This is a genomic window from Paraburkholderia sp. UCT70, from assembly GCF_050434085.1.
Classification (GTDB): domain Bacteria; phylum Pseudomonadota; class Gammaproteobacteria; order Burkholderiales; family Burkholderiaceae; genus Paraburkholderia; species Paraburkholderia tuberum.
This window is the reverse complement of sequence record NZ_JBNPVZ010000004.1, coordinates 229,206-344,548: the sequence shown is the minus strand read 5'-3', so window position 1 is coordinate 344,548 and position 115,343 is coordinate 229,206. Positions and strand designations below refer to the sequence as shown.

General features: G+C 61.7%; 95 protein-coding genes, 1 tRNA gene, 19 pseudogenes and 2 other annotated features (2 of these 117 cut by a window edge). Of the genes and pseudogenes, 58 read left to right on the top strand and 57 right to left on the bottom strand.

Annotated features, from left to right (window positions below; all coding sequences use genetic code 11):
• Nucleotides 1–632, bottom strand: the 5' portion of a protein-coding gene (locus OKW41_RS27240) for a LysR family transcriptional regulator (protein WP_429574545.1). 259 nt of this gene lie to the left of the window's left edge; the window shows 632 of its 891 coding nt (coding positions 1–632); its start codon is at nt 630–632; its stop codon lies beyond the left edge, outside the window.
• 117 nt (nt 633–749) lie between these two features.
• On the opposite strand from OKW41_RS27240, the gene OKW41_RS27235 reads away from it, so the two are divergent.
• Complete coding sequence (locus OKW41_RS27235; RefSeq protein WP_429574544.1) at nt 750–1,493, top strand: SDR family oxidoreductase; 744 nt, start codon at nt 750–752, stop codon at nt 1,491–1,493.
• Nucleotides 1,494–1,577: 84 nt separating this feature from the next.
• Here OKW41_RS27235 and OKW41_RS27230 read toward each other — a convergent pair whose 3' ends face one another.
• The 3 genes from OKW41_RS27230 to OKW41_RS27220 all read right to left on the bottom strand — a co-directional run bounded on the left by OKW41_RS27230 (nt 1,578) and on the right by OKW41_RS27220 (nt 5,097).
• The gene (locus OKW41_RS27230) at nt 1,578–2,603 is read right to left on the bottom strand and encodes an aldo/keto reductase (RefSeq protein WP_429574543.1); all 1,026 of its coding nucleotides are present in this window, start codon (nt 2,601–2,603) and stop codon (nt 1,578–1,580) included.
• Between the two features lie 68 nt (nt 2,604–2,671).
• The gene (locus OKW41_RS27225) at nt 2,672–4,411 is read right to left on the bottom strand and encodes a tetratricopeptide repeat protein (RefSeq protein ID WP_429574542.1); all 1,740 of its coding nucleotides are present in this window, start codon (nt 4,409–4,411) and stop codon (nt 2,672–2,674) included.
• Between the two features lie 110 nt (nt 4,412–4,521).
• The gene (locus OKW41_RS27220; protein WP_187619728.1) at nt 4,522–5,097 is read right to left on the bottom strand and encodes a DUF4142 domain-containing protein; all 576 of its coding nucleotides are present in this window, start codon (nt 5,095–5,097) and stop codon (nt 4,522–4,524) included.
• 346 nt (nt 5,098–5,443) lie between these two features.
• On the opposite strand from OKW41_RS27220, the gene OKW41_RS27215 reads away from it, so the two are divergent.
• Complete coding sequence (locus OKW41_RS27215) at nt 5,444–6,436, top strand: chemotaxis protein (RefSeq protein ID WP_429574541.1); 993 nt, start codon at nt 5,444–5,446, stop codon at nt 6,434–6,436.
• A 37-nt stretch (nt 6,437–6,473) separates the two neighbouring features.
• On the opposite strand, the gene OKW41_RS27210 is transcribed toward OKW41_RS27215, so the two are convergent.
• The 4 genes from OKW41_RS27210 to OKW41_RS27195 all read right to left on the bottom strand — a co-directional run bounded on the left by OKW41_RS27210 (nt 6,474) and on the right by OKW41_RS27195 (nt 11,325).
• Complete coding sequence (locus OKW41_RS27210; protein WP_429574540.1) at nt 6,474–7,559, bottom strand: asparaginase; 1,086 nt, start codon at nt 7,557–7,559, stop codon at nt 6,474–6,476.
• 56 nt (nt 7,560–7,615) lie between these two features.
• A complete protein-coding gene (locus tag OKW41_RS27205; protein WP_429574539.1) occupies nt 7,616–8,878 on the bottom strand; it encodes an MFS transporter in 1,263 nt (420 codons plus the stop codon).
• 276 nt (nt 8,879–9,154) lie between these two features.
• Nucleotides 9,155–10,351, bottom strand: a complete 1,197-nt coding sequence (locus tag OKW41_RS27200; protein ID WP_429574538.1) for a phytanoyl-CoA dioxygenase family protein — start codon at nt 10,349–10,351, stop codon at nt 9,155–9,157.
• Nucleotides 10,352–10,422: 71 nt separating this feature from the next.
• Entirely contained in the window at nt 10,423–11,325 is a 903-nt protein-coding gene (locus tag OKW41_RS27195) for a class I SAM-dependent methyltransferase (protein ID WP_429574537.1), read from the bottom strand.
• Nucleotides 11,326–11,620: 295 nt separating this feature from the next.
• Here OKW41_RS27195 and OKW41_RS27190 point away from each other — a divergent pair, with 295 nt between their 5' ends.
• From OKW41_RS27190 to OKW41_RS27165, 6 genes are read left to right on the top strand one after another with little or no spacing between them, the layout of a single operon-like run.
• Nucleotides 11,621–14,422: a monovalent cation/H+ antiporter subunit A gene (locus OKW41_RS27190; protein WP_429574536.1), complete on the top strand. Its 2,802-nt coding sequence runs from the start codon at nt 11,621–11,623 to the stop codon at nt 14,420–14,422.
• Nucleotides 14,422–14,754 carry a Na+/H+ antiporter subunit C gene (locus OKW41_RS27185; RefSeq protein ID WP_429574535.1) on the top strand — a complete coding sequence of 111 codons (333 nt, stop codon included), beginning with the start codon at nt 14,422–14,424 and terminating at the stop codon, nt 14,752–14,754. Before OKW41_RS27190 ends, OKW41_RS27185 begins: the two co-directional genes overlap by 1 nt.
• Complete coding sequence (locus OKW41_RS27180) at nt 14,751–16,532, top strand: monovalent cation/H+ antiporter subunit D (RefSeq protein WP_429574534.1); 1,782 nt, start codon at nt 14,751–14,753, stop codon at nt 16,530–16,532. The genes OKW41_RS27185 and OKW41_RS27180 overlap by 4 nt, the downstream gene beginning before the upstream one ends.
• A gap of 2 nt (nt 16,533–16,534) precedes the next feature.
• Nucleotides 16,535–17,029: a Na+/H+ antiporter subunit E gene (locus OKW41_RS27175; protein WP_429574533.1), complete on the top strand. Its 495-nt coding sequence runs from the start codon at nt 16,535–16,537 to the stop codon at nt 17,027–17,029.
• Nucleotides 17,023–17,298, top strand: a complete 276-nt coding sequence (locus tag OKW41_RS27170; protein ID WP_018418609.1) for a K+/H+ antiporter subunit F — start codon at nt 17,023–17,025, stop codon at nt 17,296–17,298. Before OKW41_RS27175 ends, OKW41_RS27170 begins: the two co-directional genes overlap by 7 nt.
• A gap of 14 nt (nt 17,299–17,312) precedes the next feature.
• On the top strand, nt 17,313–17,699 hold the full coding sequence (locus OKW41_RS27165) for a Na+/H+ antiporter subunit G (protein ID WP_429574532.1): 387 nt from the start codon (nt 17,313–17,315) through the stop codon (nt 17,697–17,699).
• A gap of 385 nt (nt 17,700–18,084) precedes the next feature.
• Here OKW41_RS27165 and OKW41_RS27160 read toward each other — a convergent pair whose 3' ends face one another.
• From OKW41_RS27160 to OKW41_RS27145, 4 genes and pseudogenes are all read right to left on the bottom strand, one after another.
• Nucleotides 18,085–19,164, bottom strand: a complete 1,080-nt coding sequence (locus OKW41_RS27160) for a phytanoyl-CoA dioxygenase family protein (RefSeq protein ID WP_429574531.1) — start codon at nt 19,162–19,164, stop codon at nt 18,085–18,087.
• Nucleotides 19,165–19,338: 174 nt separating this feature from the next.
• Nucleotides 19,339–20,003: pseudogene (locus OKW41_RS27155) on the bottom strand (flavin reductase family protein); the annotation flags it as partial.
• 185 nt (nt 20,004–20,188) lie between these two features.
• Nucleotides 20,189–20,656, bottom strand: a complete 468-nt coding sequence (locus tag OKW41_RS27150; protein WP_429448890.1) for a hypothetical protein — start codon at nt 20,654–20,656, stop codon at nt 20,189–20,191.
• A gap of 1,584 nt (nt 20,657–22,240) precedes the next feature.
• A pseudogene (locus tag OKW41_RS27145) lies at nt 22,241–23,379 on the bottom strand (IS3 family transposase); the annotation flags it as partial.
• Between the two features lie 146 nt (nt 23,380–23,525).
• Between OKW41_RS27145 and OKW41_RS27140 the strand changes: the two are divergent.
• Nucleotides 23,526–25,595, top strand: coding sequence for a recombinase family protein (locus OKW41_RS27140; RefSeq protein ID WP_429572119.1), 2,070 nt, complete (start codon nt 23,526–23,528; stop codon nt 25,593–25,595).
• 27 nt (nt 25,596–25,622) lie between these two features.
• Here OKW41_RS27140 and OKW41_RS27135 read toward each other — a convergent pair.
• The 9 genes and pseudogenes from OKW41_RS27135 to OKW41_RS27095 all read right to left on the bottom strand — a co-directional run.
• Nucleotides 25,623–26,668: pseudogene (locus OKW41_RS27135) on the bottom strand (IS3 family transposase); the annotation flags it as partial.
• Between the two features lie 1,037 nt (nt 26,669–27,705).
• Nucleotides 27,706–28,554 carry an IS3 family transposase gene (locus OKW41_RS27130; protein WP_429574530.1) on the bottom strand — a complete coding sequence of 283 codons (849 nt, stop codon included), beginning with the start codon at nt 28,552–28,554 and terminating at the stop codon, nt 27,706–27,708.
• A complete protein-coding gene (locus tag OKW41_RS27125; RefSeq protein ID WP_429574529.1) occupies nt 28,551–28,889 on the bottom strand; it encodes a transposase in 339 nt (112 codons plus the stop codon). The genes OKW41_RS27130 and OKW41_RS27125 overlap by 4 nt, the downstream gene beginning before the upstream one ends.
• 254 nt (nt 28,890–29,143) lie before the next feature.
• Nucleotides 29,144–29,293: a hypothetical protein gene (locus tag OKW41_RS27120; RefSeq protein ID WP_429448884.1), complete on the bottom strand. Its 150-nt coding sequence runs from the start codon at nt 29,291–29,293 to the stop codon at nt 29,144–29,146.
• Nucleotides 29,294–29,394: 101 nt separating this feature from the next.
• On the bottom strand, nt 29,395–29,679 hold the full coding sequence (locus tag OKW41_RS27115) for a hypothetical protein (protein WP_429448883.1): 285 nt from the start codon (nt 29,677–29,679) through the stop codon (nt 29,395–29,397).
• Nucleotides 29,680–29,681: 2 nt separating this feature from the next.
• Entirely contained in the window at nt 29,682–29,888 is a 207-nt protein-coding gene (locus tag OKW41_RS27110) for a hypothetical protein (RefSeq protein WP_429574528.1), read from the bottom strand.
• A 1-nt stretch (nt 29,889) separates the two neighbouring features.
• Nucleotides 29,890–30,834 carry a hypothetical protein gene (locus OKW41_RS27105; RefSeq protein ID WP_429448879.1) on the bottom strand — a complete coding sequence of 315 codons (945 nt, stop codon included), beginning with the start codon at nt 30,832–30,834 and terminating at the stop codon, nt 29,890–29,892.
• 20 nt (nt 30,835–30,854) lie between these two features.
• Nucleotides 30,855–31,442, bottom strand: a complete 588-nt coding sequence (locus OKW41_RS27100; RefSeq protein WP_429574527.1) for a hypothetical protein — start codon at nt 31,440–31,442, stop codon at nt 30,855–30,857.
• Nucleotides 31,439–31,579, bottom strand: coding sequence for a hypothetical protein (locus tag OKW41_RS27095; RefSeq protein ID WP_429448875.1), 141 nt, complete (start codon nt 31,577–31,579; stop codon nt 31,439–31,441). The genes OKW41_RS27100 and OKW41_RS27095 overlap by 4 nt, the downstream gene beginning before the upstream one ends.
• A gap of 922 nt (nt 31,580–32,501) precedes the next feature.
• On the opposite strand from OKW41_RS27095, the gene OKW41_RS27090 reads away from it, so the two are divergent.
• Nucleotides 32,502–33,202 (top strand): IS6 family transposase gene (locus tag OKW41_RS27090; protein ID WP_429448873.1). Its coding sequence is split into 2 segments (ribosomal slippage): nt 32,502–32,526 and nt 32,526–33,202, totalling 702 coding nucleotides; the frame shifts between segments, so codons are not numbered across the junction.
• Nucleotides 33,203–33,334: 132 nt separating this feature from the next.
• Here OKW41_RS27090 and OKW41_RS27085 read toward each other — a convergent pair.
• From OKW41_RS27085 to OKW41_RS27075, 3 genes and pseudogenes are all read right to left on the bottom strand, one after another.
• Nucleotides 33,335–33,812 (bottom strand): annotated as a pseudogene (locus OKW41_RS27085) (hypothetical protein); the annotation flags it as partial.
• Nucleotides 33,805–34,496 (bottom strand): annotated as a pseudogene (locus OKW41_RS27080) (protein mobD). The pseudogenes OKW41_RS27080 and OKW41_RS27085, both read right to left, overlap by 8 nt.
• A gap of 9 nt (nt 34,497–34,505) precedes the next feature.
• Nucleotides 34,506–34,970 (bottom strand): hypothetical protein, encoded by a 465-nt coding sequence (locus tag OKW41_RS27075; protein ID WP_429574526.1) that lies wholly within the window; start codon nt 34,968–34,970, stop codon nt 34,506–34,508.
• Between the two features lie 1,081 nt (nt 34,971–36,051).
• On the opposite strand from OKW41_RS27075, the gene OKW41_RS27070 reads away from it, so the two are divergent.
• The 5 genes and pseudogenes from OKW41_RS27070 to OKW41_RS27050 all read left to right on the top strand — a co-directional run bounded on the left by OKW41_RS27070 (nt 36,052) and on the right by OKW41_RS27050 (nt 41,271).
• A complete protein-coding gene (locus OKW41_RS27070) occupies nt 36,052–36,528 on the top strand; it encodes an ArsI/CadI family heavy metal resistance metalloenzyme (RefSeq protein ID WP_429574525.1) in 477 nt (158 codons plus the stop codon).
• A gap of 10 nt (nt 36,529–36,538) precedes the next feature.
• Nucleotides 36,539–36,688 (top strand): annotated as a pseudogene (locus OKW41_RS27065) (arsenate reductase ArsC); the annotation flags it as partial.
• A gap of 937 nt (nt 36,689–37,625) precedes the next feature.
• Nucleotides 37,626–39,368 (top strand): aspartate-alanine antiporter, encoded by a 1,743-nt coding sequence (gene aspT / locus OKW41_RS27060; RefSeq protein WP_429574524.1) that lies wholly within the window; start codon nt 37,626–37,628, stop codon nt 39,366–39,368.
• A gap of 573 nt (nt 39,369–39,941) precedes the next feature.
• Nucleotides 39,942–40,190, top strand: a pseudogene (locus tag OKW41_RS27055) (IS91 family transposase); the annotation flags it as partial.
• 811 nt (nt 40,191–41,001) lie between these two features.
• Entirely contained in the window at nt 41,002–41,271 is a 270-nt protein-coding gene (locus OKW41_RS27050) for a hypothetical protein (RefSeq protein WP_429448865.1), read from the top strand.
• Here the strand turns inward: OKW41_RS27050 and OKW41_RS27045 are convergent.
• Entirely contained in the window at nt 41,261–41,593 is a 333-nt protein-coding gene (locus tag OKW41_RS27045; RefSeq protein WP_429448863.1) for a hypothetical protein, read from the bottom strand. The genes OKW41_RS27050 and OKW41_RS27045 overlap by 11 nt on opposite strands.
• Before the next feature lie 747 nt (nt 41,594–42,340).
• On the opposite strand from OKW41_RS27045, the gene OKW41_RS27040 reads away from it, so the two are divergent.
• Together OKW41_RS27040 and OKW41_RS27035 are read left to right on the top strand one after the other, a co-directional pair.
• On the top strand, nt 42,341–43,168 hold the full coding sequence (locus tag OKW41_RS27040; protein ID WP_429574523.1) for a DDE-type integrase/transposase/recombinase: 828 nt from the start codon (nt 42,341–42,343) through the stop codon (nt 43,166–43,168).
• A gap of 189 nt (nt 43,169–43,357) precedes the next feature.
• On the top strand, nt 43,358–44,059 hold the full coding sequence (locus OKW41_RS27035; protein WP_429574522.1) for a potassium channel family protein: 702 nt from the start codon (nt 43,358–43,360) through the stop codon (nt 44,057–44,059).
• A 95-nt stretch (nt 44,060–44,154) separates the two neighbouring features.
• On the opposite strand, the gene OKW41_RS27030 is transcribed toward OKW41_RS27035, so the two are convergent.
• From OKW41_RS27030 to OKW41_RS27015, 4 genes and pseudogenes are all read right to left on the bottom strand, one after another.
• Nucleotides 44,155–44,433, bottom strand: coding sequence for a DUF2252 family protein (locus tag OKW41_RS27030; RefSeq protein WP_429574521.1), 279 nt, complete (start codon nt 44,431–44,433; stop codon nt 44,155–44,157).
• Between the two features lie 53 nt (nt 44,434–44,486).
• Nucleotides 44,487–44,719: pseudogene (locus OKW41_RS27025) on the bottom strand (helix-turn-helix domain-containing protein); the annotation flags it as partial.
• Between the two features lie 315 nt (nt 44,720–45,034).
• A complete protein-coding gene (locus OKW41_RS27020) occupies nt 45,035–45,622 on the bottom strand; it encodes a BPSL1445 family SYLF domain-containing lipoprotein (RefSeq protein WP_429574520.1) in 588 nt (195 codons plus the stop codon).
• A gap of 171 nt (nt 45,623–45,793) precedes the next feature.
• Nucleotides 45,794–45,897, bottom strand: a pseudogene (locus OKW41_RS27015) (IS110 family transposase); the annotation flags it as partial.
• 557 nt (nt 45,898–46,454) lie between these two features.
• On the opposite strand from OKW41_RS27015, the gene aspT (OKW41_RS27010) reads away from it, so the two are divergent.
• From aspT (OKW41_RS27010) to OKW41_RS26985, 6 genes are all read left to right on the top strand, one after another.
• Nucleotides 46,455–48,200: an aspartate-alanine antiporter gene (gene aspT, locus OKW41_RS27010; protein ID WP_429574519.1), complete on the top strand. Its 1,746-nt coding sequence runs from the start codon at nt 46,455–46,457 to the stop codon at nt 48,198–48,200.
• Nucleotides 48,201–48,499: 299 nt separating this feature from the next.
• Entirely contained in the window at nt 48,500–49,879 is a 1,380-nt protein-coding gene (locus OKW41_RS27005; protein WP_429574518.1) for a glutamate decarboxylase, read from the top strand.
• Between the two features lie 275 nt (nt 49,880–50,154).
• Nucleotides 50,155–50,439 (top strand): YtcA family lipoprotein, encoded by a 285-nt coding sequence (locus OKW41_RS27000; protein ID WP_429574517.1) that lies wholly within the window; start codon nt 50,155–50,157, stop codon nt 50,437–50,439.
• Between the two features lie 19 nt (nt 50,440–50,458).
• On the top strand, nt 50,459–51,517 hold the full coding sequence (mdtN, locus tag OKW41_RS26995; RefSeq protein ID WP_429574516.1) for a multidrug transporter subunit MdtN: 1,059 nt from the start codon (nt 50,459–50,461) through the stop codon (nt 51,515–51,517).
• A 9-nt stretch (nt 51,518–51,526) separates the two neighbouring features.
• On the top strand, nt 51,527–53,632 hold the full coding sequence (locus tag OKW41_RS26990; protein ID WP_429574515.1) for an FUSC family protein: 2,106 nt from the start codon (nt 51,527–51,529) through the stop codon (nt 53,630–53,632).
• A complete protein-coding gene (locus tag OKW41_RS26985; protein ID WP_429574514.1) occupies nt 53,629–55,119 on the top strand; it encodes an MdtP family multidrug efflux transporter outer membrane subunit in 1,491 nt (496 codons plus the stop codon). The genes OKW41_RS26990 and OKW41_RS26985 overlap by 4 nt, the downstream gene beginning before the upstream one ends.
• Before the next feature lie 18 nt (nt 55,120–55,137).
• Here OKW41_RS26985 and OKW41_RS26980 read toward each other — a convergent pair whose 3' ends face one another.
• From OKW41_RS26980 to OKW41_RS26955, 6 genes and pseudogenes are all read right to left on the bottom strand, one after another.
• A complete protein-coding gene (locus OKW41_RS26980) occupies nt 55,138–55,293 on the bottom strand; it encodes a hypothetical protein (RefSeq protein ID WP_429574513.1) in 156 nt (51 codons plus the stop codon).
• Between the two features lie 177 nt (nt 55,294–55,470).
• Nucleotides 55,471–55,899, bottom strand: a complete 429-nt coding sequence (locus OKW41_RS26975; RefSeq protein ID WP_429574512.1) for a helix-turn-helix domain-containing protein — start codon at nt 55,897–55,899, stop codon at nt 55,471–55,473.
• Between the two features lie 37 nt (nt 55,900–55,936).
• Nucleotides 55,937–56,527, bottom strand: coding sequence for a PqiC family protein (locus OKW41_RS26970; protein WP_429574511.1), 591 nt, complete (start codon nt 56,525–56,527; stop codon nt 55,937–55,939).
• Nucleotides 56,524–58,146: an intermembrane transport protein PqiB gene (locus OKW41_RS26965; protein WP_429574510.1), complete on the bottom strand. Its 1,623-nt coding sequence runs from the start codon at nt 58,144–58,146 to the stop codon at nt 56,524–56,526. Before OKW41_RS26965 ends, OKW41_RS26970 begins: the two co-directional genes overlap by 4 nt.
• Complete coding sequence (locus tag OKW41_RS26960) at nt 58,121–59,413, bottom strand: paraquat-inducible protein A (protein WP_429574509.1); 1,293 nt, start codon at nt 59,411–59,413, stop codon at nt 58,121–58,123. The genes OKW41_RS26965 and OKW41_RS26960 overlap by 26 nt, the downstream gene beginning before the upstream one ends.
• A 758-nt stretch (nt 59,414–60,171) precedes the next feature.
• Nucleotides 60,172–60,619: pseudogene (locus OKW41_RS26955) on the bottom strand (DUF4158 domain-containing protein); the annotation flags it as partial.
• 69 nt (nt 60,620–60,688) lie between these two features.
• On the opposite strand from OKW41_RS26955, the gene OKW41_RS26950 reads away from it, so the two are divergent.
• A complete protein-coding gene (locus OKW41_RS26950) occupies nt 60,689–60,913 on the top strand; it encodes a hypothetical protein (RefSeq protein ID WP_429574508.1) in 225 nt (74 codons plus the stop codon).
• A 756-nt stretch (nt 60,914–61,669) separates the two neighbouring features.
• Nucleotides 61,670–62,257, top strand: coding sequence for a hypothetical protein (locus OKW41_RS26945; protein ID WP_429576484.1), 588 nt, complete (start codon nt 61,670–61,672; stop codon nt 62,255–62,257).
• A gap of 111 nt (nt 62,258–62,368) precedes the next feature.
• Here OKW41_RS26945 and OKW41_RS26940 read toward each other — a convergent pair whose 3' ends face one another.
• On the bottom strand, nt 62,369–62,701 hold the full coding sequence (locus OKW41_RS26940; protein WP_429574507.1) for a diguanylate cyclase: 333 nt from the start codon (nt 62,699–62,701) through the stop codon (nt 62,369–62,371).
• 22 nt (nt 62,702–62,723) lie between these two features.
• On the opposite strand from OKW41_RS26940, the gene OKW41_RS26935 reads away from it, so the two are divergent.
• Nucleotides 62,724–63,527 (top strand): hypothetical protein, encoded by an 804-nt coding sequence (locus tag OKW41_RS26935; RefSeq protein WP_429574506.1) that lies wholly within the window; start codon nt 62,724–62,726, stop codon nt 63,525–63,527.
• 120 nt (nt 63,528–63,647) lie between these two features.
• Here the strand turns inward: OKW41_RS26935 and OKW41_RS26930 are convergent, their stop codons facing one another.
• From OKW41_RS26930 to OKW41_RS26920, 3 genes are all read right to left on the bottom strand, one after another.
• The gene (locus tag OKW41_RS26930; RefSeq protein WP_429574505.1) at nt 63,648–64,895 is read right to left on the bottom strand and encodes a DUF2252 domain-containing protein; all 1,248 of its coding nucleotides are present in this window, start codon (nt 64,893–64,895) and stop codon (nt 63,648–63,650) included.
• 249 nt (nt 64,896–65,144) lie between these two features.
• Nucleotides 65,145–66,878 (bottom strand): SulP family inorganic anion transporter, encoded by a 1,734-nt coding sequence (locus tag OKW41_RS26925; RefSeq protein WP_429574504.1) that lies wholly within the window; start codon nt 66,876–66,878, stop codon nt 65,145–65,147.
• Nucleotides 66,875–67,675, bottom strand: coding sequence for an NAD(P)-binding protein (locus OKW41_RS26920; RefSeq protein ID WP_187639378.1), 801 nt, complete (start codon nt 67,673–67,675; stop codon nt 66,875–66,877). Before OKW41_RS26920 ends, OKW41_RS26925 begins: the two co-directional genes overlap by 4 nt.
• A gap of 204 nt (nt 67,676–67,879) precedes the next feature.
• On the opposite strand from OKW41_RS26920, the pseudogene OKW41_RS26915 reads away from it, so the two are divergent.
• Nucleotides 67,880–68,182: pseudogene (locus OKW41_RS26915) on the top strand (transposase); the annotation flags it as partial.
• Here the strand turns inward: OKW41_RS26915 and istA are convergent.
• Nucleotides 68,161–69,060, bottom strand: a pseudogene (istA, locus tag OKW41_RS26910) (IS21 family transposase); the annotation flags it as partial. The pseudogenes OKW41_RS26915 and istA sit on opposite strands and share 22 nt — an antisense overlap.
• Nucleotides 69,061–69,225: 165 nt before the next feature.
• On the opposite strand from istA, the pseudogene OKW41_RS26905 reads away from it, so the two are divergent.
• Nucleotides 69,226–69,369 (top strand): annotated as a pseudogene (locus tag OKW41_RS26905) (transposase); the annotation flags it as partial.
• Between the two features lie 28 nt (nt 69,370–69,397).
• Here OKW41_RS26905 and OKW41_RS26900 read toward each other — a convergent pair.
• Nucleotides 69,398–70,534, bottom strand: a pseudogene (locus OKW41_RS26900) (IS110 family transposase); the annotation flags it as partial.
• A 461-nt stretch (nt 70,535–70,995) separates the two neighbouring features.
• Nucleotides 70,996–72,240 (bottom strand): tyrosine-type recombinase/integrase, encoded by a 1,245-nt coding sequence (locus OKW41_RS26895; RefSeq protein ID WP_429574503.1) that lies wholly within the window; start codon nt 72,238–72,240, stop codon nt 70,996–70,998.
• A gap of 333 nt (nt 72,241–72,573) precedes the next feature.
• Between OKW41_RS26895 and OKW41_RS26890 the strand changes: the two genes are divergently transcribed.
• The 6 genes from OKW41_RS26890 (at nt 72,574) to OKW41_RS26865 (ending at nt 77,233) form a co-directional block, all read left to right on the top strand.
• Nucleotides 72,574–73,827 carry a tyrosine-type recombinase/integrase gene (locus tag OKW41_RS26890; protein WP_429574502.1) on the top strand — a complete coding sequence of 418 codons (1,254 nt, stop codon included), beginning with the start codon at nt 72,574–72,576 and terminating at the stop codon, nt 73,825–73,827.
• Between the two features lie 98 nt (nt 73,828–73,925).
• Complete coding sequence (locus OKW41_RS26885; protein ID WP_187632920.1) at nt 73,926–74,726, top strand: hypothetical protein; 801 nt, start codon at nt 73,926–73,928, stop codon at nt 74,724–74,726.
• Between the two features lie 113 nt (nt 74,727–74,839).
• The gene (locus OKW41_RS26880) at nt 74,840–75,055 is read left to right on the top strand and encodes a helix-turn-helix transcriptional regulator (protein WP_187632921.1); all 216 of its coding nucleotides are present in this window, start codon (nt 74,840–74,842) and stop codon (nt 75,053–75,055) included.
• Nucleotides 75,052–75,276, top strand: a complete 225-nt coding sequence (locus tag OKW41_RS26875) for a hypothetical protein (RefSeq protein ID WP_187632922.1) — start codon at nt 75,052–75,054, stop codon at nt 75,274–75,276. The genes OKW41_RS26880 and OKW41_RS26875 overlap by 4 nt, the downstream gene beginning before the upstream one ends.
• Nucleotides 75,273–75,503 (top strand): hypothetical protein, encoded by a 231-nt coding sequence (locus OKW41_RS26870; RefSeq protein ID WP_187632923.1) that lies wholly within the window; start codon nt 75,273–75,275, stop codon nt 75,501–75,503. Before OKW41_RS26875 ends, OKW41_RS26870 begins: the two co-directional genes overlap by 4 nt.
• An 83-nt stretch (nt 75,504–75,586) precedes the next feature.
• On the top strand, nt 75,587–77,233 hold the full coding sequence (locus tag OKW41_RS26865; protein WP_429574501.1) for an AAA family ATPase: 1,647 nt from the start codon (nt 75,587–75,589) through the stop codon (nt 77,231–77,233).
• A gap of 130 nt (nt 77,234–77,363) precedes the next feature.
• Here OKW41_RS26865 and OKW41_RS26860 read toward each other — a convergent pair.
• The 3 genes and pseudogenes from OKW41_RS26860 to OKW41_RS26850 all read right to left on the bottom strand — a co-directional run.
• Nucleotides 77,364–78,595, bottom strand: a protein-coding gene (locus OKW41_RS26860) for an IS3 family transposase (protein ID WP_429571231.1) whose coding sequence is annotated in 2 segments (ribosomal slippage) — nt 77,364–78,307 and nt 78,307–78,595 — 1,233 coding nt in all. Because the reading frame shifts where the segments join, the coding sequence is not laid out codon by codon here.
• Nucleotides 78,201–78,317: a sequence feature (AL1L pseudoknot), on the bottom strand. It overlaps the preceding gene by 117 nt.
• 70 nt (nt 78,596–78,665) lie before the next feature.
• Nucleotides 78,666–80,045, bottom strand: a complete 1,380-nt coding sequence (locus OKW41_RS26855) for an IS4 family transposase (RefSeq protein WP_429443705.1) — start codon at nt 80,043–80,045, stop codon at nt 78,666–78,668.
• 143 nt (nt 80,046–80,188) lie between these two features.
• A pseudogene (locus OKW41_RS26850) lies at nt 80,189–81,103 on the bottom strand (IS30 family transposase); the annotation flags it as partial.
• A gap of 22 nt (nt 81,104–81,125) precedes the next feature.
• On the opposite strand from OKW41_RS26850, the gene OKW41_RS26845 reads away from it, so the two are divergent.
• Nucleotides 81,126–81,617 (top strand): hypothetical protein, encoded by a 492-nt coding sequence (locus OKW41_RS26845; protein WP_429574500.1) that lies wholly within the window; start codon nt 81,126–81,128, stop codon nt 81,615–81,617.
• A gap of 755 nt (nt 81,618–82,372) precedes the next feature.
• Here OKW41_RS26845 and OKW41_RS26840 read toward each other — a convergent pair.
• Nucleotides 82,373–83,197, bottom strand: coding sequence for an IS110 family transposase (locus OKW41_RS26840; RefSeq protein WP_429574499.1), 825 nt, complete (start codon nt 83,195–83,197; stop codon nt 82,373–82,375).
• A 4-nt stretch (nt 83,198–83,201) separates the two neighbouring features.
• Here OKW41_RS26840 and OKW41_RS26835 point away from each other — a divergent pair, with 4 nt between their 5' ends.
• Both OKW41_RS26835 and OKW41_RS26830 read left to right on the top strand, forming a co-directional pair.
• Nucleotides 83,202–83,579, top strand: a complete 378-nt coding sequence (locus OKW41_RS26835) for a TonB C-terminal domain-containing protein (RefSeq protein ID WP_187632925.1) — start codon at nt 83,202–83,204, stop codon at nt 83,577–83,579.
• A gap of 50 nt (nt 83,580–83,629) precedes the next feature.
• A pseudogene (locus tag OKW41_RS26830) lies at nt 83,630–83,722 on the top strand (ATP-binding protein); the annotation flags it as partial.
• 46 nt (nt 83,723–83,768) lie between these two features.
• On the opposite strand, the gene OKW41_RS26825 reads toward OKW41_RS26830, so the two are convergent.
• Nucleotides 83,769–84,443: a zinc ribbon domain-containing protein gene (locus OKW41_RS26825; protein WP_246529935.1), complete on the bottom strand. Its 675-nt coding sequence runs from the start codon at nt 84,441–84,443 to the stop codon at nt 83,769–83,771.
• Between the two features lie 528 nt (nt 84,444–84,971).
• Here OKW41_RS26825 and OKW41_RS26820 point away from each other — a divergent pair.
• The 8 genes and pseudogenes from OKW41_RS26820 to OKW41_RS26785 all read left to right on the top strand — a co-directional run bounded on the left by OKW41_RS26820 (nt 84,972) and on the right by OKW41_RS26785 (nt 93,620).
• Nucleotides 84,972–85,448: an SCO family protein gene (locus OKW41_RS26820; RefSeq protein WP_429454348.1), complete on the top strand. Its 477-nt coding sequence runs from the start codon at nt 84,972–84,974 to the stop codon at nt 85,446–85,448.
• A gap of 200 nt (nt 85,449–85,648) precedes the next feature.
• Entirely contained in the window at nt 85,649–87,586 is a 1,938-nt protein-coding gene (locus OKW41_RS26815; RefSeq protein ID WP_429454346.1) for an RICIN domain-containing protein, read from the top strand.
• A 114-nt stretch (nt 87,587–87,700) separates the two neighbouring features.
• A pseudogene (locus OKW41_RS26810) lies at nt 87,701–88,785 on the top strand (IS3 family transposase); the annotation flags it as partial.
• Nucleotides 88,786–89,090: 305 nt separating this feature from the next.
• Nucleotides 89,091–89,282, top strand: coding sequence for a hypothetical protein (locus OKW41_RS26805; RefSeq protein WP_187639681.1), 192 nt, complete (start codon nt 89,091–89,093; stop codon nt 89,280–89,282).
• Nucleotides 89,275–91,344 carry a recombinase family protein gene (locus tag OKW41_RS26800; protein WP_429572119.1) on the top strand — a complete coding sequence of 690 codons (2,070 nt, stop codon included), beginning with the start codon at nt 89,275–89,277 and terminating at the stop codon, nt 91,342–91,344. Before OKW41_RS26805 ends, OKW41_RS26800 begins: the two co-directional genes overlap by 8 nt.
• A 174-nt stretch (nt 91,345–91,518) precedes the next feature.
• Nucleotides 91,519–91,722 (top strand): annotated as a pseudogene (locus OKW41_RS26795) (transposase); the annotation flags it as partial.
• Nucleotides 91,723–91,840: 118 nt separating this feature from the next.
• Complete coding sequence (locus OKW41_RS26790) at nt 91,841–92,146, top strand: hypothetical protein (RefSeq protein ID WP_429574498.1); 306 nt, start codon at nt 91,841–91,843, stop codon at nt 92,144–92,146.
• A 94-nt stretch (nt 92,147–92,240) separates the two neighbouring features.
• Nucleotides 92,241–93,620, top strand: a complete 1,380-nt coding sequence (locus OKW41_RS26785; RefSeq protein ID WP_429443705.1) for an IS4 family transposase — start codon at nt 92,241–92,243, stop codon at nt 93,618–93,620.
• A 59-nt stretch (nt 93,621–93,679) separates the two neighbouring features.
• On the opposite strand, the gene OKW41_RS26780 is transcribed toward OKW41_RS26785, so the two are convergent.
• The 5 genes and pseudogenes from OKW41_RS26780 to acs form a co-directional block, all read right to left on the bottom strand.
• Nucleotides 93,680–94,917 (bottom strand): IS3 family transposase gene (locus tag OKW41_RS26780; protein WP_246530497.1). Its coding sequence is split into 2 segments (ribosomal slippage): nt 93,680–94,614 and nt 94,614–94,917, totalling 1,239 coding nucleotides; the frame shifts between segments, so codons are not numbered across the junction.
• Nucleotides 94,511–94,627 (bottom strand) — a sequence feature (AL1L pseudoknot). Its footprint overlaps the gene before it by 117 nt.
• 417 nt (nt 94,918–95,334) lie before the next feature.
• Nucleotides 95,335–95,425, bottom strand: a tRNA-Ser gene (locus OKW41_RS26775).
• Nucleotides 95,426–95,495: 70 nt separating this feature from the next.
• A complete protein-coding gene (locus OKW41_RS26770; protein ID WP_429574497.1) occupies nt 95,496–97,514 on the bottom strand; it encodes a sodium:solute symporter family protein in 2,019 nt (672 codons plus the stop codon).
• Between the two features lie 4 nt (nt 97,515–97,518).
• Nucleotides 97,519–97,947, bottom strand: coding sequence for a DUF4212 domain-containing protein (locus OKW41_RS26765; RefSeq protein WP_429454337.1), 429 nt, complete (start codon nt 97,945–97,947; stop codon nt 97,519–97,521).
• A gap of 157 nt (nt 97,948–98,104) precedes the next feature.
• A pseudogene (gene acs / locus OKW41_RS26760) lies at nt 98,105–100,088 on the bottom strand (acetate--CoA ligase).
• A 473-nt stretch (nt 100,089–100,561) separates the two neighbouring features.
• Between acs and OKW41_RS26755 the strand changes: the two are divergent.
• The 9 genes from OKW41_RS26755 (at nt 100,562) to OKW41_RS26715 (ending at nt 108,131) form a co-directional block, all read left to right on the top strand.
• Nucleotides 100,562–101,464 (top strand): DMT family transporter, encoded by a 903-nt coding sequence (locus OKW41_RS26755; protein ID WP_429574496.1) that lies wholly within the window; start codon nt 100,562–100,564, stop codon nt 101,462–101,464.
• Between the two features lie 207 nt (nt 101,465–101,671).
• Complete coding sequence (locus OKW41_RS26750; protein WP_429454331.1) at nt 101,672–102,157, top strand: TIGR00645 family protein; 486 nt, start codon at nt 101,672–101,674, stop codon at nt 102,155–102,157.
• A 51-nt stretch (nt 102,158–102,208) separates the two neighbouring features.
• Nucleotides 102,209–103,732 carry a fumarate hydratase gene (locus OKW41_RS26745; RefSeq protein ID WP_013089003.1) on the top strand — a complete coding sequence of 508 codons (1,524 nt, stop codon included), beginning with the start codon at nt 102,209–102,211 and terminating at the stop codon, nt 103,730–103,732.
• Nucleotides 103,733–103,932: 200 nt separating this feature from the next.
• Nucleotides 103,933–104,412, top strand: a complete 480-nt coding sequence (bfr, locus tag OKW41_RS26740) for a bacterioferritin (protein ID WP_018418627.1) — start codon at nt 103,933–103,935, stop codon at nt 104,410–104,412.
• Nucleotides 104,413–104,576: 164 nt separating this feature from the next.
• Nucleotides 104,577–105,464 (top strand): glutamate racemase, encoded by an 888-nt coding sequence (gene murI / locus OKW41_RS26735; RefSeq protein ID WP_429574495.1) that lies wholly within the window; start codon nt 104,577–104,579, stop codon nt 105,462–105,464.
• 149 nt (nt 105,465–105,613) lie between these two features.
• A complete protein-coding gene (locus OKW41_RS26730; RefSeq protein WP_090803857.1) occupies nt 105,614–105,868 on the top strand; it encodes a (2Fe-2S)-binding protein in 255 nt (84 codons plus the stop codon).
• Nucleotides 105,869–106,200: 332 nt separating this feature from the next.
• Nucleotides 106,201–106,935 (top strand): energy transducer TonB, encoded by a 735-nt coding sequence (locus OKW41_RS26725; RefSeq protein WP_429574494.1) that lies wholly within the window; start codon nt 106,201–106,203, stop codon nt 106,933–106,935.
• Nucleotides 106,936–106,963: 28 nt separating this feature from the next.
• Nucleotides 106,964–107,695, top strand: coding sequence for a MotA/TolQ/ExbB proton channel family protein (locus OKW41_RS26720; protein ID WP_429574493.1), 732 nt, complete (start codon nt 106,964–106,966; stop codon nt 107,693–107,695).
• Between the two features lie 16 nt (nt 107,696–107,711).
• A complete protein-coding gene (locus OKW41_RS26715) occupies nt 107,712–108,131 on the top strand; it encodes an ExbD/TolR family protein (protein WP_429574492.1) in 420 nt (139 codons plus the stop codon).
• 434 nt (nt 108,132–108,565) lie between these two features.
• On the opposite strand, the gene OKW41_RS26710 is transcribed toward OKW41_RS26715, so the two are convergent.
• Entirely contained in the window at nt 108,566–109,576 is a 1,011-nt protein-coding gene (locus tag OKW41_RS26710) for a LysR family transcriptional regulator (RefSeq protein WP_429454321.1), read from the bottom strand.
• A 122-nt stretch (nt 109,577–109,698) separates the two neighbouring features.
• Between OKW41_RS26710 and OKW41_RS26705 the strand changes: the two genes are divergently transcribed.
• The 4 genes from OKW41_RS26705 to hemP all read left to right on the top strand — a co-directional run bounded on the left by OKW41_RS26705 (nt 109,699) and on the right by hemP (nt 112,192).
• A complete protein-coding gene (locus OKW41_RS26705) occupies nt 109,699–110,577 on the top strand; it encodes a pirin family protein (RefSeq protein ID WP_429574491.1) in 879 nt (292 codons plus the stop codon).
• 203 nt (nt 110,578–110,780) lie between these two features.
• Nucleotides 110,781–111,179: an OsmC family protein gene (locus tag OKW41_RS26700; protein WP_429574490.1), complete on the top strand. Its 399-nt coding sequence runs from the start codon at nt 110,781–110,783 to the stop codon at nt 111,177–111,179.
• Between the two features lie 85 nt (nt 111,180–111,264).
• Nucleotides 111,265–111,747, top strand: coding sequence for an SRPBCC family protein (locus tag OKW41_RS26695; protein WP_429454314.1), 483 nt, complete (start codon nt 111,265–111,267; stop codon nt 111,745–111,747).
• A 184-nt stretch (nt 111,748–111,931) separates the two neighbouring features.
• Entirely contained in the window at nt 111,932–112,192 is a 261-nt protein-coding gene (hemP, locus tag OKW41_RS26690; RefSeq protein WP_429454312.1) for a hemin uptake protein HemP, read from the top strand.
• 281 nt (nt 112,193–112,473) lie between these two features.
• On the opposite strand, the gene OKW41_RS26685 is transcribed toward hemP, so the two are convergent.
• From OKW41_RS26685 to OKW41_RS26670, 4 genes are all read right to left on the bottom strand, one after another.
• Nucleotides 112,474–113,883, bottom strand: a complete 1,410-nt coding sequence (locus OKW41_RS26685; RefSeq protein ID WP_429574489.1) for a 4Fe-4S binding protein — start codon at nt 113,881–113,883, stop codon at nt 112,474–112,476.
• Nucleotides 113,880–114,725 (bottom strand): FTR1 family iron permease, encoded by an 846-nt coding sequence (locus tag OKW41_RS26680; protein WP_429454308.1) that lies wholly within the window; start codon nt 114,723–114,725, stop codon nt 113,880–113,882. The genes OKW41_RS26685 and OKW41_RS26680 overlap by 4 nt, the downstream gene beginning before the upstream one ends.
• 108 nt (nt 114,726–114,833) lie before the next feature.
• Complete coding sequence (locus tag OKW41_RS26675) at nt 114,834–115,166, bottom strand: cupredoxin domain-containing protein (RefSeq protein WP_018418640.1); 333 nt, start codon at nt 115,164–115,166, stop codon at nt 114,834–114,836.
• Between the two features lie 111 nt (nt 115,167–115,277).
• On the bottom strand, nt 115,278–115,343 hold the end of the coding sequence (locus OKW41_RS26670) for an iron transporter (RefSeq protein ID WP_429454306.1). 483 nt of this gene lie beyond the right edge of the window; 66 of the gene's 549 nt are visible here — the last part of the coding sequence; its start codon lies beyond the right edge, outside the window; the stop codon is at nt 115,278–115,280.

The following is a 115,343-nucleotide window of genomic DNA, read 5'->3' as shown; positions in this document are numbered from 1 at the left end:
GCGGTATCCCGCCCGTCGACGCGGAATTCGAGCGGCACCGGCTTGCCGGTCGCGCTCGACACGTAGTTGACCGCGCGATGCGTCGACAGCGCGGCAGGATCGGCCGGCTCGCCATACGTGGCCAGATACGCGGGACTCGCGACCGTCACCTGCTGCAGTTGCGCGACGCGCCGCCCGACCATCGACGAATCCTGCAGCACGCCCGCGCGCAGCACGCAATCGATGCCCTCGCGCACGAGGTCGACGAGCCGGTCGTCCTCGCCGATCATCAGCTCGATGTCGGGAAAGCGCGCGAGAAACGCGGGCAGCGCCGGCACCACGAAGTGCCGCGCGAGCGTGCCCTGCACGTTCACGCGCAACAGCCCCTTCGGCGCGAGATGGGAAAACGCCCCCTCGGCCTCCTCCATATCGGCGATCAGGCGCACACAGCGCTGGTAGTGCGCTTCACCGTCGGGCGTGAGCCGCACCGTGCGGGTCGTGCGTTCGAGCAACCGCGCGCCGAGCCGCTGCTCGAGGCGCTTCATCAGGTTGGTGACGGTCGCGCGCGGAATTTGCAGATCGTCGGCGGCGCGCGTGAAGCTCTGGCGCTCGGCGATCCGCACGAATACGCGCATTTCCTCGAAACGGTCCATATTGGGGATTATTAAAGCAAATGGAATGACGATGGCGAGTCTAACCGGATTATCTCTGCGCGCAAAGCGTTCATGATTCACCTCACCGATCCACCACCTTCTATGAGGAAACCAATCATGAGCACGAACCCACAACCGAAAGTCGCCATCGTCACGGGCGCATCGCGCGGCATCGGCATGGCGATCGCACAGCGGCTCGCGAACGACGGCTACGCGGTCGCCGTCAACTACGCATCGAGCGCGGGCGAAGCCGACGCGCTCGTCGGCGCGATCCGCGAAGCTGGCGGCAAGGCGGTCGCGGTGCAAGCCGACGTGTCGAAGCCCGACGACGTGCGTCGCATGTTCGAGATCACCGAACGCGAACTCGGCAAGGTGGATGTGCTCGTCAACAACGCGGGCGTGATGAAGCCCACGCCGCTCGCCGACACGCCCGACGCACTCTACGACCAAACCTTCGACATCAACGTGCGCGGCACCTTCAACACGCTGCGCGAAGCGGCCGCGCGCCTGAACGACGGCGGGCGCATCGTCAATTTCTCGACCAGCGTGCTCGCGCTGAACCTGCCCGGCTATGGCATCTACACGGCGACCAAGGCAGCCGTCGAAGCGTTCACGCATGTGTTCGCGAAGGAACTGCGCGGGCGCAACATCACAGTGAATGCGGTCGCGCCGGGACCGATCGCGACCGCGCTGTTCCTCGAAGGCAAGACCGACGAGCAGATCGAGACGTTCGCGAAGATGCCGCCGCTGCAACGCCTCGGCGAGCCGCAAGACGTGGCGGGCGTGGTCGCGTTTCTGGTCGGCCCGGATGCGGGTTGGGTCAATGGGCAGGTATTGCGGGCCAATGGCGGTTTGGCTTGATGGGATGCGCTAATCCAGCGCGCGGCCGCGCTGGACCAGCGCATTGCGCCGGCTGCGGCGCCTGGAACGTGGTCGACCCGTCGCTCAAACCGCCTTTGGATTGCGTTCCGCGAAGCCTTCCTGATGCCAGTACGGATACGCGGGCCGCACCGTGCTGGCCGCATCAAGCTTCGCGACCTGCTCCGGCGTCAGATTCCAGCCGACCGCGCCGAGGTTCTGCCGCAGTTGCTCCTCGTTGCGCGCGCCGATCAACAGCGTCGCGACGGTCGGCCGTTGCAGCAGCCAGTTCAGCGCGATCTGCGGCACAGTCTTGCCGGTTTCGGCGGCAATTTCGTTGAGCGCGTCGAGCACGCGGAACAGATAGTCTTCCGGCACCGGCGGCCCCATGTCGGCGGTCTTGTGCAGACGGCTCGTCTCCGGCAGCGGCTGGCCGCGCTTGAGCTTGCCGGTGAGGCGGCCCCAGCCGAGCGGGCTCCACACCACGGCACCGACGCCCTGGTCGACGCCGAGCGGCATCAGCTCCCACTCGTAGTCGCGCCCGACCAGCGAGTAGTAGGTCTGATTCGCGACATAGCGCGGATAGCCGTAACGGTCGGCGATATCGAGCGACTTCATCAGATGCCAGCCGGAGAAATTCGACACGCCGATATAGCGGATCTTGCCCGCGCGCACGAGGTCGTCGAGCGTGGACAGCACTTCGGGGATCGGCGTTTTCGCGTCGAAGCCGTGCAGCTGGAACAGGTCGATGTAATCGGTTTGCAGACGCTTGAGCGCTGAATCGACCGCCTGGATCAGATGGAAGCGCGACGAACCGACGCCGTTCGGATCGTCGTCGAAACGAAACGTCGCCTTGGTCGACAGGATCGCCTTGTCGCGCTTACCCTTCAGCGCCTCGCCGAGCACCGACTCGGACGCGCCCTTCGAATAGATGTCGGCGGTGTCGAACATCGTGACGCCCGCGTCGAAACAGATGTCGATCAGACGCCGCGCTTCGGCGACGTCGGTCGCGCCCCACGCCTGGAAAAATTCACCCTTGCCGCCGAACGTACCGGTGCCGAGACTCAACACCGGCACCTTGAAACCCGATGCACCCAGATGTCTGTATTCCATTGAAGAACTCTCCGCGGCATTGCCGTCGATGAACGGAGGTTCAGTCTACGCGTCTGCGCCAAATGGCGTCACGAAGGCGGGGCGCTCAGATCCGCCAATGCATCGCGCACGGCATCGATCACGCCGCCCCAATCCCCGAGCGCCGGTTGACGGAACAGACGTGCGGACGGATACCACGGCGTGTCGCTGCGTTCGAGCAACCAGCGCCAGCAGGTGTCGAAGCGGTTCAGGATCCAGACGGGTTTGTCGAGCGCGCCGGCCAGATGCGCCGTGGACGTGTCGACCGAAATCACCAGATCGAGACTGGCGACGAGCGCGGCGGTATCGGCGAAATCGTGCAGCAGCCCGGTGTAATCGGCGACGCGTTCACCGTAGGCGCTTTCGGCTAATTGCGGTGCGGCCGCGCCCTTCTGCACGCTGAAGAAGCGAACGTTCGGCACCTCGAGGAGCGGCGCGAGTTGCTCGAACGTGAGCGACCGACGCGCGTCGATCTTGCGCAGCTCGGCGATATGCGCGCGGTTCTCGCCGGCCCAGACGAGGCCGACTTTCAGCGGCCTGATTGCGTTGGCATCCGCGTTGATGTTGCCGTCGTGTTCGATCCGCTCACGCCATTCGCTGACGGCCGCCGGCTGCGCAAAAAGATACGGCGTCGCCGCCGCAATGCTCGCTTCGTTCGTGCCGAACGCAAGCGGCAAGCTCAGCAGCGGGCAATGACAATCGAACGGCGGCAACGGCTGCCCCGCTTCGATCAACTGATCGACACCATCGAGCGTCGATAGCAATCGCAACAACGCGCCCGGCACTTCGAGCACGACCTTCGCGCCGAGCTTCGCAACGAGCGGCGCATAGCGGCAGAACTGCAACGTGTCGCCCAGGCCCTGCTCCGCATGCAGCAGAATCGTTTTGCCGTCGAGCGGAACATCGCCGAGCCACAACGGCTGCGCGAACGCGCGCCTGCCGGCCTTGATGCGGCTGCGCTCCCAACGCCATTCGTATTCGCGCCAGCCGGTATCGAAGCGGCCCATTTGCAGCAGGCACAGCGCCTGGTTCCAGTGCGTTTCGACCGACGCCGGATTCAACGCAAGCGCGCGCTGATAGCTCGACAACGCCTGTTCGCGCTGATTCAGATCGATCTGCGCGAGACCGAGGTTGTTCCATGCATCGACGAAAGCAGGCGCAAGTTCCAGCGCGCGTTGGTAGCAGTGTTGCGCTTCGTGCGGCTGGTTCAGATCGCCGAGCACGTTGCCGCGATTGCTCCACGCATCCGGATAGTTCGGCTGCAACGCGAGCGCCTGGTCGCAGCTATCGAGCGCATCGGCATAGCGGCCGAGATCGCGCAGCACGCATGCGCGATTGTTCCACGCCGGCGCAAACTCCGGCACGAGCGAAAGCGCGCGTTCGTAGCTCGCGAGCGCATCGAGCGGACGGTTCAGCGCCGCCAATGCGTTGCCGCGATTGTTCAACGCATCGGTGAATTTCGGCTGCATCGCGAGCGCCCGCTCGGCACACGCGAGCGCTTCGTCATGACGCTGCAACGCGTTCAGCGCATAGGCGAGATTCGAATGCACGGCCGGCTGTCTCGCGTTGACCACGAGCGCCTTCTTCAGCAGATCGACGCCTTCCTGCAAGCGGCCCGTTTGCAGCGCGAGTTCGCCGAGCCAGCGCAACGCATCGCCATGCTTCGGCTTCAGTTCGAGTATCTCGCGATACATCTGCTCGGCTTCGACGAGCGCGCCGTTCTGCTGGAGCGCGACGGCTTGTCGAAGCAGATGGTCCAACTGTTGCGGCAGACTGGCGTGCTTGCTCATGCGGTACCTGGAATCGGAGGCGCGACGAATCGTCGGAAGAAGCGCACGATTATCGCCGAAAAGCCCGGGTTCGAAGTACCGCCGCCTGCCGCGTAGCGCCGTGACGCCGCTTATTGCGCGGCCACGGACAGATGCTTGCGCTTCGCGAGATCCTGCGCCATCGCATAGTGCTGCTGGATCGTCGGCAGCGCCTGTTTCGCGGCGGCCTTCAACTGCTCGTCGCGGCCCGCTGCGATTTCCGCCTGGAAAGCGGACAGCGCCTTCTGTTCACCCGCGAGCGCGACCTGCTCGATGTACACCTTGTCGAAGTCCGCGCCGCGCAGATGGTTGATGCTTGCGAGCACGGCCGCATCGGGATCGTTCTTCGGCACGTCGACACCGCGCGGACTCGCCGCGCGCAACGCGTCGGTGATCTTGGCGTCGTCGCTCGACACGCGCTCGGCGAAGGCCTTCACGTCGCGGTCGGCCGAACGCGCGGTGGCGATACGCGCGGCATCGCGCTGCGTCGCGACGGCTTGCGTGCCGTCCGCGATGAAGGTCTGGTCGGCGGCATGCAGGCGGCCCGTGTCCGTGGACGCGGCGCTCTGCGCGCTGGCCACCGAGGCGGCCGTCAGAAGACCACCGAAGCAGGCAACGGCGGCGATGCGGGCCAAAGCGACGGAAGGGACGGAAGGCAGGCGGATCATACGTTCTCCTTGAGGTGAAAGCATCTGAAAGCAAAACGACGGACACGTGTGCGCCGCGAACGAAGCGTGCGATGCAAAACGCTGCGGACTGCTTGCGAGCCCAGCGCCACACTTTTATCGCTGCCGATTCTAGAAGCCACGCCGTCGGGCAGGTGAAACGCTACTGTCGCTTCTGTAACCTTAGGTAACCCTCATATGAATGCGCACACGTTTGCCGTATTCGCGTGAATCGCGCGCGCCGCTCGACGCTGCCACGCAGTGCTGAATTTTTCGCCATCGGCGCCGATAACCAGATACAGGGACCGCTCAGCACCGCTCAGCACCGCAATTCTGGAGAACGATTCCGATGGCAGACGACCACCGTGCCAATCACGAGCGCCACACCGAACGCAGCAACCTGACGAGCTCCAACAAGTTCGAGCTGCTGCTATACCGCCTCGGCCACGTGCCGGGCAGCGACGCGCACGAGTTGTATGGGATCAACGTGTTCAAGGTGCGCGAAATCTCGACGATGCCGACCGTCACGCCGATCGCCGGATCGTCGCCTTACGTGATGGGCGCGGTCGACATTCGCGGGCAGATCATCCCCGTGATCGATCTGCCGCGGTTGATGGGCTGCGAGCCGACGCGCGGCCTGAACATCCTGCTGGTCACCGAATTCGCGCGTTCGACTCAGGCCTTCGCGGTCGAGGAAGTCGACGAGATCGTGCGACTCGAATGGAACCAGGTGCTGTCGGCCGATGGCTCGGCGGGCGGCAAGCTCGTCACGAGCATCGCGCGCATCGACGGCAATACCGGCGACTCGCGGCTCGCCCAGGTGATCGACGTCGAGCAGGTGTTGCGCGACGTGTTCCCGTCGCAGCATCCGAGCGTCGATCCGGCCTCGGTCGGCCAGGCGCTCGGCATCCGCCGCGGCGCGAAGATCCTCGCCGCCGACGACTCCGGCTTCGCGCGCAAGCTGATCGAACAGGCGCTCGCCGCGATCGGCGCTGACTACATCATGACGAAGACCGGCGAGGAAGCGTGGCAGACGCTGCAGCAGGTCGCGCGCGAAGCGCAGAAAAACGGCGCGCGCGCGAAAGACACCATCGCGCTCGTATTGACCGATCTGGAGATGCCGGAGATGGACGGCTTCATGCTGACGCGCCAGATCAAGGCCGATGAACGCACGCGCGATATTCCGGTGATCATTCACTCGTCGCTGACGGGCGCGGCCAATGAGGCGCATGTGAAGAACGCGGGCGCCAACGGCTATGTCGCGAAGTTCGCGGCGAGCGAGCTCGCCGATGCGATCCGTGATGCGCTGGGTGCCGCGCCGGCGAAGGCGGCGGCGGCTTGAGGTCTGGGGTGTCGAGCAGTGAATCGGGGCGCCGCGCTCAACGATGCGCGGCAAGCTCGATCGAGAAGTCCATCCGGCCGATCTCGACGCCCATCGTGTTGAGCCGCTGCGGCGCATGAAAGCCGTCGAGCGCCGCGCGTTGTTCAGGCGTACCGATATCGAGCACGGCGAGCAACTCGGCGGTGACCGCGTAGAGCACGGCGGGATTGCCGTCCTCGATCTTCAGCGCGATGCCTAGCGCGCCCTTCGCGCCGAGCCGCGCGGTCTGCCGCGATGCGCGTACGCCGATCGCATAGCTGCCGTCCGCGCCGACCTTGCCGACCAGCGCGCCATCGAAAGCCTGCATCAGCAGCGTACAGAAGCGCCCCTCCCCGCCGACCAGTTCCGGGTACGACGTCATCGCGCGATAGATGCGCGCGAGCGCGGCCGCACGCGGCGTCGTCGCGGCGGCTTCGGTTTCCTGTTGATCCTGCGCCGCCGCGAGCTTCGCGAACAGACGTGCGAGCCGGTCGAGCGCAAACGCCGGCGTCGGCAGATTGCAGCCGTCGATCGCCCATTGCACGCCCTCGTCGGGCAGATCGCAGACGCTCGCGACCGTCTGCTTCACGCGCACCTGCAACGGATGCCCGGGCAGTTCATAGCCGGCGAGCGCCGCGCCGATCGAACGCGCGCCGGCCAGCATGCCCGCGTGCTTGCCCGAACAGTTGCTGCACACGCCGGTGGGCGCAAAGCCGCGCCGGATCCACTCGACGTACACCGCATCCGATAACGGCGGATGGCCGCCGCAACGCAGGTCGGCCTCGCTCGCCTGTGCTTTTGCGAGCATGCCGCGCGTGCGTTCGATATGACGCGGCTCGCTGCTGTGCGATGCGCACATCAGCGCGAGATCGGCTTCGTCGAAACCGCAACGCTCGAGCGCGCCGGTTTCGAGCACCGCGAGCGCCTGGGCCGGCTTCGCGGCGGAGCGCGCGAGCGTCATGCGCGCGGCGTCGCCGAACGAATACAGCAGACGACCGTCCGCATCGACGACCGCGACGTGCGCGAGATGCGTGTTCTCGACGGATTCACCACGATAGATCGTCGCCGCGACCGGCGCGGCGGGGTGCAGTTCGGACTGCCTCATGCGGTTCGTCTCCTCATCGTGTCATGGATCGGGTGATGGTGCCCAGGCCCTGGCAATCAGGCGCTCGCCGCGAGCGCCTCTTCGCGCTCGAGCGTGCGCGTGTACCGCAGTTCGGGAAAGAACCGCATCCACAACAGCGCGATCGCAATCGTCGCGGCTCCGCCGACCAGCACCGCCGGCTGCGCGCCCCACCATCCCGCGGTCAGGCCCGATTCGAACTCGCCCAATTGATTCGACGTCCCGATGAACAACGAATTGACCGCGCTGACGCGGCCGAGCATTTCATCGGGCGTGCGCAATTGCACGAGCGACAGCCGCACCACCACGCTGATCGTGTCCGACGCGCCGAGCACCATCAGCGCGAACAACGACACGAGGAACTGATGCGACAGCCCGAACACGATCGTCGCGATGCCGAACGCGATCACGCCGCCGAACATCGCCGCGCCTGGCCGGTTGCGCAATGGAAAATGCGCGAGCCAGATCGTGCTCGCGAGCGCGCCGATCGCCGTGCCCGAGCGCAACAGGCCGAGACCGAGCGGGCCCGCGTGCAGCACGTCGCGCGCGAAGATCGGCAGCAACGCGGTCGCGCCGCCGAACAGTACCGCGAACAGATCGAGCGACAGCGCGCCGAGAATCACCGGCTCGCGACGAATGAACGCGATGCCCGAAAAGATCGATTCGAGCGTGACGGGCGCGCGGCTCGCCGGCTTCATCTGCAACGGAATGCTCCACACCGACGCGGCCGCCGCCGCGAACGTCAGCGTGCACGCGAGATACGCGGCACCGGGACCGATGCCGTACAGCAGACCACCGAGCGCGGGCCCGGCGATCTGCGCGGTCTGATTGGCGGACGTCGCCCACGCGGTCGCCTTCGGCAGATAGCCGCGCGGCACCACGGCCGGCAGCAGCGACGCCACGGCCGGCGATTCGAACGCGCGCGACGCGCCGACGCAGGCGGCCAGCACGTAGATGACCGGCGCGCTGATCCAGCCGCCGAAGGTGCCGATCGCGAACAGCAATGCAGCAACACTTTCGAGGCTCTGGCAGACGGCGGCGATGCGGCGGCGATCGTAACGATCGGCGACATGGCCGACGACGAGCGTCAGCAGGAACATCGGCAGAAACTGCGCGAGACCGACGAGGCCAAGTGCGAACGCGCTATGCGTGAGCGCGTAGACATGCCAGCCCATCGCGACCGCGAGCATCTGGAACGACAGCGACGACAGGATGCGGGTGCACCAGAAACGCTGGAACGGCGGGTGTTTCGGCAGGCTGAAATGCGGGGAATCGGCGGGATCGATGGAGGCTGGGGGCATCGGTTGTTGCTCGTGACGGGGCGCATCGGGGCGTGGGTTGGGCGGGCGCTAGTTTAGAGCAAGACCGGAGGACATGCACAAAGGAGGCTGGCACGGGCGGCGTGATGGCGGGCGGCCCGTGCCGGGGCGAGCGCGCTCGAACGCATGCTTTGGGCGGAGGCGGGTCGTCAACCCGGGTGACTGTGCGCGCGAGACGCGGACAAAAGGTTTCGACATGCACTGTCCGCAAACTTGCCGAAGCAGGCCGCCTTCGCCGGCTTCGGCGCCATGCATGACTCAGGGCCGCAACGGCCGGCCCTCCGCACGGCCGAAGTCGACGAAGTGCTCGACCGGGTCGACGCCCGCCGCGGCGACGTCGGGATTTGCTTCGAGGTAAAGCTTCGGATCGAAACCGTCAGGCAGTTGGGCAAGCCGCGCCTTGCGTTGAAACGATTCGGCGCTGCTCAACGGGCGACCTTCGAATCGACCGTAGTAGATGTAGTGCTGCAATGCATTGCCGCCGCTCGCGGCGACGTCCGGATTGGCCTCGAGGTACGCCTCGCCGTCGAAGTCGACGATTGGCGTCAGGCTCGACGGCATGCCGGTCAGGTCGTGATAGCACAGACAACCATCCGCGAAAAAATGGCAAACCAGTGCCTTGCGACTCACGTGCTCCGGATCGCGCATCTTGCTGCCGCCGTGCAGCAGGTTCGCATGCCACAACAGCACATCGCCCTTTTTCGGGTAGAAATGCTTTGGGCCCGATGAACGTTCAGCGATGAGCTTCTGAATCGCGGGTTCGTAGATGTCGTGATAAGCGGAATACCCGCAACCGAACGGCATGCCCAATTCAGTCGACATCAGATACGGCAGCTTGTGCGTGCCGGGGTGATAAACGAGCGGCCCGGAGTCGGGATGAATATCCTCGAAGGCGATCCAGTTCGCGATCAGATACCCGTTCGGATAGGTCGACATGTGAATCGAATCGGAATGCTCGAGTTGCTCGCTGCTCTTGTGACCGCCGATCGTCTGGAACGGCGCCGATTTCGCGCCCAGCAGCAGACTCACGATCTCGTTCATGCGCGCGTCGAACAGCATCTCGCGAACAGCCGGCACGTTGAAATGCGGATTCAGCGTTCGCCCAGGCAGCGTATCGCCTTCGAAAAGCGGCTCGTGCGGCGGCCGCAGCGTGCCGTCGGCAATCGCGTTTTCGTAGGCTTGCCACGTCGCATCGAGCTGTTCCGTCTTGAAGAAACCCTCAATGATCAGATAGCCGTCGCTCACCCATTTGCGGCACCATTCGGCCTGCTGCTCGCTGATTACGCCTTGGGACAACAGCTCGGCAACCCGCTCCAGCGCATCCGGTCGATCGAGCCAGGGAACGGGGCCCGCCGCGGGAAATTTTTCGAATTTGAAGACCTGGGTCTGACTGTCGATCGGAACGTCCGCGACGACGGGCTTATCGAAAAAGCGCTGATTCTCGAGAGTATTCATTTTCGGGGAACTTTCCGGGTTCGCGTTTTAGGGTAACTGGCTTGAACACGACGCTGGCTGCGCGGTGTCGATCACTCGAACGAGCGCCCTTCCGCACGGCCATAGCGGATGTAGTGTTCCGCGCCAGAGCTGATGTGCTTGTGCGCAACGGCTTCTGCTACGTCGGGGTTGCGCTGAAGATAGTGCGCCTCGTTGAAATGCGGAATGCGAGCAGCGTAAAGAAGAATCGACGGGCCGGCCGGATGTTGTTCGCGATCGTCCACGCCGACGATCACCGTCATACCCAGTGCGTCGAGGATCGTCATCAGGCTTTCGCGGGTCATCCAGTTGGCTTGCGGAGCAGTCCCGCCGATGAATTTTACGTTGTTGATGCTGTCGAGATAACTATGTCGGTGGAGATGGACTTCGCGTCCGCGAAACTCCGAGACGGTCGGCGTCGGATCGAAGTGCCTTTGCAGGTTCGCATTCATCCGCGCGACTTCGGCATCGTAATAGTGCGTCCAGATGCAGATCGAATCTGACGCATATGCCATATCTTCCAGTAGCGATACCGGATCGATCATGTGATAGAGCACGCCACTTGCAAGAATCAGATCGAATCGCTGATCGCGCTTTTTCAGCAATTCTCTGAAATCGCCATACATGAATTCGGCATTGAACTTCAATGCATTCTGCACGAGCAGGCATTTGAGAAAGGACTTCGAATTCGCCTCGATAGCAAGGACACGTGAAGCGCCGGCTTTGGCCATCATGAACGTATGGCCGCCTTCCATGGGTCCGAGTTCGAGCACGCTTTTTCCGGAAAAGCCGCCGCACATGATCTCGAACCAGTGGAGACGCCCATCGTCGAAATGGGGCGCCATACCTAAACCGTAGCCCGGCACATCGGACACCCATGTGCCATCGAAAAGATTGAAAGCCAAAGTGTGGCCTGGCTCTTCAGTTGCATACAGATCCAGTTCAGTTCCTTTCAATTTGGCGCCTCGATTGATCGTCAAGTTTGCCGATTATGGTGCATCAGCGCGCCGCATGTCACGCGACGGGTGTTAAATCGAACGCGCGTCCGCATCAATGGGCATGATTGGGCATCAGTCGGGCTCGCCGCCCGCTTCGCGGTGCGTATATTTATGCTTGATGTATCGATGTGAACTGCCGGGCTGTTTGCGGCTATGATTGTGCCCCGTGGGCAGCCGCCCGGCTGGCGGCACGCCGGCCCAGTCCCACCGGCCAGCCACACCGTCTAACACTCGAACTCCCGGAGGGTATCGAATGGTACTGGGGTGGCTCGTCCTACTTCCGTTCATGGCCGCGGCGCTCATTGCGCTCACGAGGCCGCGCGCCGCCGCGCTCTGCACCTGGATCGCGTTCGCGACGGCGCTGTTCGGCTGCGCGCTGCTGCTGAGCGAGCGCGTGGGCATGGGCGACCACGACGTGCTGCAATGGCGCCATGAGTGGATGCCCGACATCGGCCTCGCGCTGTCGCTGCGCCTCGATGGCCTCTCGTTCATGTTCGCGTTGCTCGTACTCGCGATCGGCCTGCTCGTCTTCATCTACGCACGCTACTACCTCGCCGGCAGCGATTCGTTGCCGCGTCTGTACCTGCTGCTACTGCTCTTCATGGGCGCGATGCTCGGCATCGTGCTGTCGAACAACCTGCTGCTGCTCGTCATCTTCTGGGAACTGACGAGCCTCGTCTCGTTCCTGCTGATCGGCTTCTGGCCATCGCGGCCCGACGCAAGGCGCGGCGCACGCATGGCGCTCACCATCACCGGCGCGGGCGGTCTCGCGCTGCTTGCGGCCGTGCTGTTGCTCGGCCACGTATGCGGCAGCTACGAGCTGAACGACGTGCTCGCCCAGCTTGACAAGGTGCAGCACGATCCGCTCTACCCGGCCATTCTGCTGCTCACGCTGTTCGCGGCGTTCACGAAGTCGGCGCAGTTTCCTTTTCACTTCTGGCTACCGCACGCGATGTCGGCGCCCACACCCGTGTCGGCCTATCTGCATTCGGCGACGATGGTGAAGGCCGGCGTGTTCCTGCTCGCGCGTCTCTATCCGGTCTTCGAAGGTACCCACCTATGGGCTTACACAGCGACAGTAGCCGGGCTCATCACGCTGGTGGGCGGCGCGGGGATGGCGTTGTTGCAGCGCGATCTGAAGGGCCTGCTCGCCTATTCGACCATCAGCCATCTCGGCCTGATCGTGCTGCTGTTCGGCCTCGACACGCAGCTCTCGACTGTCGCCGCGCTCTTTCACACGGTCAACCACGCGGTATTCAAGGCGTCGCTCTTCATGGCGGCGGGCATCGTCGATCACGAAACCGGCACGCGCGATCTGGGCCGTCTGCGCGGCCTGCGCAGGTACATGCCGCATACGGCCGTGCTCGCGAGCGTCGCGTCGCTGTCGATGGCCGGCGTGCCGCTGCTCAACGGCTTTCTCTCGAAGGAAATGTTCTTCGGCGAAACACTCGCGCAAAGCATGTTCGGGCCGCTGAACCTCGCCGTGCCGGTCATCGCGATCGTGGCGGCGGCGCTCTCCGTGGCGTACTCGCTACGTTTCGTCTGGGGCGTGTTTTTCGACGGCGAGACGCCGCGCGATCTGCCGCACTATCCGCCGCACGAGGCGCCGCGCTTCATGAGGCTGCCGGTCGAGATTCTCGTGGCGCTGTGCCTGCTGATCGGCCTGTTCCCGCAGCAAAGCATCGGCAGGCTGCTCGAGTCGGCCGCGTGGGTCACGCTCGGCGGCAAGCTGCCCGACTACAGCCTTAGCCTGTGGCACGGCGTCAATACGCCGCTCGTGATGAGCGCGGTGTCGTTCGCGGCGGGCGCGGCGCTCTTTTTCCTGCGCCGCAATGCGTTCCGCCACCATCGCACGGCGCTCACCGAGTTGAACGCGAGCGAAATCTTCGACCGCTTCGTGCAGCGTCTCGAGCAGAGCGCCGGCGTGATCGTGCGCTTGTTCGAGACGCGCTCGCTGCCGGCCTACCTCGCATGGATGATCGCGGCGATGCTGATCGTGCCGGGCGTGCCGCTCCTCGCGCTCGACACCTGGAGCGGCAGCCACACGCGCCTGCCGCCCGATCCGTTCACGCTAAGCGGCCTCGTGCTGATGGCGTTGCTCGCCGTCGGCGTGGTGCTCGTGCGTGCGCGCACCCTTTACGCGCTCGTGATGCTGAGCACCTGCGGCCTGCTCGTGTCGCTCGCCTTCGTGCGCTTCTCCGCGCCCGATCTCGCGCTCACGCAGATCTCCGTCGAACTGGTCACGATCCTGCTGCTAGTGCTGGCCGTCTATTTCCTGCCCGCGCTGCAACGCGCCGTCGAGCCGCTCCCCGTCCGGCTGCGCAACGGCGTGCTTGCGCTCGCGGGCGGCGCTCTGCTCGGCGCCGTGTCGTACAGGATCATGACGAGCGCGCCGCTGCCAGGCATCGCTCCGTACTTCCTCGCCAATGCGCTGCCCGGCAGCGGCGGCCACAACGTCGTCAACGTGATCCTCGTGGATTTCCGCGGCTTCGATACGATGGTCGAAATCAGCGTGCTCGTGGTCGCGGGGCTCGCCGTCAAGGCGCTGCTGCGCGGGCTGCGCCTGAAGTCGCCCGATGCGGGGCCGGATGGGCGGCCATGGTCGTCGCAATCGCATCCGCTGATGCTCGCGATCCTCGCGCGGCTGATGCTGCCGCTCACCGTGCTCGTCGCCGTGTTCGTGTTTCTGCGCGGCCACAACCTGCCCGGCGGCGGCTTCATCGCGTCGCTGATCCTCTCGATCGCGTTGTTGCTGCAGTACGTCGCGAGCGGGGTGCTGTGGACCGAGTCGCGCATCCACCTCAACTACCGCGCGCTCGCGGGCTTCGGCATTCTGATCGCCGCAGCCACGGGGCTCGGCAGTCTCGCGTTCGGCCAGCCGTTTTTGACCAGTGCGTTCGGGCACCTGCACGTGCCGCTGATCGGAGAGATCGAACTGTCCACGGCGATGCTGTTCGATCTCGGCGTAACGGGCGCGGTGGTCGGCACGACGCTCACGATCGTCTCGCACCTCGGCGTACGCGACAAGGACATGCAGTCCGTGGAGAAAAGCTGATGGAAGCCGCCTTTGCCATCGCGATCGGCGTGCTTTGCGCGTGCGGCATCTACCTGCTGCTGTGCGCGCGCGTGTTGCCGGTGATTCTCGGCATCACGCTGTTCTCGTATGCGATCAACCTGTTCCTGCTCGGCATGGGCCGGCTTGCGATCGGCAAACCAGCGGTCATCGCGGCGGGGGCGCAATACGTCGATCCGGTGCCGCAAGCGCTCGTGCTGACGGCCATCGTGATCGGCTTCGCAATGACGGCCTTCACCGTGGTGCTCGCGCTGCGCTCGTTTTCGATCACGGGCAACGATCGCGTCAATGGCGAGGAGGCGCACGGCGAATGAACCACGTCCTCCTGCTCCCGATCCTGATTCCGCTCTTTTCCGCGGGCGTCATCGTCGCGCTGCCGCTGCGCGCGAAACGCCTGCAACGCGCGCTGAACGCGCTCGCCATCATCGCGCTGCTGCCCGTCGCGTGCCTGCTGATGGCGCGCGCCGCGCAAGGCGAGATCGCCAGCTACGCGCTCGGCGCATGGCCCGCGCCGTTCGGCATCGTGCTGGAACTCGACCGGCTCGGCGCGCTGATGCTGGTGCTCACCGCCGTGCTGGCGGTCTGCTGCCTGCTCGGCACCTCGAGCGAGGACGCGAGGCGCGGCCGCTATTTCCGTGCGCTGTTCCAGTTCGAGCTGATGGGCCTGAACGGCGCCTTCCTCGCGGGCGATCTCTTCAACCTGTTCGTGTTCTTCGAACTGCTGCTGATCGCGTCGTACGCGCTGCTGCTGCATGGTGGCGGCGCGCGACGGGTACGCAACGGGCTGCACTATCTGTTGATGAACCTCGTCGGTTCGTCGTTCTTTCTGGTCGCGATCGGCGTGCTCTACGGCGTCACGGGCACGCTCAACATGGCCGACATGGGCGAACGTCTGGCGCGTCTCGGGCCGGAGTCGCTGCCGCTCGCGCAGTTCGCGGGCGCGACGCTGATGCTCGTGTTCGGCCTCAAGGCCGCCGTGTTTCCGATGTCGTTCTGGTTGCCGCAGGCCTACCGCAGCGCCATCGGCCCGGTGGCCGCGCTGTTCGCGATCATGACCAAGGTCGGCATCTATGCGATGCTGCGCTGCGACGCGCTCGTGTTCGGCGCGGCGGGCGGCGTGCTCGATGCGTTCATGCATCAGTGGGCGTGGTGGCTCGCGATCGCGACGATCGTGTTCGGCGCGCTGGGCGCGTTGGCGGTGTCGAGTCTCAAGACCACGACGGGCTATCTCGTGCTGGTTTCGGTGGGTCTGCTGATCGCGGCGATCGCACTACAGACGCCGCTTGCATGGAGCGCGCTGCTCTACTACCTGATCAGCACGACGCTCTGCACAGGCGCGCTGTTCCTGCTCGCCGACACGCTCGAACCCGAGCAAGCCCCGACACCGCACGCCGCCCACGCCGCCGTTTCCGCCGATGCCAATTCGATCGAGCCCGGCTCGCTCGAAGCGCTCGACGACGCGGCCGCGGCGGCCATCTCGCCCGACCCGGACGGCGAAGCGGTGGCGACGCTGGCGCTGGTGCAGCCGCTGCAGGTCGAGACGGCCGGCGCGCTCGCCGTGCTGGTCGGGGAACCGGCTCACACCGAAGCCGAAGCTACGGTCGAAGCGGTCCCGCGCACGCACGCACCGTGGCTGTCGAACCTCGCCGCGCTGCTCTATCTGATCGCCGCGGTGGGCGCCGCGGGCCTGCCGCCGCTGTCCGGGTTCCTCGGCAAGGCGATGGTGCTGGCCGCCACGCCGCTCGGCGCGGCAGTCGTGCTGTGGCCGGCGGTACTGCTGTCGAGCCTGCTCTCGATCGTCGCGCTGAGCCGCACGGGCACGCGCCTGATGTGGGCCGCGCCGGCCGCGCGCGCCGCCGCCGGCAAAGCGGAGCGCGCACCGCGTGGCAGTAATGCGAAGCTCGCCGCCTGCGCGGTCCTGCTCGGCTGTGTCGTGGCCATCACGCTCGGCGCGGGCGCGGTGCGGCACTATCTCACCGATACGGCGACACAGCTATTCGATCGCGCCGCCTACGTGCACGCGATCCTGCCCGCGGCGCGCTCCTCGCCACCAGCGGCCGCCGCGACCACGGCCGACGCACAGGGGAACTGACGATGTTGAAAAGGCTCTTCCCCCACCCGTGGCTCGCGGTCTTGCTGATCATCTGCTGGGTGCTGCTGATGAACGACGTCTCGCCGGGCAATCTGCTGCTCGGCGCCGCGCTCGGCTACGCGATCTCTTTTCGCGTCGCCGAAGGCTTGTGGCTGCGGCCGGTGCGCTTCGGCCGACCGTGGCTGCTCGTGCTCCTCGGCTGGCATGTGTTGGTCGATATCATCGTCGCTAACGTCGAGGTCGCGCTGCTCGTGCTCGGCCCGACGCAGCGGATGCGCCCGGCGTTCATCGAAGTGCCGCTCGACAGCACCCACGAAATCGCGCTAACGGTGCTCATCAGCGTGATCTCGCTGAGCCCGGGCACGCTGTGCGCCGAACTCAGCGACGACCGCACGCGCCTCTCCGTGCACGTGCTCGATCTCGGCGACGAAGCGGCACTCATCGCGCTCATCAAGTCCCGTTACGAAGCCCCTTTGATGGAGATCTTCGCATGCTAGCCATCGTGATTCCGATCTCGCTCGCAATCCTCGGCATCGCGTTCCTGCTCGCGCTGTGGCGCCTCGTGCGCGGGCCGTCGCTGCCCGATCGCATCGTCGCGCTCGACACGCTCAACATCAATGCGATCGCGTTGATCGTCGTGTACGGCATCAGCTTGCGCTCGACGGTGCTCTTCGAGGTTGCGCTTCTGATTGCCGTGATGGGTTTCGTGGGTACCGTCGCGCTCACCAAGTACCTGCAGCGCGGCGACATCATCGAACTCAACTAGCGTGGGGTGTGCCGATGGAAACTTTTGTCGAAGCGATCGTTTGTTTGCTGCTGCTGGCCGGCAGTCTGTTCACGCTGGTCGGGGCGGTCGGGCTCGCTCGGCTGCCCGACTTCTTCATGCGGCTGCACGGTCCGACCAAGTCGACCACGCTCGGTGTGGGCGGCATCGTGCTCGCGTCGGTGGTGTATTTCAGCGCGCATAACAACTTCGCGAGCCTGCATGAGTTGCTGATTCCGGCGTTTCTGTTTCTCACCGCGCCGATTAGCGCACATATGCTGGCGAAGGCTGGGATTCAGCAGGGAGTGACGCTGTCAGAGGCGACGCGGGGGCGGCCGCCTGTTACGGGCGCTTGCGCGGAACGGGGGAATACGGGGGAGTTGCGGGAGGGGGATGAGGGGTGAGGCTCGTCGAAGCTTCGCGCCTCTCGGGACGATCCCGCGTGCACAAAATTCTCGTTGACCGGGTTTTGTGTTCTGTCCCGGCGGAGCTATGCGCGAGACCTCGCAGCGCGCGCTCGCGCATTCCGCGGCAAACAACGTTGAGACGGCCACTCACCGAACGGACCTGCTGGAACAACGACGCGCGACGACGGGAGCATGGCCAAACCATATGTCCACGCTGCGCTATACGAGCGCTGCCTTGCTGAACGGAACCGTTCTTGTCCAGACTGTCCATACTCGCCATGGCGTGCATTCATTCAAACCTGGTTCTACACAGCGTCCATGACCGCGCGCCCGACCTTGTCGATCTGATGGCTGAACCGGCTTGGATCGAATACCCCACATCTCAGAGAAACTTCCACCGCCGCCCTTCCCGACACCCGTGGTCCAGGTAGTGTGCCGCGGGATCTGCGTTGGCTGCCGCAACGTCTGGATTCAGTTGCAGGTAGACGGCGGGATCGAAATCCGGTGGGAGTTTCGGCCTTGCGTACGGCTCAAACGCATCAGGCATGCTGCGTTCGATGACGGCATGCTCGACTTCGACTCCAGAATAAATGTTGGGCTGAACAAAACCTGTGCTGGCATCCTTGATCTGTCGATATTGGGTCTGACCGAACGCCGGGTCAGATACCACAGGGGTGTAGTACACGCAGTTTTCGAAGTAATAGTGCGTGACCTGACTCCAACGGGTACGGGTTGGATCGGTCTGCTTTGAGCCGCCATGCAGAAGGTTCGAAGCCCAAATCAGTGCCTGCCCCTTCCTGGCGTGGAACGTTACAGGTGCGATTCCTGCTTTCCTGATCAGTTGCTGCCAGAGGCTCAAGTATCTAGCGTAGTGCGCCGTGGGCTTGTGCTGCGCTGCCGAGCAGACGCCCATGTGCTCATTCACATAGGTCGGAAATTTGTGACTGCCCGGATAGTATTCGAGCGCGCCGTTGGTGCCGTCTACGTCTTCCAATGCGACCCACACACCGCACATGAAGCGCTCTGGAACGCACGAAAAGTGTATGGCGTCGTTGTGGATAGGCTGCTGTGTTCCGACAGGAAAGTTCAGCGTCTGGAACGGGATGGCACGGCGTCCGTAGAGCTGGGAAAGAAGATGAAGAATCTGTGGATTGGAGGCCAACGATCGCACGTCCTCGTCGGTCTCCCACGCGTCCTGCACCCTCATGCCATCATTTTTATGCCAGAGCTCGTCGCGCCAGTGGTCAAAATCAAACCTTCCATGAAATTTCGTTTTGATTCGCTCCGCGCGCGCGTCGAACTCGGCATCCGGAAAATCGATAATCGCGAAGCCATTCTCGCGGAGTTGTCTGGCCGCACGTAAAACGTTTTCAGATGCCTCCTTCTGGGCGAAAAGCTCGTCGAAGAACGGCGATTCAACATCTGGAACGCCTGGCAACGGATTCACGAAGGAAGTATTCATGTTGGGTATCGGCAATGTTTACGTTGCGAATGACCAGCGATGCAGTCTAGCACGTTGGTTTTGCCGCACCACCGTTACCTTGCCGTCACCATGTGCAGCGCCACTCGCGCCAACCTCAACCTGGAGCACAGCCAGCACGACCGTACTATCGCAGGAGGAATTCGCAATGCAGTTTCAAAGCTCGAGAACGAGATCCGATGTGGGTCGGGTGCAGCAAAGCAAACGGAAATCCTTTTGAACCTCTCTTTCGCGAATCCCACCGTTGTGCTTCATATCCACAGTGCCCTCAAGCACCCTGGTTTTACATGTCCCGCATACACCCTGACTGCAGGACGACGGTATCGGGACGCTGTTCTTCCTCGCAGCAGCCAGCACGGTGTCAGACGGGCTCATGGTGAACCTCCTGGCCGAGCGGGAAAGCCTGACCGTGAACACCTCTTGAGCCGCACCGTTCTTTTCCTCCATAGGCTCCGGCGCCACAGCCGGCGCGAAAGTGAAGCTTTCCTGGTGGTAACGGTCCGGGTCGTGACCGCCTTCTGGAGCAAATCCTTTACTCCGGACATGTAGCCGGCAGGGCCGCAGGTGAAGACTTCCCGCTCCTTGAAGTCAGGCAGCCATTCAGAAAGCTGTTGCAGGCCAAGCCGACCTGTCGCGCCAGCCCAATCGCTTTCGTCACCGATGCCTTCGCATACGAAGATCAGCTTCAGTTGCGGCGACAGTTTCGCCAGTCTCTGCAGTTCCGCGCGAAAAACGATATCGGCAGGCGTCCTTGTGCTGTCCACAAATGCGATATCCCGGTCAAGCCCGAGGTCGATGCTCGCCCGGGTCATCGACATCACCTTTCACTTATGATCTCCTGGAAAACTCGGGGCGATATGTCGGAGCGTGAGACGAAAAAGCACTGGTTGGACTATGTAGCCGCTTGGGTTGCGTTATTTGCGGCTATCGGCTCAGTGTTTGGCGCTGGAGCATCCTGGTACCAGTTCAAGGCATCCCGAGAGCAACCACAGGCGATCAAGTTTGATCAGCGGCCCTGGATTTCGCTGGAAACGCAACCAGAAGGCCCGCTTGTCCGTAACGAGAACAACGGCATGGCATACACGTTCGGATATCGCCTAAACAATGTAGGCCGATCGCCGGCTTTCAACGTCATGTTCACGGCCATGATGATGCCGCTAGCAAACCCGCACGAAGGGGAACCAGTCTCGGTGGTTTCTCTTATGCTGAACCGACCGAGGTTCTGCGGCGCACTGTAGCCCAAGCATGCCAGCAAGATGATTTTGCCCGTGCACGCGGGATGGGCGATGTAATGTTCCCTAGCGCTGTTGAGAACCTGCAATGGAAGGCCCACAGCCAAGGTCCCGCCAAAGGATTTGTTCCGGGATTCGCCGTAGTTGCGTGCGTTGAATATCAGTTCAGCGGCGACCCGACTGTTCATCAGACCGTGCGCGTATTCGATTTGGAGCCGCGCGAGTACGGCAAAATGATTCACCTTGACGCTTCTGACGGCGCCCCCCAGGAATTGGTTTTTTTCCCGCACTCGATTGAGGGTTTCTCATCCAACTGATGTAGGCAGGCCGACGGCTCGTCCGAGCGACTGCCCGCGACCGCGCAACACACGCACATCATGACAGCGTGCGGGTCGAGCACGGGGTTAAGGCATAGGAGATTGCGGGGTGACAGGCTGGAAGCCTGATCTGGCGGGGTATTCTGGCGGAGAGACGGGAATCTTGGGATCGTCGGCAAGCCCGTGCCGGGTTTGACTTCCAGTTTTCGAATGCGAGGCTACCCCTACCCACACCCCCGCTGCAAGAATCGCCGCACTTGCCGCATGGTGAAATCTGCCGCGTATCCCCGCCGACTCCGGCGTTCGATACGACAGCATATTGTCAGCCGGCCGAATGCTAAGCGCTCTGCCTTCGCCGGTTCGCGGCCCGCCTTGACGGTCGCCTGAACCATCGAACGAGTGTTGCCGTTTCGGCAACCTTGATGTACGGGGACCGCCGAGGTCTTTCTCGCGGATGTCGCTCTTGATAACGCCCACTCGATCGTCAATCGGCGACGGGAACCCTTGTGTATACGGCTTCTCCGGCCGGTCGGGAGTGACGATACCGTCAGCCATACCGAAAAATCCAGTCGGCAGTTTTCAACTCTGGACAGACCGCAACAGAGAATCCACGCGCACTTTCGTTGAGGTTGACCCGGTTCGATGGATAGATTTGCAGTTGAGTTTAATGCGGTGTGGCACCTCCCGATAAGGTTGAATTGCGGGTTGTCCACGGTCGGGCGGCGGGTCGCCTAGAGATGGCCTCACTCGTTCGGACAGTCTTCTGAGATTTTTAAGTGGAACGTCCGGGGCAGTCATGCTGCCAATTTGATCGCAGGCAGCGTCGCGAAGTATGCCTCATCCGGCGTGCGGTCTTCCAGACTCGAATGAGGTCGTCTCTGGTTGTACAAGCCGTCAACACAACGCCCATATCGGCGAATCAAAGGAGGTTCTCTACCGCTGGCACCCGTGGTACGGGCACACGGTATGGATTTTCACCACGATAGAGAGGAAGAACGCCGAGTCAGTGCTGCGCTGTGGGCGAGAGCCGTTCGACACGGCGGGCTTGCTGGAGGTGCCGCAATGGATGTTCGATCCCGTTGCCTGCTGTCGCATTACCTCGGCAACGTCTCCCGCCGTCAGCTGTGAAGCATTGAGGGAACCGAAGTACCTGTTGGCGCAGGCGCCTGCTGCCACGCCGCGCGGTATGGTACAAGCCGAGCACCATCCTTTGCTCCGTACAGGAGGTGCTGATGCGACGCCAGACAAACCCCCAACCGGGCGGTCAACTCGACCTGTTCCGTCTCTTTCCGAAGACACCACAATGGGAGCACCTGCCGCAAGAGGTCTGAGGTTGACCCGGTTCGACGGACGGATTTGCAGCCTGCGATTTGATGCGATCTAACCTCCGTTGAGTGTTGAGTCGCGGGTTGTCCACGGGCGGGCGGCGGGTCGCCTCTCACGACCATGACGCTGCCCGCCGGTGGACAACCCGCAAGGCGATACGGTTTGCCTTTTAACGTTGAGGTTTTCGAATTCAAGCGGCGAACGATAGCCAATGCCGCTGTGTAAGCGGCGTACGTTGTACCAGCCCTCCAGGAACCAGAAGATGCGTTGCCGGGCCTGTTCACGAGTCGCAAAGAGTTCTCGCGAGAGTAGCTCCGCTTCAAGCGTGCCGAAGAACGATTCGCACATCGCGTTGTCGTACGCGTCGCCGGCCGTCCCCATCGACGGTTGCACACCGGCTTCGCGGCAGCGCCGTCCGAATGCAATAGAGGTGTATTGGCATCCCTGGTCCGAATGTAGAATTACGCCCTCGTGGCGTCGCTGCAGCAACGCCATATCGAGTGCGCGCAGCATCAGTTCGGTGTACAGATGGCTTGACATCGCCCAGCCTACAATTCGGCGACTGAACACGTCGAGGACTACGGCCAGATACAGAAACCCCTCGCCAGTCGGGATGTAGGTGGCGTCCGCCACCCACAGCATGTTTGTCGCCTCCGCGCAGAAGTGCCGACGCACCAGATCCGGAGCGCGCCGAGCCCCCGCGCGTTGCCGCGTGGTGTGTGGCCAGCGCCGCCGGCTCGCACCATGCAGGCCGGCCAGGTGCATCAGACGTGCGACCCGCTTGCATCCCACATGCACGCCTTCCCACGCGAGCTGCGCATGGATACGTGGCGCCCCATATGTGCCGCGTGAATTCGCATGCAGCGTGCGGATGCGCTCGAGCAGTTGCGCATCGCTACACGAGCGTTTCGATGGCTCACGCACCAGCCATGCGTAGTAGCCGCTCGCGGAGACCCTGAGCAGCCGTGCCATCGTGGCAATGGGCCACCTGGCCCGGTTCGCTCTCATGAATCCGTACCGCCCTTCGGCGGAACGGCTCCCGTCTCCCTCGCGAACCAGGCCGCGGCCTGCGAGAGAATGTCCCTTTCCATCTTCAGTTGCCGGTTCTCGCGACGCAACCGTGTGAGTTCCTGCCGCTCGGCCGTGGTCAGCCCGTCGTGACGCACACCCGCATCGCGATCGGCCTGCGCGACCCAGTTGTTGATCGTCTGTTCGGTCGGCTCGAACTCGCGCGCCAGATCCTCAGGCGTTCTTCCGGCCTTAACCAGCTCGACCATGTGAGCCCGGAATTCCACAGGGTATGGGGTACGATGCCTGCCCATTTTCGACACCTCCTGATCAAAAGCATAGGTGTCCGTTTTTCGCGGGTCAACTTCAGTCCGGCAGCAGACGGTGCGTTTGCTGGCGCAGCTGCTGCGGCAACACCGTCGCGGGCTGCTCGCCGCCGTACACGAGCCGGAGGTGCGCGATGAGTGACAAGATTCGGGCGCAGCATCTGGCGCGCAAGGCCATGCTGTACGTGCGCCAGTCGTCGGCCTACCAGGTCAGCCACAATCTGGAGAGCCAGAAGCTGCAGTATGCGATGCAGGATCGTCTGCATCAGTTGGGCTGGAACGAGATCGAGGTGATCGACGAGGATCTGGGACGCTCTGCGGCCGGAACGCAAACGCGCACGGGCTTCGAACGGATGGTCGCAGAGGTCTGTCTTGGGCACGTCGGCGCAGTTGCCGCTCGCGAGGTTTCACGATTCGCGCGCAACAGTCGCGAGTGGCAGCAACTGGTTGAGGTGTGCCGCGTCGTCGACACGGTGCTCGTCGATCAGGAGACCGTCTACTCACCGCGGCAGAGCAACGATCGTTTGCTGCTCGGCTTGAAGGGCAGCCTGAACGAATACGAGCTGGATCTGTTGCGTCAGCGTTCGCTCGAAGCTCGTCGGGAGAAGGCCAAACGCGGCGAACTCATTGTCGCGGCGCCGGTGGGTTACTGCAAGACCGAAGACCAGCGCCTGGAGAAGGATCCGGATTTGCGCGTGCAGGACGCCATCCGCTCAGTATTCCGCCAGTTCGGCGCGATTGGTTCGGTGCGTCAGACGTTGTTATGGTTCCTGGAGCACGGCCTGCAGTTGCCGGCATGCATGCCGCGCGGCGAAATCCAATGGAAACGGCCGAGCTACGGCACGGTGTACCGGATCCTGACCAACCCGATCTACGGTGGCACGTATGCCTATGGCAAAACCGAATGCGCGATCCATTACGAGGCTGGGGAACCACGCAAACGTGATCGCCGCAAACCACGGGATCAGTGGCTTGCGCTCATTCCGAATGCCCACGAAGGGTACGTTGACTGGGACGAATTCGAACGGATCCAGTGTGCCATTAGCGGCAACCTGCGTCTGGCCGGACACGCTGGCGCCCCGAAGAACGGTGAGGCCCTGCTGGCGGGACTATTGCGCTGCAGGCGCTGCGCGAGCAAGCTGACGCTACACTACACGGGTAACAGGCACGACGCCTTGCGCTATAGCTGTCATCGCGGCTGGATGGACAAGGGGCAACCGCGTTGTATTGCGTTCGGTGGCACACGCGCGGACGCGGCCATCGCCGAGGCGGTCTTGCAGGTCGTTCAACCGGCGGCAATTGAGGCAGCAATCGTGGCGCGCGAAGAAGAGACCCTGAAGCAGGACGAAGTGCTGGCCGCGTTGCAGCGGGATCTTCAGGCTGCACGCTACGCCGCGCAACGCGCGCAGAAACAGTACGATGCTGCTGACCCCGAGAACCGGCTCGTCGCCGACGAACTGGAGCGGCGCTGGAATCATGCGCTACTACGCGTAGAGGAACTGGAATCGCGTATCGAGCAACAGTCGCGCACATCCGGCCAGATACCGCCTACCCAGCCAGAGGAGTTTGCCGATCTTGCCACTGCATTGGAATCGATCTGGCCGCAGGCCGACGCCCGCCTGAAGAAGCGCATAGTGCGCACCCTGATCCACGAAGTCGTCGTTGACGTTGACGACGCAACGAGCGAAATCGTGCTCGTCATTCACTGGAAGGGCGGAGTACATACCGAGATTCGCGTGCCGCGGCGGCGCCGCGGAGAGAACACTACGCATACGTCACGTGAAGCAATTGATGCCGTGCGCCAGCTTGTCCGTATCTGTCCGGATCTGGTGATCGCCGGCGTACTCAATCGCAATGACCTGCGAACCGGCCGGGGTAACTTCTGGACCCAGGAGCGAGTCACCGCGTTGCGCAGCCACCATCAGATCCCGGTCTATTCGAGCGAACGACGTGCTGCTGAAGGATGGATGACGTTGACCGAGGCATCGGCGTTCATCGGTGTGAGCCCCGGAACGCTCAGGCTCGCAGTTGAGCGCAACAAGATCCCAGCCGAACATCCGTTACCCGACGGGCCATGGATCTTCAATCGCAATTCGCTGACCGGGGACGCAGTTACCGAACTCGTCGGACGGGCTCGCGCACGGCGTGGACACCCCACAATACCAACGACACAACAGGGCTCTCTAGATTTATCAACAACATAGCGAGGTTGGGCAGTATGAAACGCACTTGTACAGATTGATGTAATCGCCGATTGAGCGCCGGGCGTGGCCGACCGATTCATAGGCTTTCAGATACACCTCTTCATATTTCACGCTGCGCCACACGCGTTCGACGAACACGTTGTCGCGCCAGGCGCCTTTGCCATCCATGGACAGGCGGATGCCCCTGCCGAGCACGGCCCCGGTGAACACTGTCGCGGTGAACTGGCTGCCCTGGTCGGTATTGACGATCTCAGGTTGCCCGTACTTTGCGAACGCTTCTTCCAACGCCTCGACAGCGTGCATCGCCTCCATCGTGATCGCTACGCGGTGGGCCAGTACCTTCCTGCTGGCCCAGTCCACCACGGCGGTCAGATACACGAAGCCGCGCGCCATCGGGATATAACTCGTATCCAGTGCCCAGACCTGGTTTGCCCGATTGATCGTCATGCCCCGCAGCAGATACGGCCAGATCTTGTGCTGAGCATTGCGTCGGCTCGTGTTCGGCTTGCAGTACAGCGCCTCGATACCCATGCGCTTCATCAGCGTGCGCACGCGCCGGCGGCCAATCTCGTGTGCCTCGCGACGCAGCAGTCGCGCCAGCATCCGCGCTCCGGCAAACGGAAACTCCATGTGCAGTTCATCGATCCGGCGCATCAGCAACAGGTCTGCCTCGCTCACCGGTTGCGCCCGGTAATACACGCTCGATCTTGCGATACCAACGAGTCGCGCCTGCTGCGAGACCGGCAATGCGTGTGTACGATCGATCATCGCTTTGCGCTCAGCAATCCCGCCTTGTTGAGCGCGCCGCTTAAAAAATCGTTCTCCAGCGTGAGCTGGCCGATCTTCGCATGTAGCTCCTTCAAATCGACTTGCGGCTCGCTCGACGCCGTGCCGCCTGCGCCAAACACGTCGGCGGCACGTTCCTGCAACTGCCGCTTCCATTCGGTGATCTGGTTCGGGTGCACATCGAACTGCTGCGCCAGTTCGGCTAGCGTCCGCTCACCCTTGACCGCCGCCATCGCCACTTTCGCTTTGAACGCGGCTGAGTGCGTCCGTCGGGTTCTCTTCGTCATCTTCCTGGTTCCTTTGTCGGCATTATCGCCGGCTCAGGCCCCGAGCGTTCCACTTATCCGACTGTCCGAATTTGCGCGGCCATCTCTCCTGTCGCGACCACGACGCTGCCCGGCGGTGGGCAATCCGCGCGGCGATAAGCTTTGATCTTGCGCATGCAGGTTTTCGAACTCGAGCGGCGAACAGTAGCCGATGCTGCTGTGCAGGCGGCGTATGTTGTACCAGCTCGTGCGACACGTGTCGCCGTCCGCCGGACGTAAATCGGCAATGTAGTGGATGGCAAAGTCTGTTTCTGTCTTGTCACGCGCGGCTTGCCGTGCCGTGACCTGCCGTACGACCGGCAGTTGCCTACCTGGACGTGCGTGACTGGTAACGGTCGGGTGCGAAGCTCCAGGGACAACGTCTCGTCGAAAGACGTCATTACTGGCGACGGTGAGTGACGACGCTGCCAGCCGCAATGCGGCGTAGAGGCCAGGCAAGTTCCGCATGCGCAACAGATGTGAACCGTTGATAAACCTCGTAAACAACAACGGGCCGAAGCGGCTTACAGGCCCGAGCCAAAAAGGCACGCAGCTGGATGCTCCTTTGGGTTGTAGGAGCACGTCGTCGCAACGCTGCCGGGGAAAAGACGGGCGCTAAACGGACAGGCCCGCTGCGAGGAGAAGTTCAAATTGCATCTGGGTCGGCAGGAACGGGAACGTGGTAAGCCCGATTCTCCGCCATCGGTCTGAAGTCGGGCCCGTGGCAGGTGAGCCGTGAGGCAAGCCGTTGGGGGAGTGGGTAAGAGAACGCGGAAAAAGCGAATGCCGGGCTGTAATCGCCCGGACAGGGGTTCAAAATTTGCCCCGACCTGAAAGGGTGCTGACTTCCGTGTGGTGCGGCTGTCGCAGACGCGCACCTGAGGTCTCGGAAAGGCAGCTTGAGAGTGGCCGGCGCAGGCTGGTTCAGCGCCTTTCCCCTGAGTGATCAGGCAGACCGACGACGCGAGGGTTTGCGAAGGCCCTGTGCGGTTCCGGCAAGGCCGGCGTCAGTGCGACGCTTAACGCGGTGCTCGAGCCGTATGCGGGGAAACTCGCACGTACGGTTCTTCGGGGGCTCCGTGTCCGCAAGGACACGGGGCTACCCAATTCCAGAAACGAGAACAGACGCCGCCGTGCCTGTTCGTGGGTCGCGAAGTGTTCGCGACAGAGCAGTTCGGCTTCGAGTGTGCCGAAGAACGACTCGCACATCGCGTGTCATAGGCATCGCCGGCCGTGCCCATCGACGGCTGTACGCCTGCTTCGCGGCAGCGCCGTCCAAAGGCAATGGACGTGTATTGACAGCCTTGATCGGAATGTAGAATCACACCGTCATGGCGTCGTTGCTGCAACGACATGTCCAGCGCGCGTAACATCAGTTCGGTGTACAGATGGTTGGACATCGCCCAGCCGATGATGCGACGGCTGAACACATCCAGCACGACCGCCAGATAGAGGAATCCTTCGCCCGTGGGTACATAGGTCGCATCTGCGACCCACAGCACGTTTGTCGCGTCGGCACTGAAGTGCCGGCGCACCAGATCAGGCGCACGCCGGGCGCCTGCGCGTGGCCGCGTGGTGCGCGGCCAGCGCCGCCGGCTTGCCCCGCACAGACCCGCCATACGCATGAGGCGCGCCACCCGCTTGCGCCCCACCTGTACGCCTTCGCGCGCGAGCTGCGCATGGATACGCGGTGCCCCATACGTGCCGCGCGAGCTCGCATGTAGCGTGCGGATGCGCGAGAGCAGTTGCGCATCGCTACGTGTGTGCATCGCGGGCTCTCGCACCAGCCACGTGTAATAGCCGCTCGTCGAGACGCCGAGCAGCCGCGCCATCATCGCAATGGGCCAGCGGGCCCGGTTCGCTTTCATGAACCCGTACCGCCCTTCGGTGGAATGGATCCCGTCTCCCTCGCGAACCAGGCTGCCGCGTGAGAGAGGATGTCGCGCTCCATCTTCAGTTGCCGGACTTCACGACGCAACCGTGCGAGCTCCTGCCGTTCGGCTGTGGTCAGACCATCATGCCGCACGCCTGTGTCGCGATCAGCCTGTGCCACCCAGTTGTAGATGGTCTGTGCGGTCGGCTCGAACTCCTTTTCCAGTTCCTCCGGCCTGCGTCCAGCCTTCACCAACTCGACCATTTGCGCCCGAAATTCCGCCGGGTACGGGGTACGATGCCTGCCCATAATCGGCACCTCCTTCTCCAAAGGATAGATGTCCGTTTTTCTGGGTCAACCTCACATCGCCATGTATCCGATTTTTATTGGTGCGTTGTCGGTCTCTATTTTTCGTTCACTTGAGAAGTAGCAAGGAATTCCTTTGTGCACTAGGGGACCGGAGGTAGCCGCATGCGACGCCGTGCCCGACGAATCGTAAGCAGGCATTCGCTGACTGCGCGACGCGATCGGCGGGAATTGCCGCTCCGGTCCAGTTTGACCATTCGGGCTGCCAGACCACGTTGTTAAGGAACCGATCCGGCACGTCTGACGGAATGGAACGCGCCATAACGGCAGATTGCAATCGCTTCAGCGTCGGACTGTGAAGCGGCCTGTGCGAAGGCAACTGACCACCGGCCGCAGACATCGCGATAGCGGATCGAATAGATAAACATGGCAATCTCCTGTGGCATCGAGGATCAACGGGGCCTTTGCGCCATGTCCGGTCGGCCACACGATAGACGGTCGAGCGATTCGGATTTCGTCAGCGTTCTTCTTAGGTACGGCGTCGAAGACGCTGTAGGCGTATGCGCTGTCCATGAACGCGCGGCGGTTGAGCGCTTGCAGCGGCTTGCGATGGAGCGGCGTCTACGATCTTCTGGAATATCTCGTAGGTCCGGTTGGTGGCTTCTTCCCATGCCCATGACACGACGCAATCTTTCGGGATCTTGTCGTTCAAAGCCGCATGTATCGCGCCGCGCATGTGATCCCACAGGTCGCGACGATCCAGTGTGACGAGATTGCGGGCGTCCTCGCTCTGCGCGCTTTGGGATGGGGTCATGGTCATTTCTGTTCCTTTGCGCGGGTGAGCGCGATATCAGATGTATGCTGGGCGAGACGGATGGCGTTGCCTGCTTCCTTCCACGCCGTCTGGCGTTCACTCCGGTAAACAATCAGCACATCAAGCAGGAAGCAGAACCCGCCGACTGCCATCAGTCCGAGCAACAACCCTATGGCCTCAAGCGCTCCAGCCCACACTTTCATGTCCATGTCAGTCCTTTGCGCGGGCGGCGAAGTTAGCAATCTCCACGGCGTGCTCAACGTATTCGACCGGCAGATTGATGCCGTGCGCGTCGCAGATCGAAACTACGTCGTCATACGTCACCGCCTCGTCTGCGACTGGCTGAGCCGTCGTGCCATCGAGCAGGATCGCGCCTTCCTCGGGATATTCAGTAATCCAGCAATAGATGCCTTGTCCCGAATGCCCAAAGCCGTATTGAATGGTCGCCTCGGTTTCGAGTTGATCGCCATCTCGATCCGGCGCGATGAAGTCGAGCGCTTCGGCCAGTTGCGCGCCGGTCAACGTGACGGCGTCGCCCGCATCCTTGAGTGCATCGCTGGCGCGCGGAAGGGCATCATCAATCAGCGTACCTGGGGATAGCTTCGCATGCAGCTGCTTGGCATCGTCTCGTACGGCGGCTACCTGTTCCTTCGTCCAGAAGGCTTGGGGAGTGGCGGCTTGCTCGGCGAGGTGTTCTTGATACGCCTCTCGATTCGCTTCGCAGACTTCGCATTCGTCCAGCGAGAACGCGCATTCGCATCGGCCAACGGGCTTGAATTGCATCCCTGCTTGCGGTACTGCCGCGCGAGCCTCCGGGTCCGTCCCAAACACGGCATCACCATTTATGTCGTAGCCAATCAGCACCTGATGCTGCTCGGCATCGAATGCCTCCCGCTCGTCGCTCACAGTCGCGGCACAGCGAGGGAGTGCCGCGCGTCGCACTAAAGATTGATAGTGGAGCAACGGGACCGTTGTCATCGGATTAGCTTCGTCGATCGGCTCTGCACTGGTAGCAGCGAGAGCGGCTTCGAGCTCTTCGCCGATAGCGTTCAGCCGTTCGACGTTCTTCTCGGTGTACATATGCTCAAGCGCGCGGGCGGCTTTTGCATGGCGCTCGATCAGTCGCGTGGCATCAGGTGCTGTATGTTCTGTCATCTCGCCTCGCAATATCCGCCTCACGAATAAACGCCACTTATCCGTCCAGCAGATAAAAAGAACCGCCCGAAACTGCGGCGGATTGAACACACGCGAGCGGGGATTGCCGCTCGGTTTTTGGGGTGCCGCTGCCCTTGGATCATGCGAAACGCGCGAGGCCAATGCATGGGGGCTGCGGCGGTAGTCAGGCGGCTTTCTGCCTCAGTTGCTTCTCGTATTGCGCGACGAGCATTGCGAACTGCCAGAGGTCTTGCTCCATCTTTGGCACGCTTCTCTGCGGCACGCGCCTCGTCCCACTCATCGCGCAAGTCTTCCAGCCTCATTTCTTCTGGCTCGGCGATTGCGACAAGCCGCCTCTCTTCCGCGATCACCGCACGGGAGAATTCGGTCGCAACTTCACGGGCTGCCTTGCCTGCTCGCAAAATGCCAGTGCGCGTGGTTTTGAGAACCATCAGTGCGGAGTGGCATTCTTCGCGCCCGTCTTCGTTTTTGATCGCGGTAATGGATGCTGATTTCGCAACCAGGTCGCGCAATTTCGTTTCATGCTCAGCTGTGCCGAGTGCGATAGCGGCACGCTCGGGCACGGTCAATTCTTTGGACTCGCTCACGCGGCCTCCAGTAAGTTAAGTTTCGTCGGCCCGAGCACCGTCTCGAGATCGATCCGCGCTATCGCCAGATCGGTCATCAGGCGCGACGGCATGGCGCAAGTCGGATCGCGGTTCCACGCGTCGTCTATTACCTTCATAGCGGCGATCGCTTCAGCTATGCGCGTGGCGGGGATTTCGGTCAGCTATATGCGCCGGCATGGCTTCAATATCGACGCAGCCGAGAAGTGGCCGGGTTCCGTTGCGGATGGTCGCTACCGCCGACATCGGATCGTCTCGACGCAACTGGTCCAAAACTCCTTGCGCTCGTGTTCATCGTGACCCTCACTGGATACAGACGCGAAATGAACCTCGAACTCCATGGAATCAAGGTAGACGGACGACGAAAAGAAAACCATTGTACGAACGGTCGCTGCAGTCGCCCGTGGGCATAACGTGCTCATACTTTCGGATGCCTCGAGGTGTCCCCGGGGCGCCCGGTAAGGCCGTCATGCGCGGGTATGAGACAGCCATTTCTAATGGTTGATGGGTGGAGCGCCGGCGAGGTACTTCAGCGCCGTGAGCGCCGATCACTTGCCGTGCGACGAGACCGCGCACATGGCCGTTGTACTCTTCAAAGCTGCCTATAAGGACCTTCCAGTTTTTGCAAGCTGGTTTAGTGATCCATATGTTTGATTCCTGTATCGGTCAGTGAGGACTACAACGACGACGGTTGGCGGCGTGACAGACTGCATGCCTGTAAACGGCCTTGTTGGGCGCCATCACAACCGCGCCCGGGCCTGGATAGTAACCGCGCAGCAGGACTCCATCCGTTGGACGGCGAATACATTTCGTGTAGCGCCTCACAGCTTTTCGAGTTCGCCCGCTGCCGGTCTGACCTGTCGCTATCCTTGTCGATTACGTCCTGGACTACGGAATCAATTTATGGCGATGTCGTTTGGGGTTTCAGGCGTCCGTCGCTCCACCGGTGCGGACGGGCGCGTAGGACGGATCGAATCGGTTCTGTTGCAGTAAGGCCGGTCCGCTATGATATGCGGAACGACATGAACGACTGAAAGCTCGATGAAGACGATGAATCCGGCGGTGGCCGAGTGCTCAAACGCCTGCATTATCCGCTCGACGTGATTCTGATTTGCGTGCGCCGGTACGTGGCCTATCCGCTGAGCCTACGGCACCTTGAAGACATGATGGCTGAGCGCGGCGTTTCGGTCGATCATTCGACTGTGCACCGCTGGGCCATCAAGCTGTTGCCGGTGCTGGAGAAAGTGTTTCGCCGCCGCAAGCGGCCGGTGGGTAAGAGCTGGCGGATGGACGAGACGTACATCCGCGTCAAGGGGGAATGGCGGTATCTTTACCGGGCCGTCGACAAGGACGGCAACACCATTGACTTTCTGCTACGCGCCCATCGGGACAAGACTGCGGCCCGGCGTTACTTTGAGAAATCGATCGCCCAGAACGGTGTACCCGAGACGGTAACCATCGACAAAAGCGGCGCCAATCTCGCCGCGCTCGAAGCGATCAATGCCGATTGTGAAGCGCCCATCAGGATCCGCCAGTCCAAATATCTCAATAACCTCGTTGAGCAGGATCATCGGGCGATCAAACGACGAACGCGGCCCACGCTGGGGTTCAAGACCTTTCGCTGTGCCCGGATCCTTCTGGCCGGCATTGAGATTATGCACATGATCGCCAAAGGACAGATGAAATGTGCTCGCGGAACCCACCCGTCCGCCGCTGATCAATTCTACGAGCTCGCAATATAAGCAGTACTTCGCATATCGATCTCGCTCGCTCTTTGATCCTTACTGCGACAAAGCCTGGGGCTGGACGGAAACGCGCATCGAACGCGATTTTGTCGAACTGAACCGCCACGGCAGGTTGCGCCCGGTGCAGCGCCGTACGGCGACAGCCGTCGCCCCCACGAGCCGGTTACCGGCAACGCGGGCAATGTGATTCGCCGCCCGCCGCGTGAGTGTAGCCAGCGCCTCATCGTTCAGCGCCGCAAGCGCGGCCCGGTAGCGCGTCTCATGTTCATCGATCATCTGCCCGGCCAGTTCAATCGTGGCCTTGCAGCGCGCGAGCGCGTCACGATGCTGCGTCATCAACGCATCCGTCGCTGCCCACGCCTCCGTCCGCACGACATCCAGACTGCCCGCGCCTGCCTTGCCGGATGCGCTCCGGCATGGCCTCGTAGAGTCGCCCGTAGTGCTCGAGCATGACCAGCACAGACCACAGCGCATCGTTGTCGCGGAGGTTGAGCGCACTCGATACCCGACGCATTCGCAGCACACTGGCATCGTCGGGCAATTCGCCCGTGACGTCGAGAAACAGACAGGCGAGTTCGTCCACCGGCCTGCCCTGCCTGCTATCCATCGACCGTTACCTTGGCGAACATGGCATCGCACAACGAACGCCAACGCAATAGCTCGACCCGTTCACCGATATGCATCGTCTCCGCTGCCTTGCGAATCGACATGCGCTGACTGCGAAGCTCGTCCGCGACCCGATCCGCAAGATAGGAAAATCCAGTGAGTGACCGCGCGATTCGATGGAACGGCGAAGCTGCGACCCCTGATACAGCCTGAACTTCTCCGCCGGACCGAAGTAGCCATTGCGTACGACGTTCATCGCCGCGTCCGGGAACGTCTCGTTGAAAGCGCTCAGCAATTCAAGGCTGTCGCGTTGCCGGTTGATCACCCACAGGACAACAAGCCGGCGCCGAAGCTCGCCAAGCGCGCCGGCCAGTGTCGCCCCGAACTGCTCAACACCCGTCTGGCTCCGCGCCGCCGTGTTGACAACGATCGCGGCGTCCCGTTGCTCATCGCAGAAATTGACGAGGCCGATCCAGCCGTCTGCATCGTCCAGGTTATAGGCGATGCAGCGCATCTCACCCTGAACCGCTTTCATCACGTCCGGATTGGAGGTATCGGTTTCCACCAGCGCGGCATGAATATCCCGCCGTAGCAGATAATCGGCCAGCGCGAGCGCAACAAAACTCTTGCCTACGCCGCCCTTGCTGCCACCAACGAGATAGATGGGGTAAGTCGTCGTGTCCATTTGAACCCTCTAAAGGTTCTCAGTGTCAGGCCTGATCTCGAATGAGAACGCGTCACGCATCACCATGCTTCCCGGCCTACTGACAATCTCTCCCGCATCCTGCTTTTGATTTTCTCTGACAGCCTCCGCGCGCGGTACATCGTCCTTGCTTACCTTCTTCGTACGAGGCGATGGCGCGGCATTGTCCCGTGCCGATTCCTTTGCAGACTGTCGAGCTGGTTTGTCTTTCTTCGATGGGTATAACGCGTACTTGACAGAGCCAACGCTAATATCAACGCCCTTCTTCCGTGCATGTTCAACGATTTCTTCCAGCGTATATCCCTTCTTCCTCACCGCACGGATTACCAGACGCATCTCTTTCATCGCATCGGTAATAGAGACGCGCTGCTCGGCCTCTGGCTTGACCGGCAGTGATTCCAGAGTGCGGACAAGCGCATCCCATTGCGCCCGGGTATAGCTTTTCGCAACTGGCATGGCTCGCTCCGTCGTGCTCTCTTTATCCCATCTTGTTCACTCGGGAAGACCTCGTCAACACCTGTTTTTGGCCGGATTTTCGCTATCGGAACGTCATGGAATCAGACGGATCGCGTTGGAATAAAAGAAATCTTTTGGACACGCCTGGCACGAGCAACGGACCGGGCCGATGTCCGGAAAGACGTAGCGAAGGGATTCCGGGCAAACTCCACGACGGCGCAGGCGCAGAATGATCACAGGCAACGGGCTGAATCGTGCTGGCCATCAGGATTCACATAATGGAACTGCGAGCCGATAGAGACACGATAGTCTCGCAGACTATATCCCTTACTCTACGAACTCCCGATAGCCCTGCCTGCATATCTTTGGGAAAGACCGGCGAGATTTTAGGAGATCAACAGCCGCCCGAAGCTGAATCGACGTTGCCGATTCAGCGCGTGCGATTACCGACTCCAGCCGCGGCCCTCGCAGACATCTGACATTCAGGTAGCGGCAGTGGACCGGATCACTACGCAGAAATCCGCCTGCCCAGTATGCAGACTCGTTCAATCGACATCCCGCACCATGAGATACGGTGTGCGGTCGAGCAAAGGAAGAACAGTGGATTCATGGGGTGCATCCCGCGGACGCATCTGGCCACCTTACGGAAATTCCCGGCCAACCTCGCTGAAAGCGCTTAGCCGGGAGATAAAAACGGACATTGAAACGAGGTATGGCAGGATAGGCTTGCGCCGGTTTTTGGCGCCATGCGCATTGCCACATCCGTCCACTAACGCCGATGGAATCGGGAGAGACAGTCGAGTTCGTCGCCGGATGCAAACGCGAGTCGATCTCGGCGACGAGCACGTCAACGTATCTTTGCACTGCCAATATGGCGCAGCGTCTCGAGCGAGCCATCCATACGCTAGCTCTACCCGAACGCACCCACCGCGCACGTTTCTCGCGAAGCCTCACCGATGACGACGGCTATCTGGTATCGCGAAGATAGATCGAACGGAATTAAGCCACTTGCTGCCGATCGATCGTCTCAGGCAGTGACCTACCGAGAGCGGTCGCTTGCCTTCCCTCCCGGTTCTTGCCCATGTTCTCGAATATATTGGAAATATGGAAGAGAACGAAGTTATCCGCGTTCTATTCAAAGCTGTTCGCCGCCGAGCCGACCCGAGTGGAAAGCGACTACGCGAAATGGATGCTGGACGATCCGCGCATCAACTTCGCCATTTCCACACGCGGTAGTGCCGCCGGGGTGGACCACCTGGGTTTCCAGGTGGATGACGCCGCTGGACTGGCCGAGCTTAAAGCGCGTGCAGAGGCTGCAGACATGGCATTGCTGGACGATGGCGAGACCACCTGCTGCTACGCTCGTAGCGACAAACACTGGATCACCGATCCGCAGGGCATTGCATGGGAACACTTCCATTCGCTGGGAAACATCCCCGTGTTCAGCGAGGGCAAGCAGAAAGACGTGCCCACCGAAGGCTCCGCGTGCTGCGCGCCGCAAGCGCCGCGTGGAAAGCCGGTCGGCATCGCGGTGAAATCTGGTTCGTCCTGCTGCTAGGAGCGTTGCCATGGCCGGCAAGACCACCAACGTCCTGATCCTCTGCACCCACAACTCTGCACACAGCGTGCTGAGTGAAGGCATGCTCAACCACTGGGCACAACTGCTCGGCAAAGACGTACGCGCTTACGGCGCTGGCAGCGCACCGAGCGGCCACCTCTGTCATCGGCTCGAGCGTGACTAACGGTGCCTGCAAGGTGTACGGCAAATCGACGTGACAGAGGCGCTGATAAGTCGCCGCACGTCCCGCAATGCCCAGATCGCCGTGGCGGGCGTGGTACCCCATACTTGCAGCCCGGCGTGCTCCCAGCGCGCGACGAAGCGGCTATCGACGGCCCTGTAGAGCCAGCACCATGGCCGCCCGTCCTTCAGGCCGAGCAGGCGCCGACGGCGCAGATCGAAATCCGGTGGTGCGAGCGCCTCGATCGCCTCCCAACCGGTTGTCTCGGACCAGGTGAGGCACGTGCCCCGGATGGCGGTCCAGATCTCGTCCCGACGAGCTTGCCGACGGGCGGCACAGGTCGCCAGCCGCACGCTTTTGTTGATGTTCGTTAATCATGCTAGCGCCTGCAAATTGAAAGAAAGGTGAAGGGAAAACGTCGCACACCTCAGCATCGACACCCCGCGATCATGACGGGTCAGCAGATCGCAGCGGATCGCGGTGCATACGCCGATCGTCGCTGAATCACGCTTGATTTCCTCCGGAGATTGCGGCGCACTTGCGCGCGCCCAGAATGCGCCTGGATCTGATCAACAGACTGCGTCATCGGACTAAAGTCTCATTGTCCTGTCGGAACATTCGCACCATCATTAGAAGGGGTACAGCGCGCTCAGCGCACCCAACCGAATGCAAGTTGAAAGCTAGGTGCGCCGGACGGACGGTGTGACAGGAAACCCTTCCTGACCTGCGCCTTGCACAGGCGACGCCACCTAAACCGGCCCGGTCCGACATTGAGGCTATTGCAAAGCGCTCGCCATCCAGGCGCGAACCCTCCGGAGGGGCGTCTGGTCATGCAAATTTCACACATGGCGCTCTCTAATAGAAGCCGCGGTAGGTCTTTCGCGTTTCCGAAACGGTTAAAGACCAAGGATCCATCATGGTCTGGCTAGCCGATACCCTCCGACACTATCCTGAGATTTCCGTATTCCTTGCGCTCGGAATCGGCTACTGGGTGGGCGGAAAAAGCTTTAAGGGGTTCAGTCTGGGCGCGGTGGCAGCGACCCTGCTGGTGGCGATCGCCATCGGGCAGCTTCACATCACGATTTCGCCCAACGTTAAATCTGTATTCTTTCTGATGTTCCTGTTCGCCGTAGGCTATGGGGTCGGGCCGCAGTTTGTGCGCGGCATTGCCAAGGACGGCGCGCCTCAGGCACTGTTTTCCGTCGTTCAATGTGTGCTGTGCCTCGCGGCACCAATCGTTGCCGCGAAACTCGCGGGTTACGACGTCGGATCCGCGGCCGGGCTGCTCGCCGGATCGCAAACCACTTCGGCATCCATGGGTCTGGCCACAGATGCCATCAACCGGCTTGGCTTACCGGCAGACCAGACAAAGGCGCTGCTCGATGCGATGCCGACTGCGTACGCGGTGTCGTATATCTTCGGCACGGTTGGCTCTGCGTTGATCCTCGCCACGCTTGGCCCAAAGCTGCTGGGCATAGATCTGGTCGCAGCATGCAAGGAGTATGAGGCGAGCTTGGGCGGCACGCAGGACCTGGGCGGCCCGGGCCAGGCATGGCACCGCTACGAATTGCGCGCGTACAGGCTTCCCGCCGACACGCTGGCTGCGGGCAAGACGGTGAGCCAGGTGGAAGCACTCGAGCCCGCAGGGATGCGCCTGTTCATCGAGCGGATCCGGCGCGGGACCGTGATTGAAGAGGCGACGCTCGATTTCGTTCTTCAGCCAGATGACGTGGTAGCGGTAGCGGGTCGCCCGGAGCAACTCATCGCGTTGCTTGGAACGAAGGACATGGAGATGGACGGTACCGGCGACCAGCTTGTTGCAGTTCACGCAAGAGCCCTGGAAGTGGACGACCCCAAGTTGCTCGCCGTACCGGCAGAAGGCGTGGATGTCTATGTGACCAGCAAGGCGGTGGACGGAAAGACGCTGGCCGAGCTTGCCACGTTACCCGCAGCGCGTGGCGTCTACCTGAGAAAGATCAAGCGCGGACCCACCGAAACGCCGATCCCTGTTCTGCCGAACACAAAGTTGTACCGCGGAGACACAGTGACGATTGCCGGACGCACACAGGACACGACTGCCGCTGCGAAGGCGCTCGGCGTGCTGGACAGGCCAACCAGTGTGACTGACGTGGCCTTCATGTGTCTCGCGATCACGATCGGCGCGCTGGTCGGCACGATTGTTATCAAGGTCGGTGCTGTTACGATCACCTGGTCCACCGCCGGTGGCTCGTTGATAGCTGGCATTGTGTTCGGCTGGCTGCGCGCGATTCATCCCACGTTCGGCCGCATACCGGAACCGACTGTCTGGTTCATGCGCACAGTCGGATTGAATGTGTTCATCGCGGTAGTTGGCATTACGGCGGGCCCCGGATTCGTCACCGGTCTTCAGCACCTGGGCGTCAGCCTGTTCCTGTGGGGCATTTTCGCCACGTCCGTTCCGCTGATTCTCGGAATGTTCATCGCCAAGTATGTGTTCCGCTTCCATCCCGCCATCCTGCTTGGTGTGTGCGCCGGCGCGAGAACCACGACGGCGTCGCTCGGCATGGTCTGTGACGCGGCGAAGAGTCAGATCCCCGGCCTCGGATACACGGTGACCTACGCAGTCAGCAACACGCTCCTGACCATCTGGGGCATGGTGATCGTGATGATCATGGCCTGACGCGGCCCACAGGGCCGCCGCAACCTCAATGTTGTGGCGACGGGCTGGCGTCCCGGCACGGTCGCGACAACGTCCGGGATCGCCCGCTGGAGGAGTCGCCGAAGGACGTGAAGAGGGAACTGCATACCCGTTACGAGTCGATCAGAACCGAGCCGGACAAGCTGAAGTTTGTCTTCCCGGTCAGAACACCGGTAGCGCTGTCCGACCGCCTCGATCAATTCCCTTCGTGTTGCCATGCTGAGCCGCCTCGTCATAAGTCGCCCCCGCCAGCCGTCTGACAGGTAGCAAATTACATGAGGCAACGACCCCGACTCGGTAGCAAATAATTTGAGTCAATGCGCCCGCCCTGATCCCTTCCTCGATGTATGGGACAGCGAAGTCGTACCGCTGCTGCGCAACTCGCCCGACCTGATGGGCATCACGGTCCTGCGCAAGCTGCAGGATGATCACCCGGATCGTTATCCCGATAGCATGCGGCGCACGCTGGAGCGGCGTATTCGCCAGTGGCGGGCGCTCGAAGGGCCAACCCAAGAGGTGCTTCCGCCAGGAACATCAGCCCGGCGTGCGCGGACTGCCCGCGCGCAATGGCTCGAACGCCGGCGCGCAGAGCTGCTTCCCGCGGTCGAGTACTTCCACGTCGCTTTCACACTCCCCGAGTCTATCGTCGCGCTCGCGTACCAGAACAAGAAGACCCTCTACGATCTGCTGTTTCGCACCAGCGCCGAGACGCTGCGCACGATCGCCGCCGATCCGAGACACCTGGGCGCGGAACTCGGCTTCATCACGGTCCTGCACACGTGGGGGCAGAATTTGCTACGCCACCTGACCCGAGCGAAGTGTACTGACCGGGATCAGCACCATCCACGCGCACGTTGGTCTTCCCCGATGCGGCCAACGCGAACCCGTTCGTGCTTTAGCGTCGTCGCACCATCACAATGCCGCGAAACTCTGGATTCCCTGCCCATTGACGTCCGCATTCCTGCCGCGTTCGCACAACGGGCCCGGACAACCGCCGGGTCCCGGCGTGCGCCAACCGTGCGCCGAGCATCGCAAATCACCGCGACGATCATCCAATGCCCATAGACGCCAGCGCGTGTGGAGCGGTTTAGCATAAACATTTTTTTGATTACCGATCGCGGACTGCCCCCGACCGGCCTGTTCACGCGTCAGTTGCCGCGATCGCCAACGGCAATCGCAACCGTACGGCCGCTTTCGGAGCATGCGCGATGCGCGTGCAATCGGTCATCTACGGACATCCGCTCACGCTCTCACATGGACGTTCGAATGGCGGCTCTGCCCGGCAAGCAAGCCATTCAATTCGTGAGGACGAACGATGCTTCATCGGCCCTATGGAAAGCTTCGCATAAGGCCGAAGTTGAGTCGTTCGCGGGTTTTCCTCGAAGGGCAGCAACGGATCGCTTTGCGTCGGACGACGCATGGCGCCGATGGCGTCCAACAAGCCACATTCGAGTTTGTCCTGGGGAATCATGAAGCAGCTGCCGTGTTGAGCCAAAGACCGCTGCGTGGATTCGCTTTGTCCACTCCCGCCTTGGCCTCAGACATAGGCCTTAGCGCGGTGAACATCTTCCCGCGCCACGTCACAATCCAGCGGGCTTTATTACCACGAGACCCGGTGACCGCAGACATTTACCCGTTCAACATCCTGCCGCCATCCGCGACGATTTCTGCACTCTCAGTCCAGGGTACCTGGCGCTTTGGCGATAACGAGGTGGCGGTTGCCGGCCGCTTTCGCCTCAAGTCAGCGGACGCCGTTCGCGACGCGCTGCTCTATGGTATCGGCGTCGGGTATGGCTCGCCGTGGCTTTTCGGGGTCGCGCTGCGAAGCGGGGCTGTGCGGCCGCTTCCCGCGGACCACACGCCGTCGCGCGTGGTTAGCCGCTGACGTTGCGTTTTCGCGACTGGCCAGTGACCACGAGGAAGGCTGCGTACGCGCTAAAGCCGAACAGGCCGGTGCACACGACAATCAGGCTGATTATGTGAAATACGAAGCTCACCAGTCGCCCGCCAAGCAATAAAGAGGCCAGCTGCAGCAAGATGGCCAATACGATTGCTATCCAAGCCCCTTTTTCAATACCGGAATTTTGCAACTCTGTTTTGCGCCGGAAGACAAGCAAGGTTACCACCGCGAAAATGAGCGTCAGTGCCCAGAATGCGTAGAAGGTCATCTGCAGATACCCTGGCGCACTTTGCACAGACGAGTTCATCGATCCGCACCTCAGTTTTTCCAGCCGTTTCTATATGAAAACTACGACCGCAACGGCGGCCAGGCACCTGGACGATTCGGTCATCTATGCCAACATGTCCACAGCACGCTTCTGTTTGCACCAGGAGTCTCCGGCGCGGAGCACGAAGTTCAATTCCGGTCTCGACACGGCGGGAATCTGTTTCAACATAGATTGCATTTTTCTTGGAGTCAATCTGACTGGAAAGCGACGTCGCGGGATGGAAATAGCTCTCCATGAACATCTGATCTGCTGAGCGACTGTCTCGCGGACTTCCGATTGCCGATGTAACGCCGCCATCTGGTTCGCAAGAACATACGTGGCAGCTCGAATGGCGCGGTGCATCATGCCTTCAACCGTCGAGCGCAGGAGCGCCACTACGTGGAAACAGGGTTTTGGGCGAGAAAACTTTGTCCGCTGTTGATACGGCAACCGACAGACCGACATCCGCTCCCTACGCCCGCAACGGGTCGTCGTTTGCCGCCGATCGCGACCGTCGGTGTTCAGCTCGCTCACCAAAGCTTGCCGTCGGACCGGGTGCGGCCAACTGCGGTCGGTGGCGATCACGTTAGCGCGGACGGTCGAACGTCGCTTCAAGTCAGGCTGCGGACGTTAAGCCCGTTGCCATGCTGGTCGCGTTTTCGGCCGATATAGAGGCCTTTGCTTTCGGATGGTAAACGTACCGACGCGGCCTATCATGAATGAGTGAATCTGTCCGGGAGCATGTTCATGCAGATCACGCGTTGCCTGACAGGCCTGCTCGTGCTGCTGGCCATGCTGTTCGCTGGATGCCAGGGCGGAAGCAGTGGCGGCACCGTCGTCACGCAAGGGCCGCCCGCCGGCATGAGTGAGCGCGATGAATCGGTGGTCTACGCCCAAGGGCAGGAAATTATCCCCGATACGCCGAGCAGCAGCGGTGGAACGATCACGCAATACAGCGTGTCGCGTGCGCTGCCTGCCGGCCTGAGCCTGAATCCCCAGACTGGCGCGATCACCGGCACGCCCACCGCCGTCAGCAACGCCACTATTTATACGATCACGGGCACCAATGCGGCTGGCAGCACCACCACGCTGGTGGAGATCGAGGTCAAGGCCACCGATGTGGCGCCGGATAGCCTGAGCTTGCCCCACGTGTACGCCTTCGCGCGCGAGCTGCGCATGGATACGCGGTGCCTCATGCGTATGGCGGGTCTGTGCGGGGCAAGCCGGCGGCGCTGGCCGCGCACCACACGGCCACGCGCAGGCGGCCGGCGCGCGCCTGATCTGGTGCGCCGGCACTTCAGTGCCGACGCGACAAACGTGCTGTGGGTCGCAGATGCGACCTATGTACCCACGGGTGAAGGATTCCTCTATCTGGCGGTTGTGCTGGATGTGTTCAGCCGTCGCATCATCGGCTGGGCGATGTCAAACCATCTGTACACCGAACTGATGTTGCGCGCGCTGGACATGGCGTTGCAGCAACGACGCCATGATGGTGTGATTCGACATTCCGATCAAGGCTGTCCATCGAAGCGGGTCATCCCCACATTTGTCAAGACTGAACTGTTTAGAGACTAAACGAATGAGAAATGCAGAACGGAGCGACGTACACTGGATGCTCGACCTGGGCGACAAGAGTCATCAGCGTATCGGTGTATCGGCGCATAGACAGTTGCCCTCTTTGCTTTCCTCGCGCACCGCGGTCCATCCGAGTGCTCATCTTCAGGCAGGGAAACGGTCGCGGACTTCTGTTCGACTGGAGGGGCGATGGCATACGTACAGCGATGGCGGGACCGCGCCGCGCCGTTGCGTCACGGAAGCATGATCGCGCTTCTTGTGCTCTTCGTCATGATGGTGTTCGTGCTCCCGTTCGTCACCGCGTCGACTAGCGTGGCCGGTCGAATTCTGCAGGACGTGCTTCTCTCGCTGATCCTCCTGAACGGACTAATAACCGCGACGGATCGATCCGGAGAGTTCGCGCTGATCTCGCTGGTCGCCCTCGTGGCTCTCGTTGTGGTCTGGGCAGGATGGCTCCTCCCGACAGTCCTCACGCTGGCGATACGTGACGAAGCGACACTCCTTGCACTTGTGCTGCTTGGCATGGTCGTTGGAATGAGAGTGTTCGGCCCGGGCGCGGTGACACGTGACCGGATCGCCGGAGCTGTCGCGCTTTACATATTGGTGGGAGTAGTTTGGGCTGACGCGTATTACCTCGTCAGCCTCTACGTTCCCGGGGCGTTTGCAGGCGCTACACACGGCGAGATCCCAGAGAATCACTCGATCTGGATTTATTTCAGTTTCGTCACATTGACCACCGTAGGGTATGGCGACATCACGCCTGTCGCGCCCGCGGCGAGATCGCTTTCGAATCTCGAAGCGCTGATCGGCCAACTTTATCCGGCTATCGTGCTTGCACGACTGGTGTCATTGCAGGTGGCGGGTGGTGGGTCCGGAACGAACAAATCGTGATGCCACGCTTCGCGTGACGGCGCGTATTGCGTTGCCGACCACGCGTTGCCACCATACGAACCGAAGCGGGACCGACACAAACAAGCAGATGGCGGTCAACTGTCTTGCATAGCCTCGATGCGTCCCGCTTTGACTGCGGCCTTCAACGCCGACCAGTCAGCCTCGTTCTGCTCGGCATAGGCGAGCGCGAATCGCTCGATAGGCTCGTCGAACGCGTCGGACTTGCCGAGGTATCCGCAAATGAGCGCGGGATCACCAGCCTTTGCCATCGCGTGGGCAAGGGCGTGGCCGCAAGACACCGCATATTCGCTGAGATCATCAGCCTTAAAGGTGCTGAAATCGAATGCGCCCTTCATGTCGCGCAACTGTCGCACGTAAAAATCGATACCCGTAATTCGCGCTTTGGACCAGCCGAGGAAAATGTCGCTGTGGAGGGGGCCCGTGCAAGTTGCTTTGCAATTGACTGGATCGAATCGCCCGACACGAGCGCCCGCGATATCTCCTCGCGCTCGGCCAGCGTCAACGCCAGTCTGGAGCGGCGTCGCTGTGGCGGCCGGATTCCGCCCGTCTCAGCCAGAATCCCTTGTGCCGATGAGTGGTTCCGGTCAAAAAGCTGGGCAATACGCTGGAGGGATTCGCCCTCTGCCAGCGCTCCCACATCAGCGCTTTCCGGGTCTCGGTGTAATAAATCCGGCGTCGTTACTTCATCTGCAACACTCCCACTGCTTGCGCAGCCTCTAGTGTGTTGCATCCACCGGTTGAATCCGCATGATGAAGCGGCCAGTCGGGCAGAGAGACCGCTCGTCGCCCCGGCGGTAGCCTCGCGCCATGCGCCGCAAACTCATGGAGTGCAATCGCTGGCTGAGGCCTTTGAACACACTCCCTTCGTGCGGATCGCCGAAATGAAGCAGTACGCTGCAACGGACGCTGGACGGCAGACATGCCTGATTCGCATGCAGCGAACGCATTGGATGTTCAGATATCGAGGCGTGTGATCTTGGAACCGGCCAGCGACACATTGAACATCAGCCCTGAGTCAGTCAGGATGAACACTGCGACGGGTGCGGTGACAGTGGACGAGTCGATCGTCCCGTTGGCGCCGACCTTAACAAGCGCCACCGACGCATCGCCGGACACCGACCAGCCGCTGGCGTTGCGAAAGTTGTTGAGCGCGTCCTGCGTCATGAACAGGTAAATGACGGCCTTCGTCTGGACGCCAAGGATTGCGCCGATCGATCCTGACGAGGTGCTGTAGTAACCAACGGTGCTGCCTCCGATACGCAATGCGCCGTCACCGTGCTCGCCGCCGATGCCAATGCCTGCCTGAACCACGTTCGGAAACACCAGCACGCCTTGCGCTTTCGCGACCAGTTCCTTCGAGCCCGACACCTTCGCATACAGCTTGGCCAGTGCGTCGTCGACGCTCGCGTCGATCGCTTGACGTTTCGACGTGTTGACCGCGGCACCGCCCGACGATTCCGAAGTCGTACCGCATCCGGAAAGCACCAGACAGCCTAGGGCCATCGCAACAATACCTTTTAGCAAAATGCCTCTTGTTTGCATTGCGGTTCTCCTTGCACTTGACGAGGAAATGAGCGGACCCGGGACGAGAGCGCTGTATTTTTTATAGCACAGCGCTGAGTGGACTACGGTTCCCAATTTTTGGACGTCGGCGCCATATCTACGGCCCCGAACAGATCAAGCTGTTGCTCGAGGGTATTGCCTTCAAGGATGGTTTCGCTTGAGCACCTTCGTCAGCGCGGTTCGGCCATGCTCTTTACACCATGGACGGCAAAAATGTTCTTCGCCAGATCGATACCAACTGTCGTAATTTTCATGATGGGCGCTCCCCTCGGTCAGGTGGTTGCTTAGACACTTCCACTTTGGCACATCCATGCCGTTTCGGGTGGGGGCGTCCATTCCATTGGACTTGACCTTGTCTCGATCGCAGCGGATCGCGGTGCATACGCCGATCGTCGCTGAATCACGCTTGATTTCCTCCGGAGATTGCGGCGCACTTGCGCGCGCCCAGAATGCGCCTGGATCTGATCAACAGACTGCGTCATCGGACTAAAGTCTCATTGTCCTGTCGGAACATTCGCACCATCATTAGAAGGGGTACAGCGCGCTCAGCGCGCCCAACTGAATGAAAGTTGAAAGCCTGGTGCGCCGGACGGACGATGTGACAGGAGACCCTTCCCGACCTGCGCCTTGCGCAGGCGACGCCATCGAAACCGGCCCGGTCGGACATCGAGGCTATTGCGAAGCGCTCGCCATCCAGGCGCGAACCCTCCGGAGGGGCGTCTGGTTATGCAAATTTCACACATGGCGCTCTCTAATGAAGCCGCGGTAAGTCTTTCGCGTTTCCGAAACGATCAAAGACAAAGGATCCATCATGGTCTGGCTAGCCGATACCCTGCGACACTATCCTGAGATTGCCCTATTCCTTGCACTCGGAATCGGCTACTGGGTGGGCGGGAAAAGCTTTAAGGGGTTCAGTCTGGGCGCGGTGACAGCGACCCTGCTGGTGGCGATCGCCATCGGGCAGCTTCACATCACAATTTCGCCCAATGTTAAGTCTGTGTTTTTCCTGTTGTTCCTGTTCGCCGTAGGCTACGGGGTTGGGCCGCAGTTCGTGCGTGGCATTGCAAAGGACGGCGCGCCTCAGGCACTATTTTCGGTCGTTCAATGTGTGCTGTCCCTCGCCGCACCAATCGTTGCTGCGAAACTCGCGGGTTACGACGTCGGATCCGCGGCCGGGCTGCTCGCCGGGTCCCAAACCATTTCGGCGTCCATGGGTCTGGCCACCGACGCCATCAACCGGCTTGGGCTACCGGCAGACCAGGCAAAGGCGCTGCTCGATGCGATGCCGACTGCGTACGCGGTGTCGTATATCTTCGGCACGGTTGGCTCTGCGTTGATCCTTTCCACGCTTGGCCCAAAGCTGCTGGGCATAGATCTGGTCGCGGCATGCAAGGAGTATGAGGCGAGCTTGGGCGGCGGCACGCAGGACCTGGGCGGCCCAGGCCAGGCGTGGCACCGCTACGAATTGCGCGCGTACAGGCTTCCCGCCGACACGCTGGCTGCGGGCAAGACGGTGAGCCAGGTGGAAGCACTTGAGCCCGAAGGGATGCGCCTGTTCATCGAGCGGGTCCGGCGTGGGACCGTGATTGAAGAGGCGACGCTCGATTTCGTTCTTCAGCCCAATGACGTGGTGGCGGTAGCGGGTCGCCGGGAACAACTCATCGCGTTGCTCGGAACGAAGGACAAGGACGTGGGCAGCAGCGGCGACCAGCTTGTTGCAACTCAGGCAAGAGCCCAGGAAGTGGACGACCCTGAACTGCTCGCCGTACCGGCAGAAGGCGTGGACGTCTATGTGACAAGCAAGGCGGTGGACGGCAAGACGCTGGCGGAACTCGCCACGTTACCCGCAGCGCGTGGCGTCTACCTGAGAAAGATCAAGCGCGGACCGACGGAAACGGTGATCCCCGTTCTGCCGAAAACAACACTGCACCGGGGCGACACGTTGACGCTTGTTGGGCGCACACAGGACACGACTGCCGCTGCGAAGGCGCTCGGCGTGCTGGACAGGCCAACCAGTGTGACTGACGTGGCCTTCATGAGTCTCGCGATCACGATTGGCGCGCTGGTCGGCGCGATTGTCATCAAGGTCGGCGCTGTTCCGATCACCTTGTCCACCGCCGGTGGCGCGTTGATAGCGGGCATCGTGTTCGGCTGGCTGCGCGCGATTCATCCAACGTTCGGCCGCATACCGGAACCTGCTGTCTGGTTCATGAACTCAGTCGGATTGAATGTGTTCATCGCGGTAGTTGGCATTACGGCGGGCCCCGGATTCGTCACCGGTCTTCAGCACCTGGGCGTCAGCCTGTTCCTGTGGGGCATTTTCGCCACGTCCGTTCCGCTGATTCTCGGCATGTTCATCGCCAAGTATGTGTTCCGCTTCCATCCCGCCATCCTGCTTGGTGTGTGCGCCGGCGCGAGAACCACGACGGCGGCGCTCGGCATGGTCTGTGACGCGGCGAAGAGTCAGATCCCCGGCCTCGGATACACGGTGACCTACGCGGTCGGCAACACGCTCCTGACCATCTGGGGCATGGTGATCGTGATGATCATGGCCTGACGCGGCCCACAGGGCCGCCGCAACCCCAACTTCGTGGCGACACGGGCTGGCGTCCCGGCACGGTCGCGACAACGTGCGGGATCGCCCGCTGGAGGAATCGCCGAAGGACGTGAAGAGGGAATTGCATACCCGTTACGAGTCGATCACCACCGAGCCAGACAAGCTAAAGTTTTTCAACCCACAGGTAAGAAGCTCGACAGCAACCAGGTTTGGTAACGGATTTTTTGAACCGTCGTGTGCGTCTTTACAGCGCCATGACGTGCATGCGAAAGACCGATCATTATCTTAAGGAGCTGCACATGGAAACGTCGATCGAGAAGATTACCCCTTATGACGAATTCAATTATCCGATCCCGGAGGCAGAGTTCCCGAAGGCGGGTATGTCGGCGCGCGCAGCGGCGGCCATTGTCATCAGTTCCGAATGGACCGATGCCAATCCGATGCTGAACATGTCGTCGTTCGTCACCACGTGGGCAGAGCCGGAGGCAGCGGAGACGGCAAAGCGCAACATATACAAGAACTACATCGACCACGACATGTATCCGCAGTTGTTTGCGATGGAAACGCGGATGGTGAAGTGGTTGCATGAGCTATGGAACGGTCCGAATGGCGTGGAGCCATACGGCACGGCAACCGTCGGGTCGTCGGAAGCCTGCATGTTGGCGGGTCTCGCGCACAAGTGGAATTGGCGCCAGAAGCGTGAAGCGGACGGCAAGGATGCAAGCAAGCCCAATATGGTGACGGGCGGCAACGTGCAGATCGTGTGGAAGAAGTTCCTGCGGTACTTCGACGTTGAACCGCGCATCGTGCCACTGAAGCCGGGCAACTATCGGCTGACGGCTGAAGAACTCGACAAGTACGTCGATGAGAACACGATCGCGGTAGTCGCTATTGCCGGGCAGACCTTCACCGGCGAGGACGATGACATCCAGGGCATTCACGACTGGCTCGACGGCTACGAGAAGAAAACCGGGATTTCGATTCCAATGCATATCGACGGCGCGTCCGGAGGCTTCGTCAATCCCTTTCTTTATCCTGACTACAAATGGGACTTCCGGTTGCCGCGCGTACAGTCGATCAATGCATCCGGACACAAGTACGGTCTCGTGCCGCCCGGACTGGGCTGGGTAGTCTTCCGCGAACGCAAGGTTTTCAACGAAGATCTAGTGTTCTACGTGAACTACCTGGGCGGTGAAATGCCAACGGCGACGCTGAACTTCAGCCGCAATGGTTTTCAGATCGCCGTCCAGTACTACATGTTTCTGAGGATGGGATTCGATGGTTACAAGCGAGTCATGGAACATACTCTGAAAAATGCCGTTGAACTGCGAGAGACGCTTGTGCAGAGCGGCTATTTCATGATCATGAACGAGACTCAGCGCATCCCTGTTGTTGCCGTGACGCTCAACAAGAAATTCACCAACTTCAACGAGTTCGACGTATCGAACAAGGTTCGTGAAAAGGGCTGGATCCTCTCGGCATACACGATGCCTCCAAACGCCACGGATGTGACGAGCCTGCGGGTCGTGATCCGGCCGCACATCAACCACACTGTGGCGCAACAGTTGGGGCACGACATCATTAGCGCATGCAAATACCTCGAAGAGCACGGCGGAAACGCCACGCCACCAAAGCTGCATGCGCACGCGGCAGAAAAGACGACGGCTGCGAAATGTTGATGCGGGTATTCCGGCGGATGAGCAAGGGTGTCACCAGCGCTGCGTGCGGGGCTCGTTCTGTATCCACAGCGGGATCAATTCGGGCACGCCCGTCACGGTGACCCCTTCAGTGGTCTATAGGGTGACCGGCAGCAATAGTGCGGACAGTTGTTGGCGCGACAGTGCGTTTTGTGCGTTTCCGTGAACGCGCAACGAACAGCCTGACTGCCTCTGGCACCGGCAGGCTCAGGTTGGTGATCCAGATCCCGCTGCCGCGAGCGACTTTGGAGCGAAGCATGCCGGTCTTCAGAACAATACGTGTGCTGCGTTTTGTCGTCGTTGCCCTGGCGGCTGTCCCTCTGACGGGCGGGTGTGCCTACTCGCCGTCCATCGGGGTGCTCGGCGCGTACTTTCCCGACTGGCTGTTCTGTATAGTCGCCGGCGTCGTGCTCACGGTCGTCATCAATCTGATTCTCAAGCGCTTGCAGGTCGACCATCTGCTGGGGCCTTCAGCCGTGGTATATCCCTCGCTAGTCACCTTCCTTTCACTCGCTGCGTGGCTGATGCTGTTCCAACATTGAATCTCCTCAGGTGGATGCGATGGCGACGACTGCCAGCAGGACATCGAAGAGAAAGTGGCCGGCCATCATCCTGGTGGTGGTAACGCTATTGCTACTGCTTTTCGTCGTCCGCCAGCTGGACCGCGCGCCTCGCACCGACGACGCCTATGTCTACGCAGATACGATCGACGTCGTGCCCGAGGTCAACGGGCGCATCGTCGAGCTGGCGGTGCACGACAACCAGGCGGTGAAGCAGGGCGATCTGCTGTTTCGCATCGATCCGCGTCCGTACCAGGACGCGCTGGCGCGAGGCCGGGCATCCCTCGTCGCGCTCGACCGTCAGATCGAGCTGACCCAGCGCACGGTCAATGCGCAGCAGTACAACGCGGAGTCGGTGCGCGCGGCCGTCGAGCGCGCGCGAGCCGCAGCCAGTCAGGCGTCCGATACGCTACACCGCACGGAGCCGCTGCTGTCGCACGGTTATGTGTCGGCGGAGGACGTCGACCTTGCGCGCACCGCACAACGCGCCACGCAGGCCGAACTCAGCGCCGCGCAACTGCAGGCGCAGCAGGCGGCAGCGGCTGTGAGCGGTGTCGATGCGCTGGTCGCGCAACGTGCCGTCGTCATCGCCGAGATCTCGATTGCGGAGCTGAACCTCGAATATGCGACCGTGCGGGCGCCGTTCGACGGACGCATCGCGTCGTTGAAGACTTCGACGGGGCAGTTTGCGTCTGCGCTCAAGCCTGTCTTCACATTGATCGACACGCGCCACTGGTACGTGGTCGCAAACTTTCGCGAGACGGAGCTCAAGGGCATCCGGACGGGAACGCCCGCCACGGTCTTTCTGATGAGCGATACGGGCCAGCGCTTCCAGGGCACCGTCGATTCGATCAGCTATGGCGTGGCGCCCGATGAAGGCGGCCCTGCATTGCCCGGCGCGTTGCCGCGCATTCAACGCACGATTAACTGGGTCCACGTCTCGCAGCGCTTCCCGGTGAAGATCCGCGTCGACAATCCGAGCCCGGAGCTGTTTCGCGTCGGGACATCGGCGGTGGCTGTGCTGCACCCCGGGCGCGGCGACGACGGCGAAAGCCGTTGAGGAGCGCCCATGGCCGCCGCCGACTACCTGCCCGTCACGCTGCGCGATGCCGGCGCTTTCCTCGCGCGCGAGCTTGCGCCTTTTCCCGGGCGTCTGAACGTGATGCTGCGTTGCATGCTGACGAGCGCAATCGTGATCGTCGTATCGATGACGCTCGAGGTGCCCTCGCTCGCGCTGTCGCTGCTGGTGGTGTTTTACGTCACGCAGTCGAACGTGGTGCTCACGCGGCTGGTCGGCTTGATGCTCATCGTTGGGTCGACGCTCGCGATCGGTCTGTCGATCCTGTTGCTGAAATTTACCTTCGATTACCCGTTGCTGCGCATCGTGATCGCGAGTCTGCTGTTTTTCGGCAGCGTGTACCTGATACGGGTGCTGAAAATCGGCGCCGTATTCGTCATGGTCGCCATCATCGTCATCTACGTGCAGAGCTTCGTCGACCGGACCGATCAGGCTGACGTGCTCATTCGCGCGGTGTTGTGGGTCTGGGTCGCCGTCAATTATCCGATCGCGCTGACGCTGGTGGTCAATACGCTGCTATTGCCCGTCGAACCGCAGTTGCAACTCAAGGCGGAAATCCATCGGCAACTGACGGCGCTGGAAGCGCGGCTGACGCAACTGATCGACGGCGGCAGGAACGCCGAGCCGATCACGTTGACGGCGGTCCAGCAAGGCGCGCTGACGCTGCAGAAGCTGCTGCGGTTCACGACGATGCGTGACGCGCGCTATCGCGAGCATCAGACGTTGCTGCTTGCGTGCATCGCGACCGTGTCGCGTCTGTATCGCGGCGCGAGCGAGTTGCCGGATACGTTGGCGGGTACTTCGGCGGCGCGGCTCAAGATCTTGCGCGAGCTGGACGCGAACGTCAGGGCGCTCGACGAGTCGGTGACGTCGGGCGAACCCTATCGCTACGTCGACATGGCAACACCAGAAGAACGCAAGGCAGTCGACACGTTTCCCGCCGCAGCCGAATTGCAGCGCGCGCTGCATGCATTCGCCGAGCTGGATACGAGCGGCGCCGCACCCGGCAAACCGCCCGCGAGCGAACCGATGGTCGCGCCCGACGCATGGACCAATCCCGCGTACATGCGCTTTTCGCTGAAGACGCTGCTTGCCGTGCTGGTCTGCTACGTGTTCTACAACGCGGTCGACTGGCAGGGCATTCACACGATCATGCTGACGTGCGTGGCCGTCGCGCTGCCGAGCCTCGGCGCATCGATGCAGCGGGCCTTGCTGCGCGTCGCCGGGGCGGTCATCGGCAGCGCGGTGGCGCTATTCATGGTGGTGTTCGTCGTTCCGCACCTCGACGACATCGTCGGCCTGCTGCTGATGACCTTGCCCGTCGTCGCGCTCGCCGCCTGGATATCCGCTGGTTCCGAACGGATCGGCTACGCGGGCGTCCAGCTGATGCTCGCCTTCTCGCTCGCGTTGCTCGAACAGTTCGCGCCGACCAGCAATCTCACTGAAATCCGCGACCGGATCGTTGGCATCCTGCTGGGTGTCGGCGTGGCGACCTTCGTGCAGATGTCGTTCTGGCGCGAGGGCGAAGGCGACGTGCTGCGGCAAAAACTCGCGACGATGCTGCGCGCCATCGCCAGGCAGTTGCGCGCGCCACAGGCGGGCGTCGAGATACGGGATGAATTGCCCGCCGAGCAGCGCCAGTTGCAGGCATGGGCCACGCTGGCCGACTGCGAGGCGACGTTGTCGCGCGTCGCACTCGAGCCCGGCTGGCAGGAAGGGGAGCAGGCCCAACTGACGCTGCGCGCACAAACCGTCCTCGCGCAAGGCCGCGAGATCATGCTCGCCGGCAATGCGCTGAAGAACACGCTGGCGGCACAAGCTGGTTTGGCAAGTCCGCAAATGGACCATGCAGCGCGCGCCGTTCAGGACCAGGCCAGCGCGGAAATCAACCGGTACGCGGACGATCTTGCCGCCAATCCGCCTGTCGCCCACGCGCCCGAACGCATCGGCATCGGCATCGCCGCGCAGCCTCTCGAACCCGCCGACGTGGCACTCATCGCCGCAGCGCAAGACCTGTCGCGGCAGGTAGCGGGGCTGCCGGACTGGCGCATCGAGGCCCCCGTCACGGCGTCCTCTTCGCGGGCCGTACGAACATGAGCGCGCGATCCGGTCCCCGTGTTGGGTCGTGGCGTCGCTGCGCCCTGTGCATCGCGTGGTCGTTGTGCCTCGGCCTGCCGGGTTGCGCGCTGATCCACAAAAACGGTACGCCGTATGCCGAGATTTCGCCCGGGCAGATCAATCTTGCTGACGACATCCATCTTGCGCGAGAAGGTTGGCCCGCGGCACGCTGGTGGGACCGCTATGGCGATGCGCAGCTCGACGCGCTCATCGAACAGGCGCTCGCCGACGCGCCGACGATGCTGATTGCGCGAACCCGCGTCGCGCAGGCGAAGTCGGACGTCGAGCTTGTCAGAGCGGGGTCGAACCTTCAGGTGGTGGCGCTTGCCTCGCTGAATCGAGAGCACGTTTCCGCGAACGGCTTTCTCGGCGCGTACTCGATGAACATACCGGCGATAGGGGCGACGGGCCCCTGGTACACCGAGGGCACCGTCGGACTTGGGGCAAGTCTGAACGTCGATATCTGGGGCAAGCAGCGCGCGCAGGTCGCCGCGGCGCTCGGCGTGAACAATGCGCGGCTTGCCGAGACGTCCGCCGTCGAACTCGAAATCTCGACCGACGTCGCGCAGCTGTACTACGGCATTCAGACGACTTACCAGCTTATCGATTTGCTGAACGAATCGCACGAGGTAGCGGTGTTCTCCGTGGAAACACACAACGCGCGTGGGGTGCGCGGCCTGGAGCCCCAAACCCAGTTCGAGGAAGCCCGTGCGCAGCAACTCGCCATCGAACGGCAGATCGTTTCGGCGCAAGACCAGATACGGCAGTTTCGCGAATCGTTGCGAGCGTTGGTCGGCGCGGGACCCAACGGCTTGCCTCCGATCGAGCCCATTGCGTTGCCGCGCCCGCAAGCGGCCTTGCCCGCGACGCTTTCTTATGAACTCCTTGCCCGGCGGCCCGATCTTCAGGCGATGCGCTGGTACGTGGAGGCATCGTTCGACCGGATCGATGCAGCGAAAGCGGCGTTCTATCCGAGTTTCGACATCAAGGCATTCTTCGGCTTCAATGCGTTGCACCTCGCCGACCTCTTCACGCACGCAAGCAAGCAGATCGAACTGATTCCGGGCCTGTCTTTGCCGATCTTCGATGGCGGCCAGCTCAACGCGAACCTGAGCGGCGCACGTGAGGGCAGCAACCTGTTGATCGAGCAGTACAATCAGGCCGTCCTCAATGCGGTACGCGATGTCGCGCAGACGGGCAGCAGTCTGCAAGCCCTCGATGTGGAGACCGGGTTGCAGCAGCAACGGATCGAATCCGTTGCGTTCGTGCGAGACAGCGTTGAAGCGCACTATCAACGAGGGCTGACCAGCCGCCTGGCGGCGCTCCAGGCGCGGCAGCCTGTGATCGCCGAACAGATGACGCTGCTCACGCTCAACGCTCAGATGCTCGGTCAGGAGATTGCATTGACGAAGGCGCTCGGCGGCGGCTATCGCGCCGATCCGCCCGTCGAACTGAAGCCGCGTTGAACGGCGCGCCGACAGGATTCAGAACTGCTGTGTGCGTAGCGACTCGAATTTCGCGCGGCACACGTCTCCAAACTTGGCGAGGATGTCGAGCGAGCCATCCGCGAGCATCGCGCGAATCTCGATGAAGGACTTGTCCGGCGCAAGGTAAGTGTCGACGATCTTGCGTCCGATCACGTCGTCTTCTGTTGATGTTCGTTAATTATGCTAGCCAGTTCACAGCAATTTGCGCTCTGCGTAGCAGAGCGACACTCCAAGCGTTTTCAGCGCGTCAATGTGCCGCTGCATGTCGTCGTACACATCGAACTTCTGTGTCTCGGAATAAAGATCGCTGCAATCGCGATACTCACGCATTCAGTCGACCAGCGCAGCAAACTCTTCGTCAGCTTCGCGAGTCAGCTCGAAAGCCGGGGTGGAGAGATCCATGCTGTGTATCTCGGCAAGCTTCGCCAGTTGCTTTCCGGTCTGAAGGGGGAGTGCCTTGAGGGCGATGTGCTCTCGATCAAACTTCTCTTTCGCCGCCTGCAGCTCCTCGGCCGTGGGAATGGAGAACGGCTTGTTCAGCGCATCGATATCCTCGAACCCGAAAGCTCGTGCGATCGCGCGACGCGTGTCGAAACCGGAGGCATCGCCACGTTCGACACGCTGGATTGTCCGCACGCTCAAGCCGGAAAGGTCTGCAAGCTGCTTCTGCGACCATTGCCGGCTCTCGCGATAGAACTTGACCACTACGGCGAGTTCGCCTTCGGTCAGCAGGCGCGGCTGGGTCCTGGTTTGTTCCAAGGTTGGCAGCGCCTGCGAAGCCGCACGTCCGCGCCAGTCAACGCAACAAGTTCTTCAGGATTGCCGCTGCGATATCCCGACTCACCAAACCCAGCGCGTGATCGTGGGCGGCGACAAGCGCGTCGTAAGCCTGCCCTTGTGCAGGCACGCGTGCGAGCGTGTGCCCGGCGATCGGAGTAGCCTTCCCTGGAGGCCAGATCGTCCACAGTGCGTCGATAGTCGCCGTGGCCCCCGGTACGGAATCGAATTGCATCACGTCAACGCGAACTCGCCATATCGGCACGCCACCCGAGTCTGCCGCGTATACGCTTACCTGTTCGGAGCCAAGCAGCACCGCCAGATTTCCAGCGATAGTTCGCTGGATATTGCCCTTCAGCGGCTCGGCCCAGCGCTGGAACTCGTTAGGCCACACCTGATTGTCGGCAAGGCTTACGACGATTTGCTGCCGGTCAACTAGTTGTGGAATCGTGACCGGGTTCACCACGACATATAACGGCACCGAAGTTCCCATGGTAATGAGTGTCGCGTCCGGCTTCAGCCGGTAGAAGTTAGACGCGGGTGAGCTGCCGCAGCCGCCAAGCGACATTGTAAACAGGACCAGAACGAATGGCACAAGGGCGCGTCTCACGGCTGGGTCTCCTTCTGCTTGCCGCGAATCAACGCTTCCGGATGCTGCTCCAGATAATCGGCAAGCGTCCGGAAGGCCGTCGCTGTGCGCGAAAGTTCCTGTACCGCATCGTTCGCGTTCTGCTGCAGGGCCGAGTCCGGCTGCAGCGCATTGTTGGCCGAGTCAAGCGCCGCGTGGGCCGCGGCGAGTGTGCCGTGCGCCTGCGGGACAACCTCGGTGTCGAGTTGGTCGAGCAGCGTCTTCGCACTCGACAGCGTCTGTTGCGTATTCTTGCCAATCGCTTCAAACGGAATCGTGTTCAGCTTCGCCAGGAGTTCCGTGACGTTGTCCTGAAGCCGCTGCAGGTTACCGGGTGTGGTCGGCAGCTCAGGAGGTGATGACGCCCAGTTCACCGTGGCTTTTGGCGCGTTGGGAAAGAATTCGGCGGTCACGTACAGTTGCCCGGTCAGCAGATTGCCCGTTTTAAGCTGGAGACGCATTCCCTTTGCGATGAGGTGCTCCAGCAGCGCGTGAGGATCGTTGCTCAGGCGGCCGCCGGCGCCAGTGCCCGTGTTGGTCTTATAGTGGGACGCGAAGAGTTCCGGATACAGATTGATTTCCACTGGAATGGTCAACCTCTCCGTCTTGGAATCAAAATTTGTATAGATCGCTGTCACTTCGCCAACCACAATGCCACGGAAGTCGACCGGCGCGCCCACGGTCAATCCACGAACCGATTCCGTGAAGTTCACAACGTACTTTTCGACGACGTGATAGTGCGCCTTCATCGCGTCAGCCCGATCTGGGAACAACGTAAAGGTTGAGTCGCTCGCAGCGACGGCCTCGTCGACCGCGCCCGGCAGCGACTCGAATGCCACGCCGCCGATCATGATCGACACGAGCGACTGCGAGTTCACCTGGATGCCATTCGCCCCGACTGTCACGTCGACGCCGCTTGCGTGCCAGAAGCGAGTATCCGCAAGAACGAACCTGTCATACGGCGAGTTGATAAATACGCGCAGCGTCACACCGTGTCCATCAGGATCGAGCTTGTAGCTGGATATCTGTCCGACCTGCAGCCGTCGGAAGAACACCGGCGTGCCGGCATCGAGCGAGCCCATATTCGTGCTTTTCAGGACGAATTCGCGCCCCGGCACATCATTCGTGATCACCGGCGGGACTTCGAGACCGATGAAGTCGCGACGTCCGGTCTTCGATTTGCCTACGTCCATTTCAATGTAGGAGCCGGACAGAAGCGTGCCGATGCCGGACACTGTCCCGCCGGATATGCGTGGGCGGACGACCCAGAAGCGGGTGTCGTCGACGAGCAGTTTCGTCGCATTTTTGTTGATGTCCGCGGACGCGATGACTCGCGTGCTATCGGGGGTCAACGTTACGGTCTTGATGACCCCGATATCGACGTTTTTGAGCTTGATCTTCGTCTTGCCCGCCTCAATACCGTCAGCGGTTGCGAAGCCGATCGTGATCGTTGGCCCCTTCTCGATAACCGCCTTGACAGCGAGCCACCCTCCGATCAGGACCGCGAGGATGGGTACGAGCCACACGACTTGCAGGCGCCAGTGCGACCGCGGCACAGGCTCCGCGTCGGGAAAATCAGGCTTCTTCTCGAGTCCTGACATGATCTTGCTCCACTTCGTCCCATATCAGGCGGGAATCGAACGCCATCGCCGCGAACATCGTCAGCACCACCACTGCGCCAAATGCGATTGCCGCATTACCGGCCTGGATCGTCGCAAGTGCCCGGAACTGCACGAGCGCGACGAGCATCGTGATCACGTAGATGTCGAGCATCGACCAGCGCCCCACAAACTCGACCATTCGATAGATCCGTGTGCGCTCGACGGCGTGCCAGCGCGAGTGCATCTGCGTCGAGATCGTCAGGTATCCGAGTGCGAGGATCTTGAGCATCGGAATAGCGATGCTGGCGACGAACACGACGATCGCCAGCGGCCAGGATCCGGATGTCCAGAGGTAGACGACGCCAGAGAGGATCGTGTCGTTCTCTGTCCCGAAGAGCGAGTTCGTGTACATCACAGGCAACATGTTGGCTGGGATATACATCACAATCGCGGCAATCAGGAAGGCCCACGTGCGCGACAGGCTTGCTGGCTTGCGCAGGTGCACCGTCGCACCACAGCGAGGGCAGTGGAACGCGTGAGCATTAACGACCTGCGCGCTTGCGAGCAGTCCACAATCGTGACACCGCGCGAGACCGCATCGTGCTGCGGTAACCGCACCTTGCAGTGACGCCTCGTCCAGGCCTGGCTCCGCGCCCGTGTGCTCAACGGCGGTGACGCGCGACCACAGGTTGCGCGAGTCGAAAGCTGATCCGGCCGCCGCCAATACGAACACAAGTAGCCCAAACGACCACAGCGCGGGGCCCACCACCACGCCTGCGATCGCGGACAACTTCACGAGCGCAACCAGCAAACCGAGGATCAGTACTTCGGTCATTCCCCAAGGCTGGCAGAGATGGCACAGCCGGAATATGGCCGGACCGCCCCACGGTGCACGGTCAAACTTGAGTGGTATTAGTAGCCATAGCATGCTCACCGTCTGCAAGATCGGCATCAGGACCGTGGTTGCAAACACCAGTCCCGCAATTGGCCACTTCCCATCGTCGTACAGCGCGCTCACAGCGCCCAGGAGTGTCGTCTCAACGACAGTCCCATTAACCGACAGACCGACAATCGGATACACGTTTGAAATTGCGAAGAGTACAACTGCGGCGATGGACAGCGCGAGTCCGCGATCGAGGCTGTTGGGGAACTCGCGGCACAGCGGGGCCCGGCAGCGCCGGCATCGCAAACCGCCGCCCTCCGGCACAGCCACCTCCCGCTGCAGGAGATCGCAGTCGTGGCAGGCGATGAGTTTCCCGTGATCCATTCGGTCACCTGTGAAACAGGTTGCGAAACCGCGGCTTGCGGTTGCGACTGTCCGCTCTCCCGCGCCGGCACGGTCATCTGCTCAACCAGGGCCACCCAAACGCCAGATCAGAACCCTTGGGTGCGCATGGTGCGGCAGCGTCAGCGCACCGTCATCCTGGGTGTCTTCGCCCCCCAACTTCCGAACCGGCCATCAGCCCGTTCTGATCGAAGATGAGCCCATAACGTTTCCTTCAGTTGCCAACTGTCTGTTGAATACAGTCCCGCACCCATGCCCGTCACGACGACGGTCCACGTGGCTGTCCGGCTCAAGTTTGGTTAGCGGTCTGGTCTATCGCAATGAGACCTTGGTCTCATATCGATCTCGACGAGAAGCGTGCCTTCAGCGCAGCGCGTGCGCTCCGGAGCGTCTTGATCAGGCTCGTGTCGTTGAAGGCCAATTAAAAGGACTGAGGCGAGCGTGGCCAACTCCGTCAAAGTGATAATTCTAGGGTTGATCGCACAGGCTGATCGCCAACGAGAACTGAGCCCGATCATGAACTGAGCGCAAGCATGGCTAGCGTAGGCCTTTCTCATCGAGCGAAAGCAGGTTTGCTGCGGCGATTCGCTCCAGTGACCGTGACATGGAAGAGCCACGCTCCGTGCTTAAGGAAATGACTTTCCGAGCGCCGCTCACGGCTCCTTGCAGATACTGTCGCGGCGCAAATGCTGGCGCAAACCTTTATTCGACAGTTCTTACCTACCGTGGCCGCCGCATTACAACCATTGTCGGGCACGAACGAGCAACTGTTCACGGTCAGCGCATCGGCCTACCTCGTCCCGCAGTTCTCGCACCAAGGCGCGGCGCTGGATGCTCGCTCATCCATCCGAATCCAAGGGACTCGCAGGCAACTTGCTGGTGGTCGAACAGGGTGCGGCCGCGGCCATACATCGCGCGCAACGTTGCGAGTTCCGGGGCGTCGATGCCGAGCTCGCCGCTGAGGTGGCGCCATAGCACCGATGGGATGACGCGAAAAGCGTCGAGCAGACGCCCGCTCATGCGCAGGAAGCCGATGTGCAGCGCCAGGCCAAGCTTCAGTCGGTTGCCGCGCCGCGCCGCGATCAGTTCGCGCTCGGCCGGGCTGAAGGTAAAGAAGGCCTGCAACTCGAAGGTGCTGAGCTCGCGCGGCAGCTCCCGCATGCCCAGGTACGTCTGCCAGCCCTGCATCGCGCGCCTCCGTCGGTGGGACGTTCACGATACGCCGCAAAAAAGCGAACAGCAACGTCAACAGAATCAATGGCTTACTACCTGACCCTGCCCCTCGCGTCCTTACTGGCTTTGCGTACCGTCACTTATTGCACTGATACCACCCCCGACGAAAAAGAATGCGAGAACCGCACCCTGAAGGCCCGAGTCCAGGACGGGTTCATCATCCATCGTCGCAGAGAGGTCCCGCTGATCGCGCTCGTTTTGCTGGCCGGCTTGGTACAACCACGAGTTATCTTCTCGATTGCTCATTAGCTTCTCCTCTCCAGGCGAGTCGAGGTTGATCAATACCCAAGGTATCAGGCGGGCTTCAATTCACAAACGCATTGCAACACGTTAGCGAACCCTGACGGCTGCGATTTAGGCATCCACGGAGGTCGATGCTGCATGGACCAGGACCAAAGTCCGATGTCCGCCGTCCCTCGCACGGGCTACGCTGGATGAGCGATACACAATCGTCAGTGTCGACGCGTCCGTACTGTCATGTCTGCCCCGGAGCCCACCTTGAACGGGCTCCACGAAACGAGACCCACAATGACCGACGCACCACGCCCCGAAAACAAAAACGAAAGCAGGAACCAGGCGCCTGTCGCCGGATCGCGCGCGGTGTTTTCTCTCGCCCAGTGGCTGCCTGCCTACCGGCCGCACTGGATGGCGCGCGACGCCATTACCGGCGTGACCGTGGCGGCCGACGGCATTCCGGTGTTGCTTGCCTACGCAACGCTGGCCGGAGGCGACCCGGTGCGGTTCGGCCCCATTTGCGTTTATGGTCCCACCCGCGGGTCTTCACAGGGAGGAATACAGCATCAGACAGCGAATGAGCGCGCCTGGCACCAGCCCGATACCGACGCCATCTCAGGCGCATCAGATCAGTCTGCGGGCGAGCCGTGGATCCCGTCGGTCCGGAACTGTCGATGCTCCTGCGTTTCTCGGAGCGGTGCACGACACAGCGTGTTCCGCGTACGTCCAGACCGGCTGCAGAGAAGCTTCATCGTTGCAAAGGAGAGCTCTATGAAGAACATGAAATTTCTGGTCATTGCCGCCCTGGCGGCCATCCCGCCAGCCGCATGGGCACAGCCACAAAGCGTGGAAGTGACGAAAGCGCCGGGCCAGGCCACCATAAAGGGCACCACCCGGGTGACGGCCACGGTGCAGAACATCGATCCCGCGACGAGAACCGTGCTGCTGAAACCCCAGAACGGCAAGATCGTCGAAGTGCAGGTTGGGGAAGAGGCGCGCAACTTCGACCAGCTCAAGGTGGGCGACGTCGTCACGGCCGTTTACCGGCAATCGCTCACCCTGAGCCTCCAGAAAAACGTCGGCGCAACAGCCTCAACCGAAGAGCAGCCGATGATGGAGCGCGCACCCGAGGGTGGTAAGCCCGGTGGCACCGTGGGTCGGCAAGTAACGATCGTCGCCGACGTCGTCGCGGTCAACCCCAATAGCAGGACCGTCACGTTGAAAGGCCCCAAGGGCAACACGGTAGACCTGAAGGTCGAAGATCCTGCGCAGTTCGCCAACATCAAAAAGGGTGATCAGGTGCAAGCGGTGTACACCGAAGCGCTCGCCATTTCCGTAGAGCCAGCCGTCAAGAAGTAGCGGCCCTCGCCAGCCGCCACGTTCGCGCGCGGCGGCTGGCTTGAAGGTTCGGCATGCATCCGGTCTCCGATGCGGGTGTTGCGTGGTCGCTTCAGCCGCAAGACACCCGCTTCAGGCGATCACGACCGCGTTGCGGCCGGCCCGCTTTGCGCCATACATCGCCGAGTCGGCTCGAACGATGACCGCTGCCAACGATTCGCCCCTGGTGCTTGTTGCGACGCCAGTTGACAGCGTCACTCCGTGCAGCTGCATTCCCTCAGCAGCCATGCGTATCCGCTCCGCAACACGCCTTCCGTTTTCCGGCTTCGTCCTGGGGAGAAGCACGACGAACTCATCGCCACCCCACCGACACGCGAGGTCCCATCCACGGATACTGCCCTTGATCGCGTCAGCGACGCCTTGCAGGACGAGGTCCCCGGTGTGATGTCCGAGCGTGTCGTTCACGCTCTTGAACCGATCGCAGTCGATGGCCCAGCAGTGTGTTGAACCACCCGTCCTGGAAACGTCCATACTCGGACTCGAAGGCGGCGCGTCGCACAAGTCCGGTGAGCTTGTCATTACGGGCATCTTCGTAGAGCACGCCGACCATGCTGTTGAGCGCATTCAGGGAGAAGGCGTTGCACGCGTCGGACCTTGCTGTCTCTTCCACCAGAACATGCGCGTGCGTGGCCGCGTCCGCATATTGCACGTTGTGCCGGACAATGCCGTCGATGACACCAACGCTGATCGCGTCACCGACCCCGAGAAGGTTATTCCTCTCGTCGAGAGCGGGTGGCTGGATCCTGATACGTCCGCCGTCGCGCAGATAAACCACGGCACCGCGCTCGCCGCGCGTGACAAACAGAGTCGCGTTGGCGATGCCGACGCCGCTGTTTCGTGGGGCCCGGGCTTGCGCTGGGGGATCATGGGGCCGAGTCTTCTGTATCACCTCGGCGGCGGTCAGGGCGGTATCGAGCATTTCTTCGATCAGTTCACCGGTCCACTGACGGCCTGGTGGCATGTGCCCGGAACGCCAGAACTCACTCCGGACGTGCGTGCGACCATCATTAAAGGCGTACATGAGGAGGCCCAGTCGCGCTCGCAGCAGGAACTCGCGACTTATCGCGATGAGGTTCTGATGGGGCTGCTTCGGCTGCGAGATAAGGAGTGGTGCCGTCGTCGAAAATACCAGCGGTCGCGACCTTCTGCTCTCGTACAAGGGCGGCAGCATCACCGTAACCGTGCCGGCCAATGTGCCGGTCGTGACCTTCGCGCCGGCAACGTGCGCTGACCTGACGCCGGGCTCGGATCAGAAGCCACAAATTGCGCCGCCGGTATTTCTTTTCTTGCCGTTGATGCCAGGCGAAGCAGCAATTGCGAGTGCGCAAAAACCGATGGGGGTGCTCCAAACTCAATCACGAATGACCTGGATGCGCCCTGCCTTGACTGCTGCTTTCAAAACCGTCCAGTCTGCCTCATTCTGTTCCGCATAAGCGAGCCCGAATCGCTCGATGGCCTCGTCGAATGCACTCGACTTTCCAACATATCCGCTGAGCAACGCGGGGTCCCCCGCTTTCGCCATCGAATGGGCGAGCACGTGAGCGCAGGAAACCGCATATTCGCCGAGATCTTCAACGTCGAAACTGGTGAAGTCGAACGCGCCCTTCATGTCGCGCAATTGCCGCACGTAGAAGTCATTGCCCGTGTGGTGCAGCTTCGACCATCCGAGAAAAATGTCGCTGGCCGATTGCAGCAGACGCTGCCCGTTCACCACACGCTGACCGTGATTGGAATAACGACTCGGCGGCAGGTAATCCTCCAGTACGGAAGCCCGCGCCTCCTTGAGTTGAAGGAACAGTGGACACTGTCCGTCGGCCATGAAAAGCGCCTCGTAGCAGCGCGTCCCCACCGACCCAATACCCACCACGCGAATGGCGACATCCACCAGTTCATAGCGATCGAACAATGCGCGCCTGTCATCGGGGAGGGTCAAACGATAGTCGGCGAAGAAATGCCGGACCAGCGCATCGTACTGCGCATGATCGCGCGGGCTCGCCAGTGGGACGTGATACACGAGCGGCGGAACGTCCTTGATGCGCAGCTTGCCGTTGACAAGCTCAGTTACATGAGTCGTCACGGAACGCGACGACTGCTGCCGCGCCTTGTCGATGACGGCCAGTTCTTTTCTTCTTTCCTCCGTCGAATCGGCAATGGCCAACATGCTCGCGGCCTTGAACTGGTAGTACCAGACGTCGAGCGTGTCCATCCGGCTGAACTCGGCGATCCGTTGCCGGAACGTCTCGCATAGCCGGCGCACCACGCCGCGCTGATCACGCGTCGCAAGTCCGCGTTCACGCGCGGCAATCACGAACGATGTGGCCAGTCTGCGCATATCCCAGTCAAATGGGCCGGGCAGTGTTTCGTCGAAGTCGTTGGGTCCGAAAAGAATGCGCCGCTCCGGGCTCGCAAACAGTCCGAAATTGGCCAGATGCGCATCGCCGCCCAGTTGCACGATCAGGTTGGAATGCGGCAGTTTCGACAGGTCGTATGCCATCAGCGGCGCGGCGCCGCGATAGAAGGCGAATGGATTCGCGACCATACGTCCGTAGCGAATGGGTATCAGCTCAGTCACCCGGCCCACGTTGGACGCGTCGAGCAATGCGATGGGATCGCGATTGTCGATCTTGCAGTCCGCCAGCTTCGCGCGCGGCACCTTTCTGCGTGCCGCCTTGCCCTGCTCGATGCGCGACGTCAACGAGCCACGCCCCGCAAACAGCGTGGACGGGTCTTCCTGCGCCGCCAAGGTCATCGGATCGGCGGGTTCCGTAGCATGTTCCTTGCGCTTCGCGGCAGCGGATTCGGGCACGTGTCACTCCCATTCTCAGTTCATCGTCAAAGCGGCGTGGCTTCATTCCGGTTTGGCGTTTGGCGAAGGCCCGGGTGCAGATGGCGAAAGATTGCTCAGAGCGTCAATCGCGGCATCGACCGTCGCAAAGATCTCGCGATGGGCGCCTTGCGCACGCAGTGCCTTATACCGCTCGATCTCCCGCCGCACACCCGTCGGAAGCGCAACAGCTGCGACACCCACCCCACGCCGGTCGAGCTCCGTACCCAACTGGATCAACGTCTTGCCCGCCGTGTAGTCGATATTGTTGATCTCCGACGAGTCGATCACCACCCAGCGCAACGGCGGACTCGCCTCGTTGACGAGTTTCAGCACTTCTTCAGTGAAGCGGCCGGCGTTCGCATAGAACAGGTCCGCTTCGAACCGGTAGACGACGATGCCGGGCGCGGCGAGCACATTCGGCGCGACAGGATGCGTGACCCAACGGCCGGCGGGGCTGCGCGTCAACACACGCGTTCGCAGCCGGTAGCTATGCCGCGCATGCGCGATCAACGATAGGACGACGGCAGCGAGAATCCCGTGCATCACATCGACAAACACGACCACGCCGGCCGTGAGTAACGCGACGACGAATTCGTCCTTCTGCATGCGATAGAGTTCGACCATGCCTTTCACGTCGATCAGCTTCACGCCGATCATGAAGACGATGGCCGACAGCACGGCGGCAGGCAGAAGACTGAGCGGCCTGGTAAGGAACAGCAGCACCAGCAGCACGATGACGGCCGTCGTCAGATGGGTGACCTGGGTGCGGCCACCCGCATCGTCGACCATCTCGGTCTTGGTCGGACTGCCGTTCACGACGAAGGTGCCCGTAAACGCAGCCGCTGCGTTCGCGGCCGCGAGGCCGACGATGTCGGCATTGTCGTCGCCCTTCTCGTTGTAGCGGTTGGCGTACGCGCGCGCGGTCGCCGCACTCTGCGCGATGATGACGATGAAGCACGAAGCGGCCGTCGCCAGCACCTGGTTGATCTCGCTTATATGCAGCGGCGGCAGGAACAGCGACGGAAGTCCGCCGGGCACTTCACCGATAACCGCAATGCCGTGCCCGGCGAAACTGAACACCGCGCTGGCCACGATGGAGCCGATCACGGCGATCAGCGCACCCGGCGCGCGCGGCGCCAGACGCTTGCAACCGACGATCACCGCGAGAACAACAAAGGAAAGCACTGTGGTCGGATAATTCGCCTCGGCGACGCGCTGAAACACGGTCACCAGCTGCATGACCGGGCCATGCCCTTGCTTCGCGAGCCCGATCAGCCCGGCGAATTCGCCCGCCGCGACCTGCACCCCCACGCCTGTCAGGAAGCCGATCAGTGCGCTGCGGGAAAGGAAGTCGGCCAGAAAGCCCAGACGAAAGACGCGCGCAATCACGAGCATCACGGCAACCGTCATGGCCACTGTGCTTGTGAGGGCCACATATTCCTTGCTGCCTAATGCTGCGATGGCCGTCAGCGTACCCGCGAGGATGGCAGCTGTCGCGGAGTCTGCCGCGACCACCAGTTGACGCGACGCACCAAAGATCGCAAATGCGATCAGCGGAAGCAAGATCGTGTAGAGGCCGGTGACGGTGGGCGTGCCGGAAATCTTCGTGTACCCCATCACCTCCGGGATGCCCAAGGCCGCCAGTGTGATCCCGGCAATGATGTCGTGCGGCAGTTGTGCGGGATTGACGGGCAGAAGCCCCTGCAGGAAGGGCATGCGATGCAGATGAGACTGCGTGGAATCCGCTGGTTTCATGGCGCTTCCTCCATCCGGGTTGTGAGCTTGCCGACCAGCGCATTCGCCACGATCTCATCGACGATAACCACGCCGGATGCCCCCGCGCTCTCGAACAGCCCCTTTCTCAAGGGATTTTCGCCAGGCACTACAATCGTAAGCGAGGCATTCAGCGTATGCGCCAGCAAGGTGATCGCCAGATTGTTATTGCTGTCCGGCGTCGTCACGACCAGCGCTTTGGCGCTATCCAGCCGCGCCCCCTTGAGCACGTCGTCGAACACGCCCGGCGAACCGAGCACAACCATATGGCCGCGATCCGCAGCCCGGTCGGCCTGATCCCGATCGCCCACGAGGATGAGCACCGTCTGTCCGGCTTCGCGCAAGCGGTTTGCGACCAGTTCACCCAGCGAATGGAATCCAACCACTACGACATGATTGGCGAGATGTGCGAGCTTGCCTTCCATGACCCTGTTCTCCCGATAAGCCATTACATCGTCGCCCGATAGCATGCCCGTGAGCCTTGACACCGCGAATCCGCCGATCAGCAGCGTCGCGAACATGGCCAGCAGCATGAAGATCTTCTGCGACTGATTAAAGTCGGTAAAGTCACCGAGTGTCGAGACGAGATTGACCCCATCCCAGAGGGCCGCGAACACTTTGTCAGGAAAAGAGGCATTGGACTGATCGAGCAAGACCAGCCCGGTGGCGGCGCCGCCCAGCAGCAGTACGAGCAGGCCGACGGTATGGCGCGCGCGGCGGTGCCATTCGCGAATACGGATGCCTCCAAGACGCGGCTCATCGACACGGAAGATCCACATGGTTACCTCGTATAGTTAGTCTGATCGAGACAACAGCGAACCCAACGCCAGACAGACACGCTCGTCTTTTTTGCGCCAGTAGTCAATAGTCAAGAGCCCCAGGATTCACCGTGCCTGTAAGAGCAAAGCGTCACCCTTTGTCTCACAGACGCAGCAGCCCCGAAACGCAATAAAAGAGAGAAACCCGATCCTGAACTCGTCAAGCTGGCCGACAGCCTGCTGGCGAATTACCAGAAGCCGGAAGACCTGATAGGCGAGAACGGCCTGCTCAAGCAGCTTACCAGGATGCTGGTGGAGCGTGCGTTAGAGACGGAGATGTCCGAGCACCTGGGCCATGGCAAGAGCGAAGCGGTGACCAATACCACGGGCAACACCCGTAATGGTCATAGCGCCAAGACGCTGCAGGGGGAGTTTGGCGAGTTGCCGCTCAACATCCCGCGCGACCGTCAGGGGGCGTTCGAGCCGAAGCTGGTGGAGCGCCATCATCCGGGCAGCTTCTGGAAGGGACGTTCGTTCAGGTACTTCAGCAACGGGCTGATCGCCTCATTGACCGACTGCATCGAGCCGAACTCATGGTGGCGCAGGCGCGCCATGATCCAGCGCTCGACGACCTGCACGGCCGACTCGACCTTGGCCTTGTCCTGCGGTCGGTAGGTTCGCGCCGGCAGGAACGACGTTCCATAGTGGGGGGCGAAGTCCAACACGGTGTCGCCCGCACGAGGCTCGTAGCGATCGGGCTCGGCGATCATTGCGCGCGGGTTGTCGGGCACGATCAGTTGCGGCACGCCGCCGTAGAACGTTAGTGCTCGTGCGATGCCGCCAAGCCAGTCTTCCATCGTCTCGGCAGGCGTCGCGCACGCAAACGTGTAGCTCGAAGCGCCGATCGCGGCGACGAACACGTGCGCGCGCCGCCCCGTCGTCAACGGCAGCGTGGGTCCGGCGAAGTCGACGAACAGCTTCTCGCCGGCGCGGTGGATCCGGCGCATCGAGCGCTTCAGCCGCTTGGCGAACGTCCGGTAGTGCTCGCAGAACTGCGTGTAGCGGTAGGTCTGCCGATCGGCAAACTCGGCTTGGTACTCTTCCCAGAGCAGCGTAAGCGTCATGCCCTTGCGTCGCAGTTCCTGGTGAATGCGGCCGTAGTCGGGTTGGGCGTAAGCCGCCGGCCCAGTGGGCTTGCCCATCAAACGCCGTTCGAGCTCGCCCTCATCCATATCGCAAGCGCTCGCCCAGTCGAGCTCGGCCGCCTTGGCCAGGCCGACGTACTTCGTGACAACGCCCTTGGAAATGCCTGGCGACGCGGCGATTCGATCATGCGAGAAGCCGCCGTCGAACTTCAGTCGTAAAACGTCTTTGATCATGCGCGTGTTCATCCGGTGCGCGGGCATCGTCTCTCCGGCCAAAGCCGTCGAGCATAGCCCGCGTGGTTGGGGTCACGCGCAACACCAAACCCGCCTGTCGTTGCGACCGGTCACGTTGCCGAAATCCTCGGTCACGTTCCCGAAATCGCCGGTCAAGATGCCGAAACGGTCGGTCACGTTGGACCGAAATACGCACTGGGCGCCTTCGAGGCCAGGTGGGACCAGGATTATCCGTCCATCGGGCAGAGCTGGCGACGCAACTGGGCACGTGTGATTCCGTTCTTCGATTACCCGCCGGAGATCAGGAAGGTGATTTACACCACCGATGAAATCGACAAGCCCGCCAAGCCATTATTTTTAGACATCAGGAGCTCGAACCCGGCGGCCATTGCGTTGAGGTTCGTTTGTTGCCGGGCCGGGTCTGCTTCGAGCGGGAGAACAGTCGCTGGTATGCCCGTTCGGCCTGCTCGGCTACCGCACGTTCCTGATCGCGCACGCTCTTCAGGTTGTAGGCTGCTGCAGAACCTCTATGGCTACCGCGACGTGCGGGCATGCCGGCCTGGAGCTCGAGTGAACGGATCTTGTGCGCAGTGAGTGCAGGACGATCCCACGCAAAGCTCTCGTCGCGTGTGAGCACGTACCAGGTGATGACGGCGATCTTGCGTGCCGTCGCAACTGCGGCAATCTGTTGCCCTCGCCGGTCCCGGATACGCAGGAAGAATGCGCGTAAAGGGCCGGGCGACTGGGCCGCTGACCACGCAGCTTCAACCAGCATGGCACGTCCATAAGAGCGCCCGCGCTTGCTGATGCGGCCATGTTTGGTGGGTTGCGCGCCAGTCTGATAGACGGAAGGATTAAGCCCGAAATAGCTGACCAGCTTCTCGGCTGTGGGGAATCGGGCGATTTCGCCGATTGCAGAAAGGAGCCCAATCGCCACTGTTGTGTTCACGCCGGTGATCGTCAGCAGTTTGCGCAGCCGCGTGTCATCAATAACGAATTGTTCGAGGACCTGCTCGATCTGTTGGAGATCCTCGCCAAGGCGGTCCAGTTCGCGTAGCCGTTGCTCGACGCCCATCCGTTCATCGATGGGAAGAGATTGCTGGTTAAGCCAGGCGCGCCCCTTCCTGCCAAACAGATCGGTCGCTGGGCAGCGTTCAATCAGATGCGCTGCCAGCACCGCGTGGACTTCGTTCTTCAGGCGCGTTCGCTGGCGGACGATCTGGGCCCGGCGCGATACCTGTCGTCGCAGCGCCTGCGTGGTTTCGCCGGGGATCCAGACCTGAGGCAGAAAACCGCTCGCGTAGAGCTGGGCGAGGATGGCCGCATCGATCTTATCGGTCTTGACCCGTGCCTCAGCGATCAGTCTGACCTGCAACGGATTGGCAACAATGACACGGCCCACATGGGCCTGAAGCACATTGACGATCGCTGCGGTGGTGCCGGTCGCTTCCAGTACCGCATGATCGTTGGGTCTCAACTGGGCAGCGAATCTCTCGAGTTCAAGACCATCCGGGACAGGGGCACCGGGGAGCACTTCGGGTGGGCAGGCCGTGGGCAGGTATCGATAGGCCGCGCCAGTATCCAACACGCATCTCTGGTTTTCCTAAGCGAACGAACTGCTGCTCCGCCGACCCACATTTGGACGGCCGGCAGCCCCCAAGCCGTCAGAAATAGGACTGCCTTACCGATAAACAGGTTGTCGCTGGCACAGTTCGCGCATTGATATACGAGCCTCAAGCTCGTGAGCAACGAACGCGGCCGACCCCTCAACGCTACCCAAAATTCCACTCCGTTCCCGCGAGAGCCGGTCGTCGTGTGGGGGCAAACGTGGGGGCAAAATCGGCCCCAAACGAAAAAGGCTCTCAGAGCCGAAGCCATGAAAGCCTTATATCTATTGGTCGGGGCGAAAGGATTTGAACCTCCGACCACCTGCACCCCATGCAGATGCTTGCCGTTGTACCGTCATGCGACAGCCTGAACCGGCGCTATCGGCACAACGGTCGCGGACATCCCCCCGCAATACAGCGACCAGTGGTCCATCATCTTTCGGCGCCTCTCGAGAATGTCGCCTCGCTGATATGCGCGTCGCGCCTTGTTGGTGGTCTTGTGTGCGATCGCCTTGTCGGTAAGCAGTTCGGGGTACTCGCCATATTCCTCGGCCCAGTCCTGAAAGGTCGAGCGAAAGCCATGCACCGTGATCTCTGAGTACCCCATACCATCAAGTAACTCCAGCATCGCCATGTTCGACAGCGGCGAGCCTTTCTTGTCGCCCGGAAACAGATAGCCGTACCTCGCTGTCGCCATAGCGTTCTTCGCAAGTTCAAAGGCTTTGTCGCACAACGGTATGCGATGAGGCACGCCCATCTTCATTCGCCCGCCGGGGATAGTCCAGATCTTGTGGCGCAGATCAAACTCCTCAGGTCGGGCTCCGCGGATTTCATTTGTACGGCACACAGTGAGGATCAACAGATGTAGCATGACTGCCGAGCGAGACCCCTCCTCCTCTTTCGCCTCAAGCTTCCGCATGAACTCGGGGATGTCGGCCCAAGGAAGTGCAGGGAAATGATTCACAGCGCGCTTGCGCTTCGCCAGCACCTTATCCAGATGGCCGCGCCAGCGCGCGGGATTATCACCATCACGATGACCAAGCACTTTCTCGGCATCAAGGATGTTCTCGATCCGGCCGCGCACGCGGTTCGCAGTCTCACGTTTGGTCGACCAGATCGGCTGGAGAATCCGCACTACCATCGGCGTATCGACATGACGTACATCGACGTCCCCGATTACTGGGTAGGCATAGGTCGTGAGCGTGTTCGTCCACTGCTGCGCATGCTTCCTGTTTTTCCAACTCGGCGACATCTTTTCTACGTATGCCGCCGCGGCGTCACGGAATGGCATTGCCTCTTCTGCGGCAGCTTTCCTTTGCGCCTCTTTACGTGCTTCGATGGGATCGATCTTGTCCTTCGCCAGCGCCCTGCATCGGGCGGCCTCAGAGCGCGCCTCCGCCAGCGAAACTGTCAAAGCCGGGCCAAGGCCCATCTCTCGTGACCGCCCAAATAGTTTGAACTGGTAGACCCAGGAGCGTGCTCCGGAACTTGAAATCTGAAAGTAAAGGCCGCCGCCGTCAGCGTAGTAGCCCGGATCGACGAGCTTCGCGATGCGTAGCGCCGACAGACGATGAAGTTGCCTGGATTGGGATGCTGCCATTTCTCACCCCCACTCTCACCCCTACTGGATAGGTTGATTGTGTCGGCATGACGCGGAAGCAGCAAGCAGAATGACACCCCCAAAACGCACAGGAATAAGGCGTTTCGGGCTGTCCGGGGGAATCAGGCGGAATTGCCCGGAAGGCATTCTGGCGGAGAGACGGTCCGCCTGATCCCCTGTCTCACACTGTCATCCTTCATCGTAATCAGTCGATATTTTTCATTATATATCAATTACTTACCGTTTAGTCGCGTCGCTGGATGATCGGTCCCCATTGCATTTCATCGGCCCCAATCGTAAACTTTATGGAGGGTACTTTGGGGGGTAGATTCAATGCCGAAGATTGCGAAGGAGCTAGGTGCGCTGGCCGTGTCCCGACTGACGCAGCCCGGGCGGCACATGGTCGGCGGCGTGCCGGGCCTGGCGTTACAGGTGACGCCGAGTGGCGCGCGTTCGTGGATCCTGCGCGTGATGGTCGGCAGCAGGCGGCGCGAGATCGGGCTTGGCGCATATCCGGCCGTCTCGCTGAAGGCTGCCCGGGAACACGCCAGCGCCAAACGCGACGAGATCGCTACCGGCGTTGACCCGGTGCTCGCGCGCAAGGAAAAAAACAGCCAGCTACGGGCCAGTCAGGCGCGTGAAATCACCTTTGAAGACGCCGCGAAGCGCTTCATCGAGGCGAAGTCGGCCGAATGGAGCAATCCGAAGCATACCAGCCAGTGGCGCAACACGCTTGCAGAGTACGCCTACCCGTTGATCGGCAGGCTTCAGGTCGCGCATGTCGGCCGCGAGCATGTGCTCGCCGTGCTCGAACCCATCTGGACGACGAAGACGGAAACCGCGTCGCGGCTGCGCGGCCGGATCGAGAACGTGCTCGACTGGTCACGCGTCAAGGGCTATCGCGAAGGCGAGAATCCCGCGACGTGGCGCGGCAATCTCGACAAGCTGCTGGCCGCACCCAGCAAGACGAAGCGGGTTCGCAACCATCCGGCGATGGCCATCGACGAAATGGGTGCCTTCATGGTGTCGCTGCGCGGCACGCTGACGACGGCCCCACGCTGTCTGGAGTTTGCCATCCTGACGGCCGCCCGCTCGGGCGAGGCCCGCGGCGCAATGTGGACCGAGATGGACCTCGACAAGGCGGTCTGGCGCATTCCGGGCGAACGCATGAAGGCAAAGAAAGAACATCGCGTGCCGCTGTCCGATGCGGCCGTCGCGCTGCTTCGGGCGCTGCCGCGACCGGATGATGACCATGCCCTCGTCTTCCCCAGCCCGACCGGCAGGACGCTGTCCGACATGACGCTGCTGGCGATCCTGCGCCGCGCCCGACTGGAAGCCACGCCGCACGGCTTCCGTTCCACCTTCCGTGACTGGGCAGGCGAGCGCACGGACTATCCGCGCGAACTGGCCGAAGTCGCACTGGCGCACGTGAAGGGTGACGAGTCCGAAGCGGCGTACTGGCGCGGTGACGTGCTGGAGCGGCGGCGGTGCCTGATGAACGACTGGGCTGCCTTCATCGCAACACCTGTGACCCAGGGTGCCGTGATTCCCCTCCACCGGCGGGCCGCTGCGTCGCACGCAGGCTGATCCTTTCCGCCGCTCCCTCATGCGACGTGCCGATAGCCGGCACCGTCACCGACGTGGGAGCGGCACCTATTTTTGACGATTCACGCAAAGAACACGCAATGAAAGACCTGTTACCGGAGTTGCTGAACGGATCGACCCTCAAGGAAGTGGCTGCAAGCATCGCCGAACGGAAGGCGCGCCTCCACGCCGTCAACTGGGGCAAGTGGCCGCATCTGCCCGAGCTGCCCCTATGGCGGCTGGTCGCACAATCACTCGGGATCGAGCCGTCCGCGCTGTCGCCGACGGAGCATATTGATGAACACGACGCCATTGCACTGGCAGGTCAGCCCTTCAGGGACCGGCTGGAAGTCGCCATGGCGAATCTCGCAGGCCCGTATGAGGATGATCGCGGACCACTCCCGGACGTTGGCGCGCTCATGGTCGTCCGGCCGGGTAGTCATAAGAGAGAGAATGCCTGGGTTTCAACCAGCGCGTTCCGCGCGTGGGCCGTGGCAATTGGCTGGACGCTGCCTGCCGGGTTCGCGCCGCAGAAAAATATCGAACCGGGCACGCACGCGAGCACCGCCGACCGCCTGGCCGTCATCGCCGCGATGCTCGACACGATCAGGGCGACACGCGGCATCTCCCAAAGCAGAGTCATTGTGGAAATCGAGGAGGCCGACCTTGCAAAAGGTCTGGGCAAGGCGACGCTCGAAAAAGTGTTCGCCGCGGCCAACCGGGGCGAAGCCGAGGAAAAGCTGTCGGATGCATGCCAGCGTTGCGTCAGGGCACTGTTCTCCGTGCTCGAGTTCAATGACCCGGCCGGGCCGGCAGATCGGGCAAAGGTCATCGCCGCGGTCACCGGGCGATGTCCCGGCCTCTCGTCACAACGGGTTTCGGAGGTTCTCGCGGCACCCTAAATGAGAGTAGGGTGCAATTGGGGTAGTTTTAGGGTGGCTTAGGGTGCGGGGCAGCGGCCGGCTCGATACGCTTCTCCCTGCCCGTCAATTCCGACGGGTACTGGAGAAAATCGATGGCTCACAAGACTGACCTGAAAGAGTTTGACGAGTTGCCGAACGCGGCCGCCGTCGACGTGCGCACTGTGGCCGGGCTGTGTCAGTGCAACGTCGCGACCGTGTGGGAACGTTCGAAGCGCGGCGCACTCCCCGCCCCGCGCAAGATCGGCGGCTCGACCCGCTGGAATGTGGGTGAGCTGCGCGCTGTTCTGCTTGGCGGAGGCGCAGCATGATGGACCGTTTTGCCAATCCTGCCCACGCCGACCATTTCACCCAGAACATCGCGTCTCATGCAAACGCCGTTTCGCTCGCCCAGTCCGGAGCCCGCGTTCGTTCTGCAGAGATTCCCGCAGAGACCGGCGCCTGCTGCCGCCTTCAGCCGGTGGAGTCGCCGAACGGTCGTCTCATGAGTGCCGCCGATTCCATCGAACGCCTGGCGGGAGGTGCGGCATGAGCGTCTCCTATGAAGATCTCATGAGGCAGGCCGCGATGACTGCCGAGTTGTACCTGTTCTCCGCTCTTCATGCGGTCGAGGAAGCGCGTGCTCGAGGATATAAGATCAGCGACACCAATTCTGTTGCTCTGGTGACGGCTTTCATGAAGGCTGCCGCGAGCGATTATGCGGTTCACGCCCGCATTAAGTTCGAGGAAGAACACCCCGGCCTCTTTGCTCGCCTGTAGCACCCTGCACGAAGGCTAAAAGAAAGCCCCGGTATTCGCCATATCAGACGCCGGGGCATTAAGCATTCCTAAGAGATAAAACGATGATAGCAAACCAACTTCCAGAAATCCATCCGCAGCGCCTCCTGTCGTCGGTCTATGGCCAGGGAAACCTTGGTGTTATCCGCCCCGTGAAACCGATCAGCTTCGAGGCGCTGAAGCAGTTCGTCTCGATGCCGAAGCAGAGCCCCATGTCGCACACCGACTTCATGGCGCTGAGTAATAAGGAGCGCGGAGAAGCGAAGAAACGCGACCCGTTCGTCGTGTTCGGCGCTTTCGATGGAAACCAGCGCAACCACGCGTCCTTCAAGCGCCGCTCGGCGTTGACGCTCGATTTTGACAAGGGAACTGCAGACCTCTTCGCCGCACTGGTCCGCGGCGATACGCTCGCGCCTTTCGATTACCTATGGCATACCACACGCTCTCACACGCCTGAAGCGCCGCGCCTGCGGATCATCATTCCCAGTATTCGTGACATGTCGCGCGAGGAGCACCGTACGGTGGCTCTGGCGATCGCGACGTTTTTTCGCGCGACGCTCGACCCTGGTTCGCTGGAGGCCGAACGCGCCATGTATTGCCCCATACAGAATCAGGGAGCCGAGTACAGGTTTGGCGTGTCCTTGGGCGGCGGATACCTGAATCCCGATTCTTATCTGGCGATTGCACCTTGCGAAACTGCGAAGCCGGTTACTGCCGAGGCTTGCAACGACGTCGATTTCAGTCTGCTCGAGGCAAAGCAGTCCGATCCGCGCTGGACCCTGGAGCGCGTCAAAGACGAGCTGCTGTCGCGGCTCGATCCGAACGCCGATGAATGGAATCGTGCCCGTTGGCTGAAGCTCGGTATGATCCTGCATCACCAGTTCGACGGCTCCGACGAGGGGCTTGAACTGTGGGATACCTGGTCAGCGAAAGACGAACGCGTGACGGCTGACGGCGAACTGATGTATCAGCCGGGCCTGTGCGAAAGGGAGTGGGAAAGCTTCGGCCGCACTACGAATGTGGCGACGATCGGCACGCTCGTCATGTGGGTGAACGAAGTGCGGGCAACGGATACCGGGCAGCTCCGAGAGGCCGGCATCACTCCCACGACTGCGCGCTTTCCGCTGCGCTCCGCTGACGAGCTGGCGAACGCGCCTCCCATGAAGTGGCTGGTGCGCGCGGTGCTGCCTCTCGAAGGCCTGGCTGCGCTGTTCGGCCCCAACGGCAGCGGGAAATCCTTTCTGGTACTCGACATTGCTGCCGCCGTCGCGGGTGGCAATCCGGAGTGGTTCGGTCACCGGGTACTTCAGTGTCCGGTGACCTACTGCGCACTGGAAGGCGAAGCTGGCATGGGCAAGCGCGTCAAGGCGTGGGCGAAGCACCACGACAAGCCGTTGCCTGACGGCCTGCGCTTCATGACCGCGCCTTTCGACCTGCTCGACGGCGCGGGCGTAGCCGAGCTTGCCCGCTCCATCGCAAGCGCGGGTGGCGCTGGCGGGATGGTTGTGCTCGACACGCTGAACCGCGCTGCGCCTGGCGCCGACGAGAACTCGTCCGTGGACATGGGCAACATGATCACCGCCGCCAAGCGCCTGCAGAACCTGCTCGGCGGCCTGGTCCTGCTGGTTCATCATACGAGCAAGGATGCCACGAAGGGATTGCGCGGGCATTCGAGTGGCGGTTTCAAGAGTGAAGCGCAACAGCGGGTTTAATGTTTAGAGCCTTGAGGTTGACTTGCTGAAGCAAGGGTCGCGGCGAAGACCTCGAACGGCGAATGGAAGGCATGAGTTGCACGAGGTCGGCTGTTCTGAACCGCCCCGGGAATCGTGGAGGCTGGTTGGTTTAAGTTAATGCGGGTTCGGCGACCGATGTTTCAAGTTGCCGATAGTAGTTTGCCTCAGCTTCAGCCGGCGGGATGTAGCCGATGGGTTCCATCAATCGATGATGATTGAACCAGGCCACCCATTCCAGCGTTGCCAACTCGACGGACTCGCGTGTTTTCCAGGTGCGGCGATGAATCAGTTCGGCCTTGTACAAACCGTTGATTGTCTCGGCCAGTGCGTTGTCGTAACTGTCGCCACGGCTACCAACCGAGGGCTCGATGCCCGCTTCGGCCAGTCGCTCGCTATAGCGAATGCTGACGTATTGCGAGCCTCTGTCGGAGTGATGTATCAACGTTCCATCTCCGCCTGGGCGCCGCGCATAAAGTGCCTGTTCAAGTGCATCCAGAACGAAGTCTGTAGTCATCGACGAACTGACGCGCCAGCCGACAATCCGTCGGGCGAACACGTCGATCACGAAGGCCACGTAGAGCCAGCCCTGCCACGTCGAGACATAGGTGAAATCAGAAACCCAGAGCTCGTTTGGCCGGTCCGCCCTGAACTGCCGGTTGACCCGATCCAGCGGGCGAGCGGCCGCCGCATCGGCAATGGTCGTGCGAACACGTTTGCCTCGCGTTACGCCACGCAAACCCAGTTGCTTCATCAGCCGTTCGACCGTACAGCGAGCCACCGCAATGCGCTCCCGGTTCATCTGCTTCCAGACTTTATCCGCTCCGTAGACACGCATGTTGGCTTGCCAGACACGCTGGATCTCAGGCCGCAGGCGTTCATCGCGTATCGCACGTGCGCAGCGGCGCGACGGATCGCGAAGCTGCGCAGCATGGCGCCGGTAGCCCGACGGGGCAATCCGCAAGACCTTGCAGATCGGCTCGACCCCGAAGGTGTCTCGATGCTGATCGATGAAGGCCTTCAGGACTTCAGGCGGCGGTCGAGCTCCGCCTGGGCGAAAAACGCACTCGCCAGTTTCAGAATCTCGTTGGCGCGGCGCAGTTCCTTGACTTCGCGCTCCAGTGCCTTAAGACGTTCGCGTTCCGACGTGCTCACGCCCTCGCGCTCGCCGCTATCGACTTCATCTCGTTTGACCCACCCCAGCAATGTCTGGCTCGTGCAGCCGATCTTGGGGGCGATGGATTCGATCGCCGCCCACTGTGACGGATACTCGCCCCGATGCTCTTGCACCATGCGCACTGCACGTTCCCGGACTTCAGCAGAAAATTTGTTCGACTTGTTCATGGCTCCATTCTCTCAAGAGTTGGAGCCTCCACCAAATCCCTCAGGATTACCCACAAGTAATGTGATGGTGCTATTCGTTTTGCCTGAATATTCGGTACATCATCGTGATTTCGTGCAGGACAAGAAATCCACGCCAGATGACGGTAGGACCAGGTGGACGATCATGCTTTCGAGCGAGATATCCGCCGAGTCTGGCGATCCACAAGATGACCTGCGCGAGTGACGGCGGTTTATCAGGTATTTCGGTACTGCCATGCGTACGACAGTAGAGGGCTCGCCACTCGATTGGCTGCAGCAATACTTCGCATGGCAGGTTGCCATCAAGCCTGGCAAGCAACATGGAGTACAGGATCCTCCAGCTTACGACGGCGAACAATGCGGTGGCGCGGACGAATCGATCGAGATTGCCAAATTGGCGGGCTTCAATGCGACAGCCACTTTTAAGCACACGATGCCACGATTCAATCGTCCATCGGCGCGCATACCATGCAAGACGCTCGAGGGCCTCTGCGTGTGTTTGCGTAGGCACCGAAGTCAGTAGAAGCCATTCCAATGGCTCTGCTCCTTCGTCCAAGTTCGTTTCCTGTGCATGAATTGCAAACACTTCAATTTCGGGAAGCTTCTCGCGACGACGATTTTGCGGCGGACGAAGGCGTACGGGCATGCAGCGCACAACCAGCCGTGCGGTGCGTGCCTGGCGGTTTTCGCGTGCAGGCACCTGCAGTTGCGCCTCTCCAAGCACTGGCGAGGCCAGCACGGTTTCCCACAAATATCGATCGGGGTGAGCAACGCGTCGGTTCCACGACGCGCGCACCAACCAGTCGACACCGGCAGGCCGCTGCGCCAGGAACACGTCATAGACATCGCCTTCACGGTCGCTCACGCCGATGACATGCGTGCACGGACAGTGCGTCTTGAGTACGCCCAGTTGCTCGATGCCTTCGAGCCATTTCGCGCTCTCTTTCTGTTGTACGGTTCGTTGCCCACGCAGATGTTTCTTGCCCAACTCCTCGTGCCTGCGTATCCAGGTCTTCATCCCGATCACCCCGAGTGGCAGCCCCTCTGGCGTGAGCGCAAGCAGACTGTGTATCAGGAAACCACGCACATGTGGATCGGAGCCATATCCCAGACCTTCGGTTGCCCGCAGATGAGACAAATTGAACTCGGTGGTGTCCTGAACAGCAAGGACGACTGGCACCTGTTGCATACGACACAGCGTTTGACCGATGTGCCCACCCAGCACGCCATCGACATCCACGTGCGGGTTGTCGAAAAAACGATATGCCGCCTTCAGCTCCGAACCATTGAACGACTGCGGAAAAGAGCAATGTGGGCCCAACGAAAGCTTGCGTGCCAGCGTCACGAGCCGTCTGGTCAGGCGAGCGTCGCCGAGCTCGGCGGCGCCAAACTCTTCATTTGCCCAATCATCAAGGTCAGATGTGTCCGACAATGCCCGACATCACAGATCACGAACCGGATCAAAGTTAACATCGGTCGTCACCGTTTACAAGCCATCGCCCTTCAATCGCACAGTCGCGAGCGACTTATGGGTAATCCTGAGACCAAATCCGGGGCGGTTCAGTACAGACTGTCGGCGATAGCGTCAAGTTCGTCCTGACTGTAGACCGAAAGGTCCGTGCCTTTGGGCAGATACTGGCGCAGCAGCCCGTTGGTGTTTTCGCAAGTGCCGCGTTGCCAGGGACTGTGCGGGTCGCAGAAGTACACCTTCACGCCGGTTGCGGCGGTGAGTTCTTGATGCCGCGACATTTCTTTGCCCTGGTCGTAGGTGAAGCTCTGCCGTAATGGCGCGACAATCGAATTGAGTTTGGCGGAGAAGCCGGCCAGCGCTGAAGCGGCGGTGGCATCTTCCATCCTGGCAAGCAGCACCAGACGGCTGGTCCGTTCAACCAGCACGCCTACCGAGGACTGGTTGCCGGCACCCTTGATGAAGTCGCCTTCCCAGTGCCCAGGCAGCAGTCGGTCTTCGATTTCGGGCGGCCGCACATGAATACTGACCATGTCGGGAATCTGTCCGCGCCGGTCTGTGCCCCGTGTACGCGGCATGCGCGTGCTGTGGCCATGGCGCAAGCACGCAATGAGCTGACGGCGCAGTTCGCCGCGCGGCTGGGCGTAGATAGCCGTGTAGATGGTTTCGTGCGAAACCTGCTGGGTTGGGTCGGTCGGATACATACGCTTCAGTGTGCCCGATATCTGCTGAGGTGACCATTTCCACTCGAGCAGAGTGAGAACGATGCGCCAGCAGACGCTTTGCAGGCAAAGCTTTGGGGGGCGGCGACCCGCGCTGCGGCGTGCGGCACTGAGCGCTTCAGCCGACACGGACGCGTAGCCAGCAGGCAAGCTGTTTCGCGCCAGTTCACGGCTAACGGTGGCTGGCGAGCGACCGAGTATCCGGGCCATGGCCCGGATACTCGAACCCTGCAGATGCAGACTTGCAATGATCAGGCGCTCTTCAGGCTGAAGTTGTTGATACTGAGTTCTTTCGTGCATCGCAACACCTTATACGAAACAGGTGTTGCACTTCAGATTTGAGGCCGCCAGTCTGCATGCCGCGCTCGATGGCGCCATCGAGGTGAATGCGACCGAGAGCCGTCGCGAATGGGTCGTGGCCAAATCCAAGGACGATGAAACCGGCGCTGCTCACCGGTTCAAGCTGCTCGTCGTGGATCTCGGAAACGATGACTGCGGCGAGCCGGTCACGAGCTGCGTGATCGCACCGGATGAATCGATCCAGCCCGTGAAGGGGACGAAGCTGCCGACTGGCGGAAATCAGAAAATCGCGTTCGATGCCGTGACCGGGGCGCTGCGCAACTCTTTCGAGACCGGGCAAGATGGCGCGCCAAAAGACCGTGCGTGTATCCCCCTCGATGAGGCCGTCGCGCTCGTGACCGAGCGGATGCTGTGCGACCAGAAACATAAAAAGCAGCGCGCGATCGAAGCCTTGAACGGTCTTGTGGCGAAAAATATCTTTGGCGTGAAAAGCAACTCGCTGTGGCGCGCCTGATTTACCCGCAAAGCGCCCTATTGGAACAACAGGTGCGCCGGTCCGGTTTGCCCGGTTTCGCCCGCTTCCTATAGCTGGAGCGGGCGAAACCGGACCGTGCTAACTTGCCCGGAAAGACCGGAACCGGGAAAAACGGGCAAAACCGGGCCCGTTGCTCAACGCTCGCGCTTCGACATCAGCAGCGCCACTTCTCCATGGCAATTGGCCGTCGTGCTATGAGTCACGACGTCAGAGGGCTGATCACGAAACACAACCTTGAGCCTTGAAAATGACCGGGATTCACATCGATTTTCGCCCCCCGGCACACACGTTTTAGGCCTACTCGCGGGTCCTATCAAATAGTGCACACCAACAGGGACAAAATTTTTTGAGAACTTTGAATCCTCGATTCGGCTGTTCAGGGGGACGCGCAGAACGCAACGGCCGATATCGGCGGCATTTTTTCAGGCCGTCGCAAACCTCATGTCGTTCATGTTGGCTCGATTGCGACCGGCCGCGACCCACATGGGACGTTCATCCTTCGCACCAACGGACGTCGCGGAAAAGGTGCGTTGGAGTGGAATGTCGCTAAATTCAACGCCCATGTGGATCCGGCTTTCCCTCAAGTCAGTCGCGTTCCTTTCCCATCTTCGATATTTTGCGCTGTCACAATGTCTTGGCGCAGACGCTCCTTCAAACGCTCAAGTTCTCCTGACAGATTGTGATCGTCGGGAGTTGCATACGGGTATTCGAACATCGCACCCTTTTCGCCGCTTTTAGGGACTAGAGCAACCCGGACCGTATGATCCTTTACCTCTAGCATAAATCGCATGTTGCGAAATTCGGAGCCACGCCGCCAGCTCGCGACCGTTACAGAATGCAGTTGCGTTGCCGACTGCTGCCACCAGGGCGCTTGCGGTGATCGGGCCAACGCCGGGAATCGTCTCGAGGCGCCGGCAGTCCTGGTTGCGGCGATTGAATTCGGCAATGTGTCTGTCAAGTCGTGCGACCTCGTCGTCCAGACTGCGCAATCTTGCGGCAAGATCAACCAACAACTGGCGCATCAGACCATCCACGCGTTCTTCCTCGGACAGCACCATTGGCAATGCTCTGCGCAATCGCCCCAAGCCCGCCGGTATCACGACTCCACACTCAGCGAGGAAGCTTCTGATCTGGTTGGCCTGTGCGGTACGCGCCTTGATCAGGCCTTGCCGTACACGGTGCAGCGCAAGCATTGCCTGCTGATCTTGGGTTTTGACGGGCACAAATCGCATCGAGGGGCGTGTCACGGCTTCGGCAATCGCCTCGGCGTCAGCGGCGTCATTCTTATTGGTCTTGACGTAGGCCTTTACGTATTGCGGTGCCATCAGGCGTACCGTGTGGCCGAGCTTCTGGATTTCGCGCGCCCAGTAGTGCGCGCCCCAGCAGGCCTCCATGCCAACCAGGCAAACCGGCAGCCGTGCGAAAAAAGACAGCACTTCCGCGCGGCGCAGACGCCTGCGGAGGACCGTCCTGCCGGAGTGGTTCAGTGGTGTAACTGGAAGACGTTTTTGGCCAGATCTAGCCCGATAGTCGCGATGTCCATGATGAAGGCTCCTCACTGAAATGCAGCGCCAGACTTCAGTTTGGCACCAGTTCAGGGGCCACGGGAAAGTGGCGCCTCCATGCCATCATCTCGGCCACTTGCCGACGTTCGCTCATCCGACGAAACCGTCACTCGAATGGCCGGTTCGCTCGGATCGCCGTCACGGCCCTATGCCGCCAGGGAAGGGCTCCGCACTAAAGTTCTGGCACCATAGCCAAAATATTGCGAAAGTCCGCGTCCATTGTGAGCCGTCTGGCGGACTTATCGCTGCCGATCTCGCTGAATCCAGCGGGGATCCGACAGTGGATGACGCAGCATTTCGGGCGGTTCGAGCGTCTGATCCAATGCCTGTCCATCTGAATGGCAAGGCACCGCGTTCCTTTGCTATATCGCTGTGACCGACGGAAAAGTGAGTGCACGCCGAGACGAGACGGCCAGCCGGCATCAGACAGTCCTCGACCGGCTCATGCATCATTGCTACCTGCCCGAGTTCGACGGGCGCAGCTACCGCATCAAGGGACGAGCTCGTTATTTAGCGCGCTTTCGTTTTTCGTGCAGGGGTTTCGGCGGCCTCGCTTTAACCATTGTCACTGGGATCTTTGAGAAACGACAATCTGCCGCGTTATCGAAAATGATGCGAGTAGAACTCCGTCGTTCCCGTAGCGACGCTCTGCCAGCGCGACCTCATATTCGGCGCGTTCGACGAGCATATGCCACTGACGCATGATGCCGTGATCGCGTTGCTCAAGTTCGTTCAGCGCGGTCACCGCAAGTTTCAACTCGGCTGGCCGCAGCGCGGTGAATCCAGCCTCGCCGATTGCGTTGTTAAGCAGGTCGCTGCTCATGCTCAGGCAATCGGTGGTCGCCAAACCCTCGCGGCGGCGAGCACTACACAAGCACAACGGATAAAGGCCGCCGTTACCTTGGTAGCGAACGGTGAGCGCCCGACCACAGCAGCCGCATATCAGCAGCGTTTCGTATAAGGCCAGTCCGATAGTGTGAAAGTCAGCACTCCGAACCTTCGGTTCAAGGCATTCATTAATCGCAGACTCGCGGCCAACTACACCACGCTGTTTTGCGAAGACACCGCGAAGTCTGCAATGAGCGACTTCACCGATTAAGTGTTTAAGTGGTTTACCGCACAGAGGCTTGCCATATCGATCCACCATACTCGCTATCGTAAACCGGTGACGCGTCAACGCATAGCGCGAACTCGCTGCTAAATCATTTTGACCGCACGGAAAAACAGGTTGCTCTGTCATCAATGCCTCACCCTATGTGTGAATAGGTGGTGGGGCGCATACAGTGGATGCATTGAACACTCAAATCGACAGCAGTATAGGTGGAGTCTGCCAGAACATTCGTACTACGAATGGAATTATAGGTCGCAGCCTATTGGCTATGACAATGGCAAGTGGTTTGCGGCGAAAAGTTTAATTGAGACTACTTCGTACGAGCGGTTTGATCGAGAAATACGGATTTCTCTGGATCTTGCCGCGTTCATTTGCGTCCGAAGTCCTCTCAAATGCAACTAAATTACCGGCGCGGGCGTTTTAATGACGTGTTGGAGGGCACGTTGCCTGACAACATACCGCTCAACGAGCGGGCCGCGAGGATAGTCGTGCGGATTCATGCTGCAGACCGTTGTGTATTGAACGATCTCCACCGCCATCGCGGCGCTGAAGTCGGGCGACCACATTGTCATAACGGCGGGCACTTATCGTGAGACTCTGCGATTCCCTATGCTCGCCGGTCTCTATGATTGACTTTACTACGCATTTCGGTGGTATATGGAAATGAGATGGACCCGGCGTGCATGGCTTCAGGGTATTTCCGCAAGCATCGTCGCTGTCGCGTCTCGCGACATATACGCACACGGCGGCATCGGCGCGGTGAATCCACCGCTGCGCATTCCAGACACTTGGGTCGTCGACGAGGGCGGCCAAAGGCGGCTCCTGCGGGACGTCCTGTGTGGCAGCGTTTCAGCAGTGCAGACAATGTTCACTGGGTGCAGTTCGGTTTGTCCGCTGCAGGGCGCGCTATTTTCTGCCGTGCAGCAAGGAATACCGCGACTAGGCTCGCAATATCCACTTCGATTGATATCACTCAGCATTGATCCGCTCGCCGATTCACCGGGCGCACTGCGCGCGTGGCTCAAGCGATTTGACGCCGGCCCGGCCCGGCACGCCGTGAGACCGCGCATTGGCGACGTAGAGGAGATCAGGGGCGGCCCTCGCCGGCCGAGCGCTGTCCCCAGGCCTGGATAGCCATTCCACGTAAGTCTATTTCTTCGGCAAGGCTGCACAACTACGCTGGCGGAGCACCTCCTTGCCGCTGGCCGATGAAGTCCCGTACGTTCTGGAACACCTAGCCCAAGCTTGACTGCTTGGTCCCCGAGCAAGACAGCACCAAACAACAACCCACCACTGCCATGACTCATACTTGCCAACGATACGCTGGATGTAAGATGACACGCCTGCTTGGATGGATTGGCGCCGCTTGCATGGCCATAACCATGATGCTGTCCGGGCCGGCGGCGGCACAGTCCAACGCCGCAGTCAGCACGCTGCGCCCCAGCGGAACGACGCTGTGTACCGATGTCACAGGAATTTCGCAGTCAGACGGAGCGGCAGTGATTGTCTGGACGTGCAATGGCCAAGCCAACCAAAGTTGGCAGCTCCAACCGGTCGGCACCGCGTATCAGCTCATTGCTCAGCACAGCGGCAAATGCCTGGACATCACGGGAATTAGCTTTGACGCGGGCGCCCCGGCGATTCAGTGGGCCTGCAACGGGCAACCGAACCAGCAGTTCACGCTGCGCCAGCAAGGTACGGGCTATGCGATCGTGGCGGCGCACAGCAGCAAGTGTCTCGTCGCTCAGGGGGGGGGGAATCCGCAGGCAGGCCAGCAAGTCGTGCAGATGCCATGCGACGGCAGCGCGAGCCAGACCTGGGAAATCGATGGCCTGCACACCCCGCCTCCGCAGGCCGTCACCTTGCCGTCAAGCTGGACGGCGCCGCAAGCACTTCCGATCGTGCCGGTCGCGGCAGCCAACTTGCCCAACGGCAAGGTACTGACGTGGTCCTCCTGGGACCCCCTCAATTTCGGCGGCGACGGTGGCCAGACCTATACCGTTATTTTTGACCCTGCCACGGGAAATTCCTCTGAAATGCTTGTAAGCAACACCGGCCACGACATGTTCTGTCCTGGCATTGCGAATCTTCCCGACGGCCGGATTTTCGTCAATGGTGGTTCCAGCGATACCAAGACTAGTATCTTCGATCCCGCCACGCTCTCGTGGTCCGCCGGCCCGCTGATGAACATTGGCCGCGGATACAATGGCAGCGTCACGCTGACCAATGGCGGCGTATTTACCCTGGGCGGGTCGTGGGACGTCAACAAGGGTAACAAGAATGGCGAAACCTGGCTCCCAGGTACTGGCTGGCAACTCAACTCTGCAGTGTTTGCCACCGAAATCCTCACCGCTGATGGTGCCGGCATTTACCGCGCGGATAACCATGCCTGGATGTTTGCCGTGTCCAATGGCCGTGTATTTCACGCAGGTCCAAGCAAAAGCATGCACTGGATCGACACGGCCGGCAGCGGCAGTATTACCTGGGCCGGCGAGCGCGGCGGGGACGCCGATGCAATGAACGGCAACGCAGTCATGTACGATATCGGCAAGATCCTCACCATAGGCGGCGCGCCGAGTTACGATAGCACTTGGGCAAGTGCGAACGCCAATCTCATTGATATCAACGGTGGCACGGCCAAGGTGCGCCAGGTCGCCGCGATGGCCTATGCACGGGCTTTCCATAACAGTGTGGTGCTGCCGAACGGCCAAGTTGTGGTGATCGGCGGCCAGACCTACCCGAGGCCGTTCTCCGATGACGAAGCCGTGCTCACCGCTGAGCTTTGGGATCCGGCCACAGAGACATTTCAGCTGCTGGCGCCGATGGCCACGCCGCGAACTTACCACAGCGTGGCCCTGCTGCTGCCCGACGGACGTGTGCTGAGCGGCGGTGGCGGCCTCTGCGGCACCTGCTCGGCCAACCATCCGAGTGTCGAGATCCTGACGCCGCCCTATCTGCTGAATCCGGACGGCTCGGCGGCAACGCGACCCGTCATCGTCTCCGCACCGTCGGAGGTCAGCCTCGGTACTTCCATCGCCGTCACCACCAATGGGCCCGTGACCAACTTCTCGCTCCTCCGCATGGCATCGGCAACGCACTCGCTGGACAACGAGCAGCGCCGGGTCCCGGTGAAGTTCACCACCGGTACGGCGGGCGAATACCTGATCAATATCCCGTCCGATCCGGGCATCGTCGTCCCCGGCTATTACATGCTGTTTGCTCTCAATAACAAGGGCGTGCCCAGCGTCGCAAAGACGTTGCGCATTTACTGAGGATGGCGGCGATGTGCGGACGTGATCAGAGGTGGCCGGGCGAATTCGGACAGCGGGATAGGTGGAACGCCCGGGGCTTGAGCCAGCGAAAATGCAGGCAAAGGAACCGAGGACATGACGAAGAGAACCCGACGCAAGCACTCAGCGGCGTTCAAGGCGAAAGTGGCGCTGCCGGCAGTCAAAGGCGAGCGCACGCTGGCCGAACTGGCGCAGCAGTTCGATGTGCACCCGAACCAGATCACGGAATGGAAACGGCAGCTGCAGGAGCGTGCGGCCGACGTGTCTGGAACGGCGGGCGTGGTATCGAACGAGCCGCCGGTAGACGTGAAGACCCTACACGCCAGGATCGGCCAGCTTTCTCTGGAAAATGATTTTTCAAGCGGCGCGCTCAACAAGGCGGGATTGCTGGGCGCAAAGCGATGGTTGACCGTGGCCATCAGTTACCGGTGTCGCAACAGGCAAAGCTCGTCGGCATTGCCAGATCGAGTGCGTACTATCGGCCGCGGCAGGTCAGCGAGGCTGACCAGAACTTGATGCGCCGGATCGACGGGCTGCACCTGGAGTTTGCGTTCGCCGGAGCGCGAATGCTGGTCCGGCTGTTGCGCCGGGAAGACCATGGGGTGGGTCGCCGTCGCGTGCGCACGCTCATGAAGCGTATGGGTGTGAAAGCGCTTTACTGCAAGCCCAACACGAGCCGACGCAACGCGCAGCACAAGATCTGGCCGTACCTGTTGCGCGGCATGAAGATCGAGCGCGCCAATCAGGTCTTCGCACCCGACACAACGTACATTCCCATGGCGCGTGGCTTCGTCTATCTGACGGCGGTAGTAGATTGGGCGAGTCGCAAGGTTCTTGCACACCGGGTGGCCATGACGCCGGAGGCAATACATGCCGTGGAGGCGCTGGAAGAAGCATTCGCCCGCTACGGGCTGCCAGACATCGTGAACACCGATCAGGCTAGCCAGTTCACGGCGGCCGCGTTCACCGATGCCGTACCTGAGCGCGGCGTGCGGCTGTCGATGGACGGCAAAGGCGCCTGGCGCGACAACGTGTTCGTCGAGCGCGTCTGGCGCAGCACCAAGTACGAAGAAGTGTACCTGAGGGCCTACGAGTCGGTCAGCCACGCCCGGCGCTCCATTGGCGACTACATCGAGCTATACAAGCCGTCAACACAACGCCCATATCGGCGAATCAAAGGAGGTTCTCTACCGCTGGCACCCGTGGTACGGGCACACGGTATGGATTTTCACCACGATAGAGAGGAAGAACGCCGAGTCAGTGCTGCGCTGTGGGCGAGAGCCGTTCGACACGGCGGGCTTGCTGGAGGTGCCGCAATGGATGTTCGATCCCGTTGCCTGCTGTCGCATTACCTCGGCAACGTCTCCCGCCGTCAGCTGTGAAGCATTGAGGGAACTGAAGTACCTGTTGGCGCAGGCGCCTGCTGCCACGCCGCGCGGTATGGTACAAGCCGAGCACCATCCTTTGCTCCGTACAGGAGGTGCTGATGCGACGCCAGACAAACCCCCAACCGGGCGGTCAACTCGACCTGTTCCGTCTCTTTCCGAAGACACCACAATGGGAGCACCTGCCGCAAGAGGTCCGGCAGCAGACGGTGCGTTTGCTGGCGCAGCTGCTGCGGCAACACCGTCGCGGGCTGCTCGCCGCCGTACACGAGCCGGAGGTGCGCGATGAGTGACAAGATTCGGGCGCAGCATCTGGCGCGCAAGGCCATGCTGTACGTGCGCCAGTCGTCGGCCTACCAGGTCAGCCACAATCTGGAGAGCCAGAAGCTGCAGTATGCGATGCAGGATCGTCTGCATCAGTTGGGCTGGAACGAGATCGAGGTGATCGACGAGGATCTGGGACGCTCTGCGGCCGGAACGCAAACGCGCACGGGCTTCGAACGGATGGTCGCAGAGGTCTGTCTTGGGCACGTCGGCGCAGTTGCCGCTCGCGAGGTTTCACGATTCGCGCGCAACAGTCGCGAGTGGCAGCAACTGGTTGAGGTGTGCCGCGTCGTCGACACGGTGCTCGTCGATCAGGAGACCGTCTACTCACCGCGGCAGAGCAACGATCGTTTGCTGCTCGGCTTGAAGGGCAGCCTGAACGAATACGAGCTGGATCTGTTGCGTCAGCGTTCGCTCGAAGCTCGTCGGGAGAAGGCCAAACGCGGCGAACTCATTGTCGCGGCGCCGGTGGGTTACTGCAAGACCGAAGACCAGCGCCTGGAGAAGGATCCGGATTTGCGCGTGCAGGACGCCATCCGCTCAGTATTCCGCCAGTTCGGCGCGATTGGTTCGGTGCGTCAGACGTTGTTATGGTTCCTGGAGCACGGCCTGCAGTTGCCGGCATGCATGCCGCGCGGCGAAATCCAATGGAAACGGCCGAGCTACGGCACGGTGTACCGGATCCTGACCAACCCGATCTACGGTGGCACGTATGCCTATGGCAAAACCGAATGCGCGATCCATTACGAGGCTGGGGAACCACGCAAACGTGATCGCCGCAAACCACGGGATCAGTGGCTTGCGCTCATTCCGAATGCCCACGAAGGGTACGTTGACTGGGACGAATTCGAACGGATCCAGTGTGCCATTAGCGGCAACCTGCGTCTGGCCGGACACGCTGGCGCCCCGAAGAACGGTGAGGCCCTGCTGGCGGGACTATTGCGCTGCAGGCGCTGCGCGAGCAAGCTGACGCTACACTACACGGGTAACAGGCACGACGCCTTGCGCTATAGCTGTCATCGCGGCTGGATGGACAAGGGGCAACCGCGTTGTATTGCGTTCGGTGGCACACGCGCGGACGCGGCCATCGCCGAGGCGGTCTTGCAGGTCGTTCAACCGGCGGCAATTGAGGCAGCAATCGTGGCGCGCGAAGAAGAGACCCTGAAGCAGGACGAAGTGCTGGCCGCGTTGCAGCGGGATCTTCAGGCTGCACGCTACGCCGCGCAACGCGCGCAGAAACAGTACGATGCTGCTGACCCCGAGAACCGGCTCGTCGCCGACGAACTGGAGCGGCGCTGGAATCATGCGCTACTACGCGTAGAGGAACTGGAATCGCGTATCGAGCAACAGTCGCGCACATCCGGCCAGATACCGCCTACCCAGCCAGAGGAGTTTGCCGATCTTGCCACTGCATTGGAATCGATCTGGCCGCAGGCCGACGCCCGCCTGAAGAAGCGCATAGTGCGCACCCTGATCCACGAAGTCGTCGTTGACGTTGACGACGCAACGAGCGAAATCGTGCTCGTCATTCACTGGAAGGGCGGAGTACATACCGAGATTCGCGTGCCGCGGCGGCGCCGCGGAGAGAACACTACGCATACGTCACGTGAAGCAATTGATGCCGTGCGCCAGCTTGTCCGTATCTGTCCGGATCTGGTGATCGCCGGCGTACTCAATCGCAATGACCTGCGAACCGGCCGGGGTAACTTCTGGACCCAGGAGCGAGTCACCGCGTTGCGCAGCCACCATCAGATCCCGGTCTATTCGAGCGAACGACGTGCTGCTGAAGGATGGATGACGTTGACCGAGGCATCGGCGTTCATCGGTGTGAGCCCCGGAACGCTCAGGCTCGCAGTTGAGCGCAACAAGATCCCAGCCGAACATCCGTTACCCGACGGGCCATGGATCTTCAATCGCAATTCGCTGACCGGGGACGCAGTTACGGAACTCGTCGGACGGGCTCGCGCACGGCGTGGACACCCCACAATACCAACGACACAACAGGGCTCTCTAGATTTATCAACAACATAGCGAGGTTGGGCAGTATGAAACGCACTTGTACAACCGGAAACGGCCCCATTCGAGCCTGGCGGATCGCACGCCGGATGAGGCATACTTCGCGACGCTGCCAGCGATCAAATCGGCAGCATGATTGCCCCGGACGCTCCACTTAAAAATCTCGGAAAACTGTCCGAACGAGCGAAGCCACCTCTTCCCTGGCAACGCGGCTCAAACGAAAACACGAATGGGCTTCTGAGGCAATACTTCCCTAAGGGTACTGATCTCTCCGTCTACTCGCAGGACAGACTGAATGCCGTAGCCAGGCGGCTCAACGAACGTCCCCGAAAAACACTAAACTTCGACACGCCGGCTGAGCGATTTAACCCAATCGTTGCATCGACCGGTTGAATCCGCCGCTTTGATTGGCCTGTTGTTTCTCGTGCTGCTTTACACGGTCGCGCCGGCGATGCAACGCGGTCATCCGGCCACGCACCAGTGGCAGGCCCTAACACGATAAGGAGGTTGCATGGACACGCACAAGTTCGTACTTGCGCTGGAGGGCGAAGGTATGGATCCCGACCAGGCAGCCATCATCGCCCACGAGATATACGCGATCTATGCTCACTCCGGACTGGGTGGAGTCTATAAACCCGTGGACTATGGCGATCTTGAAATGCTTCGCGCGAAGGCAGATCTTGTGCGAGCCGAGAAAGAAGCGCGACTCCAGGCGCTACTCGCGATGAGAGCTGACGACGCCGTGCAACAAGCGTACTGGATGGGCGAAATGAAGCGGATTGAACCGCCCCGGGTTTCCCCTCAGGATTACCCATAAGTCGCTCGCGACTGTGCGATTGAAGGGCGATGGCTTGTAAACGGTGACGACCGATGTTAACTTTGATCCGGTTCGTGATCTGTGATGTCGGGCATTGTCGGACACATCTGACCTTGATGATTGGGCAAATGAAGAGTTTGGCGCCGCCGAGCTCGGCGACGCTCGCCTGACCAGACGGCTCGTGACGCTGGCACGCAAGCTTTCGTTGGGCCCACATTGCTCTTTTCCGCAGTCGTTCAATGGTTCGGAGCTGAAGGCGGCATATCGTTTTTTCGACAACCCGCACGTGGATGTCGATGGCGTGCTGGGTGGGCACATCGGTCAAACGCTGTGTCGTATGCAACAGGTGCCAGTCGTCCTTGCTGTTCAGGACACCACCGAGTTCAATTTGTCTCATCTGCGGGCAACCGAAGGTCTGGGATATGGCTCCGATCCACATGTGCGTGGTTTCCTGATACACAGTCTGCTTGCGCTCACGCCAGAGGGGCTGCCACTCGGGGTGATCGGGATGAAGACCTGGATACGCAGGCACGAGGAGTTGGGCAAGAAACATCTGCGTGGGCAACGAACCGTACAACAGAAAGAGAGCGCGAAATGGCTCGAAGGCATCGAGCAACTGGGCGTACTCAAGACGCACTGTCCGTGCACGCATGTCATCGGCGTGAGCGACCGTGAAGGCGATGTCTATGACGTGTTCCTGGCGCAGCGGCCTGCCGGTGTCGACTGGTTGGTGCGCGCGTCGTGGAACCGACGCGTTGCTCACCCCGATCGATATTTGTGGGAAACCGTGCTGGCCTCGCCAGTGCTTGGAGAGGCGCAACTGCAGGTGCCTGCACGCGAAAACCGCCAGGCACGCACCGCACGGCTGGTTGTGCGCTGCATGCCCGTACGCCTTCGTCCGCCGCAAAATCGTCGTCGCGAGAAGCTTCCCGAAATTGAAGTGTTTGCAATTCATGCACAGGAAACGAACTTGGACGAAGGAGCAGAGCCATTGGAATGGCTTCTACTGACTTCGGTGCCTACGCAAACACACGCAGAGGCCCTCGAGCGTCTTGCATGGTATGCGCGCCGATGGACGATTGAATCGTGGCATCGTGTGCTTAAAAGTGGCTGTCGCATTGAAGCCCGCCAATTTGGCAATCTCGATCGATTCGTCCGCGCCACCGCATTGTTCGCCGTCGTAAGCTGGAGGATCCTGTACTCCATGTTGCTTGCCAGGCTTGATGGCAACCTGCCATGCGAAGTATTGCTGCAGCCAATCGAGTGGCGAGCCCTCTACTGTCGTACGCATGGCAGTACCGAAATACCTGATAAACCGCCGTCACTCGCGCAGGTCATCTTGTGGATCGCCAGACTCGGCGGATATCTCGCTCGAAAGCATGATCGTCCACCTGGTCCTACCGTCATCTGGCGTGGATTTCTTGTCCTGCACGAAATCACGATGATGTACCGAATATTCAGGCAAAACGAATAGCACCATCACATTACTTGTGGGTAATCCTGAGGGGTTTCCCGGAGGCTGTTTTGCTTGAGTCACGCCGCGATGGCGGACCCAGCGAGTTTTGAATAATAAGCGGCTTCTGCCTCAGCAGGTGGAATGTTGCCGATGGGGCCGAAGAGCCGACGATTGTTGAACCAGTCGACCCATTCGAGCGTCGCAATTTCAACGGCCTGCGGATTGCGCCATGGTCCGAGGCGATGGATCACCTCTGCCTTGTACAAGCCGTTGATCGTTTCCGCCAGTGCGTTATCGTAGGAGTCGCCCACGCTGCCCACTGACGGCTCAATGCCAGCCTCGACCAGCCGATCCGTATAGCGGATCGATACGTATTGCACGCCGCGGTCGCTGTGATGTATCAACCCGTCCTGCTGCGCCGGCTGTCGCTCGTACAAGGCCTGCTCCAGTGCGTCCAGAACGAAGTCCGTGCGCGCCGAGCTCGACACACGCCAGCCGACAATGCGTCGGGCGAACACGTCAATGATGAACGCGACATAGACGAAGCCCTGCCAGCTCGATACATAGGTAAAATCTGACACCCACAGCGCATTGGGCCGTTCGGCCGTGAATTGCCGGTTCACGAGATCCTTCGGGCACGGCGTCGAGCCATCGCTCACTGTCGTGCGTACCGTCTTGCCCCGCACCACACCGCGCAGGCCCATCTGCTTCATCAGCCGCTCGACCGTGCAGCGCGCCGCGACAATGCCTTCCCGCTTCAATTGCGTCCAGACCTTGTCTGCGCCATACACCTGGAAATTTTCTTCCCACACGCGCCGGATCTCATCCTTGAGCATCCTGTCGCGCTGGGCCCGCGGCGGCACCAGGCCTGGATTGACGCGGCGGGCCACATGCGTGTAGTACGTCGACGGGGCAATTGGCAGCACCCTGCAGATCGGCTCGACCCCGTAGACGTGCCGGTGATCATCGATGAACGTGATCATCACTTCGGTCGGCGGTCGAGCTCCGCCTGTGCGAAATATGCTGACGCCTTGCGCAGGATTTCATTAACCTGGCGCAGCTCACGGTTCTCCCGCTCCAGTTCCTTGAGCCGATCCTGCTCCTGCGTGCTTGTGCCCGGGCGCAAACCCCGATCCCGCTCTTCCTTGCGCACCCAGCTACGCAGCGTTTCACCCGAGCAGCCAAATTTCGCTGCGATCGACGCGATCACTTTCCATTGCGATTCGCGGTCGCCCTGGTGTTCCAGCACCATTCGCACAGCCCGCTCACGAACTTCCGGCGAGTACCTTGGGGACTTCTTCTTGGTGTTTTCCATAGCTCCATTTTCTCAAGAAGTGGAGCCTCCGGAAATCCCGGGCCGGTTCAGATCGAAGGAGAGAGAAGGAAGCGCGGCTTCATCAGATGAGCGGTTCCAGACTCCGCAGCCGAATGGCGATTCAGGCAGACGATTGCCTCCGAACCTGACCGGTTGCATGGCCGCCGGGAGTTGGCATTGCCGGCCGGGACCCAGGCGGCGTTCCGCGAAGTCGGCAACGGCAACAGGTATCACGCGCGCGCGTGTCGCCGCCAATGCTCAATGCAAACGGGATGGTTTCAACCCATGGTGGCAACGTGGCGTGCGCCGACCCCTGTACCGACGGGCCACGACCCGCAACCACAGTTTGGCGTATGGTGGGTTGTTTGGTGGGTAGAAACGAAAAACGGGCCAAGAGGCCCGTATTCATTGATATCCTGGCGGAGAGACGGGGATTCGAACCCCGGATAGGTTATTAACCTATACACGCTTTCCAGGCGTGCGACTTAAACCGCTCATCCATCTCTCCGGCGGGGAGCCGAATTATAGCAAACTTCGCGCCCTGCGCCACACCCTGGCCAAAGCCCCGCGCAAACCGCCTACGGATGCCGGATATAGTCGACTAGCGCGATCGTATAAGCGTCCGCCTTTCGATCGATCAAACTCACCCCGATCGCCACGAGAAAACCCGCCGGCACACCGAACACGCCCGAACTGATCGGCTCGATGCCAAACCAGCGCGCACCTGTGAATCCCGTCATCTGCGTGAAGAACGGATACGTCGACACGATGTAGTAGATGCACACGACGAGCCCCGCGACCATCCCTGCCACCGCGCCGAGCCGCGTCGTGCGTTTCCAGAACACGCCGAGCACGAGCGCCGGAAACAGACTCGACGCCGCCAGCGAAAACGCCGCCCCGACCAGAAACAGAATATTCCCCGTATTCAGCGACGCCACGTACGACGCGAACAATGCGACACCCAGCAGCAGAATCTTCGAGATCGTCACGCGCCGCTGGCTCGACGCGTTCGGATCGACCATGTGGTAGTACACGTCGTGCGATAGCGCGTTCGCGATCGTCAGCAGCAGACCATCCGCGGTCGATAGCGCCGCCGCGAGCGCCCCCGCCGCGATCAAGCCCGACATCACATACGGCAGCCCCGCGATCTCAGGCGCCGCGAGCACGACCATATCAGGCTGCATCTGGATCTCGCTCCAGCGCACGATACCGTCGCCGTTCGTATCGGCGAGGCTGATCAGGCTCGGTTCGACCTTGCGCCATTGCATCAGCCACTGCGGCAGATCGGCGAAATGATGGCCGACCAGATTCGACAGGATCTCGTACTTGATCAGCACCGCCAGCACCGGCACGGTCAGATAGAACAGCGCGACGAAAAAGAGCGTCCAGCCGACCGAGCGGCGCGCCGACGCCACCGAAGTCGTCGTGTTATAGCGCGTCAGGATATGCGGCAGGCTCGCCGTGCCAAGCGACAGACACAGCAGCAGCGATAGAAAGTTGCGCGCGTGCGTGCTCCGGTCTTCCTCACCGACAGCAGGAAACGGTTCCTGCATCGGCACCGGCGCGGTCGCCCGCATCAGCATGTCGTCGCGCTTCTGACTCCAGACGATCTGCGCGGCGGCGGCATCGCGCGGAAACTGTTCGAGCGCGCGCTCGAGCTCCTTGATCTCGCGCAACGGACCGTTATGGCGGCGCAGATCGCCGACCTCCTGCGTGAGCCGCTGCTTTTCGTCGATGAACGATTGCGGCAGCGTATCGAGCCGCAGTTGCATCAACGCGGCGCGGCGTCGATAGTCGTCGCGCACGCGCTCCTCGAGCGGCGCGTCGCGCACCTGTTTCTCGAGCCCTTCCATGCGCTCCATCAGGCGTCCATAGCTGAATTGCGGCACCCAGCCGAGGCCGTCTTTGTGCGCGATCATAGATACCGGTATCAGCATCGCGAGGATCAGGATGATGTACTGCGCGACCTGGGTCCACGTAACGGCACGCATGCCGCCCAGAAACGAGCACACCAGAATGCCCGCGAGCCCGCAGAAAATGCCGACCGCGAAATCGACGCCGATAAAGCGCGTCGCGATCAGCCCGACGCCCTGGATCTGCGCGACCAGATAAACGAACGAGCACAGGATCGCGGCGAGCGCCGCGAGGCCGCGCACCGCGTTGCTCGAATAGCGCGTGCCGAGAAAATCGGGAATCGTGTAGCGCGCGAGCTTGCGCACATACGGCGCGAGCAGGAACGCGACGAGGCAATAGCCGCCGGTCCAGCCCATCAGGTACGCGAGGCCGTCGTAGCCGGTCGCGTAGATCGAGCCGGCCAGACCGATGAACGACGCGGCCGACAACCAGTCGGCCGCGGTCGCCATACCGTTGAACGCCGACGGCACGCGCCGCCCCGCCACGTAGTATTCGACCAGGTCGGACGTGCGCGACAGCACGCCGATCACCGCATACACCGCGATCGGCACGAACAGGAACACATAGCCGATCCACACCCCGGGACCGGTGCTGCGCTCGATGCGCCACATCACGTAGACGAACAGCAGAAAGCCGAGCGTATAGAGCGCGTACGAGCGGATCAGCCGATGCGTGAGCTTCATCGGCTCAGCGCCCGCGCGCGGCCGGCGCGGCCGTGCCGATCGTGACGTCATCGTTCGCGCCGCTGGTGGAATCCGCGGCGGGACCGCTTGCCGCATCGCGCTGCGAATCCGCTTCGAACGCGTGCTGCAACTGACGATCGGCGCGCTGCATCAGCACGATATAGACGACGATCAACGCGAGGTAGATCAGAATCGCGCCTTGTGCGCCAAAGTAGAACGGCAGCCTGAAGCCGCCTGCGTGCACCTGCGCGAGCGCGGGCGCCAGCAATGGCACGACGAAGGAGACGAAGAAGCCAAGCGTCATCAGCACCGCGATCAGCGCGAGGTTGAAACGCCAGTACTTGCGATGCGCGAGCGCCATCGCCGCCGAGACCGGTGGCGGTTCGGGCGGGGGGTTCAACCTGGCGTGGGAGGATAGGTGCGGCGCGGCCATGCGCCTATGTATCAAAAAGGCATCGGCGAGGCAATCGGGATTGTCCGCGCAACGCCGTGACGCAAGCCGTCCACTCGAATAACGGGTCTGCGCGGCGTGCCCGCAAGCGTGTCGATCGACACGCCGCCGCCGTCCGCGCAGACCCGCTTACAACGCTTTAAATCGACTCGCCGAGCTGATCGAGAATCGCCGGGTTTTCCAGCGTCGACACGTCCTGGGTGATTTCCTCGCCCTTCGCGAGCGAACGCAACAGACGACGCATGATCTTGCCCGAACGCGTCTTCGGCAGGTTCTCGCCGAAGCGGATGTCCTTCGGCTTCGCGATCGGACCGATCTCCTTGCCGACCCAGTTGCGCAGGTCGTTCGCGAGCTTCACGGCCTCTTCGCCTTGCGGACGCGCACGCTTCAGCACCACGAACGCGCACACCGCCTCGCCGGTCGTCGCATCGGGGCGGCCCACCACGGCGGCTTCCGCGACGAGCGGATTGGCCACCAGTGCCGACTCGATCTCCATGGTGCCGAGACGATGGCCCGACACGTTCAGCACGTCGTCGATGCGGCCCATGATCGTGAAGTAGCCGGTCTCCTTGTCGCGCACCGCGCCGTCGCCGGCGAGGTAGAGCCTGCCGCCGAGCTCGTCGGGGAAGTAGCTCTTCTTGTAGCGGTCCGGATCGCCCCACACGTTGCGCAGCATCGCCGGCCACGGACGCTTGACCACCAGAATGCCGCCCTGCCCGTTCGGTACGTCCTGCCCGGTTTCGTCGACGACCGCCGCCATGATGCCCGGCAGCGGCAACGTGCACGAACCCGGCACGAGCGGCGTCGCGCCCGGCATCGGCGCGATCATGTGGCCGCCGGTCTCGGTCTGCCACCAGGTATCGACGATCGGACAGCGGCCGCCGCCGACGTTCTCGTAGTACCACACCCACGCTTCCGGATTGATCGGTTCGCCGACCGTGCCGATGATGCGCAACGTCGACAGGTCGTAGCTCTTCGGATGCACTTTAGCGTCGGCCTCGGAGGCCTTGATCAGCGAGCGGATCGCAGTGGGAGCCGTATAGAACAGCGTGACCCTGTGCTTCGCGATCATCTGCCAGAAGCGCCCGGCGTCCGGATAGGTCGGCACGCCCTCGAACACGATCTGGGTGCCGCCAAGCGTGAGCGGCCCGTACGTAATGTAGCTATGGCCGGTGATCCAGCCGATGTCGGCGGTACACCAGAACACGTCGGAGGGGCGCCAGTCGAAGGTCCACTTCAGCGTTTGCGCGGCCCACAGCAGATAGCCGCCGGTGCTGTGCTGCACGCCCTTCGGCTTGCCGGTCGAGCCCGACGTATAGAGAATGAAGAGCGGATGCTCGGCGTCGACCCATTCGGGCACGCACTGGTCCGACTCGCCCTGTGTGAGTTCGTGCATCCACAGGTCGCGCCCTGCGTCCCACGCGACCTTGCCGCCGGTGCGCTGGTACACGATCACGCTCCTGACCTTCTCGCAGCCGCCGAGCGCGAGCGCTTCGTCGGCGATGTTCTTCAGCGGCAAAGCCTTGCCGCCGCGCATCTGTTCGTCCGACGTGATCAGCGCGACCGCGCCGACGTCGACGAGCCGCTCGTTGAGCGACTTCGACGAGAAACCGCCGAACACGACCGAGTGCGTCGCGCCGATCCGCGCGCACGCCTGCATCGCGACGATGCCCTCGATCGACATCGGCATATAGATGACGACCGGGTCGCCTTTCTTCACGCCGCGTTTTTTCAGCGCATTCGCGAAGCGCGATACGCGTTGCAACAGGTCCTGATAGGTGACGTTGGTGACGGTACCGTCGTCGGCTTCGAACACGATCGCGACGCGCTCACCGTTGCCGGCATCGACGTGACGGTCGATGCTGTTATACGACGCGTTCAGCTGGCCGTCTTCGAACCACGTGTAGAACGGCGCCTTCGATTCGTCGAGCACCTTCGTAAACGGCTTGTGCCAACTCAGCGTCTCCTTCGCGAGACGCCCCCAGAAGCCTTCGTAGTCGCGCTCCGCTTCGGCGGCGAGCGCCCGGTACGCGTCCATGCCGGAGATCGTGGCACCCTTCGCAGTGTCAGCGGAGGGGCGGAAAAACGCGGCGTTCCTGAAGAACCGATTCAATCGCAGACATCGACAACCCCTTGGTGAAGATGAAACGTAAAACCTGTACCGGCGCGCGTCGGGCGCGCGGGCCTTATCCTGTTCGAGCCGCCACGAGCGGCGCTGTCTCCCACCTCGCGATACCATCAAACGCGCGTGCGTGCGGCATCGCAACATCCGTGCATGCGGGCGCCCTGCCCGACCTTATCCCGCGTCAAGGCTTAACCATATGCGCTGCAACTTACCGGCCACTTACGCGCATCGTATTGATCTGCAAGCGAAAACCCTTAGATCGCGCCCGCCATCGACGCAGTTACGCGTTGATCAGACGAGATGCGCGCGAAAAAGATCGCCCGTTCTACAGAGCCTTCTACGCTCACTCGCAGCACATTGCATACCGCTGATGCGAACTCGACGCACCGCCAGCGCGCCCGCTTTCGCACCCTTACGCTGTCTCGCACGGCCTTTTACAATGCTAACTGAACTAGCCGTCCGGATTCCAGCTTGAATCGCTACGCCCTGCTTCTCATTACCTCGATGCTGCTCGTCGGCAGCAATGTCGGAATCGGTAAATCGATCGTCGCCTTCGTCCCCGTCCCGCTGTTCGCGCTGCTGCGTTTCATAATCGCGATGGCCGTGCTTTGGCCGCTGTTGCGCGTGACCAAACTGCGCCGCGTCAAACGCGATGAATGGATCAACCTGTTTTTGCAGGCGCTATTCGGCACCTTCGGTTTCACGCTGCTGATGCTCAACGGCGTCGCCCGTACCAGCGCGGTCGCGGCCGGCGTGATCACGAGCACGATTCCGGCTGTCGTCGCGCTGCTGTCGTGGCTGATCCTGAAGGAGCGGCCGGATGGCCGCGCGCTCGCGTCGATCGCGCTGGCGATCGTCGGCGTCGTCGTCATCAATGTCGCGCACGTCCAGGCGGGCGCGGATGCGACGGCCGGCACCGGCTCGCTCGCGGGCAACTTCATGGTGCTCGGTGCCGTGTGCTGCGAATCGCTGTACATCATTCTGTCCCGCCGCCTCACGCAGACGCTCGCGCCGATCGAAATTTGCGCGTACACGCATCTGTTCGGCCTGCTGCTGATGCTGCCGCTCGGCGCCGGCGCGCTCGCACATTTCGACTATCGCGCGGTGCCGTCGAGCGTCTGGATGCTGGTGTTGTGGTACGGGCTGTCGGCCAGCATCTTCTCGTTCTGGCTGTGGATGAAAGGCATCCGTCACGTGCCAGGCAGTCTTGCCGGCGTGTTCAGCGCGGTGCTGCCGGTCGCCGCGGCACTATACGGCATCGAGTTCGTCGGCGAGCGGCCCACGCTCGCGCATGGCATCGCGCTTGCCTGCGTGGTCGCCGGTATCGGCCTCGCGAGCCTGAAGGCGCGCAGCGTGCCGCCGGTCGCATCGTAATTCTGGTGTGGCGGGCGCACTGTCCGCCGCAAAGCAGCAGATTCGACCGACGCTGTACAATAGCGCGCCTGACGCGAGTCTCGCGCCCCTTGGATGGCCGCGCCCCGCACCGCCGTCGGCGCCTGGCCCCTGTTCCGTCACCCGCGCTTCATCTGACCGTTGCCTATGTCCGCTTCGCGACTCGCCTCCGCCCGTCCGCGCCGCCCCATGCGCGCGCTGCCCCACCTCGTTTTCATGAGCCGCTGGCTGCAGGTGCCGCTGTACCTCGGGCTGATCGTCGCGCAGGCGGTCTACGTCGTGCTATTCCTGAAGGAAGTCTGGCATCTGGTCACCGACTCGATGAAGCTCGACGAAACCAGCATCATGCTCGTCGTGCTGGGCCTGATCGACGTGGTGATGATCTCGAACCTGCTGATCATGGTGATCATCGGCGGCTATGAAACGTTCGTATCGCGCCTCGGCCTCGACGGTCATCCGGACGAACCGGAATGGCTCGATCACGTGAACGCCGGCGTGCTGAAAGTGAAGCTGTCGATGGCGCTGATCAGCATTTCGTCGATCCATCTGCTGAAGACCTTCATCAGCCCCGACCAGAACACCACGCACACGCACCCCAAACATTTCGAAGGGCCCGCGGCATTGCACGCCGTGGGCGGCATCAAGGTTTCCACTCCCATGAAGGCGCAAGACTGACCGCACCGTGCTGCGATCCGACAACAAGCGCCACTCCCCACTGAGCTAGCCATGACCGTCATCAAACAGGAAGACCTGATTCAGAGCATCGCTGATTCGCTGCAGTACATCAGCTACTACCATCCGCTCGACTACATCGAAGCGCTCGGCCGCGCGTACGAGCTCGAACAGAGCCCCGCAGCGAAGGACGCGATCGCGCAGATCCTGACCAACAGCCGCATGTGCGCCGAAGGCAAGCGCCCGATCTGCCAGGACACCGGCATCGTCACGGTGTTCGTGAAGGTCGGTATGGACGTGCGTTGGGACGGCGCCACGATGAGCGTCACCGACATGATCAACGAAGGCGTGCGCCGCGGTTATCTGAATCCGGACAACGTGCTGCGCGCATCGATCGTGAGCCCGCCCGAAGGCGCGCGCAAGAACACCAAGGACAACACGCCGGCCGTGATCCACTACGAGATCGTGCCGGGTAACACCGTCGACGTGCAGGTCGCGGCCAAGGGTGGCGGCTCGGAGAACAAGTCGAAGTTCGCGATGCTGAACCCGTCGGATTCGATCGTCGACTGGATCCTGAAGACCGTGCCGACGATGGGCGCGGGCTGGTGCCCGCCGGGCATGCTCGGCATCGGCATCGGCGGCACCGCTGAGAAAGCGATGGTGATGGCGAAGGAATCGCTGATGGACCCGATCGACATTCAGGACGTGATCGCGCGCGGCCCGAAGGACTGGATCGAAGAGCTGCGCGTGGAGTTGCACGAGAAGGTCAACGCACTCGGTATCGGCGCGCAGGGCCTCGGCGGTCTGTCCACGGTGCTCGACGTCAAGATCATGGCCGCGCCGACGCACGCCGCGTCCAAGCCGATCGCGATCATCCCGAACTGTGCGGCGACGCGCCACGCGCACTTCACGCTCGACGGTTCGGGCGTCGCCAAGCTCGAAGCGCCGTCGCTCGACGCATGGCCGAAGGTGCACTGGGAACCGAACACCGAAACCAGCAAGCGCGTCGACCTCAACACGCTGACGCCGGAAGAAGTGGCGGGCTGGAAGCCGGGCCAGACGCTGCTGCTGTCGGGCAAGATGTTGACGGGCCGCGACGCCGCGCACAAGCGCATCGCCGACATGCTCGCGAAGGGCGAGAAGCTGCCGGTCGATTTCACGAACCGCGTGATCTACTACGTCGGCCCGGTCGATCCGGTGCGCGACGAAGCGGTCGGCCCGGCGGGCCCGACCACTGCGACGCGGATGGACAAGTTCACCGAGACGATGCTCGCGCAAACGGGCCTCATTTCGATGATCGGCAAGGCCGAGCGAGGCCCGGTCGCGATCGAGGCGATCAAGAAGCACAAGGCAGCGTATCTGATGGCCGTCGGCGGTGCGGCGTACCTCGTGTCGAAGGCGATCCGCAGCGCGAAGGTGCTCGCGTTCGAAGACCTCGGCATGGAAGCGATCTACGAGTTCGACGTGCAGGACATGCCGGTCACGGTCGCCGTCGATTCGAACGGCACCTCCGTGCACCAGACCGGCCCGAAGGAATGGCAAGCCAAGATCGGCAAGATTCCGGTCGCCACGGCTTGATGAGTCGCGATTAACGCTACTCAGGTCAGTCGAAAAGCCGGGGCCGCGATCCCGGCTGTTTCTTTTCGTCGTCATGCACGCGCAAGGCGCCGCACGCACGAGACCGCCAACGCTGCCAAAAGTTGTATCGGATTTCTTGGCTTTTTTGGACATGACGTTTATTGTTGTTGGAAATTCAAGGTCCCGAAAAAGGAAATAACATGCAAGGCGACAAGAAGGTCATCGAGTATCTGAACGCGCAGTTGAAGAACGAACTGACCGCGATCAATCAATACTTCCTGCATGCCCGAATGTACGGCCACTGGGGCCTCGACAAGCTCGGCAAGCACGAGTACGACGAGTCGATCGGCGAAATGAAGCATGCCGACATGCTGATCGAACGGATCTTCATGCTCGACGGTCTGCCGAATCTGCAGGACCTGCACAAGCTGCTGATCGGTGAGGAAACCAAAGAGATCCTCGAATGCGATCTGAAGCTCGAACAGATTTCGCAAGGCACCTGCAAGGAGGCGATTGCCTACTGCGAATCGGTGCGCGATTTCATCTCGCGCGAAATCTTCACGAAGATTCTCGACGACACCGAAGAGCACATCGACTGGCTCGAAACCCAGCTCGATCTGATCGACAAGGTCGGTATCCAGAACTACCAGCAAAGCGCGATGGGCTCGGTCGAGTCCTGATCGAAGCACGCTGAAGCATCCCGCGCGGTAGCGGCACGACGCCTGCCCAGCAGGCATTCGCGCCGGACCGTACCGCACGGGCGATATACTTGCGCGCTTGTTCGCGCCTCACCGTGGTTTCACCCTTTTCGCCGACCGCCACTTCACGCTCGTTTTCTTCGCCTATGCCCGCCCCTTCGTCGTCCCCGACTGTCCGCAGTGTTGCCGCTGGCGCCGCGTCGCAGGCGCCGATCGGCATTTTCGATTCGGGGCTCGGCGGCCTGTCCGTGCTGCGCGCGGTGCGCGCGCAACTGCCTGACGAGGCGTTGCTGTATGTCGCCGATTCGCTGTACGCGCCCTACGGCGAGCGCGACGACGACTTCATCACCGACCGCACCCTGGCCATCGGCGAATGGCTCGCCGCACAAGGCGCGAAGGCGCTCGTGGTCGCATGCAATACGGCGACCGCGCAGTCGATCGCGCTGGTGCGCGAAAAGCTGCCGATTCCGCTCGTCGGCGTCGAGCCGGGTGTCAAGCCCGCCGCGCTGCAATCGAAAAGCCGCGTCGCCGGCGTGCTCGCGACCCAGGCGACACTGCGCAGCGCCCGCTTCCAGGGGCTGCTCGAACGCTACGCCGCCGACTGCCGCTTTCTGTGCCAGCCCGGCCACGGGCTCGTGCAGGCGGTCGAGCGTTGCGACGTCGGCTCGGCCGAGCTGCAGGCACTGCTGCGCAGCTACCTGGAACCGATGCTCGACGCGGGCGCCGACACGCTGGTGCTCGGCTGCACCCATTACCCCTTTCTCGACGCGGCGATCCGCGACATCGTCGGCGAGCGGCTCGCGCTGATCGACACGAGCGTGGCGATCGCGCGTCAGCTCGAACGCGTGCTCGAGCAGCACGGCCTGCGCGCCGCCGCGTCGGCCGGTGCCACGCCGCTGCCGCGCTTCTTTTCCACCGACGACGGCATCCATCAGCAGCAACTCGCCGCCACGCTGCTGCGGATCGAGGCCGCGGTCGAGCAGGTATCGATTCCGTCGGGCCGCACGGCCGCATCGGATTCTCGCGCCGCCTAGCGCCGGCAACCGGCGCGCGCCCCGCCCTTCCTTCCGACGAAATCCATTCTTAGAGTCTGGTTTTGTTACAAAAAATCGCACGGGAAACTTGCCAAACGAACCAAACAAAATGATAATAATTCGCATTAACGTTAGCTATGACGCCTGCCATGATCGTCTGTGTCTGCAAATCCGTATCCGACCGCACAATCCGCTCCTCGATTGCGGACGGCATCGACTCGTTCGACGAGTTGCAGTTTGAACTCGGCGTCGCCTCGTGCTGCGGCAAATGCGAGGAATCCGTGCGTGACGTGATGCTGCAAAGCGGCGTCTGCGCGAGCCGTTGCGGCGTGGTCGAGCATCGGCAGGTGCAGAGCGTCGCCGAGGTCGTGCAAGTCGCGTTCTACGAGCGCAAGGCAGCCTGAGCTCTAAATTAGCAGGGCCCGGTGCAGGCCGTGTCGGTGCGTCTAAAAGCCCCTCTGCTTCACGCACGCTTTATCTAGCGCTCCCATGCGACGTTGAATGCGCCGCACGTCTGCAACACAACCGCAGTACTGTCCGCCGTACTGCGTTATCCCACTGCCGTCAGCAAGCCAGTACTCGTACCAGCCAGCTACCCCGCTCCCCCTTCGAAAGGAGTTCGAGATGGAATTGCTGATTGGTTTCGTGACTATTTTGTTCATTTCGCTGCTGATTTTCCGAACATGACGATGTCCTGTCTGACGCGCCGCCCGCACGGTGCGCTGCCACACTGACCATGCAGGCTCCGCATCCCATTTCCGCCGGCGCCCCGCTGGCGTCGTCCACCCGACCGAATTCCCGCGCGCTGACGGCCACTGCCATAGTCGCCGCGGTTCACGTCGCTCTGCTCGCCGTGATCATGACGCTGCGTCACGAGCCTGTACCGGTCGCGCTCGAATCGCACGTGATGACCGCCGAACTGCTGCCGCCCGCGCCGCTCGCCGCGCCGGTCGCGTTGCAATCGATCGCTCCGCCGCCCCGGCCAACGCCGCCCGTCCATACGAGGCCGAAAGCCCAGCCGAAGCCGACTCCGACGCCCGAGCCGACGCCAACTCCGTTGCCACAGGCCGCTGCGCCATCGCCGACGCCGGTCGCGGCGCCCGATCCGACGCCGCCAGCGCCCGCCGCGCCGGCGACACCGCCCACCGCGGCAGCGCCCGCGATCGGCAAGCCGACGATGGAAATCAGCGCGCCGAAAAACGTGTCGCACCTCGATTGCAATATCAGCCAGCCCGAATACCCGACTCTATCGCGGCGCCGCGGCGAATCCGGCACCGCGTACGTGCACTTCGTCGTCGGTCTGACCGGCAAGCTCGAGAACATCGAGTTGAAGAAAAGCAGCGGCTTTAGCCGTCTCGACGACGCGGCCTTGGCCGCCGTACGCGCGAGCGCCTGCAAACCGTATCTCGAGAACGGCGAGCCCGTCAGGGCCGCGTACACCCAGCCTTTCAACTTCAATCTGACCGACTGAAGCAAGATTTCAAAAACAAGGAATTGCAATGCAAAACTACGGATTGGCACACGTGTGGGCGCAAGGGGATTTCGTGACGCGCGGTATCGCGCTCGCGCTATTGATCATGTCGGTGATGTCGTGGAGCGTGATCGTCGTCAAAGGCTGGAACGTGATGCGCCTGAAGCGCCTGACGAAGAACGCCGAGCAGGCGTTCTGGCATTCGGACGACCTCGCCGACGGCGTGAAGAAGCTCGGCGGCGGCGCCTCGACGCCGCATGACAACCCGTTCCTCGCGCTCGCGCTGTCGGGCCAGGAAGCGGCCGACCATCATCACCAGACGCAGCCGCATCTGCACGACCGCATGGACGTGTCGGACTGGATCACGCGCTGCCTGAAAGACACGATGGACGAAAGCGTCGCGCGGATGCAGAGCGGTCTCGCGATTCTTGCGTCGATCGGCAGCACCGCGCCGTTCGCCGGCCTGTTCGGCACGGTCTGGGGCATCTATCACGCGCTGCTCGCGATCGGCGCGAGCGGCCAGTCGTCGATCGACCAGGTCGCCGGCCCGGTCGGCGAAGCGCTGATCATGACCGCGTTTGGTCTGTTCGTCGCGATTCCGGCGGTGCTCGGCTACAACGCGCTGACGCGCGCCAACAAGGCGATCGTCGCGAAGCTGAGCCGCTTCGCTCACGGCCTGCATGCGTTCTTCGTGACCGGTGCCCGTCTGTCGTCGACCAGGCGCGGCGACGGCCTGCGTCTCGCAACCCGCGCCAACTGATCGACGAGGCATTCCAATGGCAATGAGCCCCTTCGCCGGAGACGATGACGACGGCCTGATGAACGAGATCAACATGACGCCGCTCGTCGACGTGATGCTGGTTCTGCTGATCGTCTTCATGGTGACGATTCCGGTGATCCGTCACGCGGTCAAGATCGATCTGCCGCACGCGAGCAGTCAGAGGGAAGACACGAAGCCCGCGCAGGTGACGGTGTCGATCGACGCGGACGGCAACGTGCTGTGGGACAGCACCAAGGTCGACGAGGCGGCGCTCGCCGCGAAGATCGCCGCGGCCGCGCAGGCGAGGCCGCAGCCGGAGTTGCATCTCGATGCGGACCGCAAGGTGCCGTACGAGAAGGTCGCTCAGGTGATGTCCGCCGCGCAGGCTGGCGGACTGACGAAGATCGGTTTCGTCACGCAGCCGAAAGCGGAGTAAACGGTAACGTGGCACGCGGAGCGGCGAGCGGAGCAGCGCGCTCGTCCACGGGAAAACCCTTTTAAACAGGGCCAAAAAGTAAAAGGCCTTCATCGTCGGATGAAGGCCTTTTTTTGTGCGCACTTGGCGCCTTCGGGCGGCGGGATCATTTGCCATCGGCCGAAGACTGATAGCTTTTATCACCGCATGCGAGGGCCGTGGTCGACACGGACAACGCGGTCAGCCCTATCAGGCCCGCTATGATAGCGGCCATGAGTTTTCGCATAGGACACTCCTTAGCGAAAGGGATTTCACTATATGCCTGTGTGCGCGCGCATTCAAGCAAACGACCATTGAAAGTAATCATGACAGGCCGCGCTTAAATGCTAAAAACGATTTCCGAAGCGCGCTAGCGGCCCGCGGCGCACCGTGCCCCCTTAAGTTGCCACAGAGCCTCATGAAACCGCCGCCGACGCAGCGGAGGACGCGCTCGCCACCGATGCCTGCGCCGCCGCTTTTTCGGCGCGCTCAGGACACTCGCCGATGATGTGCTTGCCCTCATCCGGATCGAGCATCTCGACCAGATAATCGACGAACGCGCGCACGGCCGGCACCATCCCCTGACGCGACACGAACACCGCGTACAACTGCGGCGTCGGAAAACTCCAGCCCGGCATCACGGGCGACAACTGCCCCGCTCTCAACGCGGCTCCATACATCATCTCCGGCAATGCGGCGATGCCGACGCCGGCGAGCACCGCCTCGCGAATCGTCATCAGATCGGCGGTCACGAGGCGCGGCTCGTGTTCGTGAGCATGGCGCGTGCCGTCGGGCGAGATCAGGTTGTACACGTGGCGGCCGTCGCTCGTCGGCACGTCGAGTGTTTCGAAGCGGTTCAGGTCGCCTGGCGTCAGCGGCGGCGCATTCTGCTGCAGCAGGCTCGGCGCGCCGACCAGCATCTGCTCGGTGCGCCACAGCGGCCGCACGACGATGTTCGCGTTTTCCGGCGGATCCGAACGCACGCGCAGTGCGACGTCGATCGAATCCTCGAACAGATCGACCACGCGATTCGTCACGCGCATCACGACGCGCACCTCCGGAAAGCGGTGCATGAATTCCGGCAGGATCGTCGACAGAATCGTCTGCGAGATCGTGACCGGCACGCTGACGCGCACCGTGCCGCGCGGCGACGAGCGCAGCTGCTGCACGACATTGACCGCCGCCTGCGCTTCGCTGAGCATCGCCTGACAGTGCTGGTAGAACAGCTGCCCCGCTTCGGTCAGTGCGAGCTTGCGAGTGGAACGCTGCAACAGGCGCACGCCGAGCGACGCCTCCAGCTCCGTGAGCCGACGCGACAGGCGCGACTTCGAGATGCCCAGCACCCGCTCGGCGGCCGAAAATCCGCCATGTTCAACGACCTGCGAAAAGTACATGAGGTCGTTCAGATTGTGTGAATCGATCTTCATCTCATCGTTCCATGAATAGAACAATCCATTGCTGAGGGACGGCTGGCACCGCCAAAAACGGTCCCTATAATAGCTCCATGTTTCAGAAATCGCGCTATTCCCCATTTTTCGAGGTGATATTGATGACTACGTCACGCACGATCGAACGCACGTTCCCGTCGGTTCGCACAGTGGAGGGCGGCGGATTCATCGTTCATCGACCGTTTCCGACGCGTCTGCTGATGGACTTCGATCCGTTCCTGCTGCTCGACGAAATGGGGCCGGTCGACTATGCGCCAGGCGAGGCCATCGGCGCGCCCGATCATCCGCATCGCGGCTTCGAGACGGTCACCTATGTGCTCGAGGGCCAGTTCGGCCACAAGGATTCGGCGGGCCATTCCGGCACGCTGCACGCCGGTGACGTGCAATGGATGACCGCGGGCGCGGGCGTCGTGCATAGCGAAATGCCGGACCCGGAATTCACGCGCACCGGCGGTCGCGTGCACGGCCTGCAGCTATGGGTGAACCTGCCGCGTCGCGACAAGATGATCGCGCCGCGCTACCAGGAAATTCCGTCGACACGCATTGCGGCCACGACGTCCGAAGACGGTCAGGTGCGCGTGAAGGTCATCGCGGGCGAAGCGCTCGGCGTCAAGGCCGCGATCGAAACGCGCACGCCGATCCTGTATCAGCATTTCTCGTTGCAGCCGGGCGCGACGATCCGCCAGCCGGTACCGGCCGACTATCGCGTGTTCGCGTATGGGCTGTCCGGCAAGGGCGTGTATGGCGAAGGCGACGCGCGCGCGGACATCGACGCGCGCACGATGGTGGTGTTTGCCAACGACGGCGACGCGGTGACCATCACGGCCGGCGACGAACCACTCGAAGTGCTGCTGCTCGGCGGCGTGCCACTGAAGGAACCGGTGGTGCGCTATGGCCCGTTCGTGATGAATACCGAAGACGAGATCCGTCAGGCGGTGATCGACTATCAGGCCGGCCGGATGGGCGCGATCACGCACTGACAGGCGAGCGCCTGCCGCGCGTTTGTCACGCCTGTCGGCGCGAGGCGAAGCTTGCCACCAGCCACGCGCGCCGCCAAATCATCCGCCACGGGCCGCGAACGCCGGTAAATTCGTTCACAATAACGGCTCATGTCGCGCGGCCCGCGTTGATTTCGACAGTCCGCGGCGCGCGACGCTATTAGATCCCTAGCAGAGGAGCGCGCATGGCAGAGCTCACCGTCACCGCCCACATCGGTTCGACGAATTTCCAGGTCGTGTTCGACGACGGCAAGCACACCTGGCTTGCCGACGAACCCGAATCGCTAGGCGGCGGCAACCGCGGCCCGACGCCGGTCTCGCTGCTGCTATCGAGCCTCGGCGCTTGTACGTCGATCACGCTAAAGATGTACGCGCAGCGCAAAGGCTGGCCGCTCGCGGGCGTACGCGTCAAACTGTCGATGGAAACCGGCGACGCGGGCTCGACGATCGACCGTCAGATCATGCTCGATGGCGAACTCTCCGGCGAGCAGCGGGAACGGCTTTTGCAAATTGCCAATGCGTGCCCGGTGCACAAGATCCTCACGCACACGATCTCGATCCGCTCCGCGCTCGCGGTCGCTTAACAGCCGCAGCAAACGCGCATAGGACGATCGGACGCCGGCCGTTCGGGTCACGGGTATTGCAATATTTTCATAGGACGCAGTCGTCTTGAATTTCGAACACCTTATTCAGATCAACGATCCGTTGAATCCCCTCGTCGAATCGATGACCCGCGAGCAGCTGTGGGAAGGGCTCGTGCTGCGCGCAGAGCAGCCGCAACTGTTCGTGATTGGTCTCGACAGCTGCACGATCCTGTCGCGCGACGGCAATGTGCTCGAGCGTGAGTTGCACTACGGCCAGGCCACCGTGCGCGATCGCGTCACGCTGCAGGAAAGCGAAAGCGTGCGCTACGACATCCTGCCGACCGCCGAGCACGTCGGCGGCTCACTGACGATGACGATCGAGCAGCCCGATGAGCTGCAGTTGTTCCTACGCTTCGAGTACGCGACCACGCTGCCCGTCTCGACCGACCAGGACGCCGTGCAGACGCAGGAGATCGTCAAGTCCGCGTATCGCGAGAACGATATCGATACGGTGCGGCTGATCCGCCAGTACGTCGCGGCCGGGCAGGAACCGGGACCGTTGCACTGACATACCGCGCGGGCGCCCTGCCCGCGCTTTCGCGGGGCCATGTCAGAATGGCTTCCAGAATCGCCATCTAGACGCACTTTCATTCAGCTATCAAAAGTCGGATCCGATCAATTTCTCGATCTTGTAAATAGGAATGGTTATCATTTAGAATTATCACATCGAATCGACGAACAAGCTAAAACGAATGACCGATATGACTCGCTCCTCCACGCTCAGCCTGCGCCGCTCGGCGGCCGCGCTAAACAGCCGCCCGAAATCGTCGACGACGGCCGCGCCCGCGGCGAAACCCGGCGCGCAACGCACCACCAGCCAGAGCGAGACGTCGGAACGGGTCGTGCGCAGCGACGCGCTGCTGCAAGGCCATAGTCACATCAGCATCGTGCACAACGGCGACACGTATCAACTGCGTGCGACGCGCCTCGGCAAGCTGATCCTGACGAAGTAGCAAGGCAACACGAGGTAAGTACCGGGTATTGTGGGGACCACCTCCCAGAGAGGTGTTAGGCATTAGCCAGCCACGACGGCTTGCACGCGAGAACTAGACCCCTTCGTGCAGACACCAAGCCAGCCGTCGCAGCAAGCCAGGCCGCTTTTTTGGTTCTCGCTCGAAAGCCGATGCGCGCAACGGCGTACATCGCTGAAAATGATAAAGCCGTGGGGTGTCACCATCCCACGGCTTTTTGTTTGCGCTTGCGCCTGCGTTCGCACCGGACACAGGCTAAAGACTTACTTCGAGGCCCAGCCCCAGAACATCAGCCACCACGCGCTATTGACGACCGCCAGCGCCGCGACGAACCACAACATCGCCAGCGCGCGTTGCACGAAGCGCTCGCTGTAGCGGCGCGTGACGAGCCACGCGAGCCATGCGCTCCACGCGCTCGCAATCACGAGAATTGCGATGCGCAGATCCGACGCCCACCACAGCGACACGTGCTCGGCGCGCAGCAGCGACAGCGTCGTCGCCGACAAACCAAGGAATACGCCCGCGCCCGCGATCGGAATCAGCCCCTGCGTCAAGTGATGCAGACGCGTTGCGTCGAAGCGCCCGAGCATGCGCGTCGCGCCCGTCAGCAACAGCAGCAGCACGGTGCCGTAGACAAGCGCCGTCGACAGGATGTAGCCGATCAGCAGCGAGCCGTCGAGCCACGAGAACACGTCGTTCTGGTCGGGGTAATGCGTGAACAGGAACCATGGCGCGTTGGTGTCGAGCGGCCACGTGATGTCGCGATCGACGAGCCACGTCGCGGCGAACATCTTCAGGTCGATGAACCAGCGCGACGCGGTCCAGTGGAACGCGCCGATCGCGATGCCGAGCAGGCCGTACAGGATCAGCGCGGTGTCCCACGGGTTCGCCTTCTTGTCGCCCAACTGCACGACTTCGGTCGACGGCTTGCGCCACGTCAGCGCGATCGCATCGCGGTGTCCGCTGCAACGGCCGCACATATGGCAGTCGGCCGCACCCTTCATGTTGCGCAACGGCACGAGCGGCGCGCAGTTGATCGGAATCACGCGATGCCCATGCTCGCCGTTCGTGTACGAGCGGCGCCACGCGTCTTCGTCGACCTTGTAGTGAAACGGCGCGAGCCGTGACAGAAGCGAAAAAACCCCGTTGACGGGGCATAGGTATTTGCACCAGACGCGCTTCTCGCGTCCGTATAGCAGACCGATCACGATTGCCGCGAAGGTCGAGCCGCCGAGCACCAGCAACACCGCTTTCGGATACTGGTAGACGCTCACCATCTGCCCGTAAATCGTCGTGATGCCGAACGCGACGAACGGCCAGCCGCCCCAGCGCATCCAATGCGGAATCGCGCGGCCGAGGCCGAATTTGCTCGCGAATTCGGCGAGCGCGCCCTCCGGACACAGCACGCCGCACCAGACGCGGCCGAGCATCACCATCGACAGCAACACGAACGGCCACCAGATGCCCCAGAACACGAACTGCGCGGCGAGCGTCAGGTTGTTCCACAGATGCGCGGTATCGTCCGGCAGCGGCATCAGCGCGGGCACGACGATCAGGAACGCATACACCGCGACCACGACCCACTGGATGCCGCGAATCACCGCGCCGTGGCGCTGCATCCACTGGCCGGCCGCCGCGAGGCGGCCCGGCCGGGAAGCCATCACGGCGCTCATGCCGCGCGCCCTGCCGTCTGCTGCGCGGGCTTGCGACTGGCGCGCCGCACGAGCAGATAAACGACCGCCCAATACACGGCATAGGCGAGCAGATTCATCAGCGCCGGATGCGCGCGGTAGCCGGTCAGCGTCGCGACGAGCGAACCGAAGGTGCTCGAGTCATCGAGAATCGCCGACGAATTCCACAGCTGGCCGACGAGCGTCGGCAGGATTTCCTTGTCGATCAGCTTGTCGACGCCGGTCTGGAACAGCCCCGCGCCGAGGAACAGCAGCATGATTTCGGTGACGCGAAAAAAGAGTCGCCACGAGATGATCTTGCCGCCGATCTGCAACACGTAGAAGGTCAGGAACGCAAGCGCGAGACCGATCACGACAGCAAGCATCTGACTGCCGTCGACATGACCCGACTGGCCAAAGCCGAGGCCGTACAGGAAGATCACGGTTTCGCTGCCTTCGCGCGCGATCGCCAGTGCGACCAGCAGCGCCACGCCCCACCAGTTCGAATCGCGCTGGCTCTTTTGCAGCGACTGTTCCATGTCGCGCTTCAGCGTGCGGCCGTGCTGCTTCATCCACAGCACCATCTGCACGATCAGCACGCAGGCGATGAGCACCATCGCGGTCTGGAAGTAATCCTGCGCGTCACCGGAGAGCACTTCGGTGAAGCCGACCAGCGCCGCGCCGAGCGCCACCGCCGCGATCACGCCGGCCGCCACGCCGCCCCACAGGTACGGCAAGCCGCGGCGGGCGTCGTCGTCGCCATTTTTCAACCACGCGTACAGGATGCCGACGACCAGCAGCGCCTCGACGCTCTCCCGCCACACGATGAACAGAATCTGACCCATTCAAGCTCTCCCTTCGATTCGTCTACTGCCCGCTTCCGTTGCCTCGCGCGACCGACAGCGCCCGCTTGCCGTGGCGAGTTCGCGTTCTCATTCGATCGAGACCACTGCTTACTTCGCGACGATCACGCCCTGCGCCTGCTGGTGAAAGTCGTCGAAAAACTTGTATTCGCCCGGCTCCAGCGGAGCGATCACGACGAACGAATCGGCGCCCGGCGCCAGAACCTTCTCTTTACGCAACTGGACGCTTTCGAATTCGGCCGCGCCCTTGCCGGTGTTGCGTACTTCGATCTTGATACGCTGGCCTGCCGGCACTTCGATGCGGGCCGGGTTCAGTTTGCCGTCGTTCATTTCGAGCTTGAAGGTCGGCAGGTCGGCTGCATGAGCCGTGGCCGCCAGGCAAAACGTGGCGGCAAGCATCGCGATCTTTCGGTTGATTCTCATTGTCCTTTCCGGAAAACGCAACGCGCCAACGCCAGATATGACTCCGACTGTCCGCGCGCCGTCTGCTGCATTCACTGATACGTTGAGCGACGCATTGGCACCGCGCACCGATCAGTAACCGCCCTTCTTGCCGATGCCTGCGAAGGTGAAGTCGTATTCGAGCGTGATTGGCTTGAA

What these genes read in the sequence shown, in the direction of transcription:
- OKW41_RS27235 (WP_429574544.1), top strand. Translation starts at nt 750, where the DNA reads ATGAGCACGAACCCACAACCGAAAGTCGCCATCGTCACGGGCGCATCG.
- OKW41_RS27230 (WP_429574543.1), bottom strand. Translation starts at nt 2,603, where the DNA reads ATGGAATACAGACATCTGGGTGCATCGGGTTTCAAGGTGCCGGTGTTG.
- OKW41_RS27225 (WP_429574542.1), bottom strand. Translation starts at nt 4,411, where the DNA reads ATGAGCAAGCACGCCAGTCTGCCGCAACAGTTGGACCATCTGCTTCGA.
- OKW41_RS27220 (WP_187619728.1), bottom strand. Translation starts at nt 5,097, where the DNA reads ATGATCCGCCTGCCTTCCGTCCCTTCCGTCGCTTTGGCCCGCATCGCC.
- OKW41_RS27215 (WP_429574541.1), top strand. Translation starts at nt 5,444, where the DNA reads ATGGCAGACGACCACCGTGCCAATCACGAGCGCCACACCGAACGCAGC.
- OKW41_RS27210 (WP_429574540.1), bottom strand. Translation starts at nt 7,559, where the DNA reads ATGAGGCAGTCCGAACTGCACCCCGCCGCGCCGGTCGCGGCGACGATC.
- OKW41_RS27205 (WP_429574539.1), bottom strand. Translation starts at nt 8,878, where the DNA reads ATGCCCCCAGCCTCCATCGATCCCGCCGATTCCCCGCATTTCAGCCTG.
- OKW41_RS27200 (WP_429574538.1), bottom strand. Translation starts at nt 10,351, where the DNA reads ATGAATACTCTCGAGAATCAGCGCTTTTTCGATAAGCCCGTCGTCGCG.
- OKW41_RS27190 (WP_429574536.1), top strand. Translation starts at nt 11,621, where the DNA reads ATGGTACTGGGGTGGCTCGTCCTACTTCCGTTCATGGCCGCGGCGCTC.
- OKW41_RS27185 (WP_429574535.1), top strand. Translation starts at nt 14,422, where the DNA reads ATGGAAGCCGCCTTTGCCATCGCGATCGGCGTGCTTTGCGCGTGCGGC.
- OKW41_RS27180 (WP_429574534.1), top strand. Translation starts at nt 14,751, where the DNA reads ATGAACCACGTCCTCCTGCTCCCGATCCTGATTCCGCTCTTTTCCGCG.
- OKW41_RS27175 (WP_429574533.1), top strand. Translation starts at nt 16,535, where the DNA reads ATGTTGAAAAGGCTCTTCCCCCACCCGTGGCTCGCGGTCTTGCTGATC.
- OKW41_RS27170 (WP_018418609.1), top strand. Translation starts at nt 17,023, where the DNA reads ATGCTAGCCATCGTGATTCCGATCTCGCTCGCAATCCTCGGCATCGCG.
- OKW41_RS27165 (WP_429574532.1), top strand. Translation starts at nt 17,313, where the DNA reads ATGGAAACTTTTGTCGAAGCGATCGTTTGTTTGCTGCTGCTGGCCGGC.
- OKW41_RS27160 (WP_429574531.1), bottom strand. Translation starts at nt 19,164, where the DNA reads ATGAATACTTCCTTCGTGAATCCGTTGCCAGGCGTTCCAGATGTTGAA.
- OKW41_RS27140 (WP_429572119.1), top strand. Translation starts at nt 23,526, where the DNA reads ATGAGTGACAAGATTCGGGCGCAGCATCTGGCGCGCAAGGCCATGCTG.
- OKW41_RS27130 (WP_429574530.1), bottom strand. Translation starts at nt 28,554, where the DNA reads ATGAAAGCGAACCGGGCCCGCTGGCCCATTGCGATGATGGCGCGGCTG.
- OKW41_RS27120 (WP_429448884.1), bottom strand. Translation starts at nt 29,293, where the DNA reads ATGTTTATCTATTCGATCCGCTATCGCGATGTCTGCGGCCGGTGGTCA.
- OKW41_RS27115 (WP_429448883.1), bottom strand. Translation starts at nt 29,679, where the DNA reads ATGACCCCATCCCAAAGCGCGCAGAGCGAGGACGCCCGCAATCTCGTC.
- OKW41_RS27110 (WP_429574528.1), bottom strand. Translation starts at nt 29,888, where the DNA reads ATGGACATGAAAGTGTGGGCTGGAGCGCTTGAGGCCATAGGGTTGTTG.
- OKW41_RS27105 (WP_429448879.1), bottom strand. Translation starts at nt 30,834, where the DNA reads ATGACAGAACATACAGCACCTGATGCCACGCGACTGATCGAGCGCCAT.
- OKW41_RS27095 (WP_429448875.1), bottom strand. Translation starts at nt 31,579, where the DNA reads ATGAAGGTAATAGACGACGCGTGGAACCGCGATCCGACTTGCGCCATG.
- OKW41_RS27075 (WP_429574526.1), bottom strand. Translation starts at nt 34,970, where the DNA reads ATGCCAGTTGCGAAAAGCTATACCCGGGCGCAATGGGATGCGCTTGTC.
- OKW41_RS27070 (WP_429574525.1), top strand. Translation starts at nt 36,052, where the DNA reads ATGTTCTCGAATATATTGGAAATATGGAAGAGAACGAAGTTATCCGCG.
- aspT (WP_429574524.1), top strand. Translation starts at nt 37,626, where the DNA reads ATGGTCTGGCTAGCCGATACCCTCCGACACTATCCTGAGATTTCCGTA.
- OKW41_RS27045 (WP_429448863.1), bottom strand. Translation starts at nt 41,593, where the DNA reads ATGAACTCGTCTGTGCAAAGTGCGCCAGGGTATCTGCAGATGACCTTC.
- OKW41_RS27040 (WP_429574523.1), top strand. Translation starts at nt 42,341, where the DNA reads ATGCAGATCACGCGTTGCCTGACAGGCCTGCTCGTGCTGCTGGCCATG.
- OKW41_RS27035 (WP_429574522.1), top strand. Translation starts at nt 43,358, where the DNA reads ATGGCATACGTACAGCGATGGCGGGACCGCGCCGCGCCGTTGCGTCAC.
- OKW41_RS27020 (WP_429574520.1), bottom strand. Translation starts at nt 45,622, where the DNA reads ATGCAAACAAGAGGCATTTTGCTAAAAGGTATTGTTGCGATGGCCCTA.
- aspT (WP_429574519.1), top strand. Translation starts at nt 46,455, where the DNA reads ATGGTCTGGCTAGCCGATACCCTGCGACACTATCCTGAGATTGCCCTA.
- OKW41_RS27005 (WP_429574518.1), top strand. Translation starts at nt 48,500, where the DNA reads ATGGAAACGTCGATCGAGAAGATTACCCCTTATGACGAATTCAATTAT.
- OKW41_RS27000 (WP_429574517.1), top strand. Translation starts at nt 50,155, where the DNA reads ATGCCGGTCTTCAGAACAATACGTGTGCTGCGTTTTGTCGTCGTTGCC.
- mdtN (WP_429574516.1), top strand. Translation starts at nt 50,459, where the DNA reads ATGGCGACGACTGCCAGCAGGACATCGAAGAGAAAGTGGCCGGCCATC.
- OKW41_RS26990 (WP_429574515.1), top strand. Translation starts at nt 51,527, where the DNA reads ATGGCCGCCGCCGACTACCTGCCCGTCACGCTGCGCGATGCCGGCGCT.
- OKW41_RS26985 (WP_429574514.1), top strand. Translation starts at nt 53,629, where the DNA reads ATGAGCGCGCGATCCGGTCCCCGTGTTGGGTCGTGGCGTCGCTGCGCC.
- OKW41_RS26965 (WP_429574510.1), bottom strand. Translation starts at nt 58,146, where the DNA reads ATGTCAGGACTCGAGAAGAAGCCTGATTTTCCCGACGCGGAGCCTGTG.
- OKW41_RS26960 (WP_429574509.1), bottom strand. Translation starts at nt 59,413, where the DNA reads ATGGATCACGGGAAACTCATCGCCTGCCACGACTGCGATCTCCTGCAG.
- OKW41_RS26950 (WP_429574508.1), top strand. Translation starts at nt 60,689, where the DNA reads ATGGCTTACTACCTGACCCTGCCCCTCGCGTCCTTACTGGCTTTGCGT.
- OKW41_RS26945 (WP_429576484.1), top strand. Translation starts at nt 61,670, where the DNA reads ATGAAGAACATGAAATTTCTGGTCATTGCCGCCCTGGCGGCCATCCCG.
- OKW41_RS26935 (WP_429574506.1), top strand. Translation starts at nt 62,724, where the DNA reads ATGGCCCAGCAGTGTGTTGAACCACCCGTCCTGGAAACGTCCATACTC.
- OKW41_RS26925 (WP_429574504.1), bottom strand. Translation starts at nt 66,878, where the DNA reads ATGAAACCAGCGGATTCCACGCAGTCTCATCTGCATCGCATGCCCTTC.
- OKW41_RS26920 (WP_187639378.1), bottom strand. Translation starts at nt 67,675, where the DNA reads ATGTGGATCTTCCGTGTCGATGAGCCGCGTCTTGGAGGCATCCGTATT.
- OKW41_RS26895 (WP_429574503.1), bottom strand. Translation starts at nt 72,240, where the DNA reads ATGGCAGCATCCCAATCCAGGCAACTTCATCGTCTGTCGGCGCTACGC.
- OKW41_RS26890 (WP_429574502.1), top strand. Translation starts at nt 72,574, where the DNA reads ATGCCGAAGATTGCGAAGGAGCTAGGTGCGCTGGCCGTGTCCCGACTG.
- OKW41_RS26885 (WP_187632920.1), top strand. Translation starts at nt 73,926, where the DNA reads ATGAAAGACCTGTTACCGGAGTTGCTGAACGGATCGACCCTCAAGGAA.
- OKW41_RS26880 (WP_187632921.1), top strand. Translation starts at nt 74,840, where the DNA reads ATGGCTCACAAGACTGACCTGAAAGAGTTTGACGAGTTGCCGAACGCG.
- OKW41_RS26875 (WP_187632922.1), top strand. Translation starts at nt 75,052, where the DNA reads ATGATGGACCGTTTTGCCAATCCTGCCCACGCCGACCATTTCACCCAG.
- OKW41_RS26870 (WP_187632923.1), top strand. Translation starts at nt 75,273, where the DNA reads ATGAGCGTCTCCTATGAAGATCTCATGAGGCAGGCCGCGATGACTGCC.
- OKW41_RS26865 (WP_429574501.1), top strand. Translation starts at nt 75,587, where the DNA reads ATGATAGCAAACCAACTTCCAGAAATCCATCCGCAGCGCCTCCTGTCG.
- OKW41_RS26835 (WP_187632925.1), top strand. Translation starts at nt 83,202, where the DNA reads ATGCAGCGCCAGACTTCAGTTTGGCACCAGTTCAGGGGCCACGGGAAA.
- OKW41_RS26825 (WP_246529935.1), bottom strand. Translation starts at nt 84,443, where the DNA reads ATGACAGAGCAACCTGTTTTTCCGTGCGGTCAAAATGATTTAGCAGCG.
- OKW41_RS26820 (WP_429454348.1), top strand. Translation starts at nt 84,972, where the DNA reads ATGGAAATGAGATGGACCCGGCGTGCATGGCTTCAGGGTATTTCCGCA.
- OKW41_RS26815 (WP_429454346.1), top strand. Translation starts at nt 85,649, where the DNA reads ATGACACGCCTGCTTGGATGGATTGGCGCCGCTTGCATGGCCATAACC.
- OKW41_RS26805 (WP_187639681.1), top strand. Translation starts at nt 89,091, where the DNA reads ATGCGACGCCAGACAAACCCCCAACCGGGCGGTCAACTCGACCTGTTC.
- OKW41_RS26800 (WP_429572119.1), top strand. Translation starts at nt 89,275, where the DNA reads ATGAGTGACAAGATTCGGGCGCAGCATCTGGCGCGCAAGGCCATGCTG.
- OKW41_RS26790 (WP_429574498.1), top strand. Translation starts at nt 91,841, where the DNA reads ATGGACACGCACAAGTTCGTACTTGCGCTGGAGGGCGAAGGTATGGAT.
- OKW41_RS26770 (WP_429574497.1), bottom strand. Translation starts at nt 97,514, where the DNA reads ATGAAGCTCACGCATCGGCTGATCCGCTCGTACGCGCTCTATACGCTC.
- OKW41_RS26765 (WP_429454337.1), bottom strand. Translation starts at nt 97,947, where the DNA reads ATGGCCGCGCCGCACCTATCCTCCCACGCCAGGTTGAACCCCCCGCCC.
- OKW41_RS26750 (WP_429454331.1), top strand. Translation starts at nt 101,672, where the DNA reads ATGCGCGCGCTGCCCCACCTCGTTTTCATGAGCCGCTGGCTGCAGGTG.
- OKW41_RS26745 (WP_013089003.1), top strand. Translation starts at nt 102,209, where the DNA reads ATGACCGTCATCAAACAGGAAGACCTGATTCAGAGCATCGCTGATTCG.
- bfr (WP_018418627.1), top strand. Translation starts at nt 103,933, where the DNA reads ATGCAAGGCGACAAGAAGGTCATCGAGTATCTGAACGCGCAGTTGAAG.
- murI (WP_429574495.1), top strand. Translation starts at nt 104,577, where the DNA reads ATGCCCGCCCCTTCGTCGTCCCCGACTGTCCGCAGTGTTGCCGCTGGC.
- OKW41_RS26730 (WP_090803857.1), top strand. Translation starts at nt 105,614, where the DNA reads ATGATCGTCTGTGTCTGCAAATCCGTATCCGACCGCACAATCCGCTCC.
- OKW41_RS26725 (WP_429574494.1), top strand. Translation starts at nt 106,201, where the DNA reads ATGCAGGCTCCGCATCCCATTTCCGCCGGCGCCCCGCTGGCGTCGTCC.
- OKW41_RS26720 (WP_429574493.1), top strand. Translation starts at nt 106,964, where the DNA reads ATGCAAAACTACGGATTGGCACACGTGTGGGCGCAAGGGGATTTCGTG.
- OKW41_RS26715 (WP_429574492.1), top strand. Translation starts at nt 107,712, where the DNA reads ATGGCAATGAGCCCCTTCGCCGGAGACGATGACGACGGCCTGATGAAC.
- OKW41_RS26710 (WP_429454321.1), bottom strand. Translation starts at nt 109,576, where the DNA reads ATGAAGATCGATTCACACAATCTGAACGACCTCATGTACTTTTCGCAG.
- OKW41_RS26705 (WP_429574491.1), top strand. Translation starts at nt 109,699, where the DNA reads ATGACTACGTCACGCACGATCGAACGCACGTTCCCGTCGGTTCGCACA.
- OKW41_RS26700 (WP_429574490.1), top strand. Translation starts at nt 110,781, where the DNA reads ATGGCAGAGCTCACCGTCACCGCCCACATCGGTTCGACGAATTTCCAG.
- hemP (WP_429454312.1), top strand. Translation starts at nt 111,932, where the DNA reads ATGACCGATATGACTCGCTCCTCCACGCTCAGCCTGCGCCGCTCGGCG.
- OKW41_RS26685 (WP_429574489.1), bottom strand. Translation starts at nt 113,883, where the DNA reads ATGAGCGCCGTGATGGCTTCCCGGCCGGGCCGCCTCGCGGCGGCCGGC.
- OKW41_RS26680 (WP_429454308.1), bottom strand. Translation starts at nt 114,725, where the DNA reads ATGGGTCAGATTCTGTTCATCGTGTGGCGGGAGAGCGTCGAGGCGCTG.
- OKW41_RS26675 (WP_018418640.1), bottom strand. Translation starts at nt 115,166, where the DNA reads ATGAGAATCAACCGAAAGATCGCGATGCTTGCCGCCACGTTTTGCCTG.